Origin of the sequence: Fibrobacter sp. UWB11 (assembly GCF_900143015.1) — a bacterium.
Lineage (GTDB): Bacteria > Fibrobacterota > Fibrobacteria > Fibrobacterales > Fibrobacteraceae > Fibrobacter.
The window spans coordinates 1-115,343 of sequence record NZ_FSRT01000003.1; the positions used below are offsets into that span (position 1 = coordinate 1).

The following is a 115,343-nucleotide window of genomic DNA, read 5'->3' on the forward strand; positions in this document are numbered from 1 at the left end:
CTCTTGATTAATTTGACTTCCAAGAAATTTTCTTGGGCCGTCACTAAGCACATCTCCGATTCCTTCAATCTTCCCGAAAGTCTCGCGGGCTTTCGCTTTTTCCTTCGTTCTCGGCTTTCGTTTCTTCGTTTCGGCCTCGTCTCTCAGGAACGGCGCCAATTATAGAATTTTACGATGACTTTGCAAGGGGTAAAAGTGAAAAAATTTCACTTTTTTTCACTTTTTTCGGAAAAAACGGGATGTGCGCCGCGGCACGACAGATTATTCACATTCTGTAAACAGAAATCTTTTGCGGGGGAAAGGAGGTGCCCGCTCGGTAGCGGGCATGACAGGCACAAGGATAGCTCATAGCAGCGCCCCCGCAACAAATGCGGGGATGACAAGTTCGACGACCGCCCCGTTTTACTCCAAAGCACCTGGCAATTTTCCAAAACACTACGGCGTTCCACAAAAAACTCCTCGCGGAGTGCGAGGAGTCTCAAATCTATTCGATTACTTTATTTAACATCGCAGCCGGCGCTCGGATTTTGCCAGCCGTTTTCCGGAGGAGCCTCGCCCGCCTTCCAGCAATGGAGCGTGTCGAGTACATCGCCTTCCTTGAAAGTGGACCAGTCAGTCACTTTCTTGAAGTTGTTTTCCAAAGAGGTGTTGTATCGAGTCATGTAATGATCGACCAAATACTGCGGGCATTCCACTTCTTCGATGTAGTAAGTCGGATTGTCCGCAGCCATGTACCAATCAGCAAACCAGTGACAACCACGCAAAAGATTCGGGAGGCCGGCGTTACCGAAAGCGGCATCGCACATATCCTTAACACACGTCTGGTAACAGTCCAAAGAGCCTTCGGTGCCGCAGTTAGTATTTTTCTGGCATTCCGTAAGGAACCCGCCAAAACCTGCGCCCCAGTTTACGTTTGCGCCATTCACCTGAGTAGAGAGAGCGTCAAAGGCGCCCACGCCACCACCCGGAACCATCAAGTCAAACTGACCTGCCGGAAGACTAGCATTGCCACCCGCCACATCGTGACCGATGTTGGAGGCCATCACCACCAAGTGTTTACCTTTAAGTGCCTTATGGGTCGCCTTGGGCGGGTTATTTTCGAACTCGTCCTTAAAGTGACCGTCGTACTGCAAATGATAGCACTTGCCGCACTTGCTGTCGCCGGTGCCAGCAACGTATGCATAGGCAAGAGTGTCGTTCACAGCAATCGGCGCCATGTCGGTGCAAGTGAACACGCCCTTTTCCTTTTCGTCGCCGCAAGCACTTCTAGTGCCTTCGTAACCGAACCAAGACTTCGTTACGTTGCCCAAGGTAAAGGTGGGAACTTCCACATCGTGAATATTGCAGTTACGCGCAGTGGCTAAGTCGGCAAGATACGCCTCGTTAGAAGACGTATCCGCACGAGTTTTATCGTTCGAACTTTCCTTAAGCCAGGAACAATGCGGCTTGCAGGCATCCCAATAACGAGTATTCCAGCCACGTTTCGCCGTAGCACTGATGTCCTTGGTGTATTCAGCCGAAGGCGGACCGTAAGATTCAAGAGTCGGGAAACCACTTGCATCGAGTTCCGGTTCCTTGCTACTAGAACTTTCTGCAGCAGATGAAACCGGATTTGCGCTAGATGTCGGATTGACAGAAGAGCTCGACTGAGACGGCACTCCATTGCTTGAACTGGTCGCCGAATTAGGCGGAACAATCACAGAAGAACTCGAGTTAGAGGCACTGGCCCCCGGAGCAACAGAAGAGCTTGATCCCAAATTGCTATTTCCATCTACACTAGAGCAGCTTCCAACAAACCAATCAGCACTCGATGAAGAAGCCGCAACAGACGGAGTAAGCGGAGATGGAGAATCGTCAGAGCAGGCATTAAACATTGCACAAGTGCCCGCAGCCAATATAGAACTCAATAAAATTTTTTTCATAATCATCCTTTAAATACCTCGTCTAAAATTAGATTTAATCATCCAAAAAAGACACAAAAAAAGTTTTTTAAAAGAGATTTAGACTGTGTAAGGCGATGCCGAGATCCTTCGACCTCGTTCAGAACAGGCTCAGTCCGGCATGACAATGCATAAAAAAGCGCCCAGGAGCGGGTGCTTCCGGGGCGTTTTCAATTGCAATTTTGCGATCGTTTAGATTTTCTTCACCACAAACATGTGGCCAGGGGCCTTTGCAGGATCCAGCTTCACGTAGTTCTTGTTTCCACGCCAGACATAGCTTTCATCCGTCACGACATCCTTCAAGAAGAAGAACGAATCGTTCTCAAGTCCAAGCTTTGCCATGTCGAGTTCCACGATACCTTCTTGCACATGATCCATATCCATGTTGCACACGCAAAGAATCACGTCATTGCCAGACTTCTTGGAATAAACCATCAGCTGGTCATTCTGTGCATAATGGAATTCAAGGTTATCGTATTCCTGCAAAGCAGCATGTTCCTGACGGGCAACGTTCAGACGACGAACAAAGTCTTGAATACCCGGGCCAGACCAGTTGTGTACTTTGTACTGATACTTTTCGCTATCGGCAAGTTCTTCCTTAATCGGGCTTGGAATGTTTTCGCAAAGTTCGTATCCGTTGTACATACCCGTGAGGCTCGAAAGCGTAGCAGCCAAGAAGTAGCGCTGTTTGAAGGCATTAGCACCTTTGTATGCAAGATACTTCGGGAAAATATCCGGCGTCGTCGGGAAGAAGATACCGCGCATGTATTCCTTAGCATTGGACTGCGTGAGTTCCTTCAGATACTGTTCGAATTCCCACTTGGCAGAGCGCCATGCGAAATACGTGTAGCTCATGTCAAAGCCAGACTTTGCCAAGCGATGCATCATCTTCGGGCGGGTGAACGCTTCAGCGAGGAACACAAGTTCCGGGCGTTTTTCCTTAACATCCGCAATCAACCATTCCCAGAACGGGAACGGCTTGGTATGCGGATTGTCGATACGGAAAATTTCAATTCCCTTGTCCGCCCAGAACAAAATAATGTTCTCGATTTCCTTCCAGAGTTCCTTGTAGTTCTCGTTGTAGTAGTCGAACGGATAGATGTCTTCGTACTTCTTGGGCGGGTTTTCTGCAAACTTGATGCTGCCATCCGGTTCGTGGTAGAACCATTCCGGGTGAGACTTCACATACGGATGGTCCGGGCTGCAGTTAAGTGCGATATCAAGTGCAAGGCGCAGTCCCTTGGCACGCGCGGCTTTTGCAAAATGCTCAAAGTCCTTCATGGTCCCAAGTTCCGGGTCCACGTCATAATGACCGCCGTTCTTGTTACCGACAGCGTACGGGCATCCCGGTTCCAGCGGATTGCCCTTCTTGTCAACCTTTGCATGCAGCGCGTTGTTTGCGCCCTTGCGGTTCGTAACACCAATCGGGTGAATCGGAACAAGATAAACCGTATCGAAACCAAGGCCCGCAATGTAGTCGAGTTGCTTTTCGCAATCTTTCCAAGTGGCAGACTTCTTCGGGTCCGTGCCCTGGCTCTTCGGCCACATTTCATACCACGTACCTACGCGACTGTACGTCGGGTCCACGCGGAGTTTCATCACCGGACTTTCTGTCGGAACATCCTTCGGTTCCTTGGTCCAAGCGCAAATCTTATATTCGTAATAGCCGATATTTCCGACCGTGAACGTACCTTCCCAAAGGTCGTTATCAACAAAGTGCATCGGAGCCTGTTCCCATTTTTTCTTGGAAACATGACGGTAAAAAATTGCAGCATCGTACTTTTCGTGACTGTGGCGGAAAATGTCGGCCTGCAAAGTCACGGTATCACCGGGTTCACGCTTAAGCATGAAACGACCGCCCTCGATGTTCGGGCGGATATTTTCAATAACGAGATTTTCTTTTAGAGTTGGAATAGTTGCCATAATGACTAGAATTTAGCAAACTACTTAATTCTAATCAACTGCACATCCTTGATCCAAATCGTTCTTTCGACCTTGCCCAGATTCAAATCTAGACGGGCATACGGATCTGTTTCCGCAGGCGAAAATTCGATTTCAAACGACTTGCCCGAAGTCGAAACCTTGACGTGTTCCTGGAACCCATTCGTTTCACCATTGTAAATGGAATTACCCAAGCGAGCCGTCATCTCGCCATCGACATTAGACCAAATGGTGAATATAAATTTGTACGTAGCACCAGCCACCACGGGAATGTTTTCGTGCAGCAGTTGCACGCTGTACGAGAAGTTTCCACCTTTAGTGACGTGCACACGCATGACGTTAGAGTTCTTTTCTTTTACGACAGAAGTATCGGCAACACCATTGAATTGCGTATGGAAAACCCAGTCATTGCCACCTTCTTTAAAGTCACCATTTGTAACAAAGTTCTTGTTCAAGGGCTCAACAATTTCCGCCCAGATATCATCTACAAAGCCGTCATATTCAGCACCATTAGCCGCCGTGTACTTGAAGCGCAGGCATTGGAAACTCGGCAAGAAACGATCATTCAGAGCATTCCAGAGTTTTTCATTTTCCGTCTTGCTAAAATGAATAATTCCATCCTCACCAATCTTTGCAGAATCAAAATCAAGACCATCAACAAAGCGGTGTACGCGGAAAGCAACAGACAAATTCACTGCAGAATCCTGAATATCAATTTGCGCCTGGTTATACAGCAATTCAAACAACTGGATGTTGTTCATCTCGTAGACAAACGGAATTTCCTTGCCACCCTGGCGGATTCGCCCGTAAATGGAATTGACACCACTCTTTTTGCCCACTTGGAAGCTGACTCCAATTTCTTTCAGAAGCCCGCCGTTCTTCAAATTGATATTGTAGAAAGCGTCCTTGACATAAGCTCCATCCGTAAACGAAATGGGGAGCACCGCAGCCGGGTCATCTTCGTACGGCCAAATTTGTTGCCCCTTATCCACATCGACAGACGTGCCCTTGTCATAGAAAGTACAATAAGACTTCACTTCACTCAAGGTCAAATCGAACGTATCGATAACGACCTTTTCATCTTCGGCAGCGACCTTGGAAAGCACCACCGGCTTCGCATCCGAATAGTCAATCGAGAACTCGGCGGTAAGCCCGATATTGCTGATTTCAGGATTCCCAATTTCAATACCGGCCGTAGTGTCGGATTCAGAACACCCAGCAAAACACAGTGCCATAAGCACAGAACCGATTATTGAAATCAAAGAACGCATCATACTCCTCGTGTTAGAGGGTACAGTTGAATGTTGATTTGCACAACTTCCTCTGCTTCACCCGCTTTAGCAGAGAAATCTAGTAGTTCTTTGCGCATTAATTGCAAATGTTTTTTCAAATTGGGGAAATCTTCGCGTTTTATGCTAAAAGTCAGGGCAGAAACGTCCCTTTGCGGGCCCGGAAGCGCCGAAAGCATGTCTGCCGAGAGTTTGAGCATCTGGAGATGGTACATCTTGACCATCATGTCCTGAACTTCGTCGTCTGTAGTAATCAACGGGTCGCGCTGGCGGAAACCATTGGCAGTCTTCACCAAAAGACCAACCTCCACCAGCAACTTGAGCGATTCGGTCACCTGGGCAGGCGTAATAAGGCCACCGAGGCGTTTAGAAATCCAGTCGGGAATCGGGCGAAAATCCTTGAGCGCCACCATTTCAAGAATTGCGGAGTGGTGCCATTCGCGGAAAATACGGAACTGCGCCTTGTCCATCTTGTGCAGCTTGGAACGCGGGCTCGCTTTCAGAAGTTGAGCGTAATAGACCTGCTTATCCGCATCCGTCTGAGCCTGGTTGAAGAAAACGAGACTTTCAAAATATGCGGCACGCTGGCCATCCAAGCCGAGGCCGTGGATGAGCTTTACCACCGTGTTCTTTGTAATGTTTCGCTTTCCGTCAATGGTGAGCTTGAGATGGGCATGGCTCGAAAGCCCGGCCTTCTCCGCGAAGAAACGGAGGCTAAACGCCGGAACCGTCTTCTTCTTGTACTCATAGTAGTCCCGCAAATACACACGGTAGTTCGTGTATTGCAGAACATCAGGTTCAACTATGTGATTTTCTCCTGTTTCCATATTCTAAAAAATAGAAGTGTTTCGAAGGAAAATCAAAGAATAAAAACTCATTCTCGTTTACTGAGGTAACCATGTTTGACGGGAATACAGTAAACGTCATTGCGAGGAGCGCAGCGACGCGGCAATCCAAAGCTTTTTATCAAAAAAGGGGGAAGAGTCCCCCTGATTTCAGCCTTGCCCTTGTGTCACCCTGAGCGAAGTGCAAAGCACGAAGTCGAACGGGTCTAGGGCAAGTCTTCCATCACCCCTTCGCCTAAGGGCTCCCGCCCCTAAAACCCCGAACGCAAACGCTTTAGCAGAAATCTTTCGCAAGAAGCGAAAAACGCAAATGATCCTCGAAATGCCCGTGGATTCGTTCGTATTCGCGGCAGAGACCTTCCTCTTGAAAACCCGCTCGGCGGGCAACCGCAGCACTCTTCAGATTACGGACCGAAGATGTCAGTTCGAGACGATTCAGCCCCATCGCAAAAGCTTCACTCGATGCCAAAATCAGCGCCTCGGTCGCGAGGCCACGTCCGCAAAATTTTTGGCCGAGCCAGTAACTTACAGTGGCCGAGCGATTTTTCCACTGCACCCAGCCAAGCATGATGCAACCCGTGATTTTCTTCGAAACCTTTTCGAAAATGCCCCAGCAGGCGCCATTTGCCATCTGCGCTTGCATGTTCCAAGACTCAATCCTTGCACAAACATCCTCGGGCAAAGAGCATTCCTCCGGCCACGGCAAGTGCTCCGACAAGAACTCGCGAGATTCGTCAATAAGTTCGAACAGCGGCTGCACGTCTGCTTCGCCAAGCGGTCGCAACACAACACGTTCGCCTTCAACTTCTTGCAACGAAAATTCGTAAGGTTCGTCGTCTAAAAAATCGCTCATTATGACCTTTTGCAAAAAACAATCATCCCTAAGAGTACATAATTACAACGTCATTCCGAGCCATTCATGGCGAAGAATCCAGTTATATCGAGAAATTATGGATGGGGTTCCGTGTATGGCGACCCCGCAACGGAGTGCGGGGTGACAGCAGAAAAAACGAAAAACCCGATAGCGAACTACCGGGTTTTTCAGTGCGGATGAAAGGACTTGAACCTTCATGCCCTCGCGAGCACTAGAACCTGAATCTAGCGTGTCTACCAATTCCACCACATCCGCGTGGTGCACCAAATTTTGAAAAAAAACACCCTTTTGTCAAGGGGAGATGTTTATAAATAAGGCTATTTATAGAAGGCCGTTAAAGAGAAATGCACAAAGAACGTCATGCGGGCGGGGCCCCAGCTCGGAGTTGCGAAGGCCGCACGGGCCCCTCCCTGCACCCTCCCCATCCTTGGCCGACGCTCTATTCTCACACCGTTAAATTTCATTCCCTTTACTAAACAAGAAACTCGCTTTACACAAAAAAGCGATTGCATTTTCACAATTTTAAAGTGGCGGAAATTTGGCGGTTATTTGCGGATGGCTTCGCGGATCCAATCCATGCGCTTGTCTTTCCAATACGACCAGTCATGCTCGCCCTCCTGGTCGAACCGGAGTTCGCAGTCCACCTGGACTGCCTTGCAGAATTCTTCTATCCACGAAACCGATTCATTCGACGGATAAAGCCTATCCTTACCGCCCTGCAAAAAGCGGAAGCGTCCCGAATTCATCCGATGTTCGTTTACGCGAGCAACAGCCGAAGCCTCCCCCAGCATCTTGCCGAACGAACTCATCAGCAGACGATTTTCCACACGGCGCTTTCCCTGTATGGAATAGAAAAGCACGCCTAAAGCACCGTCCGAAACACCCACCAGCGAAACGCTCTCCACCGGCGCTTTTCTGCGGGCAGCAATAGAATCGAGTGCAGCATCCACCACATCAATCATGCTCTGCGTGACCCAATGTTTTTCACGACAGGCAGACACGCTTACCACAATTTTTTCCGGATATAGATTTGCAAAATCATTACCGGCCACAAGGCCTTTCTCACAATTCGAGCTTCCCATGCCACCATGGAACCATACAACCACAGACGACTTAGCCGCATTCGCGCGTTTTTTCACTTGCGAAGCATTTTTGTGGGCAGTCTTCGATTTCGCTTTAACAGCATTCGGCCACCAGATTCCCGTTGGACTTTGAACGCCCGATGCACCCACCGGAACCAAAAGAGTATCCGGCGCATTAAAGGCAAGTGCATTAGGTGCAGCAAAAGCCTGCGCACCAACAAGCATCAACGTGAACAACACCGGAAGAGCTAAACTTAAATGCATCATTCCACGTCGCTAGACTGTTCCTGTTCCACAACTTGGCGCGGCTTGTACACAATTCCAACGACAACGAGCACAAGGCCAAACATAAACATCAAACCGACAAGTCCAACACCCATAAAGCACCAATAAAAATGATAGCCGTCCATCAAGAATTCCCAGCTAAGTTCTCCTTCAGTCGATATCATGGACTTGACGATATACTTGTCACCCACTTTTACAGCACGGACTTCCATAGGAACATCGCTTGCGTTCATCGCAGAGAAATCATACCACTCCGCCATCTCGTCCAAGATTTCATCGTTTACATAAAGAACGAACGTGCACTTCGTATCGCCGTTAAGCTGGAAAAAGATTTTATCGAAAAACGGGATATTCGAGCCACCGAACAAGCTCGGCACCGCCGCATAGCTCACCTTACCATAAAAGACATGCTCTGCAAGGAATCCCAGTTCTTCGGACATTCCGTATTCATACGAGCCGTCCGTCATTTCATAAGCAGAAAATTCTTTTGTAATTGTTCTTGCAAGCGGGTAAATGTACCAAGAAATCCAACTAGCCAGAAAAATAAACAACAACCCAAAATTAATAAAGGCTACTTTACGGACACGGAAAAAAGACATTTCAATTCCTTACTGTTTAGACTTGAATATGAAGAAGAAAGTTGCAAGCAAAAGGACTAGCGACAAGAAGTAGAACGCAAGCGGAATCTTTCCCGAAAGCGAAATTTCTTTCACGTTTTCCATTTGAAAAAAGTGGAGCAATTCGTCACTTGCACTGAGCGTTTTTTCGTTATCGAACTGGTTCCAGGCACTATACAAATCGATATTTTTTTGGAGCAGCAATTCTACGCGCCTATTTATCGACGCAGGCAATTCCAACTGGCCTTCGGGCAACACGGCATACCCCGCCCTCGCAGAGTCAAGTTTACGCATAAGCGGCAAATCAACGCCCGCCGAATTCATTTCTATCAGGCGGTAAACTTTTTCTAGTTCATCGAACCAGGCAGAACGTTCCGAAAGGTAACGCTGCAGGCAAGAAACTTTCGCAAGCACACTCGACTTAAAATTGTCAACCGATGCCTTTGACGGAGCAGAAAAACCATTCTGTTCAAGTTTCCGGATTCCGCCCTCGAACGAGAGAGCCACCTCGCGAAGCGTCATTATCTGCGCAAGGACCACCGCAGAATCGACCCCGTAACCGCTCCGGACATGTTCCATCGAGCGCATCAGGCTTGCATCGGCAAACTGGTAATCGCAAAGCGACTTCACGTATTGGGAATAAACGGCAACCTGCGGTTTCTGCGAAACGTAAAACAACGCCGTAAGGCAAATCGTAAGAACAACGACAAGCCAAATCCAGGGTGTTTGGATTTTCATGTGCAAAGTTTCTGCAATTATTTTTTTTGTTTGCTCGTTCACATCTAGAAATTACTTTTTTTCTACTTTACGAACAATGAAGTTCCATCAATTCATCGCTTTTTCTGCACTTTTATGCTATTTCGCCGGCTGTACAGTCGAGCGGGCTGAAGAACAAATACTCGCAAGACACGTAAACGGTGTCAAAAAGACCTCCATTTGGGTTTACCCGGACGGAACAGTCCTTAAACGCAACGAATGGTACAACGACGGCATCAAGGAATTCGAAATTCCGTACAAGGATGGCGTACCGCACGGCGAATTCAAGCGCTGGACGGGTTTTGGCGATATTGCCATGACCGGCAACTACAACAAAGGGCAGCAAGACGGCAAGTGGACCGTTTACTACCAGAACAAGAAAGTCGAAGCAGTCCAGTATTACAAGGATGACCACCCTGTTGGTGACTGGGAAGGCTATCACCACAATGGTGTAAAGGCTTTTGAAGAACATTACGACGACAAAGGCAACCCCACTGGAGTATGGAAAAAGTGGCACGACAACGGAATCCTCGCCGAAGAAAACAGCAACTGTTACGATGCGAAGAGAAACTTTATTCATGACGGGGAAAACGAACCGAATCCGGGATACATCAAACGCTATGGTCGTGACTGCAGAATTGTGGAATACTACGAATGCGAAGGCGAAGAGAAATCAGGCATTTACAAGCGGTATTACGAATCGTATGGAGAACCCGATTCCACTGGCGAAAGTTGCAACAAAGCCCAAATCAAGGAAGAAGGATTCGCAGACAGCGACATCCTTTTCGACCCGCACACAACCTACAGGGCAGACGGTTCCCTCATCAAAAAAATCAAGTCGGATTATTTCAAGGGGCGTGAAAAAATACAGTGGTTCGACGAAAACAACAACGTTGTACGGGAAAGCAATTTTATTACGGAAGAAACAGACGGACCTGTAGAAAGCTCCGGCATTTCCTACGGAACTTGTGCCAACTCTTCCACGCTGTTCTGCGCCGAGACTTCGTTTGTCCGTTCTTCTTGGCCCAGCGGGACACTCGACACTTGCACCTTAAGCTACAAGGATGCGTTCAAACAAAGCATCGGCAAGTTTCCGGTATCGTTACGCTACATCAAGGCAGGACACGTTCTTTTATACGAAGAATTCTGGGCGTACGACGATCCACCGACAAGCTATGGAGATCCAGCTCTTCGCATAAGCCGCAGTTTCTACCCAGACAGCATGGGTGGCAAAATGGCAAGCGAAGGTTTTTGGCAAAGATCTCCTGACGGCAAATCCAAACGCCACGGCATCTGGCGCAACTGGTACCCGAGCGGAATTCTTCGTGACAGCCTTACCTACGTAAACGGGGAACGCGTGGGCGAGCAGTTCAGCTACGACAGCACGGGAAAACTCACAATACATAAAACAGAGAACGGCAAAAACCGCCCTGTCATCATGCATTTGCTAGGAAATTAGAAACTTAAATAGATTGCCGCGCTTCGTTCGCAATGACGTTTTTCTAAGATCTAAGTTTTAAATTCTCATCTTATAACGCTCGAGACTTCTATAGACTGTGTCGAGCCTTTGAAATTCCAGGAGACTTTGACTTTCACCTGTTTTGCATAAACATGTGACGTTGTTTCGAACGGAGACACATTTTGCGATGCGTTATTTGACGTTGCCGAAACAGTCACTTGCGAGGAATACGTCACTGTAGCAGAATCGCGAAGGCCTCGGGCCCACTTGCGGTCAATGGTATGGACATCAAAAGTCGTATCGTCCAGCGCTTTCGACGGGATAGATTCCATGCCTACAGATTTTAAAGAATCCAAAACTTGCTGAGCAACTTCAACAGCGCCATCGCGGCCGCGAATACGCAACAAAACATCGCGGTTTCCACCGCGAAAGTCCTGTATTGCCATATACAATCCAACGACCGCAACAGCGACCAGGATTGCAGCAATACCGAAGCTTTTCTTATGTTTGAAGAGTTTCGCCATAGTCAACCTACAATTTCATCCAAACGCCACCCGTTCTCCACCAAGGAACGATCACATTGTTGTTTTTTTCTTTTTGGGCACGAGCAAAAACCAAATCATCCCCATACTGCATGCACAAATAGCCTTCCGTGGGAGCCGCCGAAATGCCCATACGCGGTACAAACATCGCGCCATCACCCCAATTGGTTCCAAATTCATCCAAGTCTATAGCATCATTGTCACAGCCAAATCTTGCAGGCGATTCGAGATTATACACATCGTACAATGCAGGTGGACGATCGACATTACAAGAGCCATCAATAGGTTCAAAAACTTGAAGTTCCTGTTCAGTACTGTTAGACACTTTCACGCAAAGGCGCTTTGACATACGGCTAGACTCGTTAGCAACACGTTCCAAGAACGCCGTCACATTCACGGCGTTATCCTTCATACGGCTATTAATCACGGCACCTCTCAAGCCCGCAACTCCCATTGTAGTCAAAATACCCATTATTGCCACAACGACAACAACTTCTACTAGGGTAAAGCCGCTCTTTTTAGAACTGTGATTCAACATACAAAAATCTCCACGGTGGACCGCTCAAAAAGTTAACAATAAAAGTATTCTTTTTTTCGCCTTGGTCCAATTTATAATATACATTAACGCACCCACAAAAGTAAACATTTGTAAACAGAAAATATTTTTTTCCGTAAAAATGTGATAAAATCCATGTTAATTTGTGTAATCATGTAAATAAACCTACTCAAATTTGCTATATTCTGCACGCACAACCTGCCCAGGTGGTGGAATGGTAGACACTGGGGACTTAAAATCCCTTGGGGGCAACTCCGTGCGGGTTCAAGTCCCGCCCCGGGCATTGTTTTTGTGCTTCACTTCGCAGAAGGGAGGTAGATCATGATTGAATTCTATCCAAACAGCATATATTATCCGCGCGAAGCGGTCGATGAAAAGCTTGCCAAAGGCGAGCTCGAAAAGACCAAAAAGTACTTGATCGGCTGGACTGAACGCCACCGCGACGAAATTTGGGAATGTGCCCGCGAAGATGCCGAACAGCCTTCTGACGAAATCCTCCTCGACAACCTCCGTGCCCTCCTTCTTTGCAAGGGTTCCCTGCAACCGGCCGCCGAAATGGGCGCCATGATTCGCGAAATCACGAAGGAAGTCTGGTACCAGAACGAAAACGGTCCGAAAGACCCGGACATGATCGCTGTGGACTGGCAGACGAAGTACTTGACCAAGTGGCGCGAAGCCCGCATGTTCGAAGCATTCGTGCTTATCGAAAAGAACGCAAAGCAGCTCGTCGATATTCTCAGAGCGTAATAACAATACGGGCCATGGGCGTACCCGCCTACGGCTCACTTTGAGTTACAAGCATTTTCGCCCCGGACTAAAGTCTGGGGTATTTTTTGTTCCCAAAAGGCGCGAATAGCGACAAAAAAGGCGGTCGCAACATGCGATACCGCCTCGTAAATGGATAGAAAGACTTATTACAATTCTAGATTATTTAGTCATCCAAAATGATAATTTTCATTCTGTCCGGGTAGCTGGAATCAAGGAGTGCTCCCTGCACACGGATGGGAAACACCTTCATTTCAGGCCGTTTATATTTTCTCTTTTTCAATTCTAATTTCGTCATTTTTCAACTGCTTTATTTTACAAACTTCTTTCCGTAGTAAGCTCCACGAGCCTTCTTTCCGTTGCCCACGATACGGCCCTTAAGGTCGTAAGTATGCGGCATAAAGTTCACACGGTACGGAGTCGTGCGGACATTGTGCTGCCCGATAACGGTCGTATGCTCTTCTTCGGTTTCTTCATCGTCGATAATCACGATGCGCATAGACGCCGGGAGTTCGTCAATAGAGCTTGTCGTAGCCGTCTTGGCGATGGCACCATTAGCACGGACAGCCGAAGCGGAAGATTTTTTGACAAGGTAAGCACGCATCGGATTAACCCATGCACCTGCAGCCGCCTTGACGAAATCACCTACTTCTACACCGGTTTTTTTGTCTGCGTTGCCGGCAAATCCGTAAATGCTACCCAGTTCAGGATTGCCTTCTTCCCATTTCTTATAAGTCAAGCTTCCGCGGAATTCCCATTCCGAAGACTTGTTCGTACCATTGTCAACTGCATCCCTCGTGACTTCGAGCGTCACAGAGCCTTTGATATCGAACTTATCGCCATCCATCAAAACGATATACGGCGTGTAAGCGTTCAATGTCACATGTTCAGACGATGTGTTTTCCCAGACGACATGCATGCCGACAGCCTTTTGACCGTCTTCCACCACGATTTTGCTGAATGCAAGGACTTGCTTTAGACCCTTGATTTGGCTCGTGCTTACGCTGAACGGCAAGACGATGGTAGAACGAGATTCTTTCGTAAAGCTACGTTCGAACTTAACCGAATCGACCGTAATTTCTTCGTCAATATTCACAGTTCCGTCTTCACCATAATTAGCATCGATGGCTGCAATCGAATGTCCATCCTCATCCTTGAAAATTCCGACTGAGGCGAAATCTGCAGTCCTTTCGAGGATAGCAAAGTGCTTTTCAATATCACCCCTATAATTACCCATGCCGGTGATTTTCACATAAGGCGCGGTCGAAGATTTTTCCACATTTTCAAAACATTCCACGGTGTAGTCCGTCTTGACTTTAAGCGTCTTTTTGCCATCCTTCACGACAACATCGGGGCAAACAGGATTACCCGTGTAAGCCTGAACCGCAATGTCATCGACAACGATATCCTCACTGGTAATCCACTTTAGAGGGGTAAGCATCTTGCCACTGAGTGAAGATCCATAAAAATTAATGGGTACAGGCTCATCATAAATATTGCCATCTTCATCCTTAAAAGCTTTACCTTTGGCAATATCAATGGCCATGGAGGGGCTAGAAGCTGCTATACGGAGTTCCTCTGCGGTAATATGATCATCGGTGGAATTCCAACCTAAAGTGACTGACCATCCTTCCATTAGTGATGCATCTACGGAGCCTCCATTTACCACTAAACCATAAGCATAGATTCGACCTACGTTTATATTACCGCCATTGATTGTAGCCCCATCACCATCTGCTACAATTTCATCAAAAGTGAAATTACCACCATAGATGCACAAATTCTCAGAAATCCCAAGTTTTTTTGCATTGAACGAACCCGTGCCACGCGATTGCGTATGAATATAGAGAGCATCGAAATACATGTTTTGCGCTTCAACATTGAGTTTGGCGCCGTCAGCAAGGATAAGGTGAACATCATCACTGAATGAGAGAGTCTTTAAAGCTTCACTTGAGAAGGTCACTTCGCCTTGCACAACATACCATCCACCGGTAAATCTTAAATAATGATTTTCATCAGGTTCACCGATATCGCTTGTAAGCAAGAAATATTCAGTCACTTTCTGCGTCTTGCCATCTTCATCGACATATTCAACAGGCTTCATATCGTCCCATATTGCATAGGCAGTTGTATGGCCAGAAATAGGAGCGGACCAGTCAAATACCTTGGTGCCTTCTTTCGTAGCAGCCCATCCGACGAATGTTGTACCTACACGGGTCGGATCTTCGGGCTTTGTAACGTGCGCTTCGCCATTTTCGTCAAAGGAAGCAATAGTCTCCTTAGGCTGGATGCCATCCTGGTTATCAATGTACACGATATAGCATGGCACTATAGGTTTATCCTTAAAGGCGTTGTTATATTCATAACGATGACAAATTTTGCCATTTTCTTCCTTAAAGGTCTTGCCATTTGCAATAGAAAAAGAATTCGCAGAACCTAAGGTATAACGGTCTTTTGCACTGCGCCAATCCAAGATAACATCATAAACCTTGAGTGTATATTCAGGTTCTTCTGCATCGGTATTAGAGGAAATATTCACGATACCGCTGTTAATATAAATTCTTCCGGGATAATATTCGGTTTTTACAGCAGGGCGACCAGCTGCATGGCCATTTCTTACGGTTACGATTCCACCGTTAAAGGTCACTTTTTGATGGGCGAGAATTGTACTGTTTGTTTCTGACGAATCATAGGCCGTTAGCTTACCCGTGCCAAGCGTCTGAGCATAAAACGTCAAGTTCCCTGAAGATTGGATTACGGTCTTATCATATGCAATGGCTTTCAGTTCTGCGCCATCCGCAAGGATGATATGCGCATCCCCATTGAACGAGAGCGTGTAATCCTCAACATAAACGTCTACGCTATCGTAGAAAGTATTATGCACCACATACCAAGCGCCCGGGAGGTTGACGACGCCTTCTTCTTCGTTGGCTTTGATAAGGTCGCTTGTGAGCACGGTATAACTATTTAGAGATTGAGATTGACCATTTTCGTCAATATATTCAAGCCTGTCTTTGTTCCATTGGGCAAAGAGGGTCATATTTTCAGTGACAGGGATATTGAAAAAATATCCCCTTGTGCCATCTTCAGTGGTGGACCAGCGATAAAACTTGGATCCGTTGCGGGTTGGAGCCGGCGGCTCAGCAATGTTGGCATAGCCTTGTTCGTTGAAGGTCGCTGCAGCAACCACAGGTTCCGTGCCGTTCAGCGCTTGGAATGTAACCGCATAGCACGGCTTAAGTGTCTTGCCGTTAAGCGAGCTTAAATATTCATCTTTTTCCCATAGCGCATCATATACGGTTTCCGTCGAATAGACTTTACCGGTATAGGCTTTGCCGTCTTCATCTCCAAAGGCTTTGCCTTCGGCTATTTGAACAAAACTCCCCGGTTGATGACCACCAGCCACGATAAACATTCCAACTTTGATGGAATCAGTTTTTTTACGCCAATCCAAAGTGATTGAACCAGACTCAACTCTACCAACATTGTAAGAACCACCGTTAAATATAACACGACCTTTACTAGCAAACAATTGACCACCTACTTTCACGGAAATTCCGTTTATAATAAGATCTTTATTCCTTCCTGCACCTATATCACCTTGTACGTATTCATAGCTACCCTTCTGACTATAAACATTCAATTTTCCAGAGCCATTCTTCTGACCATAAATATTCAAGTTTCCTTGGCTTTTTATACCGAAGAGAATATCCTTTTCATACTCCACAACGTTAAATTCGGCATTATCCGCAATGATAAGGTTAACATCCTCGTCCCCAAAGTCAATTTGGCCCTCAAAAGTTACACGATCGCTCACTACATACCAGCCACCCGGCAATTTCGTTGACTCCTTAATGTTCGGTAAAAGTGTATCGAGGATGACATAATCCTCAACACTTCGCTCGACTCCGTTTTCGTCCATGTAGAAGAAAGGAGTCTTTGCGGGCACAAGTGTTTTGTCTAGGATGCTATAAATATTGTCAACAGATAATTGGCCGCTGTAAAATTTGCCGTTTTCATCCTTGACGTATAAATCATTCTTTATGGTGAAGGTGTTTGCATGAATTACATTGCGCACTCTAAAAGAATCTGTGGGATTTTTCCAACCAAGCGTAATCGATGTTGCGTCAAGTTCTTCTACATCGACATTACCACCATGAAATTCAAAATTTTGAACATCTATGCGTACATTATCTTTATGACTATCGTTTTTAGGATTATTATAATCCGTTGTGACGTGACCGCCATAAATAGCTATAGAGACATTAGATGCTGTAGTAGGGTCAATACCATTTTTGACATTTAATACACCCGTACCTAAAATGGGTTTATAGTAGCTAGTTGATCCTACGAAAATGGATATAGAAGGAACATCTGAAAGTCCTAAATCTTTTTTATAATATAATTTGTTGCAGTTTAAATAAGCTCCATCCATTAAAATAATCTTGATACTACCCTCGAACCCGATATTCTTATCACCCAGATCTACGGTGTCATATACCACATAAATACCGTTATTCTGCATAAGCGTCATATGGTCAATGTCTTTTGAGAGATAATTAAAAAGAGATACGGGCTCCCTTTCTCCGTTTTCGTCAATATAAAAGATATATCCCCACGAGGTTGCCGCCATAAGCAGGGTAAAGATGAGCACAAGCCCCAAACGGAGCGAACGGAATGGATGTAATAGATAACTGGTCATAGTATTTTGTACCGTTTTTGTTGAATAAATTTTTACAAAGTACAATGCTAAAAAAATTACGGAACCAGTCCAATAGCCCAAACGGGTTATATTTTCGTAATACTTTTATAAGAAAGCATTAGTTTGCGTGGAAACGGATAGGAATCCAGATTTCGAGTTTGCCCTGCTTACTCGGCGGAAGGCGCCAGAAATACTCGACATGCTTTAGGAGCTTCACTTTAAACACATCGTTATCGGAACTCGTAAACATGATTTGCGGATCCATAAAGCGTCCAAGGCTATCGAGCGTGAGGTGCAACCCGAGGAATACATCATCATCGGATTTGATGAACCTTCCACCTTTGCGAGCCACACGTATTTTCTTGAAATATTCCGAAGATAGGTAATGCAGGCCAGCAGCACGCCCTTCCAAGAACAAGGCAAGTTTGTTCAAGTCACGCCCTGCCGAATTTTCTATCACATAAATTTCGTCAATAGAAGGCATTTCAACGCGCCCCACAAACGCATCTTCGACGACTTCCTCTTCTTCTTCGGCATCTACGATAGGTTCGTACTGAGGGATGCTGTAAACAAAATACAGCACTGCAACAAAGACGAGCAAAAAGGCAAGCAACGGAGCGTTACGTTTCAGCATATTCCTACTCTATGGACTTGATGCAAAGTTGCACCGTCTTACTGTTGTTGTAATAATTCCAAATAGGCTCAAACACAACCGTTATCGGTCGAGAACGTCCAAGCAAAGCCTTGCTCTTGCGGAGTCCAAAAGCAATTGCCGGGAACACCGCACTCCCCGCCTGCGAAATTTCCATCTGCAAATGCCCTCCGCGGAGTTCACGCACACGATGTACGGTAACGCCTTCGGCACGGAATGCAGGGTATGGGAAGTTTCCGCCAAACGGTTCTAGCAAATCAATATATTCAAGAATCGAACGTTCACGAATCGGGTAACGCCCTGTCGGCACACGCGTTTCTACAGTCAGTTCACGGAGTGCAATCTTGATATCGAACGGGTACGATTCGTCGGTATTGACGATTTCTCCTGTGTAACCCTGCTCTTTTGCTGACTGCAACAGGCGCCCACGCAATTTTTCAATTTTCCCGGCTTCGAGCGAAAAGCCCGCGGCATTCGCATGCCCGCCCCAGCGGTCAAAAAGCTCGCGACTTTCGAATAGCGCCTTGTGCCAGTTGAATCCAGGAACGGCACGAGCGCTCGCATGCGCCATGCCATCGATAATCGAAAGCACCGCTGAGGGCCTGTGGAATTCCTGAGCAAGTTTTGCAGCCACAATGCCAATCACGCCCACATGCCAGTTTTCACCTGCAACAACAATCACGGTCGGGATGGTTTCGCCATAAAGAGCCTTGACTTGTTCCATCGCCATTTCGGTGATTTCGGCCTCTTTGTCCTTACGACGCTTATTCCATTCCTTCAGTTCCGCAAGGAGCTGCGAAGCCTCGCTCTTGTTTTCGCACAAAAGAAGTTTAAGGGCCGGGTCCGGGCGTTCCATACGTCCCGGGGCATTCAAAAGCGGAGCCAATTTGTACATCACGTCAATGCCACCCACACAGCTATGGGGTTTCATGAGAGACGAGTACATTTCTTGCACTCCAGGCCAGCGGCTATTCTTTAAATATTCAAGCCCAGACCGCGTAAAATAGCGGTTTTCAGGCGTCATCTGCACAAGGTCCGCAAGTGTACCAAGTGCCACCAAGTCCAAGTATTCCACCGGATTCGGGAGCCCAAGGCGGCTGTACAGGGCACAAATAAATTTATACGAAACACCGACACCGCAAAGTTCCGGGTTCGGGTAATCGTCGCCTTCTTGGTGCGGGTCCAAAAGCACATCGCTTACCGGGAGTCCATCGCCCGAAGGCTGGTGGTGGTCCATCACAAGGACTGCCATACCTAGCTCTTTGGCATGAGCGATTTCCAAATTCGCAGTAATGCCCGTATCTACGGTAATCAAGTTGCGAGCGCCAGCCTCGTACATTTCATCGACGGCAGAAACCGAAAGTCCGTAGCCATCGCCAAAGCGGTTCGGCAGTCGCCATTCCGATTCAATGCCGACCGTCTTTAAGCAGCGCGTCAAAAGCGTTACCGAGGTCATGCCATCCAAATCGTAGTCGCCAAAAATGAACACACGTTCGCCACGTTCGCGAACGCCCAAAATCCATTCCACCGCCTTGTCCATCCCCATCATGAGGAACGGATCGTGCACATCGTTTTCGCTGCAGCAAAGCATGTGGTAAGCATCGGACACCGTCCTTATACCACGCGATACAAGGAATCGCGCAACTGCATGCGGGATTTTCAACATGGAGGACAATGTGGAGGCGACAAGATCTTCCATTACTTGTAGCCTTCAAAAAGTTTCATCGCGAGGTTCTGGAGGCACATCACGGCCGCCATTCGCCTTGAGGCGATTCTCGACATGGTCTCCTGAACACACACGAGCGCAAGTTCCAAGGCCGAAGCCCCCACCTGCGGGAAGCGTTCAAGGTTCACACGACCGGTAGCATCCGGAATACGGAGCGGAGCGCCCGACTGTTGGCGCAGCAAATCCGAAATCAAGAACGACAAGACTTCCAAGAAACGGTTCACGATAGCCGGGTCTTCAAGTTCGGCATCTTCAAGTTCAAAGAACAAGTCCGTGTAGTCCTGCGAAAGTGATTTTTCAATAAAATCAACTGCAAGCGAGCACCAAGCCTTTGCATGCTCGGCGTAGTAAAGCGCCATGCCAGGCGACCCTACGGCAAGCCCGATTACATCGTCGGTCAAAGTCGATTCGTCAAATTCTTCACCGCCCACGCGAACCGCCTCAGCGCGAACTTCTTCGTCGGTAAGGGGTGGCAAGTGGAGCGCCAAGCAGCGCGACCGGATGGTCTGCAAAAGCTTTTCGCGAGAAGATGTCGTTAAAATGAAATACGTGTTCGGCGGGACTTCTTCGAGCGTCTTGAGGAACGCGTTTGCAGCAGAATCGTTCATGCGGTCGGCCTCGGCAATAATCACCACGCGCACGCGGTCGCCCTTCATCGCAAAGGAGGCGGTCATCGTACGGATGAGTTCCACCGAAATCACGGCGCCCGCACTGAAAATATCGACACGGTACGGGTTCTTTGCAATTTCTTCGATGTAGGCCTGCTTAAAATCCTGGATGGTCTTTGCGGAACTCCCGGCAGAGACATCGGCCGCATTGCGGGCACTAGCCTCTTTCGCTTCCATCGGCACGACCCAGTTGTCGGTCACGCCGGTATCGGCTGCCATCTTGCAACCGAAGCAATTGCCGCAGGGGCGAACGCTGGGGTTCGTGCACTGCAACGCCTGGGCAATTTCCATCGCCAAGGCCTTTTTGCCAATCCCCACAGGACCGTCAATCAGAATCGACTGCGGGAAGCGGTTCTCACGCAACGCCGCCATAAGACGAATGCGGATTCGTTCCTGGGAGGCGGGGCCATTCAAGCGATATTCGATCATTTTTGTTTCAACCATTGCAACGGGTCCACGGTTTGTGTCCCTTCGCTTACTTGAAAGTACAATTTAATTCCATTTAACGAAGCAATATCGCCCACTTCTCCAATTTCTTCGCATTTCTTGACACTTTTGCCCTCTTGGACGTGGATTGCTTTCATGTGACCGTACACCGTGTACGTTCCATCTTCGTGTTCAATGATAACTGAAGGTCCGCGACCATCAATTTCGGCAACCATCGCAACAGTTCCCGCTGCGGCAGCACGAATACGTCCACCCCGTTTACCTCGGATTTCGACACCCAAGTTACGCGTCATGATGTGAAGCACCGGATGTTCCTGTAGGCCGTATTCACTGATAATCGGGCCATCGAGAGGCATGCACTTCGGGCCCTTGAACGGAGAAACCTGAATGGTCTTTTTCGCCGCTTCGGCCTGACGAGCCTTTTCTTCCTCGCGTTTCTTATCCGCTTCACGCTTTTTCTCGGCCGCCTTTTCCTTTTTCTTGAGGGCAGCAAGGCGGGCCGCCTCGGCGCGCTTCGCTTCTTCGATTTCTCGCTTGCGGCGCTGTTCAAGTTTTTTGAGGAGCGCAAGCATGGTCTTCTGGTTGCGTTCGAATTCCTTGAGCGCCATGCGCTGCACGGCCTTGTCGTGTTTCAGGGAGTTCAGCATGCGCGCCTGACCGTTCATCTGCGCTACAAGACCTCGTTCCTCGACCGCCTTGCGGGAGCGGAGTCTCGAAAGTTCAGCCAAGTGTTTCTCTTGCGCCTGCTGCTTCTGCGTACGTTCGGCAACGAGTTTTCGGAGCGTCTCCACGTCCTCGCGGTCGCGGTTCAGCAAATGGTGTACCCAGTAAACTTCGCGTTCCGGGTTACCGTTCTTGGTCAGAAGATTAAAAAGAATTTCGGCATCATTGCTACGGCCATATACATACAAATTACGGATACGTTTTCGCATGGCCCGCTTACGCGCCCTGATTTTCATGTCAAGCGAATCGATATCCATCACAAGTTGCTTCACGGCCCCTTGCAACATATCTTCATTGCGGGTCAGTTCCGAAAGGTAAGACCTTGTGCGGTTCAGGTTCTGGTCCAAAAGTGAAATCGTGTTCAAGACACCTTTTTCTTCGGTTTCAAGGACGGCAAGTTCCTCACGTTTCTTTGCAAGGTCCACTTCCAGCTTTCTGAGCGCGTTCTTTTGTTCGTCAATCTGCGTATCTGTCCGTTTTAAAGGCGCACCCCAAACAGTAGCGGGCTCAAAGGCCATAACAGCAAAGGCTAAAAACACCAACAGAAACAACCGAGATATACGGCGCATTATTCCTGCTCACCTTTCTTTTCGAACAAGAAGTTTCGCACCGTGCGGAAACTAAAGTATCCCGCAAGAGCCGTTTCAAGGAGTACCGTAAAGAGCACTACGATTCCAAAATACGAGACTCCGGTTGCCACAATCGGGAACATTTTCACCACGGACTTGATTACAAGCCCAAGCAGCAACACGGCAACGCCGCTCCCGATAAATCCCTGCATCGCCCCTTCCAGTACAAACGGGAATTCAATGAACAGGTAACTGCCGCCGGCATATTTCATGTTCTCGACCAAAAGCTTGCGGGACATGAGCGAAAGACGCACCGAATTGCAAATAATGAGCGAGAGCGTAATGAGCAAAAGGATACTGATGCAAATCGGCCAGAAAATCATCTTGAACTTCCACGATGCAATTCGCGAAGCCCATTTTACCGGAGCCTGCACCTCTTCAAAAACAGTCTCCTCTGCAATTGCATGTCGCACTTCGGAAAGGTCCAGCGGATTGCGAGCCTCATCGCTCAACGACACACGGAAAAATGCTGGAATCGGGTTACCTTCGACAAGATCCAGCATATCCGATGAAAAATGACGGCGAAAATCCGAAAGCGCAGAATCCGCACTCACAAACGAGACCGACTCTACATGGCGAAAATGCTCAAGCCTCGTCTGGATTGCCGGAATGGAATCCTCAGGAACATTCTCGTTCAAAAACGCTTCAATGACGTACAACGATTTTTCGACAGAGAGAAGCTTAAACGAAACTCCCAACGCCGTAAAAGAAGACGCCAAGAGAAGCGAGCACAGAAAAATTGTCAAAAGAGACGGGAGAATCACCGTGCGGTGCTGCTTCCATCCTCGAAAAGATTCCGATATTAAGTAACCTAATTGTCCGAACACGTCTGGAATATAATTAAATTTATAGAGGTTCTTTATGGGGCTTTTATGGGAAACATCATATTAAAGATTACCGCACTGGTATGCGCGATGGCCCTTTGGTTCTATGTCATCTCGCTCAAGGACTTCCAACTGACAATGGAAGTTCCGCTTACGTTCGTGAAATTGCCCGAAGCACTCGCGATTGCATCTAAACCGCCTAGCACCGTTTCCGTGATTGTCGAAGGAAAGCCCCTCGACCTCATCCGTCTGCAGTCGCAAAAGCAGGCCGCGATGGTTGTCGACATGCACCTTGCCGAACTCGGCTCCAAGCGCATCCATCTTGATTCCAAGAACTTCGTGGCCCCGAACTTTACAAGCGTCCACTATGTGGAACCGGACAACCAATACCTCTTCATCGACGTTGCCGTCGACACGCGAATCGAACGCAGCATTCCCATCAAGAACAATGTGACATTCAGCGCCGCTCCGGGCTACGTTATCGTTCAGCAGCCCAAGCTCATGCAAGAAGACCTCATGGTTTCTGGCGCTAGGAACGCCCTCACGCGCATTATCGACATCCCGACAGATTCCATCTTCAAGGACAGCATCAAGGAAAGCCAGACATTCTCTGTCCCGCTCGCGACCGATCAGCTTCCGCCGTTTGTAACACCGAGCGATACTGTCGCAAAGATTTTTGTTGACGTTCAAAAAATCAAGTCCAAAGAATTCAAGAACATCCCCATCCACCTTATCGGTTTCTATGACCGCGCTTTGAACACGCTCTCTCCCCAGCAAGCGACAGTTGAAGTCACTGGCGGTGAAAAGGTCATTGAAGCCATCCAGCACAACGATATCGAACTTTTCATCGAATACAATCGTTTCGCCATCGAAGATGCCGACAGCCTTGCTCCGACAATCAAGTTGAACCTGCCGCCAGACATCGACCGCAATATGTCCATCAAGGCAGTTCTTGTCAAACCCGACAAGATCAAGCTTATCAAGACAAAAACCGAGGACGAGAACAAAGACGAGGATTATGGAATATGATTTGGCTTGGAATTGAATCCAGCTGCGACGAAACTGCATGTGCCGTTTTGCAAGACGACCCGCTTAAAGTTCTTTCGAACCCTCTCTATAGCCAAATTGATGAACACGCGCTTTACGGAGGAGTTGTCCCCGAAATCGCAGCGCGTGCGCACCTCCAAAAAATCGCCCCCATTGCCGAAGCAGCCGTTAAAGAAGCAGGCATTGAGCTCAAGGATATTGACGCGATCGCCTACACCACGGGTCCAGGCCTTATGGGTCCACTCCTTGTCGGCGCCAGTTTTGCCAAGGGACTCGCCCGCGACTTGAACATTCCGGCTTACGGCATGAACCATCTCGAAGGGCACCTCGCCGCAGCATGGCTTTCTAACCCGGACATCGAGCCACCGTTTTTGACGCTCACCGTCTCGGGTGGCCACACGGAACTTGTGATGGAAGAACCGGGTTTCAAGTACACAAGCATCGGACGTACCCGCGATGACGCCGCCGGCGAAGCATTCGACAAATGCGGAAAGCTCCTCGGACTGAAATACCCGGCAGGTGCCACCATCAGCCGTTTGGGCAAGGACAAGAACCGCAAATTCGTCGAATTTCCGCGTGCGCTCCACACCCATGACAACTGCGAATTTTCGTTCAGCGGCCTAAAGACCGCCGTACTCCGTTACACCGAAACGCACGACCCAGAATTTATCCAGCAGAACCTTGGCGATATTTGCGCATCGCTCGAAGATGCCATTGTCGATAGCCTTGTCACAAAGACCATCAACGCGCTCAAGAAAACGAAGATGAAAACTCTCGTGATGGGCGGAGGCGTAAGTGCCAACAGTTGGCTCAGAACACGTCTGCAGGATTACTGCGACAAGAAAGGAATCCGTTTTTGCGTTCCCGACCGCAGCCTGAGTACGGACAACGGAGCGATGATTGCCGCAGCAGCCATCCGCCGCAAGTCGCAAGGCAAGCTCGAGTCCATCGATGTCGTGAAGCCGTGGATGCCGCTCGCACTGTAGGCCATAGGCCGTGGGCGGTAATCCCCTATATAATACAGTTTATCTAGTCCGCGCAAGCGGACTTCTTTATTTTACCCCAAACACAACCTTCTTTTCTTGCCATCCCCCTCACTTATGTTTGTTTTTCGCAACATTTCATTTTATATTATAGATATGGTATTCAAAGTAACACAGAAGGTTCGTGCAGCCATCGGTTCCCGAGTGGCATTTTTGATAATTTGTCTCGTTGCGGCTTCGTGGGCACAAGACTTGAACAAACCTATCAGCGACGCAGATGTTTTCCGCCCCGAAAAGCGCGAAACCAAAGTTCAGATGGTCGATTCAACGAAAACCAACGATGTCAAGTTGAACGTTGATATTTTTGCTGACGGTTTTATCGGTTCGTATTACATCCTTTGGGACAACATTGACTTGTCCGAAGATATCAAAAAGATGATTCAGAGCCGAGACTTTGCCCGAGATGAATTCTTTATGCAGAACATCGACCGCGAGCAGTTCGAACAGGAACGTATGTTGCAGTTGTTCGAAGACCGCAAGCAGGAGTTCTTCAAAATATTCCCCGACGAAGCACTCAAAGAACTTCAAGAAAAACAAGCCGACGAATAGAGCGGTATAGCCGCAGTTATGAATGAAGAGTTCAGAATTAGGACTGCAGCAAAAATCGAGAATCGCCGCCCATGTCATGACCGCCACCAAGCGAGCATCTCTGTATTTGTCATGCCCGACTCCGATCGGGCATCTCCTTTTACTAGATTTTCTAACGATCAATGACTAATAACTAACGACTAGCAAATGTTTTCGCAAGAACGTGCATTCACAGATTGGCAGCTTACGGGTTTCGGTAGCGCACCGGCATTTCTTTTCGAGACAATCGAAAGTACGCACAAGCTCATGAAGGCCATGGCAGCCTCCGGCGAAATTGCTCCCGGCACACTCTTTGTTGCTGATTCGCAAAGCAATGGACATGGACGTCACGAACGAACCTGGGACTCCCCCGCCGGAAAAAACCTTTACTTCAATATTCTAATCCCGCTAGAAGGCATCCCCGCCAATCGTTTCGCACAAATTACGCAAGTGGCGGCACTCACGTTTGCAGAAACGTTCAATAATATTCATTCCGCAATTCAGGACAGTGCGCAGTTCGCAAATGTAAATGCGGTCGATAAATGCGCCACCCCCACGAACGCAAACCGCGCAAAACCAGAAATCGTAACCGCCCCGAAAATTACAGTCAAGTGGCCGAACGACATTCTCTTTGGCAAAAGCAAGTTCTGCGGAATTTTAGCGGAAATCGTTTATACACGCACACATCAATCGGGGACGACAAGTGAGAATGCGCCGCGCCCAGCACTCAACATGGGAGTCGGCATCAACGTCAACAGCGATCCCGAAGATTATGCCCACCTGAACCGAGCAGTCACTACGCTCAAAGCCATTTTCGGGCACACAATCAATCGAGAAAAACTTTTGCAACAACTCATCGGGAATCTCGAACGCGCCATCGGGCAGTTTAAAGCATTCGGCATTCGCCCCTGGGTCGCTGCATGGAAACGCATGGACCAGTTCATCGGCACCCGCGGCACCATTGTCGTAAACAACCGCTGCACCGATCAAAACCGCGAAACAGGCGAAGGCGCTATCAAAAAATCCGGCACCATCATTGACATGCAAGATGACGGCAGCCTGCTCTTCAAATGCGATGACGGCACAATCGAAACCGTCATTTCTGCAGATTTAGAGATTTAAATTTTCCGCGCATTTTTAAACGCATTCTCATACGCAATTTCCACACATTTGTGCACATATTTCACGCGCATTTTGAGCACTTTCCCCACGTTTTTTCAAATGTATTTTGTGTACATTCTCAAACGTACAACATTTACAACACTTCTTTTGCACAAAAAATTGTAACCATAGTCTTACAATTAAAATATTTGTATATTGCGCCTAAAATAAGGAGGCTATATGCACATTTCACAACGTGCATCCAGGAAGGCGCTGTTTTCAGCGTGTTTAATTCTTCCATTTTTCATGTACGCTTGCGGTGGCGACAGCGGCAGCAGCGCGGCAGAAAACGACAACGACATTGAAGAAGATGACGAAGACAACCTCGGTGGTGAAAATTTCAAAGATACCTCCATTACCGCCACTACTTACAATTCCAATGTCGGTGTTGTAAGCATCATCAAAGACGAAATTTTAGACGTAAAAAGCGGTAATTCCTACAAAACAATCCAATTCGGCCCTTACACATGGATGGCCGAAAACGCCAACTACAAAGTTTCCCGCAGCGCCTGCTATGACGAAGATACGGACAACTGCAAAAAACTCGGGCGCCTGTATCAAAACTCGAACGCCTCCCAAGCATGCCCAAGCGGTTTCAAAATTCCATCAGAAGCCGACTTCAAGTACATCGTCCGTTTCGCAAGCAACATCACCAACCGCGATTTCGGATTCAATCCGCAAATGTCCGGCTACTGCGAAACCGTAAATGGCGAACTCCAGTGCAGCCGTGGAGGCAAAGAAGCATACTACCAAACCTCCGATTTCAATATTTTCAGAGTCAACGGTAATGGCAAATACGATTTCCCTGAAGCCAATTACAGCGCCTATTACGCTCTCCGTTGCGTAAAAGTTTCGCACTTTGTCGAAACCGAAAAGCAACTCCCCATTTGCGATTCCACCACATACAATAGCCTCAGCAACTTCTACATTGCAAGCAAAGGATACAACTACCGTTGCAACAGAAAAAAATGGGTCGAGGCCGACGACAACAATTCCTGCCCTTCCGCGGAACGTGGCGAGAAGCATTACTACAAAGACACCTTATTCGTTTGCCGAGGCACATGGCAATACGCAACGATGAACGATGTAGATGCCAGCTGCACCATAAAAAATCAGTGGGAAGTCCGTAAGCTGAACGGACAAAGCTACATCTGCGACGATTCCACCTGGCGCAAGCCCTCCACCATCGAAACCGCCATCGGGCTTTGCAATCTCGACAGTTTAAAGAAGACAAAAGCCTACATCGACGATGACGACACCACAGGTTACATCTGTGATTCTACAGGTTGGCGCAAGACCGTGCTTATCGACTCCATTGGCACATGTACTGCCAAAAATCAATGGGCACTCAAAATAAACTACGGGAAAAAATACATCTGCGATGATTCCACTTGGCGTAAGCCCAGCACCATCGAAGATTCCATCGGGCTTTGCACTCCTGACAGCCTGAAGAAAATGAAAACCTTGAAAACCAAGTCGGATTCCACGCATTACTTCTGCGACACAACCGGCTGGCGCAAGGCAGTACTCATTGACTCCATCGGCCAGTGCACCAAAGACAGGCAATGGGAGCAAAAGAAAAATTACAGCAAGAACTACCTCTGTAGGGATTCCAGCTGGCGTAAAGCAACCGCCCGCGAAGATTCCATCGGATTCTGCATTCCGAGCAAAAACGGCAAAATCGATTCACTCAAGAGTTCCAGCAGCTACGAATCTTACTATTGCGATTCCACAAGCTGGCGCAGCACCGTCTTGGCGGACTTCCATGGCACCTGCGATTCCACAAAGTTCTACAGCACCGTTGAATACAAAGGAAGCACCTATGCTTGCCGCACCACAAAATCGTGGACAACTTTGAGTAGCACCGAAAAGAATCTTGGCGTTTGCACCCCAAAGATTTACGGTAAAATCGACTCCTTAAAATCTAGCGGTACAAGCTACATTTGCGATTCCACAGGTTGGCGCAGCATTGTCTTGGAAGATGTCGCCGGGAAATGCGATTCGACCAAGTTCTATAACACCGTCGAATACAAAGGAAGCTCTTACGCTTGCCGCACCACAAACAAATGGACAACCCTAAGCAGCACCGAAAAAAGCATCGGCATTTGCATGCCCAAGATTTACGACAAAATTGACACCATAAAATCAAGTGGAACAAGTTACATCTGCGATACCACAGGTTGGCGAACAGCGACTGTTTATGACTATTACGGTGCATGCGATTCCACAAAACTCTATACATCAAAGACAGTCAGCGGAATTACATACGGCTGCCAAAATGCCAAATCTTGGGAAAAGCTCACGCACCCCACAACGGTATTCGGATTCTGCACGCCCAAACTTAAAGGCACCTTGAAAGCAGACAGCACAAACAAGATTTACATTTGCGACTCGCTTTGGAGAGTAGCAACAAAAGACGAAGTTCTCGGCGTATGCGAAGAAGACAACGAAGGCCTCGAAAAAACTTACAGTTCCATCAAGTACGCCTGCATCAACAAGGAATGGCGCACCTACACAAGTCTAGAGAAATCTATAGGCCTGTGCTACAAAGGAACATTGGGCAAAATAGCATCCGACAATAACGTCACCTACATCTGCAAAGAAGACGGATGGAAAAAATACGCCATCGAAGATGCTTATGGAAAATGCACTAATTCTATAAAGGGAAAGATTGTCGAATTCGGAAATGAAACGTACGGCTGTGCGGGCTATTACTGGAGAAAACTGGACTCCCTTGATTTAACCTTCGGCATGTGTCTAGAAAGAGATGAACACAAAATATACGAATACAATGGAAACCACTATTTTTGCGACGACGATGAATGGGAAATCGCACCTTATTGGAACGTTCTCGAAAAATGTACCAAGGCCATAGAAGGGAAAATTGTAAAATACCGCGAAAAACAATACTATTGCTCCCAGCCCGAAGGCTGGCAAGAATACGACACGCTTGATAAAGAACTTGGAAAGTGCGATTCCAAAAGTTATGGAATAAGCAAAGTCTATAACGGATATAATTACGGTTGCGTCACTGAAAATGGTAATGACTCAAAACGTCATAAATGGCGAAAAGAGAACGATTTGGACAAAGCTTTAGGATTCTGCTACGGGAATACATATGATTGGACGGTTTACGAGGGAAAAGATTACGTATGCAATGATGACGGAGAGTGGTACACAGCCTCATCTCTTTGGGCCATGTATTCTATCTGCGATGACAGATTTCCCGCAAGACTCGGTAAAACAGTAGGCTTTAAAGGTCAGCACTATTATTGCAATGTCGATATGGAACCATCCAATTCAAAAACTGATGGCTGGTACGCATTACAACCCATCGATAGCATCAAAGGCCCCTGCTACTTCAACAAACTTGGCGACACATTGACTTTTGAAGGGAAATATTATTATTGCGGTAAAAACACTTCTAAAGTTTACAGATGGATTCCTGCAACCAAGATGACCGAATATTACGGCAAATGCACATCATCCAACGACGGCGTAACCGTTTCATTTGAAGGTAGCCATTACCAATGCAACGATGGTCTATGGCATAGAGATCCAACCGACTATGTATCCATAACAGACTCCAGAGACGGAAAGCAATACAAGACCATCAAAATTGGTACACAAGAATGGATGGCCGAAAACTTGAAGTACGAAGTTGAAGGCAGCTGGTGCGGCGGAAACCTCAATGGATGCGTCAAGTATGGCCGCCTATACAGCTGGGACATGACCATGGGTCTTCCAAAAAATTACAACCCAACTCTAGTAGACATCGAAAATCCTGAAAATCATCAAGGTATTTGCCCTGACGGATGGCGCGTACCCTCAAGTACAGATTGGGCAACACTGTTAAAAGAATGCAGCGTAGCCGAACTCAGAACAACTCTTACAGGATACGATTCTGAACATACCGATTTCTGCGGATTCACAGCAATACCGACGGGTTACGAAAACGTTAAACAAACAAACAATACTAACTACACAGAAGAACTCAGTTCCATCGGTAGCGAAATTGCTTTCTGGAGTTCAGAACAGAACGACAAGGACTTCGCAACAGCGGCATCACTCTCCGTGAAAACCAATATCACAAACCCGTTATATTCAAGGCTTAAGAGAAACGGCTACTCCATCCGTTGCATAAAATCGGGTTCTAATTAAGGAGGCAATATGCACATTTCGCAACGATCTTTTCAAAAAGCATTCTTTTCTTTATGCCTTATTCTTCCATTTTACATAAGCGCTTGCGGTAGCGATGATGGCAGCAACGCGACATCGCCTACAACAAATGAAGATGACGACGACAACCTCGGAGGTGACGCATTCAAGGACACCTCCATTACAGGCACACAATACAATTCCAACGCCGGCATCGTAAACATCATCAAGAGTGAAATTCTCGACGAAAAAAGCGGAAAGACTTATAAAACAATCCAGTTCGGTCCATACACTTGGATGGCCGAAAATGCGAACTACAAGATTTTCCGCAGCGCCTGTTACGATGAAGATACTGACAACTGCAAAATTTATGGTCGCCTGTACCAAAGTTCGAGCGCCTCCCAAGCGTGTCCAAGCGGTTTTAAAGTACCCACGGAAGCCGACTTCAAATATATGGTCAGCTTTACAAACAATATCGCCGACCCTGCTTTCGGATTCGATCCGCAAATGTCCGGCTTCTGCGAAACGGTAAACGGAGAACTCCAATGCAGTCGCGGTGGCAAAGAAGCCTACTACCAGACCTCCGATTTCAATATTTTCAGAGCCAACAGCAAAGGCAAATACGATTTTCCCGACGCCAACTACAGCGCCTATTACGCACTCCGCTGCATGAAGGTATCGCACTTCGTCGAAAACGACAAGCAGCTCCCCATTTGCGATTCCACCACATACAGCAACCTCAGCGAATTCTTCGTTGCAAGCAAGGGCTCCAACTACCGCTGCAACAGAAAGAAATGGGTCGAAGCTGATGACAATTCCTGCCCATCTTCGGAACGCGGCGAAAAGCACTACTACAAAGACTCATTGTACATTTGCAACTACTCCTGGGAACTTGCAACCATGAACGATGTAGACGCAAGTTGCACCAAGAAAAATCAATGGGAAGTGCGGAAACTGAACGGTCAAAGCTATATCTGCGATGAATCCACTTGGCGCAAGCCCTCCTCCATCGAATCCGCCATCGGGCTCTGCACTCCAGACAGCATAAATAAGATGAAGTCCGAAATAAACAAGGGCGATACCACGGATTACGTCTGCGATTCTACAGGTTGGCGCAAAGCCGTACTCATAGACTACATTGGTCCATGTGATTCGAGCAAATACTATACCGTTAAAAAACACCAAGACACATCTTACGCTTGCCGCACTACAAAAACATGGACGACATTGAACAGCACCGAAAAAGAAATCGGTGTCTGCACGCCAAAACAAAAGGGCAAAATCGACTCCATCATGACGAAAAACGATACAACGCACTATTACTGCGATTCAACCAGTTGGCGCAAAGCTACTTTAGTTGAATTATTCGGCAAATGCGACAGCACCAAATATTTCAGCACCGTCAAATTCGAAAAAACAACTTACGCCTGCCGCAAGAACAACAACTGGGAAAAAGTGACAAGCGTCGAAGATAGTCTCGGTTTTTGCACTCCGGATAAAAAAGGAAAACTGGACACGATTGGAACAAGCTCCTATTACTACTGTGACGATTCCGGTTGGCGTAAAGCTGTTGCCGATGATTACCTTGGCGTATGCGATTCCACGTTCAAGTACAAAATGAAGTACCTGTGGGGTAACGATTACGGTTGCAAGGACGGCCCCAAATGGGAATACCTCGAATATCCCGAAAGCGACCTCGGCTATTGCGTTCCTGAATTCAAAGGATTAGTCAGAATTGACCGATACGCAACAAGCTACATTTGCGATACCAAGTGGCGCACAGCAACAAAGGCTGAAGCTCTCGGGACATGTTCAGACGAAAACGAAGGTAAAAAAGACGGATTCAAAGAAAACAACAAAACGACTTGGTATGTCTGCGCCTTCGACAGCTGGCGCGAAAAAACAACACAAGACGATTCCCTTGGTGTTTGCACAAAGCAAAAGTTGAAGAAAACAGGCAAAGTCGGCTCTACGGAATATATCTGTACAAAAACCGGCTGGGTCATCCCGACGCTTGTTCTCGTACACGATTCTTGCACTGCAGAACGAGAAAAAGAACTCGTACAGTACCAGAACAAGACCTACGTATGCCGAAGCAAGAGATGGACTGAAGTCACCGGTATTGAATCCATAAATGGATTGTGCACCACGGAACGCGAAAACGAGTCTACCACGTACCAAGAAAAGCTCTATGTCTGCCGTAACGAGAAATGGACACAAGCCACAGACCTCGAAGTAGAAGACGGAATTTGCACCACCAAAAGAGAAGGCAAAATTGTCGTTTACTCATCGACAAACACCATATACCAATGCAAGTCTCAAACATGGACATCTATCACAGCAGCAACAGCTCTGGGCAACTGCACCGAAACCAACAAAGGTGAAACCAAGACACTCGACAAAGTCGATTTCTTCTGCTCTCAAAATAAGACATGGAAAGTTGTCACAGATCTTTATAAGCAATTCGGAGAATGCACCTGCGACACCCGAGGCAAAACCGTTACACTCAAAGGCGATAAATATGGGTGTATCGGGACAAGGAATTGCGCAAACCCGACCTGGGTTAAATATACCCCAGTAATTGAAGCTTTAGGGTTATGCGACGCTTATGATTCTAAATTGAAATGGGGCGTTTATAACGGAACAGATTACATCTGTAGAACAAATTATTCAGAATGGGAAACAGCCTCAACTGAATGGGGCAACTATGGTCGTTGCAATGAACTAAATTCATCATTATACGGAACTTTTATCGGAGCCGAAGGGCAACGCGCCTATTGTGATGAAGGACTATTCAGTTCATACTTTGATGATGGCTGGTACGTACTCACAGCACTAGACTCGGTCGATGGCGTTTGCACGAAAAAAAGAGTTAATGATACTATATCCTACCAAGGTGTTTCATACTATTGCAAAACGAAAAAGGCAGAACACTACACAGAAGGCTACGCCTGGATACCAGCACCATCTCCCGATGTTTTCTTTGGTGCATGTAACCTTGCGAAAGAAGGCAGCAAAGGAATAATGAACGGGAAAAACTTTATTTGCTACGATGGTGTTTGGATTAGAGCCCCTGCCGATTACGGTTCCATCACAGACGCTAGAGACGGGAAAAAATACAAGACCATCAAAATAGGCAAGCAAGAATGGTTGGCAGAAAACCTGAATTACAATGTCGATGGAAGCTGGTGCGGAGGCACTCAAAACGGATGCGAGACTTTCGGACGCCTTTACAGCTGGAACATGGCTGTAGGGCTCCCTAAAAACAACAATCCAAGCATTGTAGACATTCCTGATCCTGATTCACATCAAGGCATTTGCCCTAGCGGGTGGAGGCTACCGACAACCATCGATTGGAATCAATTGCTTCAAGAATGCAGTCCCGCCGATCTCCGCAAGGATCTTGCCAAAACCGACTCCGCAAACACGGACATCTGTGGTTTTTCAGCATTACCAGCAGGCTACATCAACATTTTTTACAGAAATGGAATTGACTACACAGAAGAACTCACAATCAGTAATTACAACGATAACCGATTCTTCTGGAGCTCTGAACAAATGACAGATTCAACGGCAATGAAATTGTATTTCACAAGCAACAGGACTTCAAACAACGGTTTCAATCAAGAGATGAAAAAAAATGGTCTTGCAGTCCGCTGCATAAAGAAATAAAACTTGAAGCGTCCGCTATAGCGGGCGCTTTCTTTATACGAGAATTTATACAAGAATGCCGTCCGATCTGTTCATCGGGCGGCATTTTTCTCTAATTTAGAGATTCTATGTAGAAGATTTAATCTCTATATATCAGGATTGTGTCGGGGGGATCAAAGTGACTTGACTGCAAAAGCGGCTCTTGCTGTTCAAGCACGACCACCTTGACTTCAGGAGCCACATAATCCTTCTTAGACGAATTCGTCATCAGACACCCCATCGTTCAGGCCGAGCTGATTGCCGTAATCTTCAGGTTCATCACTACCATTGAGCAAGCAACCTTCATGTTCGTACTTGATTACGAGCATTTCGGGAGCAACATATTTCTTTTTCATTTCAATAGTCATAATATTCATTCCTTTTTTCAATTTTTACTTTATAACCTTCTTGCCATAGTAGGCTCCACGAGCCTTGCGAGCATCCTTGCCATAGGCACGTCCCTTCAAGTCAAACACACGACCAGTGGAGCGTTGCAACCTGAAATCTCCTGTGTGAGTATTGAAGTGTCCTATGACAGTTGTACGTTCTTCATGATTTTCGCCATCAACATCGCGAAGAATGGTAATTGATTCCGGCAATTCGATAGAAGAAACCGTTTTGTTCCAATCTGCAACAGAATAGCGGAGAGCCATCTGCGGACCCGGCAACGGATTGTATCTCATGTAAGCGCGCATGGGATTAATATAAGCCCCAGCTTTAATCCTTACAAATTTACCAATAGTAAAGCCATCGACCGCTTTTCCGACAAATCCATAAACAGCGCGACCATTGAGCAGTTCTTCATCGTCTTCCGTCCACTTTTTGTACTGGTACACACCGACAAATTCCCAATCGCCATATCTAACAGCAAATTCTGGAGCATTTGTCACAAGTTTCACAGCGCCACGAACTTCAATGGACGTATGCGTTTCATCCAACTGCACCATACAAGGCGTATTTGCCTTGAGAAGCTTACTATATTCGCAACCTTCGACAAGATTGTCGCAAACATAAGCCGAAGGTTCAGTAGGCTTATCCCAGAAAGCTTTCGTATGAGCCTCAAGCCTTTTAATCTTACCCGTGGTCTCATCCTTAACGGTATCAATACGACCAAATTCATCAATAAGCTTAGCTCCAATCAAGTTATCTGCATAGACATCAAACGGGAACATAAGCGTCGCATACCTACCAGAGGTAAACGTTCTGTTGAATACAACCTCATCCACCGTAGTTTCCTGTTCAATGATAACGGGAAGATCTTTTTCGAAATTACCATCAAGCGTAGCAATCGCGTTATCGTTTTCATCTTTTGCAATCACAAGGGCTGGCTGATATGGATACACATATTTGTTTGCAATATCAAGTTGCTGTTCTGCAGAGAGCGTTCCCGTAAAGGAATTGCCTTCGCTATCGTAGTAAGTGAGGCCATCATCAATCACGACTGGGCCCACATAGCTACTGGCATTAATAGAAACACCAGAAAGATTAATTGCTTTATTCTCAGAGTTGTTAGCGTAAATACCATTGCAACCATTTTCGGCCGAAACAGTCACCGTTCCCCCCTTCAGATTAACATCTCTCCAAAAGGAACCGATGCCAAAGCACACATAACCACTATATTCACCATAATTACTTGAAGTCGCCTTGACATCGCCACCGGCAATCGTAACTTCCTTAGTAGCACCAATAGCGAATCCACCGGCAGCGGTAACGGAACCGCCATTAATGTCAACATATCCATTAGTGACAAAACCCGCTCCGGTTTCAACATGGTTACCTATAGCGCGAGCTTCAACAGTACCGCCATTGACAACAATGGAATCCATAGAACGAACCGCTTCATAACCAGAGGCGTTTATAACGCCATCATTGATCTTAACTAAGCGACTTCCCCAAATGCCATGATTATTGCCAGAAGCCGTGATGGAACCATTATTGATAACCAAATCATTTTCAGAAGAAATACCGCTACCCCTGCTAGTGGCCTTAATAGAACCACCATTGATTATCAAAGCGTCCTTAGCATAAATAGCATCGGCATAAGATGATATTTCGAACACACCCTGATTTGCACCCGTACTTTGGGCATAGATGGCAAGGTTATTGAACGAGGTCTGGAATTCAGTAACATCGTTTTCAACAGTCAGTTTGGCGCCATCCGCAAGAATCAAGCTGACATTCAAATCACCTAGATATATAGGATACAAAATATCTTCTTTGCCACCCTTAGATGGAGTCTTCAAATCAACATCACCCGTGCCAACCTTAATAATTGGAGAATAAGGATCCTTCGGATTGTAAGGAGACCTAGCCAAGAACGCAAAGTTGTTTTTATAAGAAACTTCACCCTTGACCAAAACCCAGCCACCATACATAAACACTTCGCCGTCAGTACATTCGTTACCGACAAGTTCGTAATCAGGAACAACTCTCTGTTCTTTACCATTTTCATCGAGATACGTGACTTCAGTCAAATCCTCCCACAAGCCATAGGCAATAGCCTCATCATTGAAATTCGTAAAGTCAAACGGGACCTCAAAAGACTTATCGGCATACCACCCGAGGAACTTTTTCCCATAACGAGAGGGATTACAGGGAACTTCGCCTGGATTCCATACAATTTCAAACGCATTCAAACCATCATCAAATAAGACTCTTTTCACAGGAACAATCGTTTTGCTAGAGACATCAAGTTGCTGTTCTGCAGAGAGCGTTCCCGTATAGAAATTATCTTCGCCATCGGTGTAAGCGAGGCCATAATCAATCACGACTGGGCCCACATAGTTACTGGCATTAATAGAAACACCAGAAAGATTAATTGCTTTATTCTCAGAGTTGTTAGCGTAAATACCATTGCAACCATTTTCGGCCGAAACAGTCACCGTTCCCCCCTTCAGATTAACATCTCTCCAAAAGGAACCGATGCCAAAGCACACATAACCACTATATTCACCATAATTGCTTGAAGTAACCTTGACATCGCCTCCGGCAATCGTAACTTCCTTAGTAGCACCAATAGCGAATCCACCGGCAGCGGTAACGGAACCGCCATTAATGTCAACATATCCATTAGTGGCAAAACCCGCTCCGGTTTCAACATGGTTACCTATAGCGCGAGCTTCAACAGTACCGCCATTGACTACAATGGAATCCATAGAACGAACCGCTTCATAACCAGAGGCGTTTATAACGACATCATTGATCTTAACTAAGCGACTTCCCCAAATGCCATGATTATTGCCAGAAGCCGTGATGGAACCATTATTGATAACCAAATCATTTTCAGAAGAAATACCGCTACCCCTGCTAGTGGCCTTAATAGAACCACCATTGATTATCAAAGCGTCCTTAGCATAAATAGCATCGGCATAAGATGATATTTCGAACACACCCTGATTTGCACCCGTACTTTGGGCATAGATGGCAAGGTTATTGAACGAGGTCTGGAATTCAGTAACATCGTTTTCAACAGTCAGTTTGGCGCCATCCGCAAGAATCAAGTTGACATTCAAATCACCTAGATATATAGGGTACAAAACATCATCTTTGCCACCCTTAGATGGATTCTTCAAATCAACATCACCCGTGCCAACCTTAATAATTGGAGAATAAGGATCCTTCGGATTGTAAGGAGACCTAGCCAAGAACGCAAAGTTGTTTTTATAAGAAACTTCGCCCTTGACCAAAACCCAGCCACCATACATAAACACTTCGCCGTCAGTACATTCGTTACCGACAAGTTCGTAATCAGGAACAACTCTCTGTTCTTTACCATTTTCATCGAGATACGTGACTTCAGTCAAATCCTCCCACAAGCCATAGGCAATAGCCTCATCATTGAAATTCGTAAAGTCAAACGGGACCTCAAAAGACTTATCGGCATACCACCCGAGGAATTTTTTCCCATAACGAGTGGGGATACAGGGGACTTCGCCTGGATTCCATACAATTTCAAACGCATCCAAACCATCATCGAATACAATTCTTTTCACAGGAGCAATCGTTTTGCCAGCGATTAAAGCAATCTGGTCCTCATTAAGAATACCACTAAAAGTATTACCTAGATCATCCCCATAAACAGAACTAAAGATAACTGTATAGCCATCCCCCTCAGGAATAGTATATGAACGAGCCCAAACCGTCGCACCACCAAAGACGATATCGGCTGTTTCATTTATAATAATTCCACCATCGGCAACAACAGAACCATTATGAAGATGAGCAGTACCAGCATCAAAGGCGCCACCTATTGAAACTGAACCATTATAAATTACAAACATATCCGTTTTAATAGCGCCACCTATCGTAACTGAACCATCATTAATTACAACGTTTCCTCCAGCTTCAACAGCACCACTTATCGAAACAGAACCATTATTAAATAGAACAAAACCAGCTTTAATAGCACCGCCTATCGTAACTGAACCACCCCAAACGTCAAAATAATTAGAGACTGTTAAAGAAGGTACTTCAAATTTGCCCATTTCTTCGCCCATACTTTGGACAAAGATGTCAAGATTGCCAAATTCAACACATCCTTCATCACCGTTTTTTACGGTCAACTTAGCTCCATCCGTAAGAATAAGATTGACATAATCCCCTTTAAAATTGAAATCACTACAATCGTAAGATACCTCGCCCTTGACCACATACCACCCCGACGACGCGGAAAACGGGACTCCCGCCGTGCTGCCAGAACTGGAAGCGCTGCTAGGACTGGAAGCAACAAGTTCAGTGTATCCCATAAGCGTCTTCAATTCACCGGACTCGTCAAGATACTCGACCGGATCCAACGCCCATGCGGTTGATACGGCAAGCAAAGATACGAGCAGAATTAGCCCCGACCGAGCTTTTGCAAATATGCTTGGATTATTCATTTTCCTGGTTTCCTTCTTTTGATATTAAAAACGAAAAAACCTGACGGACAAACCGCCAGGAACATTCAAGCAACACCCAATAACCATACTTTTGATTGCAAAATAAGCAATCGCACGCAGTTCATAAAATGTTGCTACAAATTTCATACGAACAAAATTTAGAAAAATTTCTCATAAATTCAATTCTTTTTTTCAGTCCTCTTGGACAAAGATTCTATAGATTTTTCGTATAACCGTCATCTCTTAAAATACATCGCTCCGATAAGCGAAACGGCAAGCATCACAATCATCGCGGTAAGGCCCATGTCCACCAATTCACGATTTTGATCTGCGGCACCTGTTTCGAGGAGTATCACGCAGACAAGCGCTAAAACAGCAGCAACGCCACCCATTTGGTGGAACATTTTCACTTTTTCTTCGTTCGTGAATTTTCCGTTCGGTCTGTTAATAAAGGGCATTGACATCACCTCCAAGGCAAATCCAAACAATAAGCCCAACCATCACAAGGGCACTAATAGCAACATTCGCGAGGAAAAAGTCGCGGTTCATGGCATCCAAATCATTGGACTTTCTGAACAAGTGAATATAGACTATTGCAGCGGTCATGAGTCCCGTGACCGTCCACCAAATCCAACCCATATTCCAGAAAAAGCCGAATACCACACAAAGAGCAAGCATCGCCAAATGGCTCGCCAAAGCAATGCGCAAAGACTTTTCAATTCCAAACCGCGCGGGCACGGAATGTAATCCCTGCTTGCGGTCGATTTCAATGTCCTGAGTGGCGTAAATGATATCGAAGCCTCCCATCCAGAGCATCAGAATGAACAAGAGAAAAATCGGGAACACCGCAAATTCGCCACGCACTGCAATCCATGCACCGAGCGGGCTCATTCCGATGGCAAAGCCGAGGAACCAGTGGCAAAGCCACGAGAAGCGTTTCCAGTAAGAATAGGAGAGCAACAGTAACCACACGGGAAACGCGAGTAAGCCCGCGAGGGGCTGCAAAAGCGCAGCGAACAGCACGAACAAGATTCCATTCAACGCAAGGAAAGCAATCACCGATTTACGGCTAAGGCGCCCTGCCGGTAAATGACGTTTTGCCGTACGCGGATTTTCAGCATCGAACTTGGCATCGGCAATGCGGTTAAAGCTCATGGCGCTATTACGGGCGGTCACCATGCAAAGGACTATCAGAACGATAATGCGGGCTGTTTCGTAAGCGCTCATATCGCGGAATCCATTTGCAGCAACCCACATGGAACCAAGCGCAAAAGGCATCGCAAAAAGCGAATGGCTCAAACGAACAAGATGTGTAAATTCGAGAAGTTTATTCATGGTTTAGTTATTAGTCATTGGTCAATGGTCATTGGTTGTCATTCCCGCTTGAGCTTGCCCCGGACTTGTTCCGGGGAGCGGGAATCTCCTTTCTTCCCCGCTCCACACTTTAGCAACACTCGCGACAAGCGATTGTTCAACGCCCAAATGCTTCAGAACTTTCGCGACCACGGTATCCACGAGTTCTTCCATTGTCGTAGGCTTGCTGTAGAACTGCGGCGAAGCAGGAATCACGACAGCCCCCGCCAAAGTCACACGCTTCATATTTTCGATATGGATCAAGTTATACGGCATTTCGCGCGGCACAATCACAAGCGGGCGGCGTTCCTTGAGGCAAACATCTGCTGCACGCACAAGCAAGTTGTCCGATGTTCCCGCCGCAATACGTCCAAGCGTTCCCATGGAGCACGGCACTACTGCCATGCCCGCAATATCGCTAGAACCGCTAGCACATTCCGCAAAGAAATCATCGACATTGCAAACATCTTTGCAATAGTCATAGAGAGCATTTTGGCCTTCGTATTCCAGCACTTGCTTTCCCGGGTGCGTCACGATGAGCGTCACATCGTGACCACAGCGATGCAAATGCATCGCTGTGCGCGTGGCATAAATAATGCCGCTTGCACCCGTAACGCCTAGCACATATCGACTCATGCAGCACTCTCAGGCTTACGCAAGAACACGCCAAACGAAATTCCGCCATCGAACATCTTTACTTTCTTGACTTCAAAACCACATTCTTCGGCCATCTTGCAGAATGCATCAACCGGCAGGAATCGGATAATTGAATTCACCAGATATTCATAGGCATCGCGCTTGCCACTAAAAAAAGCACCCATTACAGGTATAAAAAGCGGCGCAAGCACTTTATAAAAGAACTTGTTGAACAAATTCCTTGGCGAAAAAAATTCCAGAACGCAAAGGTAGCCACCAGCATCTAGCACGCGATACGATTCCAGCAAGGCGCCACGTGCATCGGGCACATTGCGCATGCCAAAACCGTTTAGGATTACATCGAATTGTCCCTCTGCAAACGGCATTTTCATGGCATCGAGCTGCACCGCATGCGCATCAATTTTTTTTGGTTTGACTTCGGCGAGCATCCCATACGAAAAATCGCCAATCACCGCCGGGTCCACAACAAAGTCGCGCGCACTTTCGCACTTGCAACCCGATTCAAAAATCTTGCGGAACGTATTGGCAAAGTCACCCGTGCCACCGCACAAGTCCAAAAGACGCACTTTATTCAAACCGCGCGGCATTTCAAGTGGCATTTTCGAAATAGACTTTTCAAGCGGCATTTCGTCTCGCGATTCATCAGCCTGCGACTTTTCCGTGAACATGTCCGCAGCCATCATCTTCTTCAGGCTCTTGCAACAATATCTACGCCACAGGACATCCTGATAACAACTCAAGAAATGATTCAAAAAATCATAGCGGCTCGCAATGCCATCGAACATTTTTCGCACAGGACTTTTCATATAACAAAATGTAGAAATAAAAATCGACCTGGATTTTCATCCAGGCCGCGAATTTCATCACAAGCGGCGGCGCATCTCGGCAAGACTCATCTCGCCGTAGCGCACTCGTCGTTCTAAATTACTGGAACTGAGCCGTGAAGGTAGCGCCTTCCTTCGGTTCCACAAGACGCGGATTGTCGGTCACGCCATCGCTCCAGCCGGTAAACGTACCACCGGCAGAAACAGCAGTCAGCAAGATCGGGTTACCCACGAAGAACTTGCCCTTGAATTCCTTACTCGGAAGCGTTGCACCTTCCATGAGCACAGAGCCGCTTCCAGAAGCAGCGATTGTCACGGTAGCCATGCCACTCAAGCCGAATTCTTCCTGATATTCCTCAATAACCTTGGAATCACGGCTAGAAGCCCATGTTTTCAAGCAAGAACCAGTCTTATCAAATCCATGACCGCAAGAGTTCTGGTAATACCTTTCATTCTGCTTGAACTTTTCAAGGTCGCGCGTCATTTCGTTATCGTCAATCGTTGCAACCATGGCATTGACAATCTTTTCGACATTCTTGCCGTTCGTATAGCTGTTGAACATCAAAGCAGAACGGTTGATGAACATACGCTTGAATTCCGGGTTCTTGATAAGCTGATTATAGAGGTTAGCAAAGCAGCCTTCTTCCTTGCACGGCTTATTTCCACCGCCCTTCTTGATCCAAGCAAACATGTTATTGCTCTGAGAAAATTCACCATTGTTCACGCCCCACATCCAGTCAAAGCCATGGTCAAGGTCATAAACCATGAACTTCCACGGGTGTTCCGGAGCAGACCAGGCACGCACATTGTTGTTCGGCCAGTCACCATTGTGCATATAAATTTCAGCAGCCATGTAGTCGGCAAGGTTACCCACATCGAGCAAGAGCTTTGCCGCAGCATAGTTCGCATTGTTTTCGCCAGAGAAATCGTTTGCAGCCACAAAATGGAGCATATTCATATAGGCATCAGTCGTACCATTGCTAGCTTCGACTTCCTGACCCAAGTGCTTGATGAAGTTCACCGAGTTAGCATCAATCTTGTAGTTCGTTTCTACGTAATGCTTGTTGAAGCGTTCACGCATGTCATGGATGCCATAGTACTTGCCGTTGTAGAACACCACCACTTGGCGGCTTCTCTGGTAGTCTACACTAGTACCTTCAAGGAGAGCACCACCCATAGCGTCTTCAATGTAGTCGCTCACATAACGGTTACCATTATTGCGCAAGTTGAAAGACTTGTACTTGTCATTCACGCCCTTGCGTGTTTCGAACAACGGATAATTGATGCTACCGTCTTCATATTCTTCACGGAGGCGGATAGAAACGGACTTCTTGTCGTTCAAGCGGCTATAGCCACCCATCAAAGAAATACCGGCATCCTTTTCCCATGTAGAGCCATCCTTCGTCGAAGAGCCCTTTTCGAAATATTCAACGTGAATCGGATATTCCACATCGGCATAAAGGCCAGCGCTATCGGCGCATCCTCTCGGAGCATCGCACTTAGTCTTGATATAATGTTCACGGAAGAAGCTGGAGTCAACACTAATTGCAACAATCGGCATTTTCACGGCTTCTTCATCAACGAAGAACGTACGAGTCGTCACCTTGCTTGAAAGCGCACCCTTCTTGAAAGCAGCGCAACGGAAAGCAACGCTATGGTCAATACGCTTCGGGGAATTGAATTCCGGAGAATTTTCGGTCGGAACAGAGCCATCCGTCGTGCAACGGAGTTTGACACCTTCGGCAAGAGAAGGCGGGTTCAAAGTAAACGCTTCATTATAGAAACCAGACTTGAGACCACTCATGTCGGCATCAGGAACAATTTCATCGTAAGATTTCGAGGTATTCGGCTGTTCCGGAGTAGCCTTTTCAAAATACTTCCAATAACCGCCATCGACAATACCCCAGCTGAGTCCAGCTGTCAATTCAGGATAGGCAACCGAGTCGCGAATTCCGTTAAACTTGTCGACCAAGTAAAGCGTACCGCCATTCTTATCGAGTTTCCAGTTGGTATGCGGACGAGTGTGACGGTCGCCATTATCAGCAATCGCTACAGAAGAAATATTCTTCTTGTCGCAGAATACAACTCTAAAGGATTTAGCCTTAAGAACATCGCGGCCAAACACCCACTTGCGCAAATTCTTCAAGTTTTCAACAAGCGTGTAACCTTCAAGGTCCACATCCTGATCACTGGAATTGTAGATTTCGACCCAAGACGGATCATTGCCTTCTTCGTCGAACCAATCCAAGTTCAGCGGAGAAATTTCGGTTATACGCAAAGCAGACTGTCCGATCCAACGGAGTGCGGTATCGGGCGGGAGATAATTAATAATAGTATCTCTAATAGTATCATTACTCGAAGTAACAATTTGTATGATATCCATGCTCGAAGAGTACGGATACATCGAACTAGAAGAAACTTTCGGATTACTGGTCCCACACCCATTAGCATTTAGGCACTGACCACCTTGTTGCGGAGCATTAAATGCACCTTCATTATTATCATCAGCACAGCCAACAACAAACGCTGTGCCAAAAACCGCAGCCAGAGAAAGAATCTCTCTAATCCATTTTTTTGAGCGAATCACGGCGACCACCTAAAAATAAAAAACACACTTCCCACAGATTTTACTATGGGACACCTCATAATTCCATCCAACAACTCTAAATTTAGTAGTTTTTTCAAAAAAATAACAGTAATATTCTCTTTACCCTTGACAAGCATCAAAAATTAAACTATTATTGGGTCACCAAAATGGTTCTGTAGCTCAGTTGGTAGAGCAGTGGACTGAAAATCCGCGTGTCGTTGGTTCAATTCCAATCGGAACCACGAAGAAACCTCGATGAAAATCGAGGTTTTTTCTTTATTTTCGGCATTTTTCCAGATAAGAGCCGCCTAAAAGCATATTTTTCAAAAAAATTGGCGCAAAGGACCCGTTCCCCTGCCAAAAAAAAATTTACATGTGATTTAATTCACAGGTTGAAACAACCTAACGGAAATTAGAGCAAACCTTTCTTGGTAAACTCGCCACCGGGCCTATAACACGCAAAAAAATCATCCCAGTGTTCCATCAAGATGTCAATGAGTTCGGGCTGGAAATGCGTGCCCCTGGAATTTTTCATTTCTTCCTTGACTCGATCTTCGGGCCAGGCAGCCTTGTAGCAACGCGGGCTAGAAAGAGCGTCCAACACGTCTGCAACAGCGCAAATACGGGCTGCAAGAGGGATTTCTTCGCCTTTCAGCTTATCCGGATAGCCCATACCGTCCCAACGTTCGTGGTGTGCGCCCGCAATGTCAGAAGCCATGCAAAGTAAGTCCGTCTTGGAATCGCGGAGCAAAGTACGCCCGATTATGGAATGAGCCTTCATCCGGCTATATTCTTCAGGAGTCAAACGCCCCGCTTTATTCAGAATGACATCAGGAATACCGACCTTTCCAAGATCGTGCAGCGGAGCCGCATAGAAAATCAGTTCCTGCTGTTCCAAGGACAGTCCCAAATATCTGGCAAGCTTCAAGGAAATTTCGGCAACACGGTGAATGTGGTCGCCCACTTCCTGACTGCGGAATTCAGAGACTTCGCCCAAGATTCGGATAAGTTCCATGTGCGCGGACTTGAGTTCATTGGTATAGCGTTCCAATTTTCCCGCATAGCTTTCAAGTTTTTGCGCACGAATAGCCGATTCTATCGTCTTTGCAGAGTAAACTGAAATAAGCTTTAGACGTTCCAGGTCCTTACTGGAGAAGAACACGTTGTCGCCAACCTTGTTAATCGCCTGGAACACACCCATCACACGGCCATCGCTTTCCAGTGGCATCGTCATGACAGACGTTGTGTGGTAGCCATTCTTGATATCACTGCGGCGATCAAACCGAGCATCGCGGTACGCATCTTCGACAAGCACCGGTTCACCCGTCTTGAGGGAATACCCGACAAAGCCCGCCGAAAGCGGAATACGCAGCTCACTTACACCATGAGCCACCTTAGTCCACAATTCGTTCTTTTCTTCGTCGATGAGCCAAAGCGAGCAACGGTCGGCCTGAACAATCTTTCGGCCCAAATCCGCCATAAGCACCAAGAGGCTATCCGTTTTATGTTCAGCAGCAATTTTGGGCATATACTCGAACAAGAGAGCAGCGACTTCGCCGTCTCCAAGATCGGTAGCATTTCCCTGATAGCTCATAGTATGTAAAAAAATAGTTAATTCTGCACAAAATGCAAAGTATCGTTGACGATATCGAAGTAATTTTTCTATTCTTTGCGCACCATTTGGAGGAATAGGCTAATTGGTAAGTCAGCGGTCTTGAAAACCGCCGCCGTAAGGCTTGGGGGTTCGAGTCCCTCTTCCTCCGTAAAAGCTCCCTTCGGGGAGCTTTTTTTTATTTCAACCACCATTACCGAAGCACGTCCCAATCCGCCCTGCAATCCGCCGCAAAGTCGGCCGCAGCCGACGCCGGCTCATCGTAAATCAGCGTACAAACATTCATCGGGAGCGCAAAATCCGCCCCAAACGCAGCCAAACACGCCGACGTCGTCGCCCCCGTCGTAAACACATCGTCCACGACAACAATACTCCCCCGCGGGGGCATTAGCCGCGGAAAATCCGGGACAAATGCCCCCGCCACATTCAACTCGCGCTCTTCCTTCGAAAGTTTTGTCTGAGAAACCACGAACGTCTTGCGCTTTAGCCAGCGGCACACCTTACCGCCAGTCGCAGTCGCAAGTGCCGCCGCCAAAAGTTCTGCCTGGTTATACCCCCGCTCGCGATACCTCGCCCTATGTAGCGGCACCGGCACAAAATAAAGCGGTTGCGCCAGCATCGAAAGTTCCTGTGCGACCTCCCCATGCTTTACCGCCGAAGAACTCCGCACCAAGTAAGAAGCCAAGCCGGGAATATTCCGGTACTTGAGGGCATGAACAAGGCGCCTCGTCAAAGGCCGCATCGGGAACAGGCAAAAAACGCCATTAATCGGGAACGAAGGCGAAAGCGCTTCGCGCGCAAGTTCAGCAGCACAAGCCGGACACAGCCACGGGTCTAGCCTCTCCGACGAAGTCCCGCACCCCAGGCACTCCATCCCAAAAACAAAATTTGCCACAGTCCTTAAAACGCCCATAAAGCCTCCTGCTATAAACCGGCGCAAAACCGCGCCCTATCTCTATAACACGCTTTTGACGCCTTCGGCGTCCGCGGTGTCATTCGGTCATAGAAAAAATGCGAGCATTTTTTCTGCGACACTCATATAACACGCTTTTTCAGGCGAACTGTATGGTAAAATTTTATTTAATTACTTATTTCCTTGGTACCGTAGGCACATCAACAACCCCACAAGGAACATGCACACAAGCGCGAACGAGCCACCGTAAGAGAGGAACGGAAGCGGGAGCCCCGTGACCGGCATAAGCCCAATCGTCATTGCAATGTTCACGGTAATATGGAACAAGAAAATTGTCGAAGCGCCCATCGTCACAAGCGTCACAAACGGGTCGTCATTAGTCCTGCAAATCGAAGAAGCTCTCCACAGAAACAGCGCAAACAGCACAAGGATTGCAGCACACCCGACAAAACCAAATTGTTCACCGAGCACGCTGAAAATAAAGTCCGTATGTTCTTCGGGCAAAAACGACAAGTTCGTCTGCGAACCGTTTCCAAAGCCCTTGCCGCCAATTCCCCCGCTACCAATAGCCGTCAACGACTGCAACACCTGATAGCCATCGCCAAGCGGGTCGCTCATCGGATCCAAGAACGTGTTCACACGCTTTTGCTGGTGCGGTTCCAGCATGTTCCACACCATCGAACTTGCATACCCTGCCAAAATGTTCGTTGCAATAATCACACCCGAAAGTTTCTTGGACAAATGCCTACGAAGCACCGAAAATACGACAACGCAAATCAGCATGCCCCAAAGTACCTGAAACACCATAGACTGCGAATGTAAAAACAGCACCGACAGCACAGGACTTACTATCAGGAATAAATCCGTAAAAGTGAGCCCCGCAAAAAAGAACCCAACAAGAGTCACCGCCGTAAAGACAAGCGCGGTACTCAAATCCGGCTGCTTTAGCACGAGCAAGAACGGAACAATAAATAGTCCAAGCGGCACCAAAAACGTCTTGAGGTTATACAAACTCACCGGATGTTTCGAAAGCCAATACGATATCGTAATCAAGTACGCAATCTTTGCAAATTCCGAAGGCTGGAGCTTTATAATCTTCAAGTCAATCCAACGCCCGGCGCCCTTCACATCGCCCGCAAAAATAAGCACGAACACAAGTAAAATAAGCGCAATTGCATAAGACGGAACTGCAGCACGCTTGAGCCAGTCAATCTTTACAAACACAAGGCCCACGGCAATCGCAATCCCTGTCAAGAAGTATATGATTTGCCTAAACCAGTGCGTATCGTAAACGGCCAGTTCCTCGCCCACGGTCGCCGAATAAACAAGAAACACGCCAAAGGTCATAAGCGTGAGGGTGACACCGATAAAGAACCAGTCAAACTTTCGCGATTTATCCAGTATTCGCTCGTTACTCATTGTTCCTCCTCCTCTTTACCAAAGAAGGCCATCAACACCTTTCGAGCAATCGGGGCCGCCACGGAACCGCCACCACCGCCAGCTTCCATGATTACGGCAACAGCTATTTGCGGGTCTTCCAGAGGCGCCACGGCAGCAAACCAAGCATGCGTCTTTTGCCCCTTTTTCCATTCGCCAGAACCAGTCTTTCCGCCGACGCGAATTCCGGGCACAGCGCCTTTCTTTCCTGTTCCACCCGGATGGTTGACCACAGAATCCATGGCATTCAAAAGCACTCGATGCGTTTCAGGCTTCATCGTTCCCGGACGGATGATTTCCGGCTCGTAACGGCGCACAACGTTTCCTTGAGCATCCTGCAATTCTTTCATAAAGTGCGGACGATAAACGCCCTTATTCGTAGCCAAGGAACCAATAAACACAGCTTGTTGCAAAGGCGTTACCATCTGCCCTTGCCCAATCGAAAGGTTCAAAATCAACCCGCGTGCCCAACGCCAGCCGAGGCGCTTGTTACGCTGATTAAACGAAGCCGAATCCGGGAGCCATCCCGCACGTTCACCGGGAATATCCACACCGAGCAATTTTTCGCCATAGCCAAATCGACGGCCAAATTCGTTTATACGCGCCATGTCGATTTCCAAACCAGCCTGATAAAAATACACATCACACGAAAGACGAAGTGCATGCACAACGTTCAAGTTTCCATGCACGCCCCAGCATCTTTGGTAGCGCGCGCCATACTGGTAACCGCCCGTACATGCCTTCGGGTAATACTTTGTTTCCGAAATGATTCCACCTTCAAGCCCAGCCCCAGCTGTCACAAGTTTAAAAATCGATGCCGGAGGATAAACACCCGAAATAGCGCGATTCGTAAGAGGTCTCATGGAATCAAGCGCTACATGCGCCCAGCCCTTATTGCGTTCTCGACGTTTTAACGAAAAAATATTCGGGTCCAAGCGCGGCGAAGAAACCATTGCCAAGATTTCACCATTGCGAGGGTCCACCGCCACCAAAGCCGCTTTCGCTGTATCAGGAATCGCCGCTTCCGCGGCCTTTTGCAATTTCAAATCTATTGTCGAAACCATGTGCAAACCCGGTTCCGGAGCAATAAAACCGCCCACATCCGAAAGCGTACGCACTTCACGGCCCGAAGCATTCACTTCCACGAGCTTGAGCCCGTTTTTCCCACGGAACTCCTTATCGTATTCCTGTTCCAATCCCTTTTGTCCAATGCGGTCTCCTTGCGAATAAGATGCATATTCCGGGAGCTTCAATTGCTCTTCCGAAATTTCACTCGTGTAACCAAGCACATGCGAAGCAAGCGTTCCGTACGGGTACTCGCGGCGAGACTCGATAATCACAGTTACACCAGGCAACTCCGTCGAATGTTCTTCAATCACCGCCACCTGTTCCATCGTAGCATCTTCCAGAATACGAACCGGACGCGTACGCACCCAACGAATCCTCTGGAACGCGGTATCGAGCGACAATGAATCAAAAAGATGCGCCCCCGAAGCATCACAGATATTCAGCAATCGATGGAAAATAGAATCCCTGTCCGCCCTTTTGCGGGGCATTTCAAGGGCCTGGAGCGCAATTTGGTACGAGGGACGGTTACGCACCAGCACTTGACCATTGCGGTCGTAAATGTAGCCGCGATCGGCAATCAATTCGATTCTGCGCAAACGGTTGTTTTCAGAACGCTGAAAATTCTCTTCGTAATGGATGTACTGCAACGAAAACAGTTTGAACAAAATCACCGTAAAAAGAATAATCGTCGCCGCCAAGAAAATCAGGACGTTCCAGTTCCTACGAACTCTCGCTTCGTTCTCCGCCTCACTATACATTCGACTTCTTCCCCGAAGTGAGGTAGAACAAAATACCACCGATAACGATGGTGTAAACGCACTCCGGCACAGTCCTTGTTACAAAAAGAGTCGTTACGACATTTTTCTCAAGACCTGTAATAAGGAAATAGAACATATCGTTCACAAAAAAAGCAAGGCCAAGAACACCCACCTTTGGAGGCAAATTCAGCGTAAGGAAATGTTCCTCGAGCTGCCCCACGGCAAAGCCCACAATCGTCATCGCAATCGTATTGGCGCCAAGCCATTCTACCGGAGCATAGACATCTAGCGTGAACCCCGCCAAGAAACCCCAAAAGCAGCCAGTCCCTGCCCCAAAACGCAAAGCCACGGACACAATAAAGATGAGGATAAAGTCAGGCCCGACATCCAAAATCTTAAGCCAGTCGCCAATCGTCGACTGTACCGCAAAAGCGATGACAAACATCAGGAGCGTCTTTAGCCATCCGTAATTACTCATCAAGCAACTCCTGGATAATCCAATCGGGATCCTTCTGCATCACAAACACTTCTTCCAAGGTCGAAAATTCCTGGAAAGGCTTCACATCCATAAGACTCATCACGTCCAAATCCGCCTTGCGAACCTTATGCACGGTACCCACCGGAATCCCCTTCGGGAAAATGCCGCCTAGCCCCGACGTAATGAGCGTATCACCTTCAGCAACGCCTGCATGCGAAGGAATCATCGCCGAAAGCAAATGACCATCCACAGATTCCAAAAAGCCCACTACGCGCGTACGACGTTCAAGCACGGAGAGCTTCAAGTTCGGGTCCACCAAAAGTTGCACGCGGGAATGTGTGAGCATCGCTTTCGAAATCTTCCCCACAAGCCCGTTCATCGAGAACACCGGCATGTTGTCCTTGACTCCATGATGCGTTCCGCGATTAATGACAAGCGTTGTGAGGAAACGCCCTGGATTGTGCCCCACTACACGCGAAGTCACAATCGGGAAATCCCACTTGTCGTCAAAACGCACTAGCGTATGGAGTCTTGCCAATTCCTGCAAACCTTCGCTTGCATGGTACGTTTCCTGACGCAACCGCGCATTTTCTTCTTTCAGATGCTCGTTTTCGGCCTGTAACGACTTAAAATCATTTACAGACGATACCAGCAACTGCACCGGATAAAACACCGACGAAAGCGCCGTAGAGACAATGCTCTCGCGCACTGCCGTCGAAGACGCATGCATCAAGATGCCTAAAACGAGAAAAAAGGCAAAAGCGACAACGCCATGCCTTTGGGTAAACAAATCGATAATAAAGCGAAAAGCTCTAAGCATCGAAGTGCAATTTCAAAAAATTACGTCGAAGAAGCGACCAAAACAGGACGATACTTGTCCAGGTCTTCGAGAATGCGAGCAGCACCCTTGCAAACGCAAGTCATCGGATCGTCAATCACGTTAACCGAGAGGCCCGTTTCCTTGCGGATACGTTCGTCAAGACCACGCAACTGGGAGCCACCACCCGTGAGGATAATGCCCTTGTCGTAAATATCGGCAGAAAGTTCCGGGAGAGTCATGCTCAAAGCCTGCTTTACCGCTTCGATAATTGCTGTCACCGGTTCATTGATGGCTTCACGGATTTCAGCACTTCCAATCGGAATCGTGCGTGGCATACCGGCAATAAAGTCAAGACCCTTGACTTCCATCGTCAATTCTTCTTCGAGCGGATTTGCAGAACCAATCTGAATCTTGATCTGTTCGGCAGTGCTTTCGCCCACGCAAAGGTTGTACATGGTACGCAAGTAACGCACAATCGCTTCGTCCATTTCGTCACCGCCCACGCGCACAGAGCCGTTGCAGTCGGACTTGTTCAACGCAATCACAGCGATATCGGACGTACCGCCGCCAATATCCACAATCATGTTACCGACCGGTTCTTCAACCGGGATGCCCATACCAATTGCAGCAGCCATCGGTTCATGGACCAAGTGGACTTCCTTGGCCCCCGTCATCTTGATAGCATCAATCACGGCACGCGTTTCCACTTCGGTAATTCCGTTCGGAACGCCAACCACCACACGCGGTTTTGCCATCCACATCGGATAGCGCTGCACGCGCCTGATAAAGGTGGTCAAAAGCTTTTCGACAAGCTCAAAATCAGCAATAACACCGTCACGCATCGGACGAATGGCACGACTTTCGCCAGACGTACGACCAAGCATTTTCTTAGCTTCAGCACCAATCGCTGTAATGCGATTGCTCTTACGGTCCACCGCAATCACAGTCGGTTCATTAATGACAATGCCCTGTCCTGCTACATGGACAAGCGTATTTGCGGTACCCAAATCGATACCGATATCACATGAGAAAAGTCCGAACAAAATTTAACCCTCTTAATGGAATTCCCATCCGAAAATATAACTAAAATAGATGTAATTATTACCTACGGATTTTTATCCTTACCGAATTTCAGAACCTTGGAATAACGGTCCCAATGTCTGCCATGAACTTCGTAACGGTACTTGCGTTTTTCGTAAATGGCCATGTTCTTGTAGATGTAAAAATCGACTTCTGCATAAGCCGCATAAATCTCAGCTTCGGCGCCTTCGAACAACCTAAAATCACGAATCTTGTAATACGGTTCGTCGAGCAAGTCTTCCTTTGTAGCCTTGGCATTCAGAGTTTCAGCAACCATGAACTTCAAGTCTTCTTGCAAATACGGAAGGAGTTTCTTTTCAATGCGCTCCGTCGGTTCTGAACAAGACGAAAGCAAAACGAGAAATATGAGGGACAAAATCTTTTTCATGCTCATAAAATAAAAAAAGAAACGCACCCAAGTGGAATGCGTTTCGTAAATAGTTGCTAGTGTTTAGTTGTTGGTCATTAGTCGTTAGAATTATCGACTCAAGCCAATGACCTTAACTAATGACTACTAACCATTGACTAATGACCAGTTAGAACGAGTACGTTGCAGAGATTCTGGAGAAAAGTCTGCCTTCGCCCTGGAACGGGTTACGGAAGAGGAGGTCTTCAGCAACAGTCACGTCGATCTTCAACTTTTCTTCGATGTTGATACCGAAACCGAAGCCAACGTGGTCCTTGGAAGTTCCATCAGCAAGCGGGTTCGTGCTGAAGAAGTTGCCATCATCCTTGCAAATGCCATACTGCTTGTCATTGTACTTGTCGATGTTCTTGTCATGAACATTGCACTTTGTGTAAAGGATAGACTTCTGACCGCCAACACGGATCACAAACCAATCCCACCAAATGTTACGTTCGATACCGAAGCTAATCATACCACCAACATCGGTACGTTCGTCCCAATGCTTGTTGTCTTCGTTACGGGAATCGTAAGTCCAGGTCTTGTTGATGGCATCGAAGATCCAGTCATGAGCCTTTCTCTTGTTCCAGATAAAGTCAAGACCCATCCAGAAGAAGCCACGATCAAGAGCGACGTTCACGCCGACACCAACCTGAGCATGCGTTTCATCCAAGCCCGGAGCTTCAATGAACTTGAGGTTCAAGGCCGGAACGAGTTCACCGTTGATGGCATCCAAAGTAAAGAAAGCACGGGACTTGATCAACCAAGAGAAGTTTCCATCATCAAAGAAGTTGTGGTGTTCCGGACCATACTGGATACGGGCCAAAGCCAAAGAAAATTCCAAGTCAAAGTAGTTCGTGAACTGGAAGTTCATACCACCATCGGCCTGCACAACAGAAGCAAAGGCGTTTTTCTTCACCTGGTAGTTGCCATCTTCGCCCTTGTCGCCACCGTCCTGCGTTGCGATATACACATGCAAGCCCCAAGCGTTACCGTTCAAAAGCGTACCGCCCAAGAAACCGTCGAAGTTCGTGACCGTTTCAGGAACAGAAGTCTTGGAACCATTATCGCCAATCACGACATCCGGCAAATACTGGAAGAGGTCGGCATTGATACGGCCAAAAAGACCACCGATAGAAATACGCGGGTCCGGATTATTTTCGCCACCAATGGAGAATGAGAAAATACCACCAAAGTTCGGATGCTGAGGATCACGGTTTGCGCCCACTTCAACACGATCCGTGTACGGGCCAAATTCGCCGATCAAGTAGTTGGAGTAGAGGTTGATGTTTGCCGCGTTATCAAAGATGCTCACATCGTCCATGATGTAAGTCGTATTCTTACCCATAGATTCGATACGGGCAAATGTTGCAAATGCAGAACCGACACCAAAAATTCCGATTGCGGTGCCAACTGCAGCTACGGTTTTTAAGTTCATGGAATAACTCCTATTGAAAATTCATTTATAAAGTTAGTTTTATAAAATAAAAAACGCAACAAAATTTTAATGAAAAACGATTTTTTTTGATACATTTCGTCTTCCAAAAACAGAAAACAAAAAAGGCCAGACTTTCGTCTGGTCTTTTTTTCAAGCTTTCCAAGTGAATTATTCGGAGAACGTGAACGGGATAGTAACCGTCGTGTTACCGGACTTCACCTTGCTGAAGGTCCAGCGGCTGACTGCGTTCTTGATTTCGCTGTCGAATTCGCTGAAACCGGTCGTGGAAGACACAGTGGAAATGCTGATGATTTCGCCACCCGGAGCGATCGTGAACTTCAAGGTAACCTTACCCTGGAATCCCGGTTTCTTCTTCAGGCACTTGTTATAGATGTGGCGAAGACCCGGAGTACGCTGGCGGACAACCTTCATGATGTCTGCTGCGGAACGAGAGCCACCACCGGCACCCATGTCGATATCACGCATAGACGGAGTCTTGATGGAGCCCTTAGCCTTAGTAGCGATACCACCGCCACCACCGCCAAGGAGACCTGCAAGGCCGTCACCGATACCACCGGAACCACCTTCTGCGTAACCTTCGTTGAAGCCACCATCAGCCTTACCGCGACGGCCACCGAGAACGGTCTTACCCGTAGTCTGGAGACCAGCAACGTCCTTGAGCACCTTATCGATGTCCTTGGTGAACTTCTGGTTCTTCATCAAGTCATAAGCAGCAGCAGAGGCATTCTTGGTCTGTGCAGTGAGGAGCTTGAGCACGCCGCGAGTCTGCGGAGCGTTCGGCTGACCCTTACCACGCGGCTTGCCACCGCCACCAGCTTTCTTACGAGGCTTTTTCGGTTCGGGCTTCTTCTTTTCTTCCTTCTTTTCTTCCTTCTGCTCAATCTGCATGGAAGTAGTAAGGTCCACGGAATCAGCGTTGTCGAATACGACTTCAGCAACGACCTGTTCGTACATGGAAGCCCAAATACACATAGCCAAAGCGATCACAAGAGAGACACCGGCGATTGCGCCCATCTTCTTGTCGGATTCCGGCATGAGCGACGCAATAAACGGATCTATGTTCTTCTTAGCCATTGATTATTCCTCCCCGCCGTTCTTCTGCATCACGGCGAATGCGATGTTCGTGTATCCGGAGAAGCCACAAGTAGCCATGACCTTATACATCGCATCATACGGGATGTTCTTGTCAATCTGAACAATGATGTGACCGGCTTCATCGGCAGGAAGGCCCATCTTGAGAGCGTGTTCCTGTTCGATTGCGCGACGATCCTTCAAGATTTCGTCCACCTTCGTAACGAGGAGGTCTTCCTGAGCGAGAACGTCAGCGGTCGGCACGACCTTTTCATTGTCAACGATAACGTAGTTAGCATCGACCACGACAGTCAGAGACACTTCCTTCGGCTGAACCTTAGAGGTAGAGATCGGAAGAATCAAGTTTTCTGCCTGAGTCAAAAGCTGACCTTCAGCGTCCATGTTCTTAATCATGAACACCAAGATGATGGTCATCATGTCCATCATGGACGTTAAGGAGAAAGGTACGTCTTCGCTATACTTACGAGATTTTCTAGCCATGATTAACCTCCCAACTTAGCAAGGTTGATCTTGCTGAAACCAGCTTCCTTAGCACGGTCCATGAGCTGGATGATCTTATCGAACTGAGCATCGTCGTTAGCAACGATGATAATGTTATCAACGTCGTCCAAGTCGATGAACTGAGTATGGATAGCGATCAAATCCTTAGCAATGAGATCGTATGCAGAAAGCGGATAAATCATAGTCTTGTCACCCGGCTTGAGAGTACGGGCAGAGTTCGGCTGAAGCGTTGCGAGAGCCATGCCAGGAGTCGGAGCCTTGAGAGCAGCCGGCTTCTGAAGGCCACCTACGCCTTCACCCGGAAGAGACAAGAAGTTGTTAGCGCCATCTACGTAAGCACTGTCAGCGTGAGCTTCTTCAGCACTTCCGTCGTTCTTATAAGCGGCCCAAATGACCTTACCCGGATCTTCTTCAGATTCCTTCTGAATAGCCCAGAGTTCGATGGTTTCGATTTCATAGAGATACTTCTCTTTGTCCATTTCGGAACCATCTTTGCACTTCGGTCCGTGTCCACTTTCAACAGCAGCCTTTACGTCTTCCATCGGATATGTAACGAGCTGAGCATCGGACTTGCAACGGAACGTCCACATTTCCTTGAAATAGACGTTCGGCTGGAAACCACCGCGAGCACCGATAACAAGATAGTTGCCAGCGATAGCGAGGGACAAGTTCAATGCCTGCTCATCAGGTGGAGGAGGCGTCTGATCGTCGATGAGCATCTGGCTGCGTTCAGGCAGATTGACTTCGACGATAGCGAGCTTGGAGAAAGCAGTCATGGTCAGAAGCATAGGAATCAAGATGGTGAACAAGCCCATCGCCGGAAGCAAATCCGGTTCTTCGACCTTTCCTGGTTTCTTGATTTGTTTTGCCATGTTTTATAAACTCCAGTTAAAATTAAACTCTCTGATGATTAAGCAAGGGAGTTGATAATCTTGAGGCCCTTTTCTTCCATTTCCTGGATGAGGCGTTCGGAGTTCATGTTGAGAAGACCGACGATGACGAGAAGAGGAACTGCAGAGAGAAGTCCGAGGAGCGTAGTACCCATAGCGATAGCAATACCATCAGCAAGAGCCTTAGCACGTTCAGAAGCCGGCTTGTTAGCAACAGCGTCGAAGGTGTAGATCAGACCGTAAATCGTACCCATAAGTCCGAGCAACGTGGAGATGGAAGCCATAACGGAAATGATGGAGATGTAGCGAGTGAGGCGCGGAGCTTCGGTGAGGAACACAGCGTCAGAAGCAGCAGTCATCATGTCGCGAGCCTTGTCAGCATCCTTGCAGTTGAGCTTTGCACCAACGATAGCGTCCATAACCTTAGCGATCGGGAGCTTAGAGCTCTTAGCGAACTGGAGAGCCTGTTCGAGCTGGTTCTGCATAACGAGCTTACCGAAATCAGCCATGAACTTAGCGCGGCCCTTGGAGCTCTTAATCATAATGTAGGTAACACGTTCCAGGGAGAAACCAAGGCCGATGATGAACACGACCAAGATGATCCACATGAACTGGTAACCATCAGATTCAGGGCTGAAGGATTGAAGCAATTTAGACATTAGAGACTCCTTTAATTGAGTTATTGTTTTTTTGTTGTTTTTGATAATCTTCGTTCATATTTATTTTTTTTTGGAGCGTTGTGGGAGATTTTAGTAGTAAAACTTTCTTTACCGCATGCAAATCGCTCTCAAGCCCAATAAAATAGGGGAATCCCATGAACTAGGATTCCCCGTAAAATAGTTTTTACCGCTATTTTTTCTTGCCTTTTTTGGCTTTTTTCTTGGCTTTCTTGGATTCAGCCTTGGCTTTTTTGCCCTTCTTGCCCTTCTTCGGGGTATCTTCAATCACTTCGTCGCTAGAAGATTCGGAAGTGGATTCAACACCTCTTTCAGAAGCCGGGATCAAGCTCGGGTTAGCGGTCCATTCCTTAAGCTTGGCGAGTTCTTCTTCAAGCTTAGCGCGATCGTCCTTAGTTTCCTTGACGATGTTGCGGAACGTTGCGACCTTTTCTTCGAGGGTCATAGCGTCAGACTGTTCGATCTGTTCGATACGAGCCTTCAACTTGAAGTAAGTCGGGTCAGCAAAGAGCGTAGACGGATCGAACTTCTGGATCTGGGTATTGAGATCTTCGTTGCTTTCGTCCAAAGTTCTCAATGTTTCGAAGAGCTTCTTCGTCCATTCGTTATCGATACCGTAGTGAGCAGAAGCCTTGATACCGGTTGCGCACTGCGGGATAGCGAGCTGCTTAGCGGCATCAGAACGGCTGTTCAATTCTTCACGGTAGGCTTCCAAGTCTTCGTGTGCAGCCATGATAGCGTCATCCTTCACCATGCCCTGGCCCACGTATTCGCGGACGATCAAAGCACTATCCGGAAGCGGAGAGTTGGCGAATGCATCAGCAACTTCGACGAACACAGCGCAGCCCTGGTAGTACATTTCGATGTAACCCATTTCTGCAGCAATCACGTCCTTGTTGTAGAAGCCCTGGTCACGAGCAAGGTCGATGTTCTTCTGGAAGATCGGACGAGCCTGTTCGTAGTAAGACGGGAGCTGTTGCACGATACCGATACGTTCTGCAAACTTTTCTTCTTCCTTCTTACCGTTGAGCTGCTGTTCACGAATCTTTGCAGCCATCGTCACGAAGAGCATACCCATCTTGTTGGTGGCACGGAAGGTCCACTTTTCAGATGCGTAGGCAGCAGACTTGGAGTAGTGACCCATAGCCTTCTGGAGGATTTCGACCAAGCTCTTGATGATCTTAGCCTTTTCCTTTTCCTTACCCTTCAAGACAACCGGAGTCATCTTGTTGTATTCGTATTCACCCATGTAGAAAGCAGCTTCGGCCGGGATAGCGGCATCTGCATTCTTGATTTGCAAACCGTACTTGTCGTAAGCTTCAAGAGTCTTCTTGTAAGCGTCAACAGAGTTGTCCATGTCCTTCACATTGCGGTAGGCGCGAGCGATACCGATGTAAGCGGCAATGAGCTTTTCCTTGTCTTCCTGGTACATCTTGATGAAGTTGCGATATTCCTGGATGGCGAGGTCCCACTTCTTAGCGTTAGCGTATGCCATCGGGATAGAGAAGGCAGCGTCAACAGCGTAAGAGCTCTTCGGATAGTCGCGGACGAGGTCCTTGGAGCAGCGGATAGCTTCGTTAGTCATCTTGGCTTCGTCATAGCTCAAGCATGCGCTATAGAGGAAGGCCGGAGTTTCTTCGTTCTGCGGATAACGCTTGTAAGCAAGTTCGAAGGTAAGAGCAGCGTTCTTCTTATCCGGGATGGAGTCATAGGTCTGAGCAGCAAAGCCGATTGCCGGGAAGGCCATAGAATCCTGCGGGAAGTTGTCCGTAATGAACAAGAACGTCTTAGCAGCAACCACCGGCTGCTTGTCCTTCTTGTAGTTGCTAGCAGCACGCAAGACACCCTTAACCGTGAGCGGAGACTTAGCATAGCTCTTCGGGAGGAGCATGAAGGTTTCTGCAGCCTTCTTGTACTGGTTGGTAGCTTCGTAAGCGGCAGCAGCTTCGAAGATTGCCTTGTCAGCAATGTCGATGTTCGGGTAGCGCTTTACGAGGTCCAAGTAAGCCTTTGCACCAGCTTCATTCTTGCCTTCCTTAACAGAGGTTTCTGCCTTCTGGAAGAGAACGTAAGCGATAGCCTTTTCGATTTCAGCAGCCATGGAGTCGTTGCGAGTTTCCTTGGCCTTGTACTGCTTGAGGAGCCATTCAAATTCGGTGAGAGATTCATCGAGCTGGTTGGATTCCAAGAGAGACTGAGCAAGCATACGGCTGATGAGCAAAATATACTGATGCTTCGGGAAGTCCTTCTTGAGCTTACGGAGAACGTTCACAGCAACATTGAACTGCTTTGCATCGTAATGAACGATAGCAGCGTTGTATGCAAGTTCTGCAGCTTCCTTGTTCTTACCGAACTTAGCCATGTACTTGTCGACCTGGTCGAAGTAGGCCTTGGTTTCCGGCAAGTTGTAAGCCTGAACGGCGTCATCGTTAGCCTTGGTCTTGCGAGCATTTTCACGAGCCTGGTCCATCATGAGAACGGCGTTATAACCAGCTTCATCCTTGGAGAGGAGAGCGGCAGAACCCATTTCGCGACGGCCGTAGCGAGTCGTGTCAGTTTCAACGATCCAGTTGAACATCTTGGCAGCGTTAGCATGCTGGCCCATTTCCTGATAGACGAGAGCGAGGTTGATGTGAACCTTGTATTCATCCCAGGTCGGTTCCTTGGCATAGCGCTTCAAGAATGCTTCATAAGCTTCGATAGCCTTTGCATACTGTCTCTTGCCGCCTTCGATATCACCTTCCTTGGTGAGCTTAGCAGCCTGAGCATGATGGTACTGCGGAATGTCGAGCATAGCGCCACGGATGGCAGCTTCAGCATTCTTCACAGATTCCGGATACTTCTGGTTCTTCTTGTACCAAGAAGAGTTGCGGTCGTAACGCTTCACCACTTCGTAGCGGTGTGCCTGAGCATCTTCGAACTTCTGCTGAACGATCAAGATTTCGATCATAGCAATATCGGCGAGCGGAGCGTCGATGTAGTCCGGGTTGATGTTCATCAAGCGCTTGAAGGACTGGACAGCTTCTTCGTTACGGTCATGGTCCTTGTTCTTCATACCGATACGGTAGTAGACAGAGTCCTTGAAAGCAACCTTCTTGTCCTTCAAGAATGCTTCAGCTTCCTGGACACCACCACCTTCCAAGTCAGAGAAGGATGCAGCCATGAAGTCCATAGCTTCAGCGCGCAAGTCGTTCGGGTATTTACCCTTGTCAGCACCGACGATGTAGTCGAAGTACTGCTTAGCGGCGATTTCGTATTCAGCCGTGTTGTAGTAGGATTCGGCCAAGTGGTACATGGCAAGTGCAGCTTCCTTACCCGTGAGGTTCTCGAAGCCAGTCACCTTCTTATAGGCACTGATAGCGTCCTTGAACTTACGGTTCATGAAGTGGTATTCTGCAATACGGAGCCATGCCTTCGGCACAAGACCGTTGTCCGGGAAGTCGCGGACGAGCTGCATACGAAGCTTGTATGCCTTGTCGTCTTCGCCGCTTGCTTCCTGCACAGCAGCAGCCTGGTAAATCACGGTCGGAGCCTTAGCTTCCTTCGGATACTTGTCGATGTATTCAAGGAAGTAACCCAAGGACTTCTGGTGATCCGGCTTGGGGAACTGGTTGATGTTAGCGCACTTTGCCGGCTTGTTATCACGGTCAGCGCACCATGCAACATCTTCTTCATACTGGGCGTTCTTGTCGAGGAACTGCTTTTCTTCGAGCTGGAACTGATAGTGGCCAAGTTGCTGCAAAGAGCTAGCGCAACGGTTGCTTATCTTGCCGGCGCAACGTTCAACTTGCTTTTCCCACTGGGCAATAGCATCGCGCATGCCCTTTTCGTCAAGACCACCAGAACGGCAAGCCTGTTCTGCCTGGTTCTTAATCACTCTATAGGAGCTGGCGCACTGATCATAACCAGCATTGCCCTTTCCAATAGACTTGCACTTTGCGTAAAGATTCTTTGCTTCGGTTGTTTTATCCTTACACGGGTCCGATGCAGCAAAAGATGTTCCTACCATGGAGCACACAATTGCTGAGACGAGCAATAGATTTTTCATCGTTCTCTATCCACCTATGATTTTCTAAAAATAAAAAGGACGGACCCGGTTTTAAGCGGGCCCGAATTTTAACTAAAGGTCGTCCTCCAACGGGGGCATATCAGGTCCGGACTGTTTGGTTCCGCCTGCACCACCCATCTTAGACATGAGGGTTGCCTTTGTAAAGCCAGCGTCTTCCAAAATGCGCTTGCGGTTAGATTCAAAGCGGTCACTCTGGATAGATCTCTGCATAAACGTTGCGTAATCTTCAATAGCCTGGTTAGCCTTGTTGAACGTCGGACGCAAAGCTTCACGCTTGCTTTCCACACGCGGAGTCGGCAACTGGCGAGCGAGATCCAAGGCGATAACCTGAACGGAATCGAACTGGCTCTGCATTGCATCGTAGGCCTGACGAGCACTGTCGCGAGCGGCAACAGACACAATCGGCTTTTCCGTGCGAGATTCAGCCTGAGTCAAAGCTTCAAGAGCGTTCTGGTAATCTTTCTTCATGAAGTAGCAGTAACCCATAACGAGGTAAGCTTCAGACACGAGGAAGGATTCCGGAAGGTTGCTGATGATCCACTTAGCCGGCTTGATAGCTTCATCCGGCTTGTTAACCTTAAGGAAGGACCAAGCAATACCGAGCATAGCTTCGTCAAACACCGGAGATTCCTTCTGAACCTGACCATACATCTGAGCAGCTGCTGCGATGTCCGGCTTTTCACCAGAGAAGAAGAGGTGGCCGAGCTTAACTCTTGCAGCGTCCTGAAGGTCGCGTTCAGACTGGTTGGAAACCGGCTGTTCCGTAATATCGCGGAAGCAGTTTTCAGCTTCGTCAAACTTGCTCATACGGCTGTTAGCAATACCCATGGTATAGCGAGCGTAGAAGTAGTTTGCGTTACCCGGAAGAATGGAGGCGAGCAAGTCAACGGATTCCTGATAGAGACCCTGTTCGAACTTGATCTGGCCAGCAACGTAGTCAGCGTCAGCCTTCACGTCACTTTCACCGAACTTCTGAGCAATGTTCTGATACTTGTTCATAGCTTCCGTGTACTTGCCTTCCTTATAGTCGATGTTCATCAACTGGAAGTGGTACTTGGCGCGTTGGTCACTCTGCGGATAGCGCTTGATAGCGTCTTCGTAGATGGACTTAGCAGCCTTGTGCATACGGAGGTTTTCGAAAGACTTTGCCTTATAGAAAGCAGCCTGGTCGACAAGGTGGAATGCCGGGTACTTGGTCTGAACCTTACCGAATGCATAAGCAGCAGCAAGGAATTCACGGTTCAAGTAGAGACGCATTGCAGCACGGTAGTCGTTTTCAGGTTCGATCTTCAAACGGCGATAGCGTTCTTCACCGATCTTCTCTTCACGGGTATCACCGAAGCGAGAAGTCAGCTTGACAGCCCACACAAAGCCACGGTTCTTCTTAGCCCAGAGATCGTCGTGAGACATTTCGAGGTCAAGAGCGAGGTAACGGAAGATGCTGACATCCTTGACGTTAACCGTAGCACCGAGGACCGGGTAGCCTTCCTTAGTGAAGCGGCCGCGGACACCGAGGTGAGAAGAAAGATAATAGGTCAAGGAGAAGCTCATTTCGAGGTTGCAACCCTTACCACCTTCCTTAGAATCGTGGATGAGGTCAATCACGGAGAGTTCGGCCTTGAATTCGAGAAGACGGTTGAATCCGCGATAGAACAACGAAATGTTGAGGTTCGTCGGAATCTTGTAAGCATCGTCAGCGCCCATGAGCACGAACTTGAAGCTACCGTCGCCATCAGCTTCGCTGACAGCCGGAGCAAGGAGGTTCTGCACGGCAACGCCAATGAGCAAGTAACCATACTTCGAAGAAGCAAGCGGGTTCCAGCTGAAGCCTACGTCAGCACCGACAGTGAGCTGCTTGAGTTCATCAAACTGGTTGATGTACAAGACAGAGAGGTCGACACCGAGAGAGAGCAAGTGGAAGAGTCTGTAAGCGTAACCGAACTGAGCGGCAATTTCGCTATAGGATTCGCCACCTTCAATGGAAGCACCGTTTTCGAAAAGAGAGAAGCCCAATGTGTGCTTGTAGTCAATCGGGTATGTCAAGCTGACATATTCCTGGCTAGCTTCGCCACTAATGGTGCTAAAGAATGCAGCACTGAATTCGAGCTGATCAGTTTCAGAAATACCAGCCGGGTTCACATACATAGAGGTGTTACCACCAAATTCGGCAAACCAGTCATTCTGCTGATACTTATTCGGCGTGTAGGTGGCCTCTGCAAACAAAGATGTGCTGGCTACGGCAAGTCCGAGAGCGGACGTCTTGATGAAACTAGTACGCAACATCACCTACTCCTTTACTTAATATCCGTGCGGGTGAACTCAATACGACGGTTCTGCGCACGTCCTTCAGGTGTTTTGTTGGAAGCAACAGGCTTTGTATCGCCCAAGCCCTTTGTAGTCATACGGCTTTCGGCAATGCCCTTTTCGACAAGGAAGTTCTTCACAGCGTTAGCACGGTCTGCGGAGAGAGTCATGTTCTTGTCCTTGTTACCGATGTTATCGGTATGACCCACAATTTCGAATGTGGCTTCAGGGAAGGTTTCCATGATATCGACAACCTTCATCAAGGAGATGTAGGAGTCCTGAGTAATGGTAGCCTTACCGGATTCGAAGTTCACACCTTCAAGAACGAAGACCTTCTTCGGCGGCTGCGGAACTTCGTCCGGGCATCCATCGTCGTCCTTGTAGTTGTTCAAAGCTTCAGCCTGTTCCGGGCAGAGGTCCACACCCTTACAGATGTGAGCGTACTGGGAAAGCATACCCTTAGCTTCAACCCACGGGTCGCAGAGACCGTCGCGGTCGTTGTCGGCATCCGGGCAACCATCGTCGTCCTGGAAACCATCGAAGTCTTCGGCTTCTTCCGGGCAGTTATCGAAACCAGAGCAAGTGCCGGCGTACTTTTCGGAGAGACCTTCTTCAGAAACCCACGGATCGCAAAGGCCATCGCCATCGGTATCCGGATTACGGGTTTCTTCGACAGCTTCTTCTTCCTTGACGACGTCAGTTGCAGTAAGACCGATATCCAACTTGCCCTTACCACGCTTGATCATCGGGGAAGTGGACTGGCAGAAGAAGTTCGGGTTACCGAGAGACGGGTTCATGAACTTCGGGTCCAAAGAAACGTTCGTGCGGTTCACCTTGATGAACTGGTTGAACGGATAGTAGTTCTTGTAGATGTTGTTGTATTCCACCTTCGTCTGACCGGCAGCCGGGTCAGCAAACACACCGTAGTAGTGGTTTTCCATGAAGATGTTGTTACGGGCGACCAAGTTGGTCGGGCCCTTCAAAGCAAGGCCAGAGTAGCCGTTGCGGAGCACAACGTTCTGTTCGATGTAAGCATCGAGAGACTTAGCACCCCAGGCGAGAATACCGGACCAGCGGTTGCCGTAGACCACGTTGTTGCGGAGCCAAGGCAGAGAAATAAAAGCACCGATACCCGTTGCATGGTTATCGATCACATAGCAATGATGGATGTAGGGGGCTGCGTTTTCGCAAAGGATACCTTCAAGACCGTTCCTCACAGTGAAGTGCGACATTTCGGCGCCCGAAGTACCCATGACGGTCGGACCGCGGCGGCCACCATCGATGATGGTAGACAATGGGTCCTCACCTTTAAGAACAACACCCATAATCAAGGTGATGTTTTCGTTATAAACACCGCGTTTGACAAGGATTGTATCCCCGGCATCCGCATTTCCGAGAGCATCTGCAATCTTTGCGAAATCGCCAGGCACGTTGATATTCTTTGCCATGGCGGTTCCTGAAAGAAGCATCGCCCCGGCCGTAATTAAGACCAGTTTCTTTAGGGTCATACTGCTACGTTTCTCCAATCATAGAACACTTAAATTCGTTAAACATACGCTTGCCTGTTTGGCAAACACAAAACCCATGGTGGAATATACCTTCAAAAATGACTTTAGTCAAATACTTTTCGTCAAAAACGCCATTTTTCGTGTAAAAATTACGCAGGTATAGCCATTTTGGGGAAAAACTTATCTGTCAATCCTCGCTCGGAAGATCGTCCTTTTCCTCCTCCTTCTTTGCACCTTGAATTGAAACACGGATCTCTTGGCAGGTCTTTTTGATATTCTGCAAGACCTTGCGAGCGCGTGTACCAGCAGACTTGTTGCCGCGTTCGAACTTTTCGTATTCGCGTTTGAAATTTTCAATTTCTAGTTCAAGATCGTTTACTAAACTCATAAGCAAACTCCAAAAAAAGATGCTTTTTGGAAAATAAATAAAGTTTTTGCTAAAAATTCGCTGTTTTGCAAAATTACGTTTACGTTTACAAACTATTACATAGGTTTGGAGTAATTCAACAACTTATCAACAGTGTGATAACCGCCACAGATTTTCCAAAGCCCTCCAACCCGCCTCACCGACATTTTCTGAAAAATCATTCACAAACATCGCGATATGGGATCGGATGACTTCTTCGTCATCGATTTGAGCTTTTTCGACAATAAATGGCGTTACCGGATTATTCCTTTGGCGGGCAATTTGCAAACTGCGACGGATTTCGCGTTCGACAGATTCGATTTCGGCAAAGGCAAGTTCCTTTTTGGCAACTGCAATCCCCAGAGGAATCGGAGAACCTGTTTCTTGCTCCCAGAAGGCCCCCAGATCCTGCAAAAGGTGGAGTCCGTCGCGCTTCCACGTAAAACGGTGTTCGTGGATAGTGACGCCCTGGAGGGTATTTTTGCTCAAGAGCCCCTGGTAGACCTCGTTAAACAACGCATAATCGATTTTTGGGGCGTTTTTGAACTTATGGGCGTACCAGAACTTGAAAAGGAGCGCAGCAGTCGTATTTGCGCCCGGAAGGGTTGTCGAAAGGTCCGGATTGAACGTACTCCCCTCCGAAGAGAGCAAAAGCGGGCCACAGCCGTACCCGATAGCGCCCCCGCAACCGAGGCAACGGTAGGTATCCCGAATTTGCGGATAGACCTGAGCACTGATTTTTGCCACATCCAGTTCGCCACGCATAACCATTTCGTTGAGTGTCTGCACGTCGGCATACGTTACTTTCCATTCGAAAGGGGAATTATCGAGCCCCTGGATCAAGGCTTCGTAGATGAACGTGTCATTGGGGCAAGTGGAAATACCGAGAGAGAGTTGCATAAGATTTAGTTGGCTGAATTTAGTGGGTAGAGCTTAGAACCGTACGAAGGGCAGAAAGAGCATCAGGAATGCGCCAGGTGGATTTGTCACGGTCGGTAGCAAAGTTGCTTACCGCACGAATTTCGAGGCAGGGCATGCCGAAAGCATGACAAATCGAGAAACAGGCGGCTCCTTCCATCGATTCGACATCGACATTGAAGTTTTCGACACGCTCAGAGGCCATCGCAGCGGTCCCCGTGCAGCAGTTTACAGAGAGACCAGCCACGGATTTCAATTTTGCAAGCCCATCGGGAACGCCTCGCAACGAAGAAGATTCGTAGACGAGTGCAGAGACCGAGTTTTGCGCATTTTCGGAGCCATTGCAAACTTTGTACCAAGGAACAAATGTTCCATCGCGCTCGACAACGCCCAAATCCCCTACCCTCTCGGAATCGACTCGAACAACATCACCAATGTTAAGTCCACGCCCTGGATAGGCGCCACAAATTCCCGCCTGCACCACATGCGTAAACGGGCCTTCCGCAGCAAAACGGGATAGCAATACAGCCAAATTTGTTGAAAATTGAAGCGAGCCAACGCCAAGAACGACCGCAAAACCGCGGCCATCGGGCAATTCAACAATTTCACCTAAACGAATGTTTTTTTGAACAAAGTTTTGACATTCAGGGAAGGTTCCAAAGAATTCCACGTTCGACGCAAAGGCAAACAAAGGAACAAAAAGGTCTTCCATGGCAAAACCTTATTCGAGACGTTCGACCTTTCCAGCAAGTTCGCTTTCAAACTCAGCGACGCGATCAAGGCTCAAGTTCCACGGGCGTTCCACTTCGCAACGAGCACAGGCTACGGCCGTTGCCTTGGCCAAGCAATTTTCAAAGCTCAAGTTTTGTTCAAAAGCATAGAGCCAGCCCGCAAAGAACGAGTCCCCAGCGCCAATGTCATTTTTGACCGTAATTGTTGGCGGCTGGAGCTGGACTCCCTGGAATTTCTTTTCCATAAGGCGGAAAGCACGAACCGGAGAATCTTCATCCGTCACGACAAGGTTCTTGATAGGCAAGCGTTCGAGAACAGCCGTTGCCGTCATCTTCCAGAACTGCGGACTAGACTTGACCAACGGAATGCTCAAGCGTTCAAGCAGCTTGCAGTATTCTAGCATATTGATTTTCAAGAGTTCGACGCCCTTCGCAAGAAGTTCATCGATTCCATCAATAGCATCGACAAAGATATGCTTGCCATTAAAGTCAAGATCATTAAACATCTTTGCGTTAAAGCCCTGCGGGAACGTTCCACAGAGAGCAACGTATTGCGTGGAATCCCAATGGTCCGTTAGCGTTTGTGCAAAATCGTCGTTCTCGGAATCGGCAAGCATCGGAGACGGTTCGACAAGTTCCGTTGTATCGCCATTGCAGGCAATGGTCGTACAGATACGCGTGTTTTCACGGATCCAAATCGGAACCTGCTGAATGCCACAAACAGAAAGCTCGTCAAAGATTTTCTCGCCATGTCCGGTCCCTAGGAAATGCATCAGACGAGGAGTGCCACCCAAAAGCTGCAAAACACGGCAGCAGTTGATGCCCTTGCCCGAAGCGTATTCCTTGACCTTGGAGATGCGGTGCACTTCGCCTGGAGTAAACTTATCCAGAAAGAACACCCTCTGCCATGCAGGATTGAGACCGAGAACTAAGATTTCCCTAGACATGATAAACCTTAGAAGTTCACCTTGTAGAACTTGCGCTTGCCCACTTGGACAACGAGTTGATCGCCACCCTTGATTTCAATCTGGGCCTGCGGGTCTGCAAGTTTTTCACCGCCAATCTTGACGCCACCGTTCTGCACCATGCGACGAGCTTCACCCTTGGAAGCAAAAGCCTTGATGTTCACGAGGAGATCGAGAGCGCCATAAGAACCGGCATCAACGCTACATTCGGCAGCATCGCTCGGAATGGCGTTACCGCTGTGAATTTCACGTTCCTTGGCGGCAGCAGCTTCGGCAGCTTCGGCACCATAGTACTGCGTCACGATGTCGATAGCGAGGCGATGCTTGGCTTCGTTGGGGTTCATCTTGCCCGAAGCGACATCAGCCATCATCTGCTTGACTTCTTCGAGCGGGATGTTCGTCAAAAGTTCGAACCAGTTTTCGACAATGCTGTCGGAGAGGCTGTAAATCTTGTGGTACATCACGTCAGCAGGTTCGTTAAGGCCAACGTAGTTACCGATGGACTTAGACATCTTGACCTTGCCGTCAGTACCGAGGAGAATCGGCATGAAAAGACCGATCTGCGGTTCCATGCCTTCGAAAAGCTGAAGGTCGCGGCCACGGAGTACGTTGAACTTTTGGTCGGTACCGCCGAGTTCCACGTCGCTCTGGATAGCAACGGAATCGTAGCCCTGCATCATCGGATACATGAATTCGTGCAGGCTGATCGGCGTATTGGCTGCATAGCGGTTATGGAAGTCTTCACGTTCGAGCATCTGGGCGACAGTGAACTGTCCCATGAGTTCGGTAACCTTGCTGAACGGAAGCTTGGAGAACCATTCACCATTATAATGGATTTCAACCTGATCGCGACGAACAACCTTGAAGAACTGTTCCTGGTATTCCTTTGCGTTTTCGAGCACCTGTTCGTGCGTGAGACGCGGACGGGCCTTATTGCGGCCGCTCGGGTCGCCAATCTGTGCCGTGTAGTCGCCCACAATGAGCACAACAGTATGACCGAGGTCCTGGAACTGGCGGAGCTTGCGCATCACGACCGTATGGCCAAAATGGACATCCGGAGCCGTCGGGTCCACACCCATCTTGATACGGAGTGGAACGCCGGTGTCGTAAGACTTCTGGAGTTTCTTTTCGAGTTCGTCTTGCGGCACAATGTCAGTAACGCCGCGCATCAAAATTTCAAGCTGTTCTTTTACAGGACGGAATTGCATGATTCTAGTTAATTGGTTAGTGGTTAGTGATTAGTGGTTAGAAAGAAGCTAACGGCGCCAATCACTGGAAGCCCATTTTGAAGGAATGGATAATCATAACGTGGGTAAAGATAGTAATCAGGAGAGCGGTAAATTGCACCCGTAAACACAAGAACACTCTGATAAACAGCCAACTTTGTATCACCAAGATACACGTAAACGTATTTTTACACATAATCAAAATCTAAACGCTTTGAAAAAAACTGCGATTTATTAGCTTTGCATAAAACAAAAAACTTATCAGGAAAACATTATATGAAAAAATTTCTTTTGTCTATTGCTCTCGCTGCTGTGAGCGCATTTGCAATTTCCGCACCGAAAACTCATGACGGTTTCTTCTTGAACGGCACGATGGGCTTTGGCTACTCCGGCTTTGAAGAAGAAGTTGAAAAGGGATTGGCCACTTTGGAATGCAAGGGCTTTGCATACGAAGGCTCATTCAAGATTGGTGGTGCAGTCACTCAGAACGTTATCCTGCACGCAACAATTGGCCTGAACGTTCTTTTCCCGGATCTCGAAGGTAAGGAAAGAGGCTACTCTGGATCTCAAAAGATTGCTCACGATGGCTTCAATATTTTCATGCTCGGTGGCGGCCTCACCTACTTCTTCCCTAGCGAAAGCAACATCTATGTGAGTGCTTCTGTAGGCTTGACAGACATCAGCATCACCTTCGATGGCAATGATTATGACCTTACCGACCTTGATAACGGCATCGGTTTCAACATTACCGTTGGCAAGGAATGGTGGATGAATGACGAACTCGGTCTCGGTGTTGCTCTTTCTTACACCCACAATTCCGCTGACGGCAACGTTAAAAAATATAAGGTTGAAGCTAGTTCCAACACATTTGCAATCGTAGCTTCCCTCACCTTCAACTAATCGTTTAATAAAAACTTGTATGGAGCCTCTGTGTTTTACATGGAGGCTTTTTTTAACCCGAATATCAAAAGGAGAATTTGTTCATGAGAAAAATCATTTTGCTCATCACAATTGCTGTATGTTGCGCATTTGCCACGTCAGCACCCAAAACACACGATGGCTTTTTCATGAACGGCATCGCCGGCTTGGGGTATGGAAATTACGTCAACGAGATAAAGACTGAAGGCGTCAAAATAGAAAGTAAAGGTGCGAAGCTCGAATCTGGTTTTAAAATAGGCGGAGCCATTGTCCCTAACTTTATTTTGCACGCAACCATTAATTTAAGTTCAATCGTTACAGACATCAAAGCATCTAACAGCGAAGGCGAAACTTCAACGTTACCTCTCAAAAATGAAGCCTACAAAGTCCTCGTCTTTGGTGCCGGTATTACATACTACATTCCTCATGAATCCAACATTTATTTTAGCGCTACGGCCGGTTTAGCAGATTACTCTGAATTTTGTGCCAGTGGCAGAGTCGTCACCGAGCACCACGCCAATTTCAGTTTTAACCTGTCTGTAGGCAAGGAATGGTGGGTGAACAATGAACTCGGCATAGGCGTTGCATTATCATACAATCATTCCTCTGCCGATACCAAACTTGTCGGTTATAAAGGCGAAGCCACTTTCAACTCATTTGCCGTTGTTGCCTCGTTCACTTTCAACTAATTGTTGAATCATACTTTTACAAAAGAGCCTTCACGATAAACGTGAAGGCTTTTTCGTTTTCTACTTTCGCTTGCATTGCTGACGACGACGGAGAATGTACTTCGTCAGGAAATTGTAGAACTGTTCCGTCTTGGAATTATCCTGTTTGTTGCGACGGAGCGAAATGACGATATCGCGCTTAAAGTCCGTATCGGTAATTTCGAGAAGACGGACGCGCTTGTGATCCATTTTTCCCCACGAAAGTTCCGGCCAGAATCCAACTCCGATACCCGCAGCAACAGCCTCCTTGACAACGGACGCGTTATCGCTTTCAAACGTTACATTCGTATGGAATCCGATGCTATCACAGAGTTCATTACAAATCTGGCGGTACTGTTTTGAACCATAAAGACGAATAAATTTTTCGTCCTTCAAGTCAAACAGCGATATGGAACTGAGTTTTTTGTATTGCGCGGTATTTGGAACGGCCAAGAAAATCTTTTCGGAATGGACAAACGTTTCGTCACTTTCAGTGTTGTCCAGTTCCGGTCTGTAATTCGCGTAAGTACGAACGCAGATGTCAAAGACGCTCGTTTCTTCGTTCTGCACAATATCCACATCGATGTCGGAATTACTACGCCTGTACTCAATCACAGCACTCGTAATGAGCGTCGATGCCGCAAGAACGTTCAGCTTCACGTTGTTGTTCTGCTTGTTCGCCGTTTCTTTCAAAAGCGCCGGAAGCGCCATCATATTTTCGTAAAGCGGCTGAAGCTTTTCGTAAAAGAACTTTCCGCTGTCCGTAAGCTTGATGTTACGCCCTGCATTCTTGAACAGCAATACACCTAGCTCATCTTCGAGCTTGTGTATAGCTTGCGTGAGGGCCGGTTGAACAATACAGAGGTTCTTTGCACTTTGCGTGACATGCTCCGTACGCGCCACCTCCAAGAAGTATTTGAGCTGTGTGAGTTCCATGTGTAGCAATATAGGTTTTTAGACGAGATGGAGGTGCCCGATCAAGTCGGGCATGACATTCAAGCGTGGCATGACAACATAACTGCTACTTACTAAAAGCAGTAAGGTCGATGCCGAGTTGCTTGATTTTGTAAGTCAAGATGCGCGGAGTAGTCGAAAGGCTACGGGCGGCAGCAGCCATTTTGCCCTTGGAACTCTTGAGCGCATCGCAAATGATGTCGCGTTCGTACGCTTCGACCATGAGCTTGAGGTTTCCGCTCACAGGGGTTCCGCTCGTTTCGTCTGTCTGAATCGTCGGCGGGAAGTGATGCGGGTAGATGACATCTTCTTCGGTCAAGAGAACCGCACGTTCAATGGCATTTTCGAGTTCACGCACATTACCCGGCCACGGGTAACTCATGAGCATTTCGATCGTTCCGCGAGCAAGACGGCGAACGTTTTTGCCAACCAAACGGCAATAATGTTCTACAAAGTAATCCGCCAAAAGAACAATATCGGTGCGACGCTTGCGAAGAGGCGGAACGTAAATCGGGACTATGTGAAGCTGGTAGTACAAGTCTTCGCGGAAGGTTCCTTCGGAAACCATCTGCTGCAGGTTCTTTGTCGTTGCGCAAATCACGCGCACGTTCACTTTTTTCGGAAAGCGCGCTCCAACGCGTTCCATTTCGCCCTGCTGCAGAAGTCGAAGCAACTTTATCTGCAAGTTCGGGGTGAGTTCAGCGACTTCATCGAGGAATAGCGTTCCGCCTTCGGCTTGTTCTACGCGGCCCGGCGCCTCGTTGACGACGCCAACCAAGGCGCCCTTTTCGCTACCGAAAAGTTCCCGGTCCAACACGGACTCCGGGAGGGCCGCGCAATGCACTCGCACGAACGGCCCTAAATTACGGTCAGAACGGAAATGAATGGCTTCTGCAACAAGACCTTTGCCCGTCCCGACCTCGCCCACAATGAGCGCTGGAAGCGGGCTTCGAGCCACCTGGTCGATTTGCGTGTAGACCTGTTGCATTTCAGGCGTTTTTCCGATGATGTTATCCGGTTGAAAACGTGCCTTGAGTTCCATCGCCATGCGTTCGTTTTCGGCCTTGAGGATTTCGTTTTCTTCTCGGGCCTGGCGGCGGAGTTTTACTGCAGTCGCAAGCATCTGCGCGATGATTTCGAGCAAATGAATCTGGTCGTTGAGGTTCGCTTCGTCAGGATTGTGTTCGTCGGCACTCAAGGCGCCAACGACTTCCTGTTCCATGATAATCGGGACGCAAAGGAACGCCTTATCTTCGGTCTTGCCGCGGCCCGTGCGGTCCAAGAAGTCCGGGTCTTTCGCAACAGATGGGATGATGATGGGCTTACCGGTTTCAACGACTCGGCCGGTAATACCTTCACCCACCTTATAGCGGCCCTTGCTCGCCTGGCGGCTGCTCAAGCCTTCTGCAATTTCAATAGAGATTTCGCCGGTATGGCGATTGTACAAAGTGAGAGTCGCATGTTCGACCCCCATCACCGATTCAACGGTTTGCAATACAGGATGCGCAACAGTCTCAAAATCAAGACTCTGGTTCAAAATGGAGCTGATCTTGTAGAGCAGCTCTAGTTCTTGAATTTTTGATTGAGTGTTGGGCATACAGATTTAATATAAAAAAGGCGACCCCGGAACGGAGTCCGGGGTGACAAAGCATGACTGGATGGGGCAAGCCCCAACCTCTTCGCGTTACTTCAGTGCTTCTTGCACGAGAGCGGAAGCGCGCTTGGAATCAAAGCGGCCCTTGACCTTCGGGGAAAGTTCCTTCATGATCTTTCCCATGTCCTTCGGAGAAGAGGCGCCCGTTGCAGCCTTGATTTCGGCAATGAGGGCCTTGACTTCTTCTTCGCTCATTTCGGCAGGCATGTACTTGCGGTACAAAGCGATGCAAGCTTCTTCTTCAGGAATCTTGTCCATGAAACCGCCCTTCTTGAGGATTTCGATGGCTTCCTGCTTCTGCTTTACGCTCTTGGCAAGAACGTCAATGCACATTGCATCCGTAATGGTATCCATAATCTGAGCCGGAGCGGCACCAGCCTTCATGGCTTCGTTCTTGATATCAGAATGAAGCGTACGGAGCGTTCCAAGTGTTGCAGCATCATGAGCCTTCATGGCGGTCTTGATGTCATCAAGAATCTGGGTAAGCAAAGCACAACTCATATTGATCCCGAGCGATTAGAAACGCCTCGCCCAAGCGATGAAGTTTTATAAAACACCTAATGAGTCATCGACATTCATCGACAACTCATTAAATTTTAGCAAAAATCTTCCGATTCAGAAATCGAATTAGTAGAGACGCTTGCGGTTCTGGTCAGCAATCTCTTTGAGACGCTTGCGACGAGCAGCCGTTTCAATACGCTTCTTTTCTTCGGAGGGCTTTTCGAAACGCTGACGCTTCTTGACGTCGGAAATGATACCATTCTTTTCGCAAGACTTGGTGAAACGCTTGAGAGCGCGTTCGAAAGGTTCGTTGGACTTAACAATAACGCCGATCACGATAATCCTTTGGTTAAAAATTCAATTTTTTGATAGCCAAATATACCTAAATATTTAAAATCTGTCAAGGGTAACATTTTCCAAGCACTTTCACAAGTGCTTTCCTGCTTAAAGAGCACTACCCCCTTTATATTCCATTGCAAGCATGGTAATGTCGTCAAATTGCGAGGTGTTTTTTGCAAACGCATCGATTTGGCGTTTAACAAAACGACATGTTTCACCTGTGCCCTTTCCTCCACCAATAGAAAGCGCGTCGAGTAATCGATCGTTACCGAACAATTCATTATGCTCATTAGTCGCTTCCGTCACGCCATCGGTATAAAGGAACAGCATATCGCCAGGAGCAAGGTCAAGCGTTTGCAGTCTGTAACGCGAGTTTTCCATTGCCGCAAGCACAATCCCCGCCTTGCTCTTCGCAAATTCAACGGAACCGTCCTTATGCCGGATTACAGGCGGATTATGTCCCGCCGAAGCAAATTCAACATGTCCCGTTTTCAAATCGATAAAGCCCATCCACACCGTCACGAACATGTTCGCACGGTTTCGTTTAGCAAGTTCGTAATTCGACTTTTCGAGCGTTTCGACTACGGACTTCAAGTTTTGCGCCATGGTCCTCAAAACAATTCGAGAAACCATCATAAAGAGTGCCGCAGGAACGCCCTTCCCCGAAACATCACCCACGACCACGCATAGGCGGCCATCATCCAGCTTGAAGAAATCATAAAAATCACCGCCAACCTCCTTGGCCGGTAAGAGGAACGGAGTCAATTCATGATACGGATCTTCAGAGCCCTCTTCCTTTTCGTCCATCGACAAGAATCCGATCTGGATATCCTTTGCAAAATCAAGCTCGCTTTCGATGCGGTCCAAATCCTTTTGCTTTTCCATGTGTTCTTTAAGCGACGTGCGCATGTTCAAGAACGCCCATGCAAACTGCGCAATTTCATCGCGTCCCGACAGGTGCGGGATTTCCACATCAAAGTCGCCCTGCCCCATTTTGTTAGCCGCCACAGCCAGTTCTTTAAGCGGACGGGACACTCTGGTCGAAATCACAAATATCAGGATCAGCATCACGACATAGCCTGCAAAGCACATCCACGCAAACATTTTTTCCAGGGAACGCTGACTCTCCATAAATTCATTCGCAGGCCACACAATCATGAACGTCCAGCCGTTCGATTCCATCGCCTTGAAGTAAATGACAGCATCCTTACCGTCGGCTGTGGTCCCCATGAAGAGTCCCTTCTTCATGCTTTGCACGGTCTTTTCAAATTCCGTAACCGCCTGCGCGCCAACTCCTCCAGAAATGTCGGACAAGCTCTCTTTGAAAACAATCTCGTTCTTGGGGTGCGCGATAATGGTATTATTCGCAGACAACACAACGACGTAGCCCGAGTTCGACACGGGGATTGACGCCACCGTTTCCTTGAGGAACGCAATTGACATATCCACGCAAAGGACACCCGCAAAAACGGTATTCCCGTAAGCGTCTTTCTGATAAATCGGCACCGTGTAAATCGCAATCGGCTCCCTGATAAAGTCTCCAACAAACGGTTCCTGCCAAAGCCCTTTCTGCAAGTTTTTCGTGCTCTTGTACCAAGTCTTTTCAAGATAGTCGCCACCCTTTATCAACTTGATTTCGGATCCTGAATATTGGGCAAGACGCATCACCTCCTGGTGCCACTTGGACTTGGGAGCCATACCCGGTTCGTAGGCAACGACAACGGCCAGCACCTGCGGAAGCGTTTGCCTAGCATCAAAAACGGCCTGAGTCAAGAAGTCGTCGAGATCCTTTCCCGAAAGCATTTCCTTGCCAAGCACTTCGGCATACTCGTCGCCGAGTTTCTTGCCTTTTTCAAAAAGTTTTTCGATTATGGCGACATTCGCGAGACTGATTTCTTCGCCTTTTTCTGTGAGCAGTGTCGAAAGCTCGCTTTGCACCTGAAAACTGAGAACCCCGAACAACGTCGCGAATACGATGCTGAAACCGACTAGGGTCATCATGGACTGTTTGAACGCCAGTCCGTGCATATTGAAGCCCATAAAAAACCTTTTCTTTTTACTACATCAAAAATCGTTTTTTATTACATGCAAAAATATATGTAACTTAACAAACCTTGTTTAGACCCCTTAACGATTTTTACCGGATAAAACAACCATTTTTGAGAGGAACTGCAAACGGAACGTTTTTATAATAAACATTTGAGCACCAAATATACTCAAAAAATTCGCTTTTTATTGTATTTTTTTGTAAAATTTCAACTTTTTTCATAAAAATAAATCTTCATAACTTGCGAAGTATCAAAGACTTATGTATATTCTTTGTAAGATTATTCCAATTTGCTGGAGAAAATTTTTTCAATGTGGAGTTCACCCATGAAACTGCAATCGGTATCTTTACTCGGGGCAATCACCCTTTCCTGCGCCTTACTTTGCGCCTGCGGTAGCAAGGAAGAACAACCCGCACCTCAAGTCGAAGCCAAGCCTGTTGTCGAAACACCCGCTCCAGCTCCTGTCCAGGAAGCGGCACCAGAACCTGTTCAAGAAGAACCCGCATTGGTACCTATCCAATCCCTCAGCGAAGAAAAGAGCGCTCCGGTCGAAGAACGTCCGGCACCAGTCTCTAGCGTTGAGCAGGAATCTTCCGGCCCGTTCGTGATTCAGGTGAGCATCCAGCCTTCTAGAAGAGCCGCAAATAGCGTTGTAAGCAAACTTTCTGACCAAGGCATCAAGGCTTACGTTGCCGAAGTCGAAAATCCCGGTGAACTCGAAGGCACGTTCTACCGCGTGCGCGTTGGCTACTTCTCCACTATCGCAAACGCACAGCAATTCGGCAAGGAAGTTCTCGCACCGCAGGGTTATGCCGGTTGGGTGGACAATCGCAAGAACGATCGCATTGGCCAGCCCGGCGCAAGCGAAGACATGTAATTTTACAAAAGCAACGAACTGTTAAAGGCCCCGCACTTGCGGAGCCTTTTTTAATTGAACTTAAATCAATTTAGAATCAATTAATCCCAATCTTCGTAATCTTCAAGGCCTTCTTCGCCGGCCCTTTCTGAAATTTTGCATAGATAGTTGAATTCTTCTTCGCGCTTGTCCAAATCGGCATCGGAGCTGACTTCGTGAGTTTCAACAGTATTACCATAGCACTGGACCTGATAGGAACCATCTAACCAGTGAGTTGCTTCTTCCCTTTCTTCAGCGCAGTTTTCAGCGGCTGCACCTGCATCAGGAACGGTTTCTTTCGATACGATTTCCGAATAGTAGTAGCCATCATTGCCAAGCTTTACAGTCACGGTCGATTCATAATAATAGGCGCCATCCATCATCGATTCAACAATCTTGACAGAATTTGCAGAGCGTGTAACGTTGCACTTCAAGGCAGTGTCGCTAGAACTTGTGCTAGATTCACAGCCAACCAATGCAAGCAAAGTTGCAGAAGCAAGAATAAATTTTTTCATATAAACAATCCTTATGTTAAATTATTAGAAAATAATTTAGTTAAAATTTCCGACTGTTATTTACCGACCAAAGGCTTCACCATATTCTTTCGGCAAGTTCAAGATTTTAATTGTTTTTGGGCAAAGCCCCCAAGATTTATCGATAGACGCCAACGACAAAACCACCTCCCTGCCGTAAAATCTATATTTGGGGTATGCCTACAAAAAAGCCAAAAGTATTCGTTGTGCATCTTGGATGCGCCAAGAACCAGGTCGATGCAGAAAACCTCGTCGGCGAAATGCTCCATGCAGGTTTTGCTACCTGCGATTCCGCAAACAAAGCGGACTACATCCTCGTGAACACCTGCGGTTTTATCGAAGCCGCCAAGGAAGAATCCATCAACGCAATTCTCGCACAAGCTAAAGCGAAAAAAGCAAAGCAGAAGCTCATCGTGGCAGGCTGCCTCAGCGGTCGCTACGGCGAAGAACTGATGAAGGAACTGCCCGAGGTGGACTACTGGGTCGGCACGTACAAGCCCGGCGAACTTTTGAAGAAGATGGGTATTGTCGCCCCGCAAGGCTGTGAAGCTGAGAACCTTGCCCGCATGAACTTGGGTGGATTCCCACACCACGCTTATCTGAAAATAGCAGAAGGTTGCAACCGCCGTTGTGCCTACTGCGCCATCCCGCTCATCCGCGGCAAGCAGGACTCACGTTCTATCGAAGATATCGTTGCCGAGGCCAAAGACCTCGAAGCCCAGGGCGTCAAGGAAATTACTTTGATTGCACAAGACACCACTTACTTTGGACGTGAAAAGGGCAAGAAAGGCGGCACACTAGCTCAGCTTTTGCGCGCCATTTTGGACAACACGAAAATACCGTGGATTCGCATGCTTTATTGGTACCCGATGTTCGTAGACGATGAACTTTTGGACTTGATGGCAAACGAGCCACGTCTTGTGAAGTACGTGGACATGCCCATCCAGCATGCAAGCGACAAGATGCTCAAGTACATGAAGCGCAACTACCGCAAGGCAGAACTTGTCGATCTTTTGCACAAAATCCGCGAACGCATTCCGGGTGTGACGCTCCGCAGTACAGTACTCGTCGGGTTCCCCGGTGAAACGCACGAAGATTTTGAAGAGCTGATGGAACTGTTGCAAGACGTGCAATTTGACCATTTGGGCGGTTTTGTGTTCAGCCCCGAAGAAGGTACTCCGGTGATGGAAATGGACCTCCCTGCCGTGGACGAAAGCGATGCCCGCGCAAGGCTCGAAGCGGTCACGGATTTCCAGGAAGAACTCGCTGCCGAATACGCCGAGAATATGATCGGAAAGACAGTAAAGATTATCATCGACCAGGTCGCTGAAGAAAGCGAATACCACTTCTACGGTCGAACAGAAGGCAACTCGATGGAAAATGACGACATCGTGAAAGTCATCGAAGGCGACGGTGACGTGGGAGAGTTCCACAACGCACTAGTCATGGATGCCGAACCGCATGAACTTGTGGTGAAATTGATAGACTAGGAAAAGGCGCCCCCGGCACCCCGGAACCAGTCCGGGGCAAGCTCCAGCCGGGGTGACAAACGCCTTTTTTACTATATTATACCCGCTTTAACGGCATAGGCCCGTGTATCACAATGGATAGTGTCCTTCCCTCCGAAGGAAGGTATTCCGGTTCGATTCCGGACATGGGTATTAAAAAAAAAGAGCCCGCCATGTGAACTGGCGGGCTAAACTTTTATGCGCTTAAACTAGCGGTTCCAAGCACTGGTGCCTGCAGCAGCCTTGTTGCGTTCCTTTTCACGCTGGCGGCGACGCTTTTCGGTATCATCCGGGAAGAATTCCGGGAAGGCATAACCAATCGTAATGCCAAACACGATACCCGTCTTGTCCATTCCATTCGGCTTGCCCACAACGCGAGAAGCATAGGTATCGACAGCTTCGGTCTGAGAGTCTCTCGTCTTCTTGAAGCTCGGGTTCTTTTCAGGAGCCTTGCCAAGATCCGGAGCATAGTACATACCGAAGGAGAATTGCAAGTAGTACCATTCATTAGAAAGGTAAGCAATCAACACGTCAAACTGATAACCCTTAACGGAAATCAAGCTACGAAGGCCATCGGCATCCGGTTCCATGTCGTGGTCGAAATAGACCGTACCGTAAGAAGCGGACAAGCCCAAATGAATAGGAATCTTCGGGAAGAAGTAGTAGTTAAGGCCAACTTTATAGCCCGTACCACCTTCGAGCTTCATATAATCAAATTCGCTATCCTTGACCTTCGGCAACATACCGAAAGAAGCAAAGGCGGCAACATGCCAGCGAGTAATGTATTCAATACCGGCACCGAAGCCCATGCCCATGCCAGATTCACCCATGAACGGCATACGAGAACCGAGACCTACTTCAAAAATCAAGCGATCCTTAAGCCAGTCACGACGACGTTCGGAGTTTGCATATTCATCCAAACGCTGTTCTTCTTCGAACTTTTTACGAGTGAGAAAATCGTTTCTCTGGGCAGCAGTCATGCCAGCCGTAGCAGTTTCGACATTTTCCTCTTCTTCGTCATCATCAGCAGCCTTGACGGCAGAAGATGAAGATGCTTCCGTGACAGACATAAAACCATCATCGGAATCAGCCGTGGCAGCAGGAGCTTCCACCGTTTTTTCGGCAACCGGAGCTGCCTTTTTCTTCATAGACGCTTTACGCCCCTTCGAAGGAGCAGCCCATGCAACCAAACTAGCCAAGCACAACAGCAACAACAATTTTTTCAGCATTAAAAAGCCTCGGATAAATAACCACGCTTGGAATATAACTTTTTATAGAAGTTTTTTTCGAAAACTTCATGTAAAAGTTGTATTTTCGTTTGATTTTACAATTTTGTAAGTTTCAAATAGGCCTATTCGACCTTTGTCAGCTCAGCCTTGATGCTTCCAAGCTTGATTTCGCACTGCATGAGTACCGGAAGGCGCCTGTCGTCGTCGGTAAACCAGATAAAAATGCGGCCGCTGGACTTGAAAATGCCATCGCCATCCAAAACAGGCTCGACCTTGACCGTATTGAACTCGCCAAGATCCGTTTTAATCTTTTCGCGCTTGTGGATAACGACTTTGAGTTCGTAGCGTTTCTCCCCGCTCACTGCAGCAAAACGAGATGTAGAGCCCTCTTTGAGAGGTAGGGTACGCACAAGGTAGAACGCAGACATAATGCTGTGTTCGAGCCCTTCGATGGTCACAGACGTATCGGCCGAGCGCTTTACGTAATGATTGACTGCATCCTTGAAAACAGTATCCGAAAGGAATGCCTTCTTGGCATTGCGGTCGAAGCGAATCAACGACTTGTTGTGGAACGTCCCCTCATGGAGCGACTTGCGGAACACATCCGTCATGAGTCCTTTGTTACGGACAAGCGTGTAGACAGTGTCGTGTACCGGATAAAATTTATTGACAGTCTTGTTGGCGGTTGCAAAAGTCAGGAATTCCGTCTTGCCGTCTTTGCGCGGTTTAACCTCGAGCGTAGCATAGCCAGCCGTAATGAACCCCCAGCTGAGGGTGTAAGACAACTTTTCGCCCTTCATCCACGGGGTCTTCATCTCTGGAAGAGTCTGCCATTTGGGGAGCGAAGCGGAGGAAGAAGCTATGGAACTTGAGGACTGCACTACGAGAGTCGCCGAGGACTGTGGATTAGCTAAAGCTTCTGCAACACGAGACTGCGCTGCGCTTGAGGACTGCGCGGATGAGGAGGAAGAATATTTTTTAGAACTATCTTTTAATAAGGTCCAACAGTCAAGTGATTTTTGTCCTTGACCTGCTGTAGCAAATGCGGATTCCCCAAGCCTTCCCTTTGAGCAAAGATCTGAAGAAGTTATCAAGCCAGACTGAGCAAAAACAACATGACCGGCAAATGGCACGGCCAAGAGCAATAAAAATCCAAGCAAAACACTTTTCAAAGCACGATAAAACATAGGCCCCAATACTCTTTATTAATGGACAAAATTTAAGATAAGGACAATATATAAAAGTCGAAAGCGATAGATACGGCTACATGTGCGCAAAATCAAAGAGACTGTGACAAAAAAGCAAAAAACGCTGACGAAACGCCAGCGTTTTTAATTCTGAATTAGAAGGCTTAACCTTCGATGTCTCCGAGGCCCTTGCGGTAAGCGACGAGCTTTTCGCGGACGCTTGCATCAGAGAGGGCGACGATGTGGGCGGCGAGGTAACCGGCATTCTTGCCGTTGCCGATGCCGACCGTGGCCACCGGGATTCCCGGAGGCATCTGCACGATAGAGTGCAGAGCATCGACGCCGTTGAGCGGGCCGCCCGCGCAGGGGAGACCAATCACCGGAAGAATCGTGTGCCCTGCGAGCACGCCCGGGAGGGCTGCAGCGAGGCCAGCAACACCGATGAGGACCTGAAGGCCTCGCCCGGCGGCTTCGCGAGCATACTTCGCAGTCGCATTCGGGGTGCGGTGTGCAGAGAGGATGTTGTATTCCCACACGATGCCGAACTGGTCGAGCACCGCGGTGATCTTGTCTACAGTTTCCTGGTCGGACTTGCTACCCGCAACGATACCGACCTTTGCATTCGGAACTTCATTAATCTGCATTTTCAATTCCTTTTTTTATTTGCCCATTTTCGCAAGACGGGCGAGTCCCTTCTTACCGATGTCCTTGCGGTAGAACTTGCCTTCGAACTGAACCTTTTCGCAAGCGGCGTAAGCGATGTTCAAGGCTTCCTGGAGCGTTGCACCGTGACCGACAACACCGAACACGCGACCACCGTTGGTCACCAGCTTACCGTCGACCATCTTGGTACCGGCATGAAGCACCTGGGCGCCGTTCTTTTCGGCTTCTTCGATACCCGTGACGACCTTGCCCTTTTCGTAGGAGCCCGGATAACCGGCGCTGGCGAGCACGACGATAGCGGAGCTACCCTTCGGAGCCTTCGGGGCACCGAGCTTGGCAAGTTTGCCCTTTTCAGCAGCGTCGAACAAGGCGAGCACGTCGCCATCATAGAGCGGGAGCACAATCTGGCATTCGGGGTCACCGAGGCGGCAGTTGTATTCCACGACCTTCGGGCCCTTGCTCGTAACCATGATGCCCACGTAGAGCACGCCCGTGTAGGGCTTGCCTTCGGCGGCCATACCCTTGAGGGTCGGTTCAATAATCTTTGCCTTGACTTCGTCGAGGAGAGCGTCGGTAACAACCGGAGCCGGGCTGTAAGCGCCCATTCCGCCAGTGTTCGGGCCCTTGTCGTCGTCAAAGACGCGCTTGTGGTCCTGGGCAGAGGAGAGAATCACGTAGTCCTTGCCGTCGCAAACCACGAAGATGGAAGCTTCTTCGCCATCCATGAATTCTTCGATCACGACCGTCTTGCCGGATTCGCCGAAGACGGCCTTGTCGCCGAGCATTTCTTCCACGGCGTCGTTAGCTTCCTGGTCGGTCATGCAGACGATAGCGCCCTTGCCCGCAGCGAGGCCCGACGCCTTCACCACGATCGGAGCCGGGTGTTCGGCGAGGAACTTCTTGGCAGAAGCGAGATCGGTGAAGGTCTCGAAGGCTGCCGTCGGCACGTTGTACTTCTTCATGATATCCTTGCTGAAAGCCTTGGAGCCTTCGAGCGCGGCAGCAGCCGCAGTCGGGCCGAAAGCGCGGAGACCGCGAGCGCGGAATTCATCCACCACGCCAGCGACGAGCGGGATTTCGGGGCCGATAATTGCGAGGTCAATTTTTTCGGCTACAGCGAGGTCGGCAATGGCCTTGGGGTCGGCCACATCGACCGGCACGCACTTGCCGAGGTTTGCCATGCCCGGGTTGCCCGGAGCGCACACGAGAGTGTCGCACATCGGCGACTTCTTGACTGCAAGAGCGATGGCATGTTCACGACCACCGCTACCAACGACGAGAATATTCATATAGCGTATCCTTTGTTTTTTACGAAGGGAAATGTAGAAAAAAATAACTAGTCAGCCTTTTTTGAGTTGAGTTTTTTGAACAGCAAAACAACCCCATCTACACAAAGAGCAATAGACACAGGAATCGCAATTGAATAAAGAATCATGTTCACGCCTTCGTGCGGGGAAATTTGCGGAAGGATTCTAAGAGGGCTAATCGACATGTAGTAAAAGAACAAAATGCTCTCCGGGCCGTTTGACCAATGAAGTTGCGTTTCCAATAAACCAACAAGCAGCCACGCCAAATGATAAAAGGCAACAAGCCCAAATACAGACAAGGTAAATTTAAACTTTTGCAGTTTTGATGCAAGTTTCCATAAAAAAAGAACATACGTCAAAATAGATACCAAGCCAATGGCGGACATAACAAAGCAAAAGGATGGTATCGGTGGCAGAAACAAGCCGACGACAAACAGAACCAAGCCAAAAACATATAGCGAATAGAAATAGATATTGTTCATCATTCTAGACTCATACAGATTTGCTCATCACAACCCACCTTACGGATTACCGCTCTTTGGACCGTATTCTATTTTACCGTCATGGCGGATGATTACGTAATCGCAAAGATTAAGTGGATCCGATTCCGAAAAATTTTCTTCACATCGTTTCATATGAGATTCAAATCCTCGGTGATTCCAAGGAGAAAAACGATCAATAGCAATATTGAAAAAATCTTCCCCTTTCTGAACAGCAGCATCCGAAACAAGAACATCGCCATTATCACTCAACATAAAAACATACAACGGCACGATCCAATCACTCAATTGCAGTGTCGCCACATAATTTCCCGACATATTAATTTTTTTCCAAACACTATCTTTGGAGATTTCTTCGGTCATAACAGCAAAATCTTGTTCATAAGAAAGACTCATTCCACCATCATTTCTCAAAAGTTTCTTCTGCTCAAGCCATTTTTCAAATGACGGATTTTTACGAACCGCTATAAGCGTTTTCAGAAAAAGCTTAACACTTTCAACAGGATCAGCATCAAACGACTCCGTCATACTACCAATCTTACATTGTCGAAGAATCAGTTCTCTAAACGGAGTTTTTCCTTTCAAGGATACATAAAAACCATAACATCGATTTAACTCATTATAATGAGAATTCAATTTACTTAACTCATAATGATAAGAGTAGTTCACTGCATTGATTATGAAAAAATCTTCAAATCGTTTAAAACGCGGGTCAAGACGGGCTTCTTGAATATACTGCATTTTTTCTTTGTCATCTAGCGCCTGTTGAAGGCTATCTAGCACATGATAATACGATGCAAACGGAGTCTGATTTTCCCGATAAAGTTTCAGAAACTTTTTCTCCTCAATTTTATCGGATGTTGCAGGAGACTTCACCGGTTTAGAATACCATCCCACAAATTCTTCTTGAAGTTTTTCCTCGTGCAAAGAAATGACTTTACCTTCCTTTACATGAACTGCATAATATCCATTGGCACATTCAAAAAAAAGAGAATCATTTACAAAATCAGCAACCAAAGGCTCATTCTTTTTTTCAGCAGTTTTATTCAAGATAATTTCTTGCAGAGGAATGCGAACAGAAACTATTTTGAGAGACCCAGACGATTCATAATCAAATGAACGCGCCCACGCACTGATAGTCACACTATCCAAATAGAACATCGAATCACGAATACTCCAAAAAGCCTGATATCCGCCCCCCTCAAGAGGAGTTTTAAACATGAACATGGGTCTACATGAATAACACGGACTATTATCTATTGGGCGAAACGGCCATGCCTCATAATTGCTTTTAATGTAATCATTGAGCGGAAAAGAGTTTATACGGCAAAGACCATTTTCATGAATAATATGATCCGTTCCGCCTTCAAAATGGGCTCGCTCAGGCTCCACGGTAGCCATCGCCACGCTAGCAAACAAAGCAATCAAAAATAGCAGTCGTTTCATTCGATCCATTATCACAAATCCATACTTACTTTTTATCGAACTTTAACGGCAAGGTTACGCGAGTTACATCATCTGCCTCATCAAAAGTCCATGTGGAAATTGCGTCACATATTGCTTTGTCAAATTTTTCATTTCCTGTTGATGATGACACTACTTCAATTTCACTAATTTTTCCATCGGGCGCAATAGTAAATTTTACTACGATGTCGTATTGAATTTCTGCATCTGGATGTTCACTGTTTTTTACTTCTTTTAAACGAGGCGCCTGCATTCGGTATTTCTTACGAATACTTGAAAGTTTTGGTTTGTTTTTATCGACAATCTCTTTTACATGCGAAGCTTTTCTTCTTTTAGCAGGCTTCTTTGAAAAGTCAGGATCACTTATTCCATCCCATTTTAAAGGTTTATGTGCAGAGTATGAAAGCTTTGAGTCCGTGATGTGCAACCATTGTTTATTGCAAGAATGCTTAGAACTTTCCCACGATTCAATCTGTTCCTTGCTGTATTTTTTGAGCAGAAGATTCTTATATACCTTATCGCTAAATTCTTCCTCTTTAGCAAGCAACCTTATCTTCGAGAATCCGGCGGCCTTAAGTTTTCCAAAAAACTTCTTGTATTTGTAAATACTTTCATCCTGATACGGGAACGAGACGTTTATTTCATCGCGGTCGATTTTATCAGCATTTTTCTTGCGCATTTCTTTAAGGATGGCGATTACGGAGTCCGACGGCGCCTGAGAAACGCCATAAACTCTAGCCCAAACAGGGACTTCACGAGAAATATCGCTTGTAAAAATACGGGTGGAACTAGCATCAACTTCAATCGAAGCAATTCTACCACCAACATGGCGGTCAACAACAAAGTAGCCATCAAGAATAAGAAGATTAAGGCCAGTCGTATTCGCTTTACAGAACTCATTGCTTTTCACGTCATCACCAATTAATTCTGCTAAGTATTCTCCAATTCCTGTAAACAGGGAACTCGAGGACTGCGCATATAAAACGGCAGTTAACGATAAAAGCAATGCAAGAACAAACTTCATAGATTTAAAATACAATCTTTCCACGGGCTTTTTGTTTCTGTGAGCCTTCTTTTAAGCAAATTTACATTGATAATTTTGTAATTTACTTATATGTTTAAGTTAAAACAAAATTTCCTGCTCATTTTCACAGCATTTACAATTGCCGTCGGGATTGCCGCATGCGACTCCGATAAAAACGAGCCTCAGAACACTCCCGAAAACAAAGCCGCATTTGAAAAAGCCATCAAGAAAATATCTGAAGGATTCACCAAAGACAACTCATGGATAAGCATCGCTCAATCTCCATATATTCTCACGGGAACGCTTCAAGTCGATACAAATGAAATTAAGAAAATCAAAAAAGAGAAAGGCGATTACATCGAAATCAACTTTACGGTCGATACTATTTTAAAAGGGGACGTACCATCAAAAGAAATCATTATCAACAAATATATTTGCAGACAGAAGGATAAAGCACCCTACTGCAACGATTCTAATTTATTCTTATTCAATAGCAAAAAATCTGTTATTTTTCTAACTCTTGGACCCTCGGGTGGCTACTATTTTCCAAACAGATTGCCAAACTCAATTTTCCCTGAAGCAGACAAAGTCAAAATAAAGGAGGAAATTGCAAAGCAAAATGAAATCATCGCCAACAAAACTTTCGCAAAAATCTGCCCGACAGTTCAGCATTCTTCTGAAGTAAAAAGTCTCATAGAAGACATGTTAATTGCGAGCAAAGCGAAAGACGCTTACGTTAAACTTGAGAAATTGGGCTTTCAGGCAGTTCCCGCCACCATCTGCCTAATGGACGATCGAAGAGAACTCGCTGTTAAGGGGATTTCGTTAGAAAACAAGTCCCCACAAGCTTGGGAAGCGATGCGGCATTATGGCCCCGAGGTTGTCGTTGATGTTCTTGAAGCCATTTTAAACCAAATAACCGGTAAAAGTTTTGGTTTCATTCACAACGGTGGCACAGAAGAAGAAAGAACCAGCACGGTCAACGGCTGGCGAATATTCCTGTGGCATTCATTTAACGATTAATTTATCCTAATATTTGTATAGAACAAAAAAAACTGGCCGCCCCGCGAGGGACGACCAATTTAATTTCGCTAGAGATTGCTTCACCCCTACGGGGTTCGCAATGACGTCCAAGGTTATACAGCACGGGTGCTTGCACACGTATTGGATAACCGAAGCGTCATGCGCTTGCGCAATGACGTAAGCTTAGTTACCGCGTTCGAAGCGGATGAAGTTCACGACCTTCAAGCTGGTAAGACCGAGCTGCTTTGCAACGACTTCCTGGAGGTAGTCCTTGACAGAGAGCTTCTTCGGGTTCTTTTCAGACATGAAGAATTCCTGGTCTTCGAGAACGATTTCCTTAAGGACCTTAGCCACGCGGCCATCAATCTGGCGCTGCATGAATTCAGGCTTGGTCTGCTTGCCAGAAGCTTCGATCTGAGCCTTGGCAATTTCCTTTTCCTTTTCGATCGTTTCAGCCGGAACCGCAGCATCGTTCAATGCAACCGGAGCGAAAGCAGCGGCCTGCATAGCGATGTCCTTAGCAGCCTGCTTGAGAGCAGCTTCGTCAGCAGAGCCTTCGAAAGCGAGTTCAGTGATAACACCGATCTTGCCCTTCATGTGGCTGTAAACGCCAAACACGGAGTTCGGGACCTTCTTGATTTCAGCGAACTTGCGGAAGTCAATGTTTTCCTGAATCTTCACGAGGACGTCCTGGAGGCGGTCATTGATCTTGACGCCGTCAACAACAGCGTTCTTGAGATCTTCAACGGAAGCGATAGCCTGCGTTTCGACAGCCTTGGTAGCCAAAGCAGCGAGAGCAACGAAGTCGTCGTTGTTAGAAACCGGTTCGGTTTCGCAGGTGAGTTCGAAAGCAGCAGCCTTGTCTGCGGTTTCGATAAGGTAAACGCGGCCTTCCTTAGCAGCCTTGTCTGCGCGCTTTGCAGCAACAGCAGCACCCTGCTTGCGGAGGAGTTCCAAAGCCTTTTCCATATCGCCGTCAGTTTCGGTGAGTGCCTTCTTGCACTGCATCATGCCGACGCCAGTCTTCTGGCGGAGTTCGTTAACGAGGGAAGCGGTAATCTGCATATTACTTGTCCTCGCCGTTGTCGAACTTCTTCACTTCTTCCTTGGATTCCTTCTTTTCAGCAGCGACGCGCGGCTTGACGTTAGCAGCGATGTAGTCCACAATGAGCTTGAGGGACTTCACGGCGTCGTCGTTTGCCGGAATCGGGTAGTCCACGAGGGTCGGATCGACGTTCGTGTCGCAGATGCCGATGATAGGAATGTGGAGACGGCGAGCTTCTGCAACAGCGATCTTTTCGTGAGCGAGGTCGGTCACGACGAGAAGGCCCGGGAGGTTCACCATTTCACGGATACCACCGAACACGTCGAGGAGCTTGGCGCGTTCACGATTCTTGTCGAGGACTTCCTTCTTGGAGAGAGCCTGGAAAGTACCATCCTGTTCCATAGCGTCGATCTTGTCGATCTTCTTGATGGACTTGCGAACAGTCTGGAAGTTCGTGAGCATACCGCCCAACCAACGGTTGGTGACGGAGAACTGGTTGCAGGTAGCAGCAGCGTCGAGCACGCACTGACGTGCAGTCGGCTTCGTGCCAACGAAGAGCACGGTCTTGCCAGATTCAGAAATCTTGGCAGCAGCCTTAGCAGCTTCTTCGAGGAGGTCACGAGTCTTGGAGAGGTTGAGAACGTAGATGCCGTTCTTTTCTGCCAAGATGTACGGTTTCATTTTCGGATTCCAGCGCTGAGTCTGGTGACCAAAGTGGGAGCCTGCAGCAAGCAGATCTTCGACGGAAGGCAAATTAGCCATAGTATATTTTCCTTTTCGGTTGTTACTACCCGGACTGCAATTAAGCCACAAAGCGAAGTCAATATTAATTGTACCGCGCCACCGAAGCGACTCTTGCAAGCCGGTGATTGTTTACGCCCAGGCGATATTGCTTGGGCTAGCGCAAAGATAGAAATTATAGGGAGGCGTGTCTAGTGTGGGAATGCGCGCCATGAAAGAAAACGAGCCTCTAGAAAAATTCACACCGCTTGTGGCGACGCATTAAAAGGCAGAATCAAAGGTTTTCGTTTCCAGAAGCGGAGGAACTACTCCTCTCTTCTTTGGGAATCATCTGGTAGCAACGGACCGCGCCCCCAACAGATTTCAAAGTTTGACTTGAACCCCACCACCCCCAAGAGTCTCCAAGCAAAAGACCACCAAGTTGCCCAGCGTGATTTGAAGTTTCCATACTTTGCCCCCAAGGCTCCCAATAACGAAACTCTTCACCAACTTTCTCAAATTTGCCATCCTTATAAAAACCATTCGGCAAAGCGGCAAACCCTAACGAATCGGTACATAAATTTTCATCCCATCCTTTTTTTGCACACAAATTATTTGGATTTATATACTTGAATATAAAATTTCTCCAGTCTCCCTCATTTACAAAAAGTTCCCATCCTTTTGGACAAATTCCCTGAACTCTCAAATAAAAATCTCTATTTTCTTCATGGCGATAATAATCTGTATTGTATCTAGCATTGATATTCAAAGCGGCTGACCATGTGTAATACCTTCCATATTTAGAACAAGAGTCCAAATTATCTTGATAACACCATGTTTGGCCCCGTAAATTCGGATAGTTCACCGAATCCGAAAAGTTCAGATTTTCCGCCATAATACGGAAATTGCTGTGTACAATATACTTGTAAACATGTCCGTCACGTTCATCAGTGAATTCACCGTAAAAAATCGCCGGATTCATGTAATCCCACGCTAAATGCTTTTCGACATAAGACGAAGAACTCGAGCTTTCAGCAGAAGATGACAATTCCACTACAGAAGACTTCCGTTCAGATGAACTACTTTTTACAGACGAAGACGATACGATTATAGCAATTTCAGAACTTGATGATTCAACAACAGGAGAGGAACTGGAATCATCCCCACAAGCAACAAATACGCAAGCTAAGCTCACCAGCATCAAGGTATTACGCAACATTTTTTTCCTTACTAGGTATAAATAATTCAAAAGCAACGTTTCCATAAGTTACCAAACAGGGATTACCTCTTCAAAAACTCCAAAATCCTTGAACGGTAATCCGGGGCTTCATCGTAGGCGGCGTGGCCATAGTTCTCGTAAACGTACAGTTCCACCGGCGTGCCATTTTGCTTTAGCACTTCTGCAATTTCGCGGGAAGCGATTACGCCCAAAACTTGGTCAAGTTCAGCTCCCAAAATGAAAGTCGGGCACTTGAGTTTCAAAAGGCCTTCGTATGCTTCGAACGCGAGGCATGCACGAGCCAGCACGCAGAAGCGCTTCATGTCCTGTTCCGTTGCATTCGTGTTCATGCGCATCAGACTCTTTTTGTACTTGCGGATTGTTTCAGCAGAAAAAACTTTATCTATAAAATTCGAGCAGAGGGCTTCGATATCGCCTGCATCGGCAAGGCGTTTCCATTCCGTCATCACCGCACGGGACATGTCGTTCAAGCGGGAAGCGCTACAGCCAAGTACCAAGCGCTCGACTTTTTGCGGGAACTGTTCTGCAATAAGCTGTGCAATCATGCCACCTTGCGAAATACCGATCATGCATGCGCGTTCAATACCGATAGCCGACATTGCTTCTGCGGTATCCGTTGCCATTTCTTCCATCAAGTACGATTCGCCAAAATTTTTCTTGCGGTCGAACATGTAGACCGTAAAATCATCTGCAAATATTTTATATGAATCAGCCACCATCGAGGCGATGCCCATAGTGCTTTTAAGGCTCATACCCGGAAGCAAGACGAGCGGGCGCGCGCCCGTGCCAAACTTGAGGTAATCCATTTCAAAATTGTCGGTCTTTACGGTCTGTACTGTATATTCAATCATATTGCAAAGATACTATAATTTTAAAGTTTTAAGATAAGCCTTTTGCTCATCGGTAATGCGATAACTTTCGATTGCCTTTTGGATGGTCTTGTTGTGAGTCCAATCGTCGAGTACACGTTTTTCAATATATGGTAGTGTCGCTTCGTACTGCTTGGCAAGCGCAGTTGCAAAGAACCACGCGACCATCATGTTCAGGTAGTATTCTTCGCTGCGGATTTTCGCGACCCACTTTAAAAATTTCGGATCAAAGTCATCATCCAAAAAGAACGACATCAGCGTTTCGATACCAAAACGGACTGTGTAAACGTCCGTCACGGGAGCTTTCATCCAGCGTTCAACATCTTTCAAAAGGCGCTTACGATTCGCGGCCTTCGCAAACACCTTGGGGCGCATTTGGTCACAAGTTGCCCAATTATCCACGTACGGCAAAAAGGCATCAATATGCGAAACGCAATCATCGTAATCTTTTATCAAAGACAAAATAAAAGCGTGCACCTGATTTTCGTCATAATACTTATGTGGAAGCGTTGACAAAAATTTTTCCACATCCGGATGATTTGCAAATTCCTTGGCAATCGCGCGCAAGTCAGGAGTGCGTACGCCGATAATCAACTTTGCATCCGTCGTCGGAATCAGCTTACTATGGAAAGCCTGAAACTTTAAATCTTGTTTTTCAAAAAGAGTTTTTTGAATTTCGTTAATAATTGACATTATTTCACCGGTCTATATCAGTCTTGTCGTGCACCAATCGCCTTGACGTTCAAATAATTTACAAAAACTTTTCTAAATTTGCGCGCATGGCTGAGAAAAAGAAAATACTCGTAATGGTCGCAAGTCCAAAAAATGAACGTAGTGGCACGCTTATCCCGACAAAGGCTTTTGTCGAAGGATTGGAACAGAACGGCGACTACGAGACCGAGTACATCTTTATCGACAAGATGCACATCAAGCCCTGCCGCGGCTGTCTTAGCTGCTGGGGACGCGAGGACGGATCTTGCTTTATCAAGGACGATGACGTTCCGATGATTCGCGAGAAACTCACGAATGCAGACATCGTTATCTGGAGTTTTCCGCTTTTCCTCTTCAGTATTCCCGGACAAATGAAAGTCTTGATGGACCGCATTGTGGGCATGGTTCATCCGTACATGGGTCAGAAGCTCAAAGACGGCGCCAACGCCATGAATTCGCACCTGCATGGGCTACAGTTCCAAAAAGAAGGGCAGAAAATTATTTTGCTTTCAAGCTGCGCCTGGATGGACTTGGACGTGGTTTACGAGCCTATCCGCAAGCAGTTCGACATCATTCTTGGCCATGAAGGCTACACGCTTATTGCATGCCCGCAGATGCGTGCGCTCGACCATCGTGGTGGTCCGCGCCGTTTGAACATGCTTCGCGACAAGTACCGTAAAGGCGGAGCTGAACTGGCTACAACCGGAGCACTTTCGCAGGAAGCTATCGACTTGATGCAAAAGCCGATTTTCAGCGATGACGCCTACGAAACGCTCGTTGTGGAATTCGTGACGCACATGTTCGATCGCGATGACAATTTTTAGCGCCTTCGGCGAGTGGCTTGATTGCTCGGCTTTGCCGGGCATTTTTTATATAAAGGAAAGGCCCCCGCGGAGCGGAGACTTCGTGAGCCTCAAGCGATTCGTATCAACGAATCGTGGAGGCGAGAGTGAGGCGATATCACATTCTCGTGCTTGCAAAAGAGCCGAACGGTCTTGTAATAACAAAATGCCCCGCCGAAGCAAGGCATTTTGTTGTAAAAGCAAATTCGCAGATTAGCGCTTGCTGAACTGGAAGTGCTTACGAGCCTTCTTGCGGCCGAACTTCTTACGTTCAACGGCACGTGCGTCACGAGTCATGAGGCCTTCCTTCTTGAGAGCCGGCTTCACTTCTGCGTCGTTAGCAACGAGTGCACGGGAGATGCCGAGACGGACTGCGCCCATCTGGCCAGCGATGCCACCGCCACGAGCGGTAACTTCGACGTCCCATTCTTCAGCGTTGCCGAGGATGGCGAACGGAAGGTTTGCAATCATGTTCTGCACTTCAGAATGGAAGTATTCCTTGAAATCACGACCATTGATAGTGCGCTTGCCGGAACCCGGCTTCAGAATCACAGCGGCGATGGCGTTCTTGCGACGGCCAGTGCCGCGGTAGATCTTCTTATTCTTTGCTGTAGCCATAGTTTTCTCCGTTCTAAATTAAAGTTCTACGACTTCGGGTTTCTGGGCAGCGAACGGATGTTCGGCACCTGCAAAAATCTTGAGCTTCTTGATCATCTTGTGGCCAAGAGCGCTGTGCGGGAGCATGCCCCAAATGGCAGCTTCGAGCGGAGCAGTCGGGTGCTTTGCCAAGAGGTCGGCAAAGTTGATCCAGCGTTCACCAGCAATGTGACCGGTGTGGTGGAAATACTGCTTCTGGAGAGCCTTGTTGCCGGAAACAGCAACCTTTTCAGCGTTGATAACAACCACGAAGTCGCCAGTATCGACGTTCGGGGAATAGATGGCCTTATGCTTGCCCATGAGGAGACGAGCAACTTCGCTTGCAACGCGTCCCATCGGCTTGTCAGCTGCGTCCACAAGCTTCCACTTGCGAGAGACAGTCTTCGGGTTTACCGTAATGGTCTTCATGTAAATCCTCTAGTGAGTGAAATTCCAGGGCAAAGGCGCCCCGAGAAAAGCAAGGTAAATTTAGATGATTTTTCGCAAGGGTTCAAGGGTAAAAATGTGTATTTTTTGAAAAAAGTAGTGTTTTTGCGGGTTAAACATTCTATCAATTGATAGAATTATATTAATTAGTATAGTATTTTGGTTGTTAGTCAATGGTCTTTGGTCATTAGTCATTAGAAATACGTCACTAGATGGGGCTAGTAGCCCCAACCTCTTCGGCTCGGTCATACCCATACGAGTATGGTTGCGACACTCGCCTTTTGAGGTTGTCTTCGACTCCGCTCAGGATGACACGTCCCTACCTTAGAACGAATGTATTAATGGCGACCCCATCCCCATACGCGGATCATGCTCACATAAGTGCTAGTTGCATTCAAGGCGAGTGTCGCGACAGGCTGCTTGCAGACTGTCATGATTGAGCCGAAGATGCTGACGCAAAGCGTCAAAGCACTAAGTGATCAAAGAAAATAAATCCGGGGTGACAATCGGGCATGACAAAGCAACAATTCCGAATTATCCTTACTGTTTACTCTTCTCCTTGCGCATGGAGGCGAGCGCTTTTGACTTGCGGCGGGCGGTTTCTTGCAGGTTCACGGCGACATCGAATTCATCGACAATTTCGCGACCGAGAATTTCTTCGAGCACGTCTTCGAGACTTGCAATGCCCGCAATCGCACCAAATTCATCAACAACACCGACCATGTGCCCACGCTGTTTGAGGAATCGTAGCAACAGTTTGTCGGTCATAAGGCTATCGGGCACAAGTTGCATTGGACGCATAAGCTGACGAAGTTTCACATCGCGCTTGCCTTCCGCAAGAAGGTTGTACGCGTCTCGACGGAGCACAATTCCAATCCATTGATCCTTTTTTCCATCGTAAAGCGGAACTCTGGAAAACGGCCAGTTTCCACGTTCATCCAACGTCTCGCCAATCGTGCTATCTGCAGAAAGCGTAAAGACTACTTGACGGGGTGTCATCACACGACGCACAGGGAGCGACTTGAGCGAAAGAATATTCTTGATGACAAGTGCCTGCTGGCGGTCAATCACATCTTCTCGCAAACCAAGACTCACAAGGCTATTGATGTCTTCGATACTCACATCCTTCTTTTCTTTATCTTCGCGAGTCCAATGCTTGGTAAGCGTAAGGCAAAGCCAAATAATTCCAGTCCAGCTCAGCACTTTTGTAATGTAATAGAACGGCACAGCCACAAGTGGCGCACAGATTTTTGCCTGTTTCACACCAAGCGTTTTCGGAGTGATTTCGCCAAAGAGCAAAATGAGAATCGTGAGCACCACGGGAAGGAGCATCGCCTGCGAAGGAGTCAATCGCTTTACCGCAAGGGCTGTCGCCAAGGACGCACCTACAGTATTTGCAACCGTATTCACCACGAGCACCGATGCAATATAACGGTCGATATTATCCTTCACATGCTTGAGGTAACGCGCCGTAAATTTCTTTTGCCGTTCCAACAGTTCCACCGTCGAAGGCGGGACACTATAAAACGAAGCTTCAGTCACGGAGCAAAACGCAGAAGCCGCAAGACAACAAAAAACAGTTAAAGCAATTTCAAACATAATTTCGCGCCTCCGGCGCAGTTACTAATAACCATTAATCAACCCCGGTTCAATCGCCCAGAATTGCGTGCGTTCCATATCGCGGACAAAATCGCTCAACGCCTTTGTATCGGCAAACGGAACGATAAACGAATCTTCGGTATTCAATTGAACAAGTTCAATATCCGTGGATTTGGGGATATCGGCAAGTTTACGCACTTCGTCTAGTGCATCATCAAAACCGCCAAGTCCTTGCACAAGGCCGGCCTCTTTTGCCTTCCAGCCCACCATCACGCGGCCACCGCCATACACGGAATCCACCACGGCCTGATTAATTCCAGTCGCCTGCGAAACCACGCCCGTAAAGCGGTTGTAGAAATCATCCATGTATTCCTGGAGGGCTGCCTTTTCCGTGTCTGTCCACGGGCGAGCAAACGAACGAGCATCAGAATAATCGTTAGTCTTCACCGGTTCATTTCTTAGCCCTATTTTTTTCATCAAACCTGAAACATCAATTTTTCCGCCATAGATACCAATGCTTCCGACAATAGCAAACGGCTCTGCAATTATTTTATCTGCACCACATGCAATGTAGTAGGCGCCTGATGTTCCAATATTTCCGATACTAGCAACGATCGGAATATTAAACCGATTCAAGTTCTTGAGCGCACCCCAGATTTTATCGGATGCAATTGCATTTCCGCCCGGTGAAGAAATCCGCACAAGGAGCGCCTTCACGCCCATGCCAGGAAGTCTACGCAAACTTTCGAGTACAGCCGTTTCCATTTTAGAATCAATCGTTCCATTGATATTCAACAATGCAACTTTCGTACGATGGCTCCAGCTTTCATCAAAGATTTTCGTATTTGACGGAGACCATGTTCTAAATCCAGCATAAGGAGCATCTATTCCGAAGAATGTTTTTAAAGCATAGCTCGGCACTTGATCTATATAAAGAGTCGTATCTGCAAGGCCTGCTTTTTTCGCCCCTGTCGCAGTAATCACAGGTTTTTGAGCAAGTTCATCTAGTTTTTCCGTATTAACTGGAGTCGATCCTGTCTTAATCCGCGAAGCCAATCGCATACGAATCAATTCCCAAATATCCTTGTAAAGCGTCTCTACATTTTCGCGAGCATTTACCGACATGGAATCCGCCGTGTACGGTTCCACAGCAGACTTGTAAGCACCATGGCGCAAGAACTCGACCTTGACACCTAGTTTATCCAAAAATCCTTTGTAGAACGTAATTCCGCCGCCAAGCCCTAGCCACGTAAAATGTGCCGAAGGTTCCACTACAATGCGATCTACACTTGCTGCAGCCATAAGTACAGCTGGACGAACATCATCCATATACGCAATGACAAGGCCCCCGCGAGATTTAAGCATTTTCACATAACGGTTAATCTCTTCAGAAATAGCCAAATTGCCAGTATACCCAGAGAAATCAAGCACGACAAGGCCTGCCGCCGGATCACGAAGCAAGTGTTCGAATAAATTACGAACCCTCATGAGGCCAATGGACGAAGGTTCAAAGAAAAGAAACTTCTTTTCCACTTCGGAAACTTCCATATTGAGCGGCACACGTATAATCTTCGCCGCATGGGAAGACTGCGGATTACGCGCCGAATGGAAGCCGATACTTCCGCCCTTCGGCAAAAAGTCATCCAGAATCTTGAGGGAAGCATCGACATGCCCGCCAAACGAAGTAGAAAGCGTGAGAGCGAATTCATCGTCATCGCCGTACAAGGGCATTTTAAAGCCAAATCGGTATCCGTAAAGGGATAGTTCCAAAAGCAAACGATGTTCCTTCCAATTTTCGACATCGTAACTTGCACTCAAGAAACTCCCCAAGCGAAGAGTCGCCCCTGCATTATGGATGCGCTCCATAGAAGCGGGCCCCAAATAAAGCAGATTATCACAGGAATAGCCAAGGGAAATAAAGCGGAACGGGCGAATCAAAATACCGGGAGAAAACGTCCACTCCGTCCCCGTAAAATCCGCACTGCGAAACGCCATAAAACGGCTGCCTAAAAAAGCACTTCGGTCAAAAAGCGGGAAACTATACGTCAAGTTCCAACGCGATTCGTCCATGCCCTTATCGTTAAAACGGTACTCAAACCCGGCACCCAGACGGTCCAAATTACCGCCAATCCGTAGCTCGGTAATGCCGTCATCGAATTGGTACGAGAGCAGCGCTCCCTTGGAATCAAGTGACGAAAGCCCCGCAGGGTTCCCGAAAACACCATGCCCACCATCTAGCGAAACAAAACCCGATTCGCCAGGAAGGTAAGCATAAGATAGCGCCGTAAGCGCAAAAAACGCAGCAATTATTTTTCTCATCATTGATATAATAGAAAAATTGCTATCTTGATTAGCGAGTGAAGGAAATAATTTTAACACAGTGGTGGTTCTATGGCTGCATCTTCTAAAAAAGAAGAAACTGACCTCTTTGATTTATTAAAGGAATTCGTCAAAAATTGGAAAATCATGGTTCCGTGCATAATTCTTGCCGGAATTATTGGCGTTTTTGTCGCCATGTGGATTCGTCCGGTTTACAAGGTAGACGCCCTGCTCCAAATCGAATCCAAGAATAACAAGAGTGTCGGCTTAATGGGCGGACTTCCCAGCCTCTTTGCCAGCGCAAGCCCTGCTGAAACCGAAATAGAACTCATTTACAGCCGTCAAATCATCGGCGAAGCTGTGGAAAAGTTGCGTTTACAATACACGGCAACACCGATAAACAAGATGGACAGATTGTTGCACCACGAAGGCCGCATGGAACTCAGCCAATTCGAAGTGCCTTGGAAATCCATCCCGAAGGATGAAAAAAGGGGACCTTGGATAGCAACAGCTGTAGACAGCTCTTCATTCGACCTGTATGATCACAATAACAATAAAATCTTAACAGGAACTGTTGGACAAACATATAGAGTTCCTTACGCTGGAGACACACTCATCTTTAGCGTATTCCACATGGATGCAACTGCCGGACAAAAATTCAAGCTCAACAAATTGGAACGTCTTGACGCTATTGCAAAATTCAAAAAGGCATTTGAAGTCAAGGAAAAGAGCAGAAAGACCGGAATCTTGGAATTCAGCTATCAGGACATCTACCCTGACCGCGCTACAAAAATCCTTAACGAGATTGCAACATCTTATTTGAGACAGAACGTAGAACAGCGAAACGCCGAAGCACAAAAGACGCTTGAATTCTTAGAAAAGCAGCTTCCCGACGTCAAAGCCCAAATGGACAGTTCGCTACTCAAGTTCAACACCTATCGCAACAAAGTCGGTTCCATTGACATTGGTGCAGAAACGCAACTGATTTTGGAAAAGCGCAACAAGTTGCAGCAAAGCTTGCTGGACTTGCAGCAGAAAAAACAAAGCGCAGTCCGCCTTTTCCAGCCGGAACATCCGACCATCAAGACCTTGGAAGATCAAGAAAGCAACTTGAAACGCGAGCTCGCAAGCAACTACGCAGCAACAAAGAAACTTCCGAATACACAGCAAGAAGTTTTGAAACTGACGAATGAAGTTGACATGAGTAAGCACATGTACACCACCATGCTCAACAACATTCAACAGCTTAAACTCGTTTCTGCCGGTGAAGTGGGTTCCGTCCGCATTATCGATTTTGCCGAAGAAGTTTCCAGTCCTATAAAGCCCAAGAAATCCATGATTGTATGCGTTGCTTTATTCATCGGTTTACTCTTTGGTACACTTATCATCTCGATCAAGAGCAAATTCAACAACGGTGTCCGAGATGCGAACTTTATTGAACGCGAAACAGGGTACAGCGTTTACGCCAAAGTACCGAAGGGGAACCCCAACGGAACTAAAGGCACTCGCCCGCTCGCTGTAGTCGAACCCGATGATGTGGCAATCGAATCGCTCCGTGCATTACGCAGTTCTCTTGAATTTAGCATGGAAGACGAAAGCAAATCCATTATTGGTGTCAGCGGTCTCATCCCTGGAGTCGGTAAAAGCTTTATTTCAGTCAATCTTGCAGCGCTATTCGCAGGATTAGGCAAAAGAGTCCTTCTCATCGATGCAGACCTCCGCAAAGGTCGCCTGCATAAAGAATTTGGAATCAAGCGCGATAAAGGACTTTCTCAGATTCTTTTACACACAGCAACTCCCGCTGAAGTCATCCGCAAAACGGAAGTTCCAAATCTTGAAGTCATGCAATGCGGCAACGTTCCGAGCAACCCCTCCGAACTGCTCGGTTCCAGGCATTACGCCGCCATGATCGAAGAGTTAAAACAGCAGTACGATCTCATCATCATCGATACTCCGCCGATAATGCTTGTTACTGACGCCGCTCTCGCCTGCCGCGTTGTATCTGAAATCGTTATGGTCATTGAGTACAACCGCCATAGCATTGACGCTATCAAGGATGGCATGAAGCAATTGCTCAAGGGCAACAACGACGTTCACGCAAGCCTCGTGATCAACAAGTACGAACACGGGCATAGCGATGGATACGGCTACAAATACGGGAAGTATTAATAAATCGAAAGATTTATTATTTCACAGGTTCGAATTTACGGGCAATTTTCCTTATAAGCGGTCCGTTTAACCAATATAACGTTTTTTCATTGAACTTCGTTAATGTTGGCGTGACCACTTGATAAGGGTAAGAAGTTTCTCGATTGGTTACCAGCAATACTTTATTCACGTATTTTGACAAACGATCGAGTTCTTCCGTAGTCGGATCCGCCTTGACATAAATGCATTTGGCATTTTTCACGTTGAATCTTTTCATGCCGTCGTTCCAACTTTCTAATGCAATTTTCCGGGAATCCAAATTTCGGAAATGTATTTCGATATCAAAGTTTTCAACGGCTGCCATCGAGAAGAAATCATCCAAATCATTTTGATGCTTTGATTCAGACGATCTAATAAACTTCAAATTAAAGTCTTTTACATAAGACAGGTTGTCAACAACATTGAAAAAGTCATCATCATAAAGGCTTACTTCCGTAAACGGAGAGTGCGATGATGTATTGCAAGAATGGTAGTAATAGTGTCCTAAAGGAATGTTTGAAATGATTGAATAAGGATGCGTGAAATAAAAATATTTTTTATAAACCGAGAAAACACTTCTACCAAAAGTTTTCAGTTTGTTTTTTAAATCTCTTTTAATTTGAATGGGCTCTTTTTTCAACCACGAGCCCGCAAAGTGGTGAATCGAATACGTATTTTCGGTAACCTCAAGTTTTTGCGTATCCCAAGTCTTTGGACTAAACCAATCAACAGGGAACACATTGACAACATCCTTGTCGTAATCAAATTCAGATTGATTTTTTATAAACCGCAATTCATAATTAGACTCAATGCACTTTCTAAAAATAGCGGGCATAGGAGTCATTTGCACGGCACCGTCAGCTGTTATAAATTCTCTGTCTTTGTAGCGATTGTACAAATCGTCTATCAGGCTCCAATGTTTTTCGCATCCCAAAGTTGCAGCCTCAATTCCCTTCGGCGTGTTTTCCATGCCAATGAAATAGGGCAAATGAAGCAAGTCATCGAACGATTTTAAAACTTCAACATCACTATCTAGATATATGCCGCCATAATTGGATAAGGCGTAAAGTCGTATGTAATCAGCGGCAAAGGCGTACTTTCGTTTTTCGAACGCCTGGTCAACCCATTTGGCAGTACCTTTAGGAAATCTCTTGAAATCCCATTTCCAAATTTCATAATCGGGTAATTTTTCCTTCCATGAATTCATGCATTTCTGGATAGATTCTGGATAGGGATCATCACTAAGCCAACAGAAATGGATTATCTTGGGGATCATAGGATTCTCCTAATTTAAAAAACTTTTTCCTTTATCTTTTTCAACAAATAGGCGCGGTCTAGCTTAGACAAGATAATGTAAGCACCAGTAACTATGCACACAACCGTTACTAATGAGAAAGCCAAAGCCAGCTGAGCCCATGAGGTAGGTTCAAAAAAGTGCTTTATACCAAAACAAATTACCAAACATATGATAAAATAAGCTAGTGCCTTAAAGAGGTTTTTATAGAACGTAGTCTTTGGCAAAAGCAGGCAACGAGCACCATACATAGGCAAAAATACAAAGCCTCTGATTATACCACAGAAAGAGCGGGTTCCGGCCAAAACGTACAACCTCATTTCAGAAGATTCGACAATAAACATCGAAGCGAAAACAATCAAGAATACGGTGACGTTATTGCCTAACATGAACAGCGTAGAATACTTCAATTTATTTGTTATAGTGAATATATTCCAGAAAGATTCAAGAGGCAAAGTATACGCTAACGCAAAGGTACCTAAAATAGTAAGGAATATCAAATCATCAGCATTTTCGCTCGGGAGCCACAACCTATAGAATGAATCGCCATAAACATAAAGACACGTTAACGGAATCGCAGTAAAGAAAGACAGAATTCGAATAGACTTGTGACATTCATTGAGCAACTCGTCATGTTTCTTCTCGGCAAAGTACCTCGTCATCGTAGGCGCAAACACCGCGGATATCGACTGAAAGAGTCCTAAAATAATAACAGGAACATTTTTTGTAATTGCAAAATATCCCATTTCAATCATGCCAATATACAGGTTTGCAAGCAGCAAATCAAAGCCTTGACCGAGGATTTCACCTAGTCTCGAAATCAAGCTCCACACGCCCGATTTCAAAAGCTCTACAATTTTGCTAACCTCAAAGTTTTCTTTTTTTACACCAAGTTCTGGCGTTAAAACGCTTGTGAACCTATAGTTTGCAAACGCAGTGTATATAGTGAGAAGCATTCCTGCCAAACCAAGATACCAAACATGGGGCTTAAAGAAACTGAACAATAAAATCAGGGACAAAGCCTTTATTGCTGTTCCAATAATAGTACGGACATTACTTAAATCAAGTCTATTTTTTATAAACGTTGCGATAGTCCATGTTCCTGCGAGAAGGCCTATAATATTGTTTATCGCCATAAGGGCAAACAACAATTTAACATCAAACACCAAATTTTCTGGTATATTGATGAGGTACTCTAGCCATACAATACACAAAGAAACAACGAACGTGATGACGAATGCAAGAATTATGTTCGAAAGGAATACCGAAGCATAATATTTATTGGCCTCATCGATATTCCCTTCACAATATTTAATGGTGATAAAACGTCCGACCATTGAGTTCAAAGCAATAGTTATCAGACTTGTATAAGTAAGAATATTTGCAGACAATCCGATAAACCCGTAAGCTTCTGGGCCAATGGTTCTTACGATATACGGAGTCAACCCAAAACGAATACCCAAACCGACGACAAAAGTTATTAACGATGCCGCCATATTGACAACGAATTGCCTGTTTTTCGATGAATGAGTGGGCACTTTCTATTACTCTTTATAAAACTCCAAATTGCAAACGCAAAGATAGCAAAAGACAAAAACCACGGCAAAACAAGCTTCCACATTAAGGCTATTTAGATGGTCGCAACCAAGCCCCTAAGCCCACCCTTACATGGATAATAACTATATTTTAATTGAGGTTTTTCATGTCAGCTCGCAAACACGCATTTCTTATTCTTGCCCATAGCAATCCCCAATTTGTAGCAAGATTAGTAAACAGCTTAGTAGCCCCCAATCACTATTTTTTCATACACATCGATAAAAAATCAAAGGAAGATTTTTCCTGCCTTAAGCAGATTCCAAACTGCACTTTTTTAAAGAAGCGCGTGAGCTGCAACTGGGGTGGTTTTAGCCTTGTAGAAGCAACACTAAACCTTTTGAAAGAAGCAAAAGCCGCAGATAACTTTTCCTACTTTCATTTACTTTCCGGTACCGACTATTTCTGCTCCACAAACGAAGCCTTCGATAAGTTCTTCGAAAACAACACAAAGAGCTATTTAGAAATTAGAGACGGAAGCCAATTCGAATGGCGTCTTAAGATATACACATTTAACGACTTCATCAATCGAAGAGGCCGTTGGAAAAACATTCTTTGGCATACAGACGACATCCAAAAAAAGCTCATCCGTCATATTACCATTCGAAAGCCCCTTAAAGAAACGTTCTATTACGGATCGCAATGGTTTTCCCTAAGCAATGAAGTCGTCGATTACGTATTGGACTTCTGCAAAAATAATCGATGGTTCGTTCGTCGCTTTTACTTAACTTTCGTGCCGGACGAATCGTTCTTCCACATGATTATCTTGAACGGACCTTTGGCAAACCAAATCGTCCCCAAGAATCTCCGCTTTATCGACTGGACCAGGAAAGTTCCAAAAGAACCGCTTCCCCGCACTCTCGATATCAACGACTATAACGACATTATTCAAAGCGGATGTTTCTTCTGCCGCAAAATATCTACAACCAAATCGGCATCACTAATAGACAAATTTGATGAATTGAGGAACAAATAATCAATATGGGCCAGTCTCTCATTTCCATAATTGTTCCCATTTACAAAGTCGAGCCTTATTTGCATCGATGCGTAGACAGCATCATTAATCAAACATATCAAGACCTTGAGATTATCTTGGTCGATGACGGATCTCCAGATAACTGCCCCCAAATTTGCGACGAGTACCAGCAAAAAGATTCTAGAATCAAGGTCATTCACAAGCCAAATGGCGGCCTGTCCGATGCTAGAAACGCAGGGCTAGACATTGCCCAAGGCGAATACATCATTTTCGTGGATTCGGATGATTTCATCCACCCTGAAATGGCTGCAGTTTTATTTGAACTGTTGCAAAAGAACGGTTCCGACATTGCCATTTGCAACTTCGTTCCATTTACACACGATGTAACAACATCAAACGAAGCCCCCGTTGTCGAAACGCTTTCCGGAGAAGAAGCCGCTTTACGACTTTATCAAAAAGAATATACAACACAATCCGTTGTAGCTTGGGATAAGATTTACAAAAAGAGCGTCTTCAACAATCTTCGTTTTAAAGTAGGTAAATTCAACGAAGACGAATTCTTTTCATACAAAGCGATGCTTTCGTCATCGAAAATTACATATACGTCACAGGAACTATATTACTATTTCCTCCGCGATACCGGAATTTCAAAAGCCATCACAAATCCAAAATCGCTAGACGGACTTGAAGCAAAACAAGAGGCAATCGCCTATTACAGGGAAAATAAACACTTTGCTCTTTTGAGAGCAGCCGTCTCAAGCTTTTTAAATTTCACCGCCAAGAGATATTGTTTTGTGCACCATCAAAAGGGCAACCACAAAAATTTATTGGCAGAAATCAAAAAGCATCACTTCAAGGTTTTCAGCGAAAACAAATTCGTTCTGGACAAAAGACTAACTAGGCGAGCACAAGTATTCCAGTTCATGCCGTTATTATATTGGTTCTTTATAAAATACGATAAGTTCAGGCAGCAAATTCAAAAATAGGGGTAATCATGCTTGTTTTATCGTTATTCGCATATATTCTTTTTTTCGCCTTAGTCTTTTTGGTCATCAAGGGGAACCGGGAGCAGCAATTACTCTCTCTCATTCTTGTAAACATTCTCTTTTACATCAATATTGCATTAATTGCAAAACCAGAACTGACCCCCTTCCAGCTTATCCCCTACATTTTTTTCGCAAAAGAAATTCTCTTTAACAGCAGCGAATTTAGAAGAACGTGCGCATCGTTTCCTGTAAAAACAGGTTTGTTAGTAATCTTTATCGCTTATTTCTTGACAACTTATTCAAATGGCGGTAACTCGCATGACTTCTACAGTTCTTTACGTTATTGTTTCGACAAATATATACCCATAATTGCAGTATTCATCTGCGCGAAAGATATCGATGAAAAAATTTTGACAAAGCACTTGTTCTTCTTCTTCCTAATTTATTCCGGTTGCGGACTTCTTGAATATTTGTTAAACCACAACTACATTCGAGAAATCATCGCAACAGCCTTCCCGTCCACAAAAAATACAGACATGTTCGGCCCCGCAGGAATTACGAAAGGATTATACTCTTCTAGCTGGAGACCGAGAATTTCTATTACAACAAAACATCCAACGGCTTTAGGAACACTGCTTAGCACCATGTTCCTATTCACCTTGGCTTATCTTAAAATAGCCCCGGAAAAGTTTGACATAAAGAAAGTAAAAATAGTCCTTGCAGTTTTGGCAGGAGCGGTGATATTATCAGGGTCGAGAACAGCGCTTGGTTGCATATTGTTAGGTTCTTTAATCTATTTCACAATGCAACTTTCACTTAAAAAAAGACTTTTTGCAATCATCTTTTATGGTTTTATCGCCCTTCAATTGTCTTCATTTGCCTTAGAATCATTTGAAGAAAAAGAAGGCGGAAGTTCTCTTTCTCTTAGGCAACAACAGCTTTTGTTTACGCTCATCGAATTTGCAGAAAGGCCAGTATTCGGCCATGGTCTTTACTTTACCAACCATACGATTTTAGCAAGCGATGACGATGGCAACAGAATGTATTACTCTAAGGAAGAAACAGAGGGGCTTGAATCCATCGTCTTCTACACCCTCTTGGATATCGGTTTATTCGGAGCGCTCGCTTTACTGATATTCTATGGGCAAATGCTCTTTTACTTCTATAGACATCGGAAAGCAAACGAGCATTTGGCCACGCAAGGAATATTGCAAACATCAATGCTCATTGTGTTCCTAATCCTTTCGGGAGAAATCGGAAGAAATACCGAAATGAGCATCCTCTTTATCGGAACATCACTTGGACTGCTACAAAAATCTATTGAAAGTGATCAGCACGATCTCGTGATATCTTCAAGCGACGAAAACGAATAAACGAATCCCATCGAGGCGCATAATTATCGTCGTTTCCTCCATGGAATGTCGAGAAATAGAATTTGTCTATTTTCTGATCACGCCCATTTCTAAAGAGCATTGAATCTTCTTTCACGACCAGGCTATCATCAAACCACGTTTGAATATAGCCGTTTCTAGAATAATTATTTAGAGAATCAACATCATTCAGCCCAACATGCATTACAATTTTATGCCACTGGCCTCTGGTGATTTTCTTCTGATCAAACTTACCATTTAAATCCCACTTGATGTTATCTGCATATTTCCCTTTCTGGGGGGCCGAATAAACGTATTGCGTCAAGAAGCCGTCCTTCTTCCACATAATACGATTGCTCCAGCCATCGGCTTCTTTCGGCGTATTGCCACCGGTATAGCATTTTCCACCACAAAATCCAGGCAGTTTTCCACCACTTCTAAAATCAAAATTCTTTTCGAAATAAACTTCGTACGAGCACCACAATTCTTCGGCACTATCCTTTTCAAGCGGAATCGTAAACTGCAACGCACAACCATTTTTTCTAGATGTGCCAAAACAACCTTTAGGGTACTTCAATCGAAGATAAGTGCCACTTGAATCAGGCACTAATTCTGCCATTGAAGAATTCTCGATACTTGCAACAATGCCACCCACAACATCTGCAGGAATGGACAAATTTGAAAAAAAGAATTGCAAGAAAAGAGCTAGATAGAGCATAGCATTTCCCTCCACATCGGCAAAACGTTTTCTATGTCAAACCGACTAGATAACTCCAAGCAATTCAAAGCAACGTTCGCTCTCATGTTATCATCTTTCATTAAATCTAACATCTTTTGAGCATACATCTTTAAATTTCCATAAGGAATCAAGAAGCCATTTTCTCCATCGAATATAATATCCTTGATAGATGCATAGCTATCAAACGCCAAAGGAACAACTCCAAATTGCTGAGATTCCGTAAGAGTCAACCCCCAGCCTTCAAACGACGATGTCATCATAGACATCGCAGCCGTTTCATAAAATGGTCGCGGATTTTGTTTCCCCATAAATTGGACATTCTTCAAATTCATTCTTGCAGCAAGCTTTTTATAGTCCTGCAAATTTTCGCCATCACCGATAATTTTCAATGTCCAAGTTTCTGCAATCTTGCTTTTCTCCACTTCTCGCCATATTTTCAAAGCTAGAGAAATTCTTTTTTGAGGCTCCTTCATTCTCGAAACAATCAGCACTTCATTCTTTTTCTGAGCTATAATCGATTTGTCATTTCGCACGTCAAATGACAATATATTCGGGATAGCAGTTATCTTATCCGAAGATACATGAAGATTTTTCTGGAAGAAGGGGGCAAACGAATTCGAAAGCAATAAAATTTTAGACACCCTCGGGATTATCTTACCCCAACGAGCATGAAAGCGTTTCAATTCTTTCCAATAAAAAATAGGGAAAAAAGCCATCCTGACAAAGCGCTTTATTTCATCACTAACAGAACCGAACGTTTTCGTGGAAGCCACGCGCCAGGACTTGACGAATGTAGGCGGCGCAGTATGCCATGCGACAATGTACGGAATATTTTTCGCCTTGTTGCTCAGATATCGACTCACAACACAATCACAAGCAAGTTGCTGTACAACAACATCAATGGACTTGTCTAAAAAGAATCGTTCTACATCAACAGTTTTACCTTCAAACAAAGTTTCGGTTCCTGTATCCTGCAAATAGAACGATTGTATTCCATATTTCAAAAGCCCCCGCATAACAGAAACCGTTACGCGTTCTACGCCACCAGCCATCGCATCTAAAGGATTATTAAAAACAAACAGGACATTCATTTTAAAGTTCCTTAATTGCATTGAAATTTCTCAAGCAATTCTGCGTATCATTATACAAAAAGAACGACTTCATCCGTTCCATATACTGATCCGACATTCTGCAATCTTGGCTTAACATAGATTCCACATGCACGACGACATCATCCAAGGATTTTGCGACCGGGCCGAAAGCATCCTGATCCGGATCAAAATAGCCTTTTCCCTGGTGTCCGCTTTGATATGCTTCACGGTCAAACTGGTACAACAGAATAGGCTTTTGCATATATGCAAAATCAAACTGTACACTTGAATAATCCGTAATCATCATGTCACATTCAATCATCAACTTTTGTACATCATAATTCTCAAATGATGCAGCAATCACATTCTTTTCAGGAATTATGAACAAATGCAAGAATTTTTGCATTTCGAAGTGAGGATAGAAAATCAGTTCATAGCCATATTGGTCCAGCAAACTTAGCAAACGTTCACTATTCAATAGCGAATTAAACGATTTAAAATAATCCGTTTTTTCAAAATCTTCTGCCGTACATTTCGATAAATAATGTCTCCAGGTCGGCATCAGCAGTATTTTTTTTGTTTTTTGATGAGTCAACGGAAGAGCGTCATACCTAGCAAAACCTAAAGATTTCACACATTGTGCAGGATGACCAAATCTTTCAATGACAAATTGTTCTTCCCTTTTCGAGACCGTGACAAAGAGGTCAAACCGAACCTTATCTCGGTGCAACCAAGGTCCATCTGCTTGAGTCACGCCATGCTGAAGGAACACGTATTTTCCTTTTACAAATAACTTCTTCAAGAAAGAAACATGATCCATTCGCAAAAAGAGATTTCTTTCAGGCGCCCCACCAAATATATGCGCACTCACTTTTTTCTTTGCGACCAGATAGCATAAATAATGTTGCCAAGACCCATGATAAACAATTCGGCCAACATCCTGAACATTTTTTAAATCAGGCGAATCTTTTGTAATAATATAGACCGCATTAACATCAGGGCACTTCTTACAAACATAACGGAACAGATGCATTGCATTATCTCTAGCATCGTTTCCACGTTCTGCAAAGACCCATAAATCTTTATACTTCCTGTTTTTCCCAATAAAAACAAGAAGTATCTTGGCTATACAGCATTTAGCAAATATTCCTAACCACTTTATATATTTTCTCAAGCCGTTTTTTTTGACAAACGAAAGAAAGGTTTCTTTTTTCATATTAGGCATTGCTAGAAGTGATACAAAGAAATCCAAGACTTTTTATAATTTTTCCAAGACCGTTTCTCGATATAGTCAAAAGCATTCTGTTCCTTTATGCGAAGCTTACCATCAGCGAAATCTTCTTTCACTTGTTTAAACACGCTTATAAGGGAATCTTCATGCGACTGGGCAGAATCATAATCATACGAATACACAGCATCCGTAGATTTTAAAACATCGCGAATGCATCCAATTTCCGGGCATATCATTGTTTTGCCATAGGAAAAAGCCATCCACAACGTACCTGAATTCAAAGTGCATCGTTTATCATACGGAGCAACCAGCAAGAGCGATTGGGTCAAATAGGCTTCCATCTGGTCAACCGGAATAAAATTAAAGTCCAAAATGATATTTTCATTTCCCTGAGTAGCTTGTTCAATCTTATTCCTATACGATAAATCACGGCAAGATCCACAAACGAGCAGCACAAAATCACTTTGTCCAATATTTGACTGTTCAAATGCACGAACTAGAACATCAATATTCTTGTAGGGATCAATTTTTCCACAAAATAACACAATCTTCTTTGATTCTGCTATTCCATATTTTTCCCTAATATTCAAATCCGATTTAGGATAATTCTGTATATAATCCCCATGCGGAATACAGACAACTTTATTCCTGTATTTTTCTAAAGCAGGGATTTCATCAAACGTTGCATCACATAAAATATGAATACGGGTGCTCCATTTCAGCAACGATCTCATCATTATTCTAGAAAAAGACTTTCCTAGTTCCTGCCCATGGACTTCCTTGTTATGGATTGTCCAAATAATAGGCTTTCCTCGCAACCTAAAATAAATCAAGGTAGCAAAGCGAAAAATAAAGTTCATCCAAACTTTAATCCGGCTTTTGCCACGAATATTTTCTAACCAATTTAGATGGACAACATCATAAAAGAAAAGGCTACCCCATTTTCGTTTTATGGCTTCATTAACACCAACAACGGTGTATTCGTCGGAAATAACACTAGTTATATTCCCCAAATAACTATTCTGAGGAGTCTCTTTTTGCGGAAAAACTAGAATTCTAATCATCAACCAATAATAGACCGGATCTCATTTATCAATTGTTCTGAAGCAAAGACAGTTCCTTTTTACAGTCCAAGTAACTTCTTGTACGCGCTAATCAGCTTCGGTTTTTCGTAATCCCAACATAGTTCGTTTTGCACACGCTTGCGACCAAAGGCGCCCATTTCCGCCGCCTTTTCAGGATTGTCCAAAAGCCATAGGATTTTTTCGGCAAAGTCATCTGTATCGGTATTCTTTGCATAGAGCGAAGCTTCCTGTGCAGAGAACTTACCTTCCTTGAGCGTAAACTGCACAATCGGCTTTCCGAACGCCATATATTCCATGATTTTGTTCATGGTGGACTTGTCATTCATTTCAGAAGGCAAATCCGGATTGACGCACACATCAGCCGTGTTCATCACATCGGCCAAGAATTCGTCACTCACGCGACCAGGGAATTCCACATAATCGGTAAGCGCCATCGTCTTGTTCAATTCGCGAAGTTCTTCCAAAGAAGGTCCCCCGCCCATAATGCAAAAGCGGATGTCCTTGCGGCCCTTCTTGTTCACGATGTAATCGACAGACTTGAGCAAAAGATCAATGCCTTCCTGCTTGCCCATCACGCCGATATAGCCAATCAGATACTTAAAGCCTTTCTTAACTTCCGGCTTGGCGGGGCCAATTTTCAACTTCGAGAGGTTTGGACCGCTGCGCACAATCGTCACATCCTCTTCGCGTTTTTTGCCACGGCGCATCGCAATTTCCTTATACGATTCATTCGTGACAATGGCATGCTTTGCAAAAAAGTACGTAAGGCGTTCCACCAGAATCATCGCGCGGTAGCCCAAGCCTTTCTTGCCAAATTTTGCAATCCAGAGTTCCGGATTAATATCGTGGTGGTCAAAAAGGAACCTGCAACGCGTAAATGTAAAGAACAAGAACGCCGCTATAAAAATCAAGTCAGGCGGATTGCAAGCATGAATCACATCCTGTACGCCCTGCTTTCTAAACACCTTGAACAAGAGACGAGTCTCATGATAAAGTGCACAGAAATATTCCTTGAAATAATCAAGCGAACGCTTTGCTTCTGGCAACGGATGGCGATAAATTTTGATACCATCAAGTTCCTCATATTCCTGAGGATACTTCTTTGTCTTCGGGCAAATTACGGTTACTTCGGCACCTGCTTCATGCAAAGATGTCGCTTCCTGCCAAACACGGCGGTCAAAAGGGACCGGGAGATTTTCAACGACAATGCAAACTTTCTTTCCCGAAAGTTCCTTCAAAGACTGTTCCATAGAATTTACCAGCAAAAACCTTCGTAATTAGAAAGCGTTTCTACAGACGGATCCTTCAAGCGAACGAGATCCAAGAAATGAACTTCAGGTTTCTTACGAATCAGTTCCGAGATCTCAGGATTTCGAACGGTAATAATGACAAGTGAATTATTTTTCACAACATCTTCAACTTCATTCACAAGAAGCGGAAGCAGGTGCGGAATACGCTTATTCAATTCACGCAGGTTTGTTTCTTTTTCGCGAGCGATATTCAAATAGCGGTCATAGATGCTCAACGAGCAACCCTTGCCCAAGACGCCTTCGGCCAAACGAATTGCGGCCGAATTACGCAAGTCATCCGTTCCCGCCTTAAAAGTAAGCCCAACAATGCCCACAGAACGCACGCCTATTTCTTGCACGCGGTCTAGCACTCGGCGAATGTGCATGTTATTGCTGTTTTCAATCGACGAAAGAACAGGAACTTCGACCTGATGAGATTCGGCCAAGAAATTCAAACCACGCAAATCCTTAGGAAGGCAAGAGCCGCCGTAAGCGAATCCCGGTTTAAAGTAATACGGCGAAATGTTCAGCTGGGTATCCTTGCAGAACAAGTTCATAACACTATGGCTATCGATATCGAGCTTTTTACAAATTGCGCCTATTTCGTTTCCAAATGTAACCTTCAAGGCATGGTATGAATTATTGACAAACTTGATAATTTCGGCAACTTTCGGCTCGACTTCTACAATTTCACTACCCAAAGGAGCGTAAAGATTTCTAAGAGCATCAAGGGCTCGACGACATTCGCACCCAATAACAGTCAACGGAGGATTCAAATAATCGGCAACAGCCATACCCTCACGGAGAAACTCTGGATTCGAGGCCACAGCAAAATTGATTCCTTCACGTTTTCCCGAAACCTTTTCAATCAATTCCGCAGCAGCAGCATTCGTTCCAGGAGGCACGGTACTACGAATAACGACGATATGGAATGTCGACTTAGAACGAATAGCTTCGGCAATCGAACGCACAGCAGACATCAAATATGTTGTATCAAGGCGTCCGTCTGGAGCATTAGGTGTACCGACACAAAGGAACGATACATCCGTTTTTGCAACCGCCTCAACAGCTGAAGATGTAGCCGAAATAAGTCCGGCCTTATAGCCATCCTGCAAAACTTCATCAATATCCCTTTCGACAATTGTCGGAAGTCCGGCAGCAATTCGATTTACCTTATTAACATCGACATCGCAGCCAATCATTCGATGACCTAGCTTTGCAAGGCAGGCGATTCCAACACAACCGACATACCCTAATCCAAATACACTAATAGAAGCCATAATATTTATCTCTTAGTAAAATTTTTACTCCGCTTTGCCCTTACCGATGCTAGTCACTTCAAAGCCGATCTTCCTGAGGGCGTCCGCATCCAAGATGTTGCGACCATCAAATACAAAGGCAGGTTTCGCCATCGAGCTGTAAATGCGTTTCCAGTCAAGTTCAGCAAAGCATTTCCATTCTGTGCAAACGACAACGGCGTGAGCACCTTCGGCGGCCTTGTACGGGTTTTCTTCAAATGAAACCTGGTCAATCACATCCTTAAGGTCGCGCTTGGCATCCGGGATAGCCTTCGGATCAGTCACGACAGGCAGTGCGTGTTCGGCAAGCAAGTCGCGAACCACGAGGTTCGCCGGGCTTTCACGGGTATCGCCCGTATTGGCCTTGAACGCAAAACCGAACACGGCAATTTTCTTGCTGGCGATAGTATTGAACATTGTTTCGAGCATGCGGTCCACCACGCGGTGAGTCTGCCACTCGTTAATTTTCACGACGCTTTCCCAATAGGCAGCCACTTCCGGTAGTCCGTAATAACCGCAAAGGTAAACGAGATTCAAAATGTCCTTCTTGAAGCAGCTACCACCAAAACCGATAGAAGCCTTGAGGAACTTAGGACCGATACGGCGGTCCTTACCCATTACATAAGCGACTTCGTCGACATCTGCACCGGTGCGTTCACAGAGAGCGCTAATCGAGTTGATGGAACTGATGCGCTGTGCGAGGAATGCATTTGCAGTAAGC

The 115,343-nt window shown here is 46.6% G+C and carries 95 protein-coding genes and 5 tRNA genes (1 of these 100 running past the window's edge); 22 read left to right on the forward strand and 78 right to left on the reverse strand.

The features are described 5' to 3' along the window. Positions 1–497: 497 nt before the first annotated feature. From BUQ91_RS12195 to BUQ91_RS12235, 9 genes are all read right to left on the reverse strand, one after another. Complete coding sequence (locus BUQ91_RS12195) at positions 498–1,922, reverse strand: glycosyl hydrolase family 5 (RefSeq protein ID WP_254842349.1); 1,425 nt, start codon at positions 1,920–1,922, stop codon at positions 498–500. Positions 1,923–2,132: 210 nt separating this feature from the next. Continuing rightward, a complete protein-coding gene (locus BUQ91_RS12200) occupies positions 2,133–3,863 on the reverse strand; it encodes an alpha-1,4-glucan--maltose-1-phosphate maltosyltransferase (protein WP_074209490.1) in 1,731 nt (576 codons plus the stop codon). 20 nt (positions 3,864–3,883) lie between these two features. After that, complete coding sequence (locus tag BUQ91_RS12205; protein ID WP_254842350.1) at positions 3,884–5,155, reverse strand: carbohydrate binding domain-containing protein; 1,272 nt, start codon at positions 5,153–5,155, stop codon at positions 3,884–3,886. Then, complete coding sequence (locus tag BUQ91_RS12210) at positions 5,152–5,997, reverse strand: TIGR02147 family protein (RefSeq protein WP_072829116.1); 846 nt, start codon at positions 5,995–5,997, stop codon at positions 5,152–5,154. The genes BUQ91_RS12205 and BUQ91_RS12210 overlap by 4 nt, the downstream gene beginning before the upstream one ends. A 292-nt stretch (positions 5,998–6,289) precedes the next feature. After that, the gene (locus tag BUQ91_RS12215; protein ID WP_074209492.1) at positions 6,290–6,868 is read right to left on the reverse strand and encodes a GNAT family N-acetyltransferase; all 579 of its coding nucleotides are present in this window, start codon (positions 6,866–6,868) and stop codon (positions 6,290–6,292) included. Positions 6,869–7,060: 192 nt separating this feature from the next. Beyond that, a tRNA-Leu gene (locus BUQ91_RS12220) sits at positions 7,061–7,144 on the reverse strand. Between the two features lie 290 nt (positions 7,145–7,434). Then, positions 7,435–8,238 carry an alpha/beta hydrolase gene (locus BUQ91_RS12225; RefSeq protein WP_254842351.1) on the reverse strand — a complete coding sequence of 268 codons (804 nt, stop codon included), beginning with the start codon at positions 8,236–8,238 and terminating at the stop codon, positions 7,435–7,437. Beyond that, positions 8,235–8,855 (reverse strand): hypothetical protein, encoded by a 621-nt coding sequence (locus tag BUQ91_RS12230; RefSeq protein WP_072829127.1) that lies wholly within the window; start codon positions 8,853–8,855, stop codon positions 8,235–8,237. Before BUQ91_RS12230 ends, BUQ91_RS12225 begins: the two co-directional genes overlap by 4 nt. Positions 8,856–8,864: 9 nt before the next feature. Continuing rightward, positions 8,865–9,611: a hypothetical protein gene (locus tag BUQ91_RS12235; protein ID WP_074209493.1), complete on the reverse strand. Its 747-nt coding sequence runs from the start codon at positions 9,609–9,611 to the stop codon at positions 8,865–8,867. A gap of 76 nt (positions 9,612–9,687) precedes the next feature. Between BUQ91_RS12235 and BUQ91_RS12240 the strand changes: the two genes are divergently transcribed. Next, the gene (locus BUQ91_RS12240; RefSeq protein WP_254842352.1) at positions 9,688–11,088 is read left to right on the forward strand and encodes a toxin-antitoxin system YwqK family antitoxin; all 1,401 of its coding nucleotides are present in this window, start codon (positions 9,688–9,690) and stop codon (positions 11,086–11,088) included. A gap of 65 nt (positions 11,089–11,153) precedes the next feature. On the opposite strand, the gene BUQ91_RS12245 is transcribed toward BUQ91_RS12240, so the two are convergent. Both BUQ91_RS12245 and BUQ91_RS12250 read right to left on the reverse strand, forming a co-directional pair. Next, complete coding sequence (locus BUQ91_RS12245) at positions 11,154–11,612, reverse strand: hypothetical protein (RefSeq protein ID WP_072829141.1); 459 nt, start codon at positions 11,610–11,612, stop codon at positions 11,154–11,156. 7 nt (positions 11,613–11,619) lie between these two features. Then, complete coding sequence (locus tag BUQ91_RS12250) at positions 11,620–12,168, reverse strand: prepilin-type N-terminal cleavage/methylation domain-containing protein (RefSeq protein WP_074209495.1); 549 nt, start codon at positions 12,166–12,168, stop codon at positions 11,620–11,622. A gap of 218 nt (positions 12,169–12,386) precedes the next feature. Here BUQ91_RS12250 and BUQ91_RS12255 point away from each other — a divergent pair. Both BUQ91_RS12255 and BUQ91_RS12260 read left to right on the forward strand, forming a co-directional pair. Then, a tRNA-Leu gene (locus BUQ91_RS12255) sits at positions 12,387–12,469 on the forward strand. A 38-nt stretch (positions 12,470–12,507) separates the two neighbouring features. Next, positions 12,508–12,933: a hypothetical protein gene (locus BUQ91_RS12260; RefSeq protein WP_072829148.1), complete on the forward strand. Its 426-nt coding sequence runs from the start codon at positions 12,508–12,510 to the stop codon at positions 12,931–12,933. 184 nt (positions 12,934–13,117) lie between these two features. On the opposite strand, the gene BUQ91_RS15965 is transcribed toward BUQ91_RS12260, so the two are convergent. From BUQ91_RS15965 to BUQ91_RS12290, 7 genes are all read right to left on the reverse strand, one after another. Further along, positions 13,118–13,249, reverse strand: coding sequence for a hypothetical protein (locus tag BUQ91_RS15965; RefSeq protein WP_256382321.1), 132 nt, complete (start codon positions 13,247–13,249; stop codon positions 13,118–13,120). A gap of 12 nt (positions 13,250–13,261) precedes the next feature. After that, a complete protein-coding gene (locus BUQ91_RS12265) occupies positions 13,262–17,476 on the reverse strand; it encodes an InlB B-repeat-containing protein (protein WP_175566639.1) in 4,215 nt (1,404 codons plus the stop codon). Between the two features lie 295 nt (positions 17,477–17,771). Next, positions 17,772–18,287 carry a hypothetical protein gene (locus BUQ91_RS12270; RefSeq protein ID WP_072829157.1) on the reverse strand — a complete coding sequence of 172 codons (516 nt, stop codon included), beginning with the start codon at positions 18,285–18,287 and terminating at the stop codon, positions 17,772–17,774. 4 nt (positions 18,288–18,291) lie between these two features. Beyond that, the gene (recJ, locus tag BUQ91_RS12275; RefSeq protein ID WP_074209497.1) at positions 18,292–20,004 is read right to left on the reverse strand and encodes a single-stranded-DNA-specific exonuclease RecJ; all 1,713 of its coding nucleotides are present in this window, start codon (positions 20,002–20,004) and stop codon (positions 18,292–18,294) included. After that, the gene (locus BUQ91_RS12280; protein ID WP_254842353.1) at positions 20,004–21,143 is read right to left on the reverse strand and encodes a DNA polymerase III subunit; all 1,140 of its coding nucleotides are present in this window, start codon (positions 21,141–21,143) and stop codon (positions 20,004–20,006) included. The genes recJ and BUQ91_RS12280 overlap by 1 nt, the downstream gene beginning before the upstream one ends. Next, entirely contained in the window at positions 21,125–22,438 is a 1,314-nt protein-coding gene (locus BUQ91_RS12285) for a murein hydrolase activator EnvC family protein (RefSeq protein ID WP_074209498.1), read from the reverse strand. Before BUQ91_RS12285 ends, BUQ91_RS12280 begins: the two co-directional genes overlap by 19 nt. Beyond that, positions 22,438–23,325: a cell division protein FtsX gene (locus BUQ91_RS12290; RefSeq protein ID WP_074209499.1), complete on the reverse strand. Its 888-nt coding sequence runs from the start codon at positions 23,323–23,325 to the stop codon at positions 22,438–22,440. Before BUQ91_RS12290 ends, BUQ91_RS12285 begins: the two co-directional genes overlap by 1 nt. Before the next feature lie 45 nt (positions 23,326–23,370). On the opposite strand from BUQ91_RS12290, the gene BUQ91_RS12295 reads away from it, so the two are divergent. The 6 genes from BUQ91_RS12295 (at position 23,371) to BUQ91_RS12320 (ending at position 34,970) form a co-directional block, all read left to right on the forward strand. Next, positions 23,371–24,351 carry a CdaR family protein gene (locus BUQ91_RS12295; protein WP_072829172.1) on the forward strand — a complete coding sequence of 327 codons (981 nt, stop codon included), beginning with the start codon at positions 23,371–23,373 and terminating at the stop codon, positions 24,349–24,351. Next, positions 24,348–25,355, forward strand: a complete 1,008-nt coding sequence (gene tsaD, locus BUQ91_RS12300) for a tRNA (adenosine(37)-N6)-threonylcarbamoyltransferase complex transferase subunit TsaD (RefSeq protein WP_074209500.1) — start codon at positions 24,348–24,350, stop codon at positions 25,353–25,355. The genes BUQ91_RS12295 and tsaD overlap by 4 nt, the downstream gene beginning before the upstream one ends. A 153-nt stretch (positions 25,356–25,508) precedes the next feature. Beyond that, positions 25,509–25,961 carry a hypothetical protein gene (locus tag BUQ91_RS12305; RefSeq protein WP_254794423.1) on the forward strand — a complete coding sequence of 151 codons (453 nt, stop codon included), beginning with the start codon at positions 25,509–25,511 and terminating at the stop codon, positions 25,959–25,961. A 186-nt stretch (positions 25,962–26,147) separates the two neighbouring features. Then, complete coding sequence (locus BUQ91_RS12310) at positions 26,148–27,101, forward strand: biotin--[acetyl-CoA-carboxylase] ligase (RefSeq protein WP_074209501.1); 954 nt, start codon at positions 26,148–26,150, stop codon at positions 27,099–27,101. A gap of 219 nt (positions 27,102–27,320) precedes the next feature. Then, positions 27,321–31,301: an FISUMP domain-containing protein gene (locus BUQ91_RS12315; protein ID WP_175566640.1), complete on the forward strand. Its 3,981-nt coding sequence runs from the start codon at positions 27,321–27,323 to the stop codon at positions 31,299–31,301. Positions 31,302–31,310: 9 nt separating this feature from the next. Beyond that, positions 31,311–34,970, forward strand: a complete 3,660-nt coding sequence (locus BUQ91_RS12320; protein WP_074209503.1) for an FISUMP domain-containing protein — start codon at positions 31,311–31,313, stop codon at positions 34,968–34,970. Between the two features lie 118 nt (positions 34,971–35,088). Here the strand turns inward: BUQ91_RS12320 and BUQ91_RS15970 are convergent, their stop codons facing one another. From BUQ91_RS15970 to BUQ91_RS12350, 8 genes are all read right to left on the reverse strand, one after another. Further along, the gene (locus BUQ91_RS15970; protein ID WP_256382322.1) at positions 35,089–35,217 is read right to left on the reverse strand and encodes a hypothetical protein; all 129 of its coding nucleotides are present in this window, start codon (positions 35,215–35,217) and stop codon (positions 35,089–35,091) included. Then, a complete protein-coding gene (locus BUQ91_RS15750; protein WP_175566641.1) occupies positions 35,201–35,344 on the reverse strand; it encodes a hypothetical protein in 144 nt (47 codons plus the stop codon). The genes BUQ91_RS15970 and BUQ91_RS15750 overlap by 17 nt, the downstream gene beginning before the upstream one ends. A gap of 36 nt (positions 35,345–35,380) precedes the next feature. Then, positions 35,381–39,865, reverse strand: a complete 4,485-nt coding sequence (locus tag BUQ91_RS12325; RefSeq protein WP_074209504.1) for a carbohydrate-binding domain-containing protein — start codon at positions 39,863–39,865, stop codon at positions 35,381–35,383. Positions 39,866–40,101: 236 nt separating this feature from the next. Continuing rightward, positions 40,102–40,323: a hypothetical protein gene (locus BUQ91_RS12330; RefSeq protein WP_074209505.1), complete on the reverse strand. Its 222-nt coding sequence runs from the start codon at positions 40,321–40,323 to the stop codon at positions 40,102–40,104. Next, positions 40,310–41,200, reverse strand: coding sequence for a 4-hydroxybenzoate octaprenyltransferase (locus BUQ91_RS12335; RefSeq protein ID WP_074209506.1), 891 nt, complete (start codon positions 41,198–41,200; stop codon positions 40,310–40,312). The genes BUQ91_RS12330 and BUQ91_RS12335 overlap by 14 nt, the downstream gene beginning before the upstream one ends. Positions 41,201–41,221: 21 nt before the next feature. Continuing rightward, the gene (locus tag BUQ91_RS12340; protein ID WP_254842354.1) at positions 41,222–41,854 is read right to left on the reverse strand and encodes a UbiX family flavin prenyltransferase; all 633 of its coding nucleotides are present in this window, start codon (positions 41,852–41,854) and stop codon (positions 41,222–41,224) included. Then, positions 41,851–42,681, reverse strand: coding sequence for a class I SAM-dependent methyltransferase (locus tag BUQ91_RS12345; RefSeq protein WP_074209507.1), 831 nt, complete (start codon positions 42,679–42,681; stop codon positions 41,851–41,853). Before BUQ91_RS12345 ends, BUQ91_RS12340 begins: the two co-directional genes overlap by 4 nt. A gap of 118 nt (positions 42,682–42,799) precedes the next feature. Continuing rightward, positions 42,800–45,286, reverse strand: coding sequence for a CotH kinase family protein (locus BUQ91_RS12350; RefSeq protein WP_074209730.1), 2,487 nt, complete (start codon positions 45,284–45,286; stop codon positions 42,800–42,802). Positions 45,287–45,455: 169 nt separating this feature from the next. On the opposite strand from BUQ91_RS12350, the gene BUQ91_RS12355 reads away from it, so the two are divergent. Beyond that, positions 45,456–45,528: transfer RNA gene (locus BUQ91_RS12355), tRNA-Phe, on the forward strand. A 170-nt stretch (positions 45,529–45,698) separates the two neighbouring features. Here BUQ91_RS12355 and BUQ91_RS12360 read toward each other — a convergent pair. Next, positions 45,699–46,880 (reverse strand): HD-GYP domain-containing protein, encoded by a 1,182-nt coding sequence (locus tag BUQ91_RS12360; RefSeq protein ID WP_074209508.1) that lies wholly within the window; start codon positions 46,878–46,880, stop codon positions 45,699–45,701. 88 nt (positions 46,881–46,968) lie between these two features. Here BUQ91_RS12360 and BUQ91_RS12365 point away from each other — a divergent pair. Continuing rightward, a tRNA-Ser gene (locus BUQ91_RS12365) sits at positions 46,969–47,049 on the forward strand. A 42-nt stretch (positions 47,050–47,091) separates the two neighbouring features. Here BUQ91_RS12365 and BUQ91_RS12370 read toward each other — a convergent pair. The 20 genes from BUQ91_RS12370 to tyrS form a co-directional block, all read right to left on the reverse strand. Then, positions 47,092–47,811, reverse strand: a complete 720-nt coding sequence (locus BUQ91_RS12370; protein ID WP_072829200.1) for a ComF family protein — start codon at positions 47,809–47,811, stop codon at positions 47,092–47,094. A 171-nt stretch (positions 47,812–47,982) separates the two neighbouring features. Further along, a complete protein-coding gene (gene rodA / locus BUQ91_RS12375; RefSeq protein WP_074209509.1) occupies positions 47,983–49,230 on the reverse strand; it encodes a rod shape-determining protein RodA in 1,248 nt (415 codons plus the stop codon). Further along, positions 49,227–51,074 carry a penicillin-binding protein 2 gene (gene mrdA / locus BUQ91_RS12380; RefSeq protein WP_072829204.1) on the reverse strand — a complete coding sequence of 616 codons (1,848 nt, stop codon included), beginning with the start codon at positions 51,072–51,074 and terminating at the stop codon, positions 49,227–49,229. Before mrdA ends, rodA begins: the two co-directional genes overlap by 4 nt. Then, the gene (mreD, locus tag BUQ91_RS12385; RefSeq protein ID WP_072829207.1) at positions 51,067–51,552 is read right to left on the reverse strand and encodes a rod shape-determining protein MreD; all 486 of its coding nucleotides are present in this window, start codon (positions 51,550–51,552) and stop codon (positions 51,067–51,069) included. The genes mrdA and mreD overlap by 8 nt, the downstream gene beginning before the upstream one ends. After that, positions 51,545–52,372 (reverse strand): rod shape-determining protein MreC, encoded by an 828-nt coding sequence (mreC, locus tag BUQ91_RS12390; RefSeq protein ID WP_072829211.1) that lies wholly within the window; start codon positions 52,370–52,372, stop codon positions 51,545–51,547. Before mreC ends, mreD begins: the two co-directional genes overlap by 8 nt. A gap of 20 nt (positions 52,373–52,392) precedes the next feature. Beyond that, complete coding sequence (locus tag BUQ91_RS12395) at positions 52,393–53,415, reverse strand: rod shape-determining protein (protein WP_072829212.1); 1,023 nt, start codon at positions 53,413–53,415, stop codon at positions 52,393–52,395. Between the two features lie 62 nt (positions 53,416–53,477). Continuing rightward, complete coding sequence (locus tag BUQ91_RS12400) at positions 53,478–53,840, reverse strand: hypothetical protein (RefSeq protein WP_254794426.1); 363 nt, start codon at positions 53,838–53,840, stop codon at positions 53,478–53,480. A gap of 148 nt (positions 53,841–53,988) precedes the next feature. Beyond that, positions 53,989–55,293, reverse strand: coding sequence for a hypothetical protein (locus BUQ91_RS12405; protein ID WP_072829214.1), 1,305 nt, complete (start codon positions 55,291–55,293; stop codon positions 53,989–53,991). 168 nt (positions 55,294–55,461) lie between these two features. Then, positions 55,462–56,388 carry an AgmX/PglI C-terminal domain-containing protein gene (locus tag BUQ91_RS12410; protein ID WP_072829216.1) on the reverse strand — a complete coding sequence of 309 codons (927 nt, stop codon included), beginning with the start codon at positions 56,386–56,388 and terminating at the stop codon, positions 55,462–55,464. 3 nt (positions 56,389–56,391) lie between these two features. Continuing rightward, positions 56,392–56,886: an ExbD/TolR family protein gene (locus tag BUQ91_RS12415; protein WP_072829218.1), complete on the reverse strand. Its 495-nt coding sequence runs from the start codon at positions 56,884–56,886 to the stop codon at positions 56,392–56,394. Between the two features lie 2 nt (positions 56,887–56,888). Then, positions 56,889–57,779, reverse strand: coding sequence for an ExbD/TolR family protein (locus tag BUQ91_RS12420; protein ID WP_074209510.1), 891 nt, complete (start codon positions 57,777–57,779; stop codon positions 56,889–56,891). Between the two features lie 38 nt (positions 57,780–57,817). Then, positions 57,818–58,456, reverse strand: coding sequence for a MotA/TolQ/ExbB proton channel family protein (locus tag BUQ91_RS12425; RefSeq protein WP_072829222.1), 639 nt, complete (start codon positions 58,454–58,456; stop codon positions 57,818–57,820). 190 nt (positions 58,457–58,646) lie between these two features. Further along, positions 58,647–62,522 carry a tetratricopeptide repeat protein gene (locus BUQ91_RS12430; RefSeq protein ID WP_072829224.1) on the reverse strand — a complete coding sequence of 1,292 codons (3,876 nt, stop codon included), beginning with the start codon at positions 62,520–62,522 and terminating at the stop codon, positions 58,647–58,649. Between the two features lie 72 nt (positions 62,523–62,594). Beyond that, positions 62,595–64,826: a tetratricopeptide repeat protein gene (locus BUQ91_RS12435; RefSeq protein WP_072829226.1), complete on the reverse strand. Its 2,232-nt coding sequence runs from the start codon at positions 64,824–64,826 to the stop codon at positions 62,595–62,597. A gap of 11 nt (positions 64,827–64,837) precedes the next feature. After that, positions 64,838–66,295, reverse strand: a complete 1,458-nt coding sequence (locus tag BUQ91_RS12440; protein WP_254794427.1) for an OmpA family protein — start codon at positions 66,293–66,295, stop codon at positions 64,838–64,840. Between the two features lie 247 nt (positions 66,296–66,542). Further along, complete coding sequence (locus tag BUQ91_RS12445; protein ID WP_014546551.1) at positions 66,543–66,743, reverse strand: hypothetical protein; 201 nt, start codon at positions 66,741–66,743, stop codon at positions 66,543–66,545. A gap of 126 nt (positions 66,744–66,869) precedes the next feature. Next, positions 66,870–67,661, reverse strand: a complete 792-nt coding sequence (locus BUQ91_RS12450; protein WP_072829230.1) for a 1,4-dihydroxy-6-naphthoate synthase — start codon at positions 67,659–67,661, stop codon at positions 66,870–66,872. Between the two features lie 19 nt (positions 67,662–67,680). Beyond that, positions 67,681–68,391, reverse strand: coding sequence for a futalosine hydrolase (gene mqnB, locus BUQ91_RS12455; RefSeq protein WP_074209511.1), 711 nt, complete (start codon positions 68,389–68,391; stop codon positions 67,681–67,683). A gap of 9 nt (positions 68,392–68,400) precedes the next feature. Beyond that, positions 68,401–69,357, reverse strand: a complete 957-nt coding sequence (locus tag BUQ91_RS12460; RefSeq protein ID WP_072829234.1) for a 1-phosphofructokinase family hexose kinase — start codon at positions 69,355–69,357, stop codon at positions 68,401–68,403. An 8-nt stretch (positions 69,358–69,365) separates the two neighbouring features. Next, the gene (tyrS, locus tag BUQ91_RS12465; RefSeq protein ID WP_074209512.1) at positions 69,366–70,583 is read right to left on the reverse strand and encodes a tyrosine--tRNA ligase; all 1,218 of its coding nucleotides are present in this window, start codon (positions 70,581–70,583) and stop codon (positions 69,366–69,368) included. A 294-nt stretch (positions 70,584–70,877) separates the two neighbouring features. Between tyrS and BUQ91_RS12470 the strand changes: the two genes are divergently transcribed. Next, complete coding sequence (locus tag BUQ91_RS12470; RefSeq protein ID WP_074209513.1) at positions 70,878–71,501, forward strand: hypothetical protein; 624 nt, start codon at positions 70,878–70,880, stop codon at positions 71,499–71,501. Positions 71,502–71,584: 83 nt separating this feature from the next. Further along, entirely contained in the window at positions 71,585–72,208 is a 624-nt protein-coding gene (locus BUQ91_RS12475) for a hypothetical protein (protein WP_074209514.1), read from the forward strand. Between the two features lie 60 nt (positions 72,209–72,268). Here the strand turns inward: BUQ91_RS12475 and BUQ91_RS12480 are convergent, their stop codons facing one another. From BUQ91_RS12480 to BUQ91_RS12500, 5 genes are all read right to left on the reverse strand, one after another. Continuing rightward, a complete protein-coding gene (locus tag BUQ91_RS12480; protein ID WP_074209515.1) occupies positions 72,269–73,162 on the reverse strand; it encodes a LysR family transcriptional regulator in 894 nt (297 codons plus the stop codon). Positions 73,163–73,247: 85 nt separating this feature from the next. Further along, positions 73,248–74,777 (reverse strand): sigma 54-interacting transcriptional regulator, encoded by a 1,530-nt coding sequence (locus BUQ91_RS12485; RefSeq protein WP_074209516.1) that lies wholly within the window; start codon positions 74,775–74,777, stop codon positions 73,248–73,250. 87 nt (positions 74,778–74,864) lie between these two features. Continuing rightward, the gene (locus BUQ91_RS12490; protein WP_072829245.1) at positions 74,865–75,335 is read right to left on the reverse strand and encodes a GatB/YqeY domain-containing protein; all 471 of its coding nucleotides are present in this window, start codon (positions 75,333–75,335) and stop codon (positions 74,865–74,867) included. Between the two features lie 126 nt (positions 75,336–75,461). Beyond that, on the reverse strand, positions 75,462–75,671 hold the full coding sequence (gene rpsU, locus BUQ91_RS12495; protein ID WP_014546541.1) for a 30S ribosomal protein S21: 210 nt from the start codon (positions 75,669–75,671) through the stop codon (positions 75,462–75,464). A gap of 108 nt (positions 75,672–75,779) precedes the next feature. After that, positions 75,780–77,714: a SpoIIE family protein phosphatase gene (locus BUQ91_RS12500; protein WP_072829247.1), complete on the reverse strand. Its 1,935-nt coding sequence runs from the start codon at positions 77,712–77,714 to the stop codon at positions 75,780–75,782. Between the two features lie 333 nt (positions 77,715–78,047). Here BUQ91_RS12500 and BUQ91_RS12505 point away from each other — a divergent pair, with 333 nt between their 5' ends. Beyond that, positions 78,048–78,599, forward strand: a complete 552-nt coding sequence (locus tag BUQ91_RS12505) for an SPOR domain-containing protein (RefSeq protein ID WP_074209517.1) — start codon at positions 78,048–78,050, stop codon at positions 78,597–78,599. Positions 78,600–78,679: 80 nt separating this feature from the next. Here BUQ91_RS12505 and BUQ91_RS12510 read toward each other — a convergent pair whose 3' ends face one another. Continuing rightward, complete coding sequence (locus tag BUQ91_RS12510) at positions 78,680–79,132, reverse strand: hypothetical protein (protein ID WP_074209518.1); 453 nt, start codon at positions 79,130–79,132, stop codon at positions 78,680–78,682. A gap of 194 nt (positions 79,133–79,326) precedes the next feature. Between BUQ91_RS12510 and rimO the strand changes: the two genes are divergently transcribed. Both rimO and BUQ91_RS12520 read left to right on the forward strand, forming a co-directional pair. Further along, complete coding sequence (gene rimO, locus BUQ91_RS12515) at positions 79,327–80,640, forward strand: 30S ribosomal protein S12 methylthiotransferase RimO (RefSeq protein WP_074209519.1); 1,314 nt, start codon at positions 79,327–79,329, stop codon at positions 80,638–80,640. A gap of 99 nt (positions 80,641–80,739) precedes the next feature. Beyond that, positions 80,740–80,811, forward strand: a tRNA-Arg gene (locus tag BUQ91_RS12520). Between the two features lie 56 nt (positions 80,812–80,867). On the opposite strand, the gene BUQ91_RS12525 is transcribed toward BUQ91_RS12520, so the two are convergent. The 7 genes from BUQ91_RS12525 to BUQ91_RS12555 form a co-directional block, all read right to left on the reverse strand. Beyond that, positions 80,868–81,887, reverse strand: a complete 1,020-nt coding sequence (locus BUQ91_RS12525) for a hypothetical protein (protein ID WP_074209520.1) — start codon at positions 81,885–81,887, stop codon at positions 80,868–80,870. A gap of 122 nt (positions 81,888–82,009) precedes the next feature. Further along, on the reverse strand, positions 82,010–83,074 hold the full coding sequence (locus BUQ91_RS12530; protein ID WP_254842355.1) for a DUF3108 domain-containing protein: 1,065 nt from the start codon (positions 83,072–83,074) through the stop codon (positions 82,010–82,012). 164 nt (positions 83,075–83,238) lie between these two features. Beyond that, positions 83,239–83,718 carry a 5-(carboxyamino)imidazole ribonucleotide mutase gene (gene purE, locus BUQ91_RS12535; RefSeq protein WP_074209521.1) on the reverse strand — a complete coding sequence of 160 codons (480 nt, stop codon included), beginning with the start codon at positions 83,716–83,718 and terminating at the stop codon, positions 83,239–83,241. A gap of 15 nt (positions 83,719–83,733) precedes the next feature. Next, positions 83,734–85,026 (reverse strand): phosphoribosylamine--glycine ligase, encoded by a 1,293-nt coding sequence (gene purD, locus BUQ91_RS12540; protein WP_074209522.1) that lies wholly within the window; start codon positions 85,024–85,026, stop codon positions 83,734–83,736. Positions 85,027–85,073: 47 nt separating this feature from the next. Then, the gene (locus BUQ91_RS12545) at positions 85,074–85,529 is read right to left on the reverse strand and encodes a hypothetical protein (protein ID WP_074209523.1); all 456 of its coding nucleotides are present in this window, start codon (positions 85,527–85,529) and stop codon (positions 85,074–85,076) included. 36 nt (positions 85,530–85,565) lie between these two features. Then, positions 85,566–86,999 carry a hypothetical protein gene (locus BUQ91_RS12550; RefSeq protein WP_074209524.1) on the reverse strand — a complete coding sequence of 478 codons (1,434 nt, stop codon included), beginning with the start codon at positions 86,997–86,999 and terminating at the stop codon, positions 85,566–85,568. Between the two features lie 16 nt (positions 87,000–87,015). Then, positions 87,016–88,032 (reverse strand): TonB family protein, encoded by a 1,017-nt coding sequence (locus tag BUQ91_RS12555; protein ID WP_074209525.1) that lies wholly within the window; start codon positions 88,030–88,032, stop codon positions 87,016–87,018. A gap of 90 nt (positions 88,033–88,122) precedes the next feature. Here BUQ91_RS12555 and BUQ91_RS12560 point away from each other — a divergent pair, with 90 nt between their 5' ends. After that, positions 88,123–89,055, forward strand: a complete 933-nt coding sequence (locus BUQ91_RS12560) for a hypothetical protein (RefSeq protein ID WP_074209526.1) — start codon at positions 88,123–88,125, stop codon at positions 89,053–89,055. A 183-nt stretch (positions 89,056–89,238) separates the two neighbouring features. On the opposite strand, the gene tsf is transcribed toward BUQ91_RS12560, so the two are convergent. The 5 genes from tsf to BUQ91_RS12585 all read right to left on the reverse strand — a co-directional run bounded on the left by tsf (position 89,239) and on the right by BUQ91_RS12585 (position 93,622). Continuing rightward, positions 89,239–90,120: a translation elongation factor Ts gene (gene tsf / locus BUQ91_RS12565; protein ID WP_072829267.1), complete on the reverse strand. Its 882-nt coding sequence runs from the start codon at positions 90,118–90,120 to the stop codon at positions 89,239–89,241. A gap of 1 nt (position 90,121) precedes the next feature. Next, positions 90,122–90,862 (reverse strand): 30S ribosomal protein S2, encoded by a 741-nt coding sequence (rpsB, locus tag BUQ91_RS12570; RefSeq protein WP_072829269.1) that lies wholly within the window; start codon positions 90,860–90,862, stop codon positions 90,122–90,124. A gap of 253 nt (positions 90,863–91,115) precedes the next feature. Then, positions 91,116–92,084 carry an FISUMP domain-containing protein gene (locus BUQ91_RS12575; RefSeq protein ID WP_083579770.1) on the reverse strand — a complete coding sequence of 323 codons (969 nt, stop codon included), beginning with the start codon at positions 92,082–92,084 and terminating at the stop codon, positions 91,116–91,118. A 17-nt stretch (positions 92,085–92,101) separates the two neighbouring features. Continuing rightward, positions 92,102–92,911 (reverse strand): alpha/beta fold hydrolase, encoded by an 810-nt coding sequence (locus tag BUQ91_RS12580; RefSeq protein ID WP_074209527.1) that lies wholly within the window; start codon positions 92,909–92,911, stop codon positions 92,102–92,104. 12 nt (positions 92,912–92,923) lie between these two features. Then, positions 92,924–93,622 (reverse strand): DNA alkylation repair protein, encoded by a 699-nt coding sequence (locus BUQ91_RS12585; RefSeq protein WP_074209528.1) that lies wholly within the window; start codon positions 93,620–93,622, stop codon positions 92,924–92,926. Positions 93,623–93,708: 86 nt separating this feature from the next. Here BUQ91_RS12585 and BUQ91_RS12590 point away from each other — a divergent pair, with 86 nt between their 5' ends. Continuing rightward, positions 93,709–94,464 (forward strand): flavodoxin family protein, encoded by a 756-nt coding sequence (locus BUQ91_RS12590; protein ID WP_074209529.1) that lies wholly within the window; start codon positions 93,709–93,711, stop codon positions 94,462–94,464. A 231-nt stretch (positions 94,465–94,695) separates the two neighbouring features. Here the strand turns inward: BUQ91_RS12590 and rpsI are convergent, their stop codons facing one another. From rpsI to sppA, 4 genes are all read right to left on the reverse strand, one after another. Then, positions 94,696–95,100, reverse strand: a complete 405-nt coding sequence (gene rpsI / locus BUQ91_RS12595) for a 30S ribosomal protein S9 (protein ID WP_072829279.1) — start codon at positions 95,098–95,100, stop codon at positions 94,696–94,698. Positions 95,101–95,118: 18 nt separating this feature from the next. Beyond that, on the reverse strand, positions 95,119–95,547 hold the full coding sequence (rplM, locus tag BUQ91_RS12600) for a 50S ribosomal protein L13 (protein ID WP_072829281.1): 429 nt from the start codon (positions 95,545–95,547) through the stop codon (positions 95,119–95,121). A 558-nt stretch (positions 95,548–96,105) separates the two neighbouring features. Beyond that, positions 96,106–97,164, reverse strand: a complete 1,059-nt coding sequence (locus BUQ91_RS12610; protein ID WP_072829285.1) for a hemolysin family protein — start codon at positions 97,162–97,164, stop codon at positions 96,106–96,108. A 24-nt stretch (positions 97,165–97,188) separates the two neighbouring features. Next, positions 97,189–99,486: a signal peptide peptidase SppA gene (gene sppA, locus BUQ91_RS12615; protein ID WP_254842356.1), complete on the reverse strand. Its 2,298-nt coding sequence runs from the start codon at positions 99,484–99,486 to the stop codon at positions 97,189–97,191. A gap of 69 nt (positions 99,487–99,555) precedes the next feature. Here sppA and BUQ91_RS12620 point away from each other — a divergent pair, with 69 nt between their 5' ends. After that, positions 99,556–101,652, forward strand: coding sequence for a polysaccharide biosynthesis tyrosine autokinase (locus BUQ91_RS12620; RefSeq protein WP_074209532.1), 2,097 nt, complete (start codon positions 99,556–99,558; stop codon positions 101,650–101,652). A gap of 16 nt (positions 101,653–101,668) precedes the next feature. Here BUQ91_RS12620 and BUQ91_RS12625 read toward each other — a convergent pair whose 3' ends face one another. Together BUQ91_RS12625 and BUQ91_RS12630 are read right to left on the reverse strand one after the other, a co-directional pair. Further along, positions 101,669–102,946: a glycosyltransferase gene (locus BUQ91_RS12625; RefSeq protein ID WP_074209533.1), complete on the reverse strand. Its 1,278-nt coding sequence runs from the start codon at positions 102,944–102,946 to the stop codon at positions 101,669–101,671. A 14-nt stretch (positions 102,947–102,960) separates the two neighbouring features. Then, a complete protein-coding gene (locus BUQ91_RS12630) occupies positions 102,961–104,460 on the reverse strand; it encodes a lipopolysaccharide biosynthesis protein (RefSeq protein WP_072829291.1) in 1,500 nt (499 codons plus the stop codon). A 206-nt stretch (positions 104,461–104,666) separates the two neighbouring features. Here BUQ91_RS12630 and BUQ91_RS12635 point away from each other — a divergent pair, with 206 nt between their 5' ends. From BUQ91_RS12635 to BUQ91_RS12645, 3 genes are read left to right on the forward strand one after another with little or no spacing between them, the layout of a single operon-like run. Next, positions 104,667–105,533 carry a beta-1,6-N-acetylglucosaminyltransferase gene (locus tag BUQ91_RS12635; RefSeq protein ID WP_072829293.1) on the forward strand — a complete coding sequence of 289 codons (867 nt, stop codon included), beginning with the start codon at positions 104,667–104,669 and terminating at the stop codon, positions 105,531–105,533. Between the two features lie 5 nt (positions 105,534–105,538). Next, the gene (locus BUQ91_RS12640; protein WP_072829295.1) at positions 105,539–106,519 is read left to right on the forward strand and encodes a glycosyltransferase family 2 protein; all 981 of its coding nucleotides are present in this window, start codon (positions 105,539–105,541) and stop codon (positions 106,517–106,519) included. An 8-nt stretch (positions 106,520–106,527) separates the two neighbouring features. Then, a complete protein-coding gene (locus BUQ91_RS12645; RefSeq protein ID WP_072829297.1) occupies positions 106,528–107,892 on the forward strand; it encodes an O-antigen ligase family protein in 1,365 nt (454 codons plus the stop codon). Here the strand turns inward: BUQ91_RS12645 and BUQ91_RS12650 are convergent. The 7 genes in view from BUQ91_RS12650 to BUQ91_RS12680 are tightly spaced (at most 59 nt apart) and all read right to left on the reverse strand, a layout consistent with a single transcriptional unit that may run on beyond the window. Then, entirely contained in the window at positions 107,837–108,607 is a 771-nt protein-coding gene (locus BUQ91_RS12650) for a polysaccharide lyase (RefSeq protein WP_072829299.1), read from the reverse strand. The two genes, BUQ91_RS12645 and BUQ91_RS12650, sit on opposite strands and share 56 nt — an antisense overlap. Next, a complete protein-coding gene (locus BUQ91_RS12655; protein WP_072829301.1) occupies positions 108,595–109,719 on the reverse strand; it encodes a glycosyltransferase in 1,125 nt (374 codons plus the stop codon). The genes BUQ91_RS12650 and BUQ91_RS12655 overlap by 13 nt, the downstream gene beginning before the upstream one ends. A gap of 1 nt (position 109,720) precedes the next feature. Then, positions 109,721–110,935, reverse strand: a complete 1,215-nt coding sequence (locus tag BUQ91_RS12660; protein WP_074209731.1) for a CDP-glycerol glycerophosphotransferase family protein — start codon at positions 110,933–110,935, stop codon at positions 109,721–109,723. 11 nt (positions 110,936–110,946) lie between these two features. After that, on the reverse strand, positions 110,947–112,014 hold the full coding sequence (locus tag BUQ91_RS12665; protein WP_074209535.1) for a glycosyltransferase family 4 protein: 1,068 nt from the start codon (positions 112,012–112,014) through the stop codon (positions 110,947–110,949). 59 nt (positions 112,015–112,073) lie between these two features. Further along, the gene (locus BUQ91_RS12670) at positions 112,074–113,285 is read right to left on the reverse strand and encodes a glycosyltransferase family 4 protein (protein ID WP_072829305.1); all 1,212 of its coding nucleotides are present in this window, start codon (positions 113,283–113,285) and stop codon (positions 112,074–112,076) included. 5 nt (positions 113,286–113,290) lie between these two features. Beyond that, the gene (locus tag BUQ91_RS12675) at positions 113,291–114,604 is read right to left on the reverse strand and encodes a nucleotide sugar dehydrogenase (RefSeq protein WP_072829307.1); all 1,314 of its coding nucleotides are present in this window, start codon (positions 114,602–114,604) and stop codon (positions 113,291–113,293) included. A 24-nt stretch (positions 114,605–114,628) separates the two neighbouring features. Continuing rightward, positions 114,629–115,343 carry the 3' portion of a nucleotide sugar dehydrogenase gene (locus tag BUQ91_RS12680; protein ID WP_074209536.1) on the reverse strand. Its footprint extends 656 nt past the window's final position, so 715 of the gene's 1,371 nt are visible here — the last part of the coding sequence; the start codon falls outside the window, past its right edge; the stop codon is at positions 114,629–114,631.

Coding starts and splice junctions, on each gene's coding strand:
- BUQ91_RS12195 (WP_254842349.1), bottom strand. CDS start 1,922: ATGAAAAAAATTTTATTGAGTTCTATATTGGCTGCGGGCACTTGTGCA.
- BUQ91_RS12200 (WP_074209490.1), bottom strand. CDS start 3,863: ATGGCAACTATTCCAACTCTAAAAGAAAATCTCGTTATTGAAAATATC.
- BUQ91_RS12205 (WP_254842350.1), bottom strand. CDS start 5,155: ATGATGCGTTCTTTGATTTCAATAATCGGTTCTGTGCTTATGGCACTG.
- BUQ91_RS12210 (WP_072829116.1), bottom strand. CDS start 5,997: ATGGAAACAGGAGAAAATCACATAGTTGAACCTGATGTTCTGCAATAC.
- BUQ91_RS12215 (WP_074209492.1), bottom strand. CDS start 6,868: ATGAGCGATTTTTTAGACGACGAACCTTACGAATTTTCGTTGCAAGAA.
- BUQ91_RS12225 (WP_254842351.1), bottom strand. CDS start 8,238: ATGATGCATTTAAGTTTAGCTCTTCCGGTGTTGTTCACGTTGATGCTT.
- BUQ91_RS12230 (WP_072829127.1), bottom strand. CDS start 8,855: ATGTCTTTTTTCCGTGTCCGTAAAGTAGCCTTTATTAATTTTGGGTTG.
- BUQ91_RS12235 (WP_074209493.1), bottom strand. CDS start 9,611: ATGAAAATCCAAACACCCTGGATTTGGCTTGTCGTTGTTCTTACGATT.
- BUQ91_RS12240 (WP_254842352.1), top strand. CDS start 9,688: ATGAAGTTCCATCAATTCATCGCTTTTTCTGCACTTTTATGCTATTTC.
- BUQ91_RS12245 (WP_072829141.1), bottom strand. CDS start 11,612: ATGGCGAAACTCTTCAAACATAAGAAAAGCTTCGGTATTGCTGCAATC.
- BUQ91_RS12250 (WP_074209495.1), bottom strand. CDS start 12,168: ATGTTGAATCACAGTTCTAAAAAGAGCGGCTTTACCCTAGTAGAAGTT.
- BUQ91_RS12260 (WP_072829148.1), top strand. CDS start 12,508: ATGATTGAATTCTATCCAAACAGCATATATTATCCGCGCGAAGCGGTC.
- BUQ91_RS15965 (WP_256382321.1), bottom strand. CDS start 13,249: ATGACGAAATTAGAATTGAAAAAGAGAAAATATAAACGGCCTGAAATG.
- BUQ91_RS12265 (WP_175566639.1), bottom strand. CDS start 17,476: ATGCAGAATAACGGTATTTATGTGGTATATGACACCGTAGATCTGGGT.
- BUQ91_RS12270 (WP_072829157.1), bottom strand. CDS start 18,287: ATGCTGAAACGTAACGCTCCGTTGCTTGCCTTTTTGCTCGTCTTTGTT.
- recJ (WP_074209497.1), bottom strand. CDS start 20,004: ATGGAAGATCTTGTCGCCTCCACATTGTCCTCCATGTTGAAAATCCCG.
- BUQ91_RS12280 (WP_254842353.1), bottom strand. CDS start 21,143: ATGGTTGAAACAAAAATGATCGAATATCGCTTGAATGGCCCCGCCTCC.
- BUQ91_RS12285 (WP_074209498.1), bottom strand. CDS start 22,438: ATGCGCCGTATATCTCGGTTGTTTCTGTTGGTGTTTTTAGCCTTTGCT.
- BUQ91_RS12295 (WP_072829172.1), top strand. CDS start 23,371: ATGGGAAACATCATATTAAAGATTACCGCACTGGTATGCGCGATGGCC.
- tsaD (WP_074209500.1), top strand. CDS start 24,348: ATGATTTGGCTTGGAATTGAATCCAGCTGCGACGAAACTGCATGTGCC.
- BUQ91_RS12305 (WP_254794423.1), top strand. CDS start 25,509: ATGGTATTCAAAGTAACACAGAAGGTTCGTGCAGCCATCGGTTCCCGA.
- BUQ91_RS12310 (WP_074209501.1), top strand. CDS start 26,148: ATGTTTTCGCAAGAACGTGCATTCACAGATTGGCAGCTTACGGGTTTC.
- BUQ91_RS12315 (WP_175566640.1), top strand. CDS start 27,321: ATGCACATTTCACAACGTGCATCCAGGAAGGCGCTGTTTTCAGCGTGT.
- BUQ91_RS12320 (WP_074209503.1), top strand. CDS start 31,311: ATGCACATTTCGCAACGATCTTTTCAAAAAGCATTCTTTTCTTTATGC.
- BUQ91_RS15970 (WP_256382322.1), bottom strand. CDS start 35,217: ATGACGAATTCGTCTAAGAAGGATTATGTGGCTCCTGAAGTCAAGGTG.
- BUQ91_RS15750 (WP_175566641.1), bottom strand. CDS start 35,344: ATGAAAAAGAAATATGTTGCTCCCGAAATGCTCGTAATCAAGTACGAA.
- BUQ91_RS12325 (WP_074209504.1), bottom strand. CDS start 39,865: ATGAATAATCCAAGCATATTTGCAAAAGCTCGGTCGGGGCTAATTCTG.
- BUQ91_RS12330 (WP_074209505.1), bottom strand. CDS start 40,323: ATGCCCTTTATTAACAGACCGAACGGAAAATTCACGAACGAAGAAAAA.
- BUQ91_RS12335 (WP_074209506.1), bottom strand. CDS start 41,200: ATGAATAAACTTCTCGAATTTACACATCTTGTTCGTTTGAGCCATTCG.
- BUQ91_RS12340 (WP_254842354.1), bottom strand. CDS start 41,854: ATGAGTCGATATGTGCTAGGCGTTACGGGTGCAAGCGGCATTATTTAT.
- BUQ91_RS12345 (WP_074209507.1), bottom strand. CDS start 42,681: ATGAAAAGTCCTGTGCGAAAAATGTTCGATGGCATTGCGAGCCGCTAT.
- BUQ91_RS12360 (WP_074209508.1), bottom strand. CDS start 46,880: ATGAGCTATCAGGGAAATGCTACCGATCTTGGAGACGGCGAAGTCGCT.
- BUQ91_RS12370 (WP_072829200.1), bottom strand. CDS start 47,811: ATGGGCGTTTTAAGGACTGTGGCAAATTTTGTTTTTGGGATGGAGTGC.
- rodA (WP_074209509.1), bottom strand. CDS start 49,230: ATGAGTAACGAGCGAATACTGGATAAATCGCGAAAGTTTGACTGGTTC.
- mrdA (WP_072829204.1), bottom strand. CDS start 51,074: ATGTATAGTGAGGCGGAGAACGAAGCGAGAGTTCGTAGGAACTGGAAC.
- mreD (WP_072829207.1), bottom strand. CDS start 51,552: ATGAGTAATTACGGATGGCTAAAGACGCTCCTGATGTTTGTCATCGCT.
- mreC (WP_072829211.1), bottom strand. CDS start 52,372: ATGCTTAGAGCTTTTCGCTTTATTATCGATTTGTTTACCCAAAGGCAT.
- BUQ91_RS12400 (WP_254794426.1), bottom strand. CDS start 53,840: ATGAAAAAGATTTTGTCCCTCATATTTCTCGTTTTGCTTTCGTCTTGT.
- BUQ91_RS12405 (WP_072829214.1), bottom strand. CDS start 55,293: ATGAACTTAAAAACCGTAGCTGCAGTTGGCACCGCAATCGGAATTTTT.
- BUQ91_RS12410 (WP_072829216.1), bottom strand. CDS start 56,388: ATGGCTAAGAAGAACATAGATCCGTTTATTGCGTCGCTCATGCCGGAA.
- BUQ91_RS12415 (WP_072829218.1), bottom strand. CDS start 56,886: ATGGCTAGAAAATCTCGTAAGTATAGCGAAGACGTACCTTTCTCCTTA.
- BUQ91_RS12420 (WP_074209510.1), bottom strand. CDS start 57,779: ATGGCAAAACAAATCAAGAAACCAGGAAAGGTCGAAGAACCGGATTTG.
- BUQ91_RS12425 (WP_072829222.1), bottom strand. CDS start 58,456: ATGTCTAAATTGCTTCAATCCTTCAGCCCTGAATCTGATGGTTACCAG.
- BUQ91_RS12430 (WP_072829224.1), bottom strand. CDS start 62,522: ATGAAAAATCTATTGCTCGTCTCAGCAATTGTGTGCTCCATGGTAGGA.
- BUQ91_RS12435 (WP_072829226.1), bottom strand. CDS start 64,826: ATGTTGCGTACTAGTTTCATCAAGACGTCCGCTCTCGGACTTGCCGTA.
- BUQ91_RS12440 (WP_254794427.1), bottom strand. CDS start 66,295: ATGGCAAAGAATATCAACGTGCCTGGCGATTTCGCAAAGATTGCAGAT.
- BUQ91_RS12445 (WP_014546551.1), bottom strand. CDS start 66,743: ATGAGTTTAGTAAACGATCTTGAACTAGAAATTGAAAATTTCAAACGC.
- BUQ91_RS12450 (WP_072829230.1), bottom strand. CDS start 67,661: ATGCAACTCTCTCTCGGTATTTCCACTTGCCCCAATGACACGTTCATC.
- mqnB (WP_074209511.1), bottom strand. CDS start 68,391: ATGGAAGACCTTTTTGTTCCTTTGTTTGCCTTTGCGTCGAACGTGGAA.
- BUQ91_RS12460 (WP_072829234.1), bottom strand. CDS start 69,357: ATGTCTAGGGAAATCTTAGTTCTCGGTCTCAATCCTGCATGGCAGAGG.
- tyrS (WP_074209512.1), bottom strand. CDS start 70,583: ATGCAATTCCGTCCTGTAAAAGAACAGCTTGAAATTTTGATGCGCGGC.
- BUQ91_RS12470 (WP_074209513.1), top strand. CDS start 70,878: ATGAAAAAATTTCTTTTGTCTATTGCTCTCGCTGCTGTGAGCGCATTT.
- BUQ91_RS12475 (WP_074209514.1), top strand. CDS start 71,585: ATGAGAAAAATCATTTTGCTCATCACAATTGCTGTATGTTGCGCATTT.
- BUQ91_RS12480 (WP_074209515.1), bottom strand. CDS start 73,162: ATGGAACTCACACAGCTCAAATACTTCTTGGAGGTGGCGCGTACGGAG.
- BUQ91_RS12485 (WP_074209516.1), bottom strand. CDS start 74,777: ATGCCCAACACTCAATCAAAAATTCAAGAACTAGAGCTGCTCTACAAG.
- BUQ91_RS12490 (WP_072829245.1), bottom strand. CDS start 75,335: ATGAGTTGTGCTTTGCTTACCCAGATTCTTGATGACATCAAGACCGCC.
- BUQ91_RS12500 (WP_072829247.1), bottom strand. CDS start 77,714: ATGGGCTTCAATATGCACGGACTGGCGTTCAAACAGTCCATGATGACC.
- BUQ91_RS12505 (WP_074209517.1), top strand. CDS start 78,048: ATGAAACTGCAATCGGTATCTTTACTCGGGGCAATCACCCTTTCCTGC.
- BUQ91_RS12510 (WP_074209518.1), bottom strand. CDS start 79,132: ATGAAAAAATTTATTCTTGCTTCTGCAACTTTGCTTGCATTGGTTGGC.
- rimO (WP_074209519.1), top strand. CDS start 79,327: ATGCCTACAAAAAAGCCAAAAGTATTCGTTGTGCATCTTGGATGCGCC.
- BUQ91_RS12525 (WP_074209520.1), bottom strand. CDS start 81,887: ATGCTGAAAAAATTGTTGTTGCTGTTGTGCTTGGCTAGTTTGGTTGCA.
- BUQ91_RS12530 (WP_254842355.1), bottom strand. CDS start 83,074: ATGTTTTATCGTGCTTTGAAAAGTGTTTTGCTTGGATTTTTATTGCTC.
- purE (WP_074209521.1), bottom strand. CDS start 83,718: ATGCAGATTAATGAAGTTCCGAATGCAAAGGTCGGTATCGTTGCGGGT.
- purD (WP_074209522.1), bottom strand. CDS start 85,026: ATGAATATTCTCGTCGTTGGTAGCGGTGGTCGTGAACATGCCATCGCT.
- BUQ91_RS12545 (WP_074209523.1), bottom strand. CDS start 85,529: ATGATGAACAATATCTATTTCTATTCGCTATATGTTTTTGGCTTGGTT.
- BUQ91_RS12550 (WP_074209524.1), bottom strand. CDS start 86,999: ATGGATCGAATGAAACGACTGCTATTTTTGATTGCTTTGTTTGCTAGC.
- BUQ91_RS12555 (WP_074209525.1), bottom strand. CDS start 88,032: ATGAAGTTTGTTCTTGCATTGCTTTTATCGTTAACTGCCGTTTTATAT.
- BUQ91_RS12560 (WP_074209526.1), top strand. CDS start 88,123: ATGTTTAAGTTAAAACAAAATTTCCTGCTCATTTTCACAGCATTTACA.
- tsf (WP_072829267.1), bottom strand. CDS start 90,120: ATGCAGATTACCGCTTCCCTCGTTAACGAACTCCGCCAGAAGACTGGC.
- rpsB (WP_072829269.1), bottom strand. CDS start 90,862: ATGGCTAATTTGCCTTCCGTCGAAGATCTGCTTGCTGCAGGCTCCCAC.
- BUQ91_RS12575 (WP_083579770.1), bottom strand. CDS start 92,084: ATGGAAACGTTGCTTTTGAATTATTTATACCTAGTAAGGAAAAAAATG.
- BUQ91_RS12580 (WP_074209527.1), bottom strand. CDS start 92,911: ATGATTGAATATACAGTACAGACCGTAAAGACCGACAATTTTGAAATG.
- BUQ91_RS12585 (WP_074209528.1), bottom strand. CDS start 93,622: ATGTCAATTATTAACGAAATTCAAAAAACTCTTTTTGAAAAACAAGAT.
- BUQ91_RS12590 (WP_074209529.1), top strand. CDS start 93,709: ATGGCTGAGAAAAAGAAAATACTCGTAATGGTCGCAAGTCCAAAAAAT.
- rpsI (WP_072829279.1), bottom strand. CDS start 95,100: ATGGCTACAGCAAAGAATAAGAAGATCTACCGCGGCACTGGCCGTCGC.
- rplM (WP_072829281.1), bottom strand. CDS start 95,547: ATGAAGACCATTACGGTAAACCCGAAGACTGTCTCTCGCAAGTGGAAG.
- BUQ91_RS12610 (WP_072829285.1), bottom strand. CDS start 97,164: ATGTTTGAAATTGCTTTAACTGTTTTTTGTTGTCTTGCGGCTTCTGCG.
- sppA (WP_254842356.1), bottom strand. CDS start 99,486: ATGATGAGAAAAATAATTGCTGCGTTTTTTGCGCTTACGGCGCTATCT.
- BUQ91_RS12620 (WP_074209532.1), top strand. CDS start 99,556: ATGGCTGCATCTTCTAAAAAAGAAGAAACTGACCTCTTTGATTTATTA.
- BUQ91_RS12625 (WP_074209533.1), bottom strand. CDS start 102,946: ATGATCCCCAAGATAATCCATTTCTGTTGGCTTAGTGATGATCCCTAT.
- BUQ91_RS12630 (WP_072829291.1), bottom strand. CDS start 104,460: ATGGCGGCATCGTTAATAACTTTTGTCGTCGGTTTGGGTATTCGTTTT.
- BUQ91_RS12635 (WP_072829293.1), top strand. CDS start 104,667: ATGTCAGCTCGCAAACACGCATTTCTTATTCTTGCCCATAGCAATCCC.
- BUQ91_RS12640 (WP_072829295.1), top strand. CDS start 105,539: ATGGGCCAGTCTCTCATTTCCATAATTGTTCCCATTTACAAAGTCGAG.
- BUQ91_RS12645 (WP_072829297.1), top strand. CDS start 106,528: ATGCTTGTTTTATCGTTATTCGCATATATTCTTTTTTTCGCCTTAGTC.
- BUQ91_RS12650 (WP_072829299.1), bottom strand. CDS start 108,607: ATGCTCTATCTAGCTCTTTTCTTGCAATTCTTTTTTTCAAATTTGTCC.
- BUQ91_RS12655 (WP_072829301.1), bottom strand. CDS start 109,719: ATGAATGTCCTGTTTGTTTTTAATAATCCTTTAGATGCGATGGCTGGT.
- BUQ91_RS12660 (WP_074209731.1), bottom strand. CDS start 110,935: ATGAAAAAAGAAACCTTTCTTTCGTTTGTCAAAAAAAACGGCTTGAGA.
- BUQ91_RS12665 (WP_074209535.1), bottom strand. CDS start 112,014: ATGATTAGAATTCTAGTTTTTCCGCAAAAAGAGACTCCTCAGAATAGT.
- BUQ91_RS12670 (WP_072829305.1), bottom strand. CDS start 113,285: ATGGAACAGTCTTTGAAGGAACTTTCGGGAAAGAAAGTTTGCATTGTC.
- BUQ91_RS12675 (WP_072829307.1), bottom strand. CDS start 114,604: ATGGCTTCTATTAGTGTATTTGGATTAGGGTATGTCGGTTGTGTTGGA.